The sequence below is a fragment of the Martinezella sp. CNPSo 3795 genome (assembly GCF_057784475.1).
This window is the reverse complement of record NZ_JBXSOQ010000004.1, coordinates 114,429-228,505: the sequence shown is the minus strand read 5'-3', so window position 1 is coordinate 228,505 and position 114,077 is coordinate 114,429. Positions and strand designations below refer to the sequence as shown.

Genomic DNA, 114,077 nt, shown 5'->3' with positions numbered 1-114,077 from the left:
GCATTGCCATGGACTATATGAAGACCCGCAAATGGGATAATGCCACGGTTGGCAAGGTTCTCGCCTGGATGACCGACAATCAGGGCACGAACGAGGACGGCGCCAAGTACTTCCTCAAGACCTACCCCGATATGTGGACCAAGTGGGTTGCCCCGGACGTTGCCACCAAGATCAAGGCTTCGCTCTAATCCATGCTGCGGAATCGGCGGCGGCCTTGTGCCTGCCGCCGATTTTACATTCGCACAGTGCAACCCGAATGACCCTCATACCGACAGAGTGACATGGCGCAAGGTCGCAACGAGTGCAGATTGATGGTGGCGAATATAGTAAGAATGCAGGGGCAGCCTGAAGAACCGGTCGCAGCGCTGCAAGCCATCCACGCGTGAAGGCCACATGCGTGGAGCGGGACAAAACCGGACTAAGAAGGGGAAATACATGGCTATCCAGTGTACGATCCTGCCGAATGTGCTCTGCAACTTTCCGGCAATAGACGAGTCAATCATCCGCCTCGCACGCAAGAATATCGATGACGGCTTCAGGGCGTCCGTACGCGCCTACGGCACGCTCATCGACGCCATCGTGCAGCCGCTGCAATGGTTTCTGAACTATCTCGAATGGGCCTTCACCAATACGCCCTGGTTCATCGTGCTCATCGTCATGATGCTCGTCGTCTATGCCGCGAGCCGCAATCTCAGAATTGTCGCCGGCACTGCGATCTCCATGATCCTCATCGGTGTCTTCGGCCTCTGGACCGACACGATGGTCACGCTTGCCATGGTCACCGTCTGTACGCTCATCGCCATCGTCATCGGCCTGCCGATCGGCATCCTGATGGCGCGTTCGGACCGCCTGCAGTCGATCGTCAATCCAATCCTCGACGTCATGCAGACCATGCCGAGCTTCGTCTATCTCATTCCTGTCGTCGTCATCTTCGGCATCGGCAAGGTGCCAGGCCTCATCGCCGTCGTCATCTATGCCGTGCCGCCCATGATCCGCCTGACCAATCTCGGCATCCGCCTCGTGGACAAGGAGGTGCTGGAAGCCGCCGACGCTTTCGGCTCATCGCACCGCCAGAAACTCTTCAACGTGCAGATACCACTCGCGCTGCCCACCATCATGGCCGGCATCAATCAGACCATCATGATGTCGCTGGCCATGGTCGTCGTCGCCTCCATGGTTGGGGTCGGCGGTCTCGGCAAGAACACGCTGCAGGCGATCAACAATCAGTTCTTCACCGTCGGCTTCCTCAACGGTTTCGCGCTGGTCGCCATTGCCATCATTTTCGACCGTACGAGCCAGGCCTATGGCAGAAGGCTCCAGAAGCACTCGGAGGTCATCCATGGCTAGTCACGCGATCCAGATCAAAAGCCTCTATAAGATTTTCGGTCCTCGCGGACGCGATTATATCGATCAGGTCAAGAACGGCTTGGGCAAGGCCGAGCTCAATGAAACGCATGGCCATGTGCTCGGCCTGCAGGATATCAACATCGATATGCCCGCCGGCGCCATCACCGTCGTCATGGGCCTGTCCGGCTCGGGCAAGTCGACGCTGATCCGCCATATCAACCGCCTGATCGAGCCGACGGTCGGCGAAGTGCTCTATGACGGCGTGGATGTCTGCAAGATGAGCGAAAACGACCTGCGCGAATTCCGCCGCCACAAAACGGCTATGGTGTTCCAGAAATTCGCGCTACTGCCGCACCGCACCGTCATCGAGAACACGATCTACGGCCTGGATATCCAGGGCGTACCGCGCTCCGAGAGCGAGAAGAAGGGCCAGTACTGGATCGAGCGCGTCGGGCTCAAGGGCTTCGAAAGGCACTTTCCGAACCAGCTTTCCGGCGGCATGCAGCAGCGCGTCGGACTTGCCCGCGCACTGACGAACGATGCCGATATCCTTCTGATGGACGAAGCTTATTCGGCGCTCGATCCGTTGATCCGCGTCGACATGCAGACCGTCCTCCTCGATCTGCAGAAGGAGCTGAAAAAGACCGTCGTCTTCATTACCCACGATCTCGACGAGGCGCTGCGCCTTGGCGACAAGATCGCGATCCTGCGCGACGGCAAGGTCGTGCAGCAGGGCACTGGTCAGGAGATCGTGCTGCAGCCGGCCGACGACTATATCACAGCCTTCGTGAAGGAGGTGAACCGCGGTCGCGTCATCCAAGCCCAGACCATCATGAAGCCGCTTGCCGGCGAGCCGGGCGGTGCACGTGTGCCCGGCGACATGACACTGGAAGTCGCCGCCAAGCAGATCACCGAGGCGGGCCAAACCGGAGCCATCGTCATGGATGCGGGCGGCAAGCCTATCGGCACGATCGATCTGCAAAGCATCATCGCCGCCATGGTCACGCCGACATCGCACGAGACGGCAGAGATGGCGGCAGCCTAGCGGCTGATCTTCATCCCAAACGATAGAGCGCCCTCACCGGGGCGCTTTTTTCTGCCGCCATGGCCGTGTCGACATATGGGTAGCCATCTTGTCGTTGTATTCACATAAAGAAATGTTTATATCTGCATTTGATATCCGAACATCCGACGTATCCGAGGACGCACTATGACCGTCGCCACCAATCCGCTGACCGATCTTCTCGCCGAAAAGGGCGTACTGCTTGCCGACGGCGCAACCGGCACCAACCTCTTCGCCATGGGCCTTGAGGCGGGTGAAGCGCCCGAGCTCTGGAACGAACAGCATCCCGACCGGATCACGAAGCTGCATCAGGATTTCGTCGATGCCGGCGCTGACATCATCCTCACCAATACCTTCGGTGGCACCCGTCATCGCTTGAAGCTCCATCATGCGCAGGATCGCGTGCATAGCCTCAACAAGACGGCCGCCGAGATCGCCCGCGCCGTTGCCGACAAGGCCGACCGCAAGGTCATCGTCGGCGGATCCGTCGGGCCGACCGGCGAGTTGCTCATGCCGCTCGGCGCCCTGACCTATGAAGATGCCGTCGCCGCTTTCGTCGAGCAGATGGAAGGCCTACAGGCGGGTGGTGCAGATGTCGCCTGGATCGAAACCATGTCATCGCCGGAAGAAATCCGAGCTGCAGCAGAAGCCGCCGCCAAAGTCGGCCTGCCCTATACCTATACCGGCTCGTTCGACACGGCCGGCAAGACCATGATGGGCCTGCATCCGAAGGATATTCATGCCGTCGCCACCGATATCGGCGCGGGCCCGCTCGCCGTCGGCGCCAATTGCGGCGTCGGCGCTTCCGACATCCTCTCCAGCCTTCTCGACATGACTGAAGCGGATGCTTCCGCGATCGTCATCGTCAAGGGCAATTGTGGCATTCCCGAATATCGTGGCGCCGAAATCCATTATTCCGGCACGCCGCCGCTGATGGCCGATTATGCCCGCCTTGCCCGCGATGCCGGCGCCAAGATCATCGGCGGCTGCTGCGGCACCTCCTGCGGCCATCTCGCCGCCATGCGGGAGGCGCTGGACAGCTACGTAGCCGGGCCTCGCCCGACGCTGGAGACGATCATCGAACGGATCGGTCCCCTGCGCAATAAGACCGCCAACGAAGGCGGCGCGGCCCCGGCTCGCGAACGTCGTCGACGATCCTAAGGAAAAAGAAAGCCCGGTTGCCGGGCTTTCTTTTATCATTCAAGTGCTTCCACAGGGATCTTCCCTCGGCCGCGTCTTCAAAGCATGCCGAAAGTGAGCCGGCGCCTGCAGCCCTCTATTTCTCACCACCGATAGCACGCCCCTCGGTGAAATGCGGGACGATGCGGCTTTCGAACGCCTTCAAGGCCGCGCCAATCGCCTGGTGCATGTCTAGATAACGGTAGGTGCCGAGCCGCCCGCCGAAATGGACATTGGTCTCTGCCTCGGCGCGGTCGCGATAGCGCAGGAAGACCTCCTTGTCCTGACGTGTATCGATCGGATAGTAAGGCTCGTCGGCGCGCTTGGCCGAGCGCGAATATTCCCGCACCACGACCGTCTTCTCATTCTGATAGCTGCGCTCCGGATTGAAGTGGCGAAACTCCAGGATACGGGTGTAGGGGATCGTCTCGTCGGCATAATTCATGACCGCCATCCCCTGGAAATCGCCGGTATTCAGCGTCTCCTTTTCGAAGTCGATGGTACGCCAGCCCAACTCACCCTCGGAATAGTCGAAGTAGCGATCGATCGGGCCGGTATAGACGATCGGCAGATCGGCCGGCAACGAGGATTTCAACGAAAAGAAATCGACATCGAGGGCGATCTGGATTTTCGGATGCTTCAGCATCCTCTCGAAGATCGCGGTATAGCCGTCGACCGGCAAGCCTTCATATTTGTCGTTGAAGTAGCGGTTGTCGAAAGTGTAACGGACCGGCAGGCGCGTGATGATATGTTCGGGCAGGTCGCGCGGATCCGTCTGCCACTGCTTGGCCGTATAGCCACGAATGAACGCCTCGTACAAGGGCCGGCCGATCAGCGAAATCGCCTTCTCTTCCAGATTGGCCGGATGACGGCCGGCCATTTCTGCCGCCTGATCCGCAATCAGGGTCTTCGCCTGGTCGGGCGAAAGGCGCCGGTTGAAGAACTGCGAGATCGTTCCGAGATTGATCGGCATTGAATAGACCTGATCGCGGTAGGTCGAATAGACGCGATGCTTATAGTCGGTGAAGGCCGTAAATCTGTTGAGATAGGTCCAGACCACTTCGTTCGGTGTATGGAAGAGATGCGCACCATAGCGGTGAACCTCGATCCCGGTCTCGCCATCGAACTCGCTATAGGCATTGCCACCGATATGGCTGCGCCGGTCGATCAGAAGCACGTTCTTCTGGAGCTCGTTCGCGACCCGCTCCGCGATCGTCGCGCCGTAGAAGCCGGCACCGACGATCAATAAATCTACCTTGGAAAAATCGATCATGCTCTAAAACTCTCGCTACCACCAAATCTCGGTCGCGGCTGCAATCGAAGGTGCCAAACGGAATGGGATATATCAGGGTGACGGCGGCGCGGATCTGTCGGCAGCACTTGGAAAAATCCAGGCACGCTACCAGACGCCAGCATATTTCAGCGGCGTATATTGATACGTCCTGAAGAGTGCAGCCTGTTCTTCCACCGCTGCATTGACGTTGTAGGTCGCGCCCAGCGGCCGCGTGTGAGCGACGGAAATGGCATCGATAATCGCCATGCGCGCCGCCGGCCGCCCGAGGAATGACGGCCAAAGATGATCGAGACCGTATCCGGATTCGACATCCTTCATGGACTCGATGCAGATTTGCAGCGCACGCCGCGAGAAGACCGGGCACATGATTTCGACGAAACCCTCGAAACGCACGACGCTGTTGGGTCGCTGAACCGTCAAAGGATGATTGGGATAAGAGCCTGGTCCTTTTTTGAGGGACGGCTGCGCCAGATCCAGACCATGCTTGTGCGACAGGTGGAACATCCTGTTGATGTCCTCGCCGTCGCACAGCAGATCGTCATCCGGCAGCCAGATTCGCTCATAATTCCAAAGCGGGCTGCCTTGATGGAAGAGGTCGTAGATGATCTTGAACTTCTTGGTCTTCGGCAGATGCGCCAGATATTCGTAGGGGCTATTGGATACTTCCGGCGTCTCGGCACCATAATAGCCGATGCAGAGATCCCAGTTGCGCGAGGCATCATCGATCTTCTCGAACCAGCGCGGATGGAGCGACTTCGAACCGGCGGGCACGACAACGAGATTGGGACGCCTAAGCCCTTCCTGCGGCTGCACGAGGAACTTGGCCTTGCGCTCGACACCTACGGGCGTTGAAAACAGCGGATGCGGTGGGTGATCGGCCGGCACCAGCAGATAGGTGCTATCGACACCTCCAATAACGCCCCGGCCCGCCAATGCCATGAGATTGCCGTCCTCGATATGGGCAGAATCGAAAATGACCGACGGCAGCCCATCTCTGTCGATCAGGCAAAGCCGGCCGGCCATCACATGCCAGAAATCGACGGCGGGATCGAAATAATTGCCGATCATGCCCTCAGGTGCCAAAACCATGAAGCGAGAGAACATCCCGCGGTTGACGTCGCCAAGGCTCCAAAATGTGCCGTTCAACATGTCCTGGGTCAGCGGCGGCGCATCGGACCATTGTATCTGGCTCGCCGGATGCACTTCGTAGGCGGGCTTATGCAAGCTGTTCGCTGCCAATGACATGTGGACTGTTCCCTAATTCCGAACCCCAGGTAACGGCCAGATCCGAGGAAAGCAGTCAGACGACATGGCTCCCGGAGATTCGCTCGCGATCGAGCTCGTTTGATCGGCACTTTGGCCACCATTCCTTTTGCGAAGCTTGTGCAGGAAATCAAAGGCCGCCTGCCGCCCGGAACACCGTCGCCCAGAACGCATTTCGAGCAATCCAGCCTCGCGAAAGTTGGTCGGCATAATCTCGGAGCTGGGATTTCTGTGCGGGGGACAATCGCGCGTTCAGAATATTGCCAAGAACGTCGGTGCTCGGCGGACACGAAGGTCGGTCGTGTCGTCCGTCAGGTCGAGACTAAGAACCACTCGTCTCTTTTACGGTAGCAGAAGATGCATCAGAAGAAAAAGCTGGCCATAATCATCGAAGTCGATAGCTTCATCGGCGACATATTCCAACATCTGTCGAAGACCTACGAAGTCATGGCCATACAGCCGAAGGCTTTCAAGGAGATCGAGACGGCTGTGGAATGGGCCGACATCGTCTGGTTCGAATTCTGCAACGAGCTCTTCGTCCACGCGATCAACCAGAACATCAAGCGGCGCGGCAAGCGTGTCATCGCGCGCTGGCATCGCTTCGAGATCGTCGAATCGAATTTTCCCGATCGTATCGATTTCGGCGCCATCGATGATCTGATTCTGGTGTCCCATGACATGCTGCGTGTCCTGAAACTCAGGGCACCTCAGGTCACCCAGAAAACCCGCACCCACGTCGTGTGGAACGGCCTCAATCTCGACAAGTTTAAGCCGATCCCTTCGCTCGATAAGAAGAAAATCGCCTGGGCCGCCAAGCCCTTCATGCGCAAGAACCAGCCGCTGTTCCTGCAAATCATGCACTCGCTGGTGAAGCGCGATCCTTCCTACACGCTGCATGTGGCCGGCGAACAGGAAGAGTACGTCATGATGCCGTACCTGAAGCGCACGACGGAAAAGCTCGGCCTTACCCGCAACGTCTTCTTCCATGGCTGGCAGCGCAACATGCCGGCGTTCCTCGCGGACAAGGGCGTGATACTGTCGACCTCGGTGCACGAGAGCTTTGGTTATAACATCGCCGAAGCCATGGCTGTCGGCGCCCTGCCGGTGATCCATGACTATCCCGGTGCGGAAGAATTCTGGCCCGACGAAATCCGCTTCTCGTCGGTGGATGAAGCCGTCGAAAAGATCATTGCCGGTCAGACCCATCAATGGACGCAATATGTCCACGACAAATTCCCGCTCGCCAAGCAGCTGCGCGAACTCGATATCGTCATGGGCGACCGGGTGGCCGAAGCACCCAAAATCTTGAATTGGGCATCCCTGGAACAGCAGGCCGGCTCGCCTATGAAGCGGCCCGTTCCACTCTGGCTGGCGCAGCGGCCGGCTGCCACACATCAGGCCCAGCAACCCGCACCTATTCCGCAGGCCATATCGGTGCAGCAGGTTCGCGAAGCCGTGCCGGTTGCCGAGGTGGCGATGCAGCCGATGCAGCAGCCCTATCCGACACAGCCGCGGCCCATCCCGACGCCATCTGTGGAGCGACTTGCTCCCGTTACACCGATGGAACAGCCGATGCGTCGATCGGAAGCTGCGCCTTCCTTTGACTCCACCGGCTATTGGGAAGGCCGTTACCGCAGTGGCGGCAATTCGGGTGCCGGCTCTTATGATGTGCTCGCCAAATACAAGGGGCAGTTTCTAAATAGCTTCGCCCGGAAGAAAGGGCTGAAATCCTTCGCGGAGATGGGCTCCGGCGACGGCAATCAACTGAAATACTTCTCGTTCGACCGCTATACCGGCTTCGACGTCTCCAAGACGGTCATCGAACGCACGATGATGATGTACAGGGATAAGCCGAACTACAATTTCGTCTGGCTGGGCGATCAGTCGCTTGACTGGGAAATGCACGAGGACGCCTATGACTGCGCCTTGTCGCTCGACGTCCTCTACCATTTGGTTGACGACAATATTTACGTCAATTACCTCGACCAGCTTTTCTCTCTGCCGCAGCGCTATGTGATTATCTACGCCTCCAATTTCGACGGCCCGGATATTCGCGGCGCGTCGCATGTCCGGCACCGCAAATTCACGACGGACATCGCAAACCGGTTCCCGCAATGGAGCCTGCTGAAGCTGGTGGAGAACCCATACAAGTTCAAGGAATCAACTGAAGCGGATTTTGCTATCTACAGTCGCGACGAATTCGAGAACGCGCTGGATCTGAGCGAACTCGACGCCATCAGATGAACCAGCCTGAAATGGAAGAGGCGCCGCGGTCGTACCGCGGCGCCTCTCTCTTTTTATTGCGAATACGGCAGGCGAGGAACGTTATCTTAGCCGCTATCTCGGCGTCTTGCCGAGTATCAAATGAGGGGCCTGTTTCAGCCTGAGCGCGATATCCGCAGTCTCGAACGACTGCCTGCGCACGTTCTCATAGTCAGCCTGGCCATACTCTTCATAGCATTGCCGAACCAGAGCGAAGAAGCGCTCCCTGAGATCGAACGGCAATTGCGGGTAGATCCAATCGAGCAAATCGAACTTGCTGCGAAGGAACCACTGGTAATAGGCCTCTTTCATCCGCGGCAGGCGCGCAAACAGCGCTTCCACCTCCGCAAACGCCTTGAAGACCTCGAACCGCTTTTCGGTGAAGACATTAGTCAGCTGCGCCCTGTCCTGATAGACGCGGTGGCCGATGAGATAACGATTCATCATGCCGATCTTCCGCGCGTGCAGATAGATATGCCAGTGAGCATAGATATCGTTATGGACGCGGGTCTCCGAGAAGCGGAGACCCGTTTCCCGACATAGCCTGGCGCTCACGATCTTGTTCCAGGGGAAATTCACGGTGAACAGCAATCGCCCGCACTGGTCGAGCGTAAAAACGCCTATGTCGGTATCGCCGACCAGCTCCCGCCAGGCATCATTGTCGATCGGCAGCATCGGATCGAGACGACCGTTCCTCTCGGTGACGTAGCGATAGCGAAACACCATCACATCGCAGGCATTGGCTTCCATGTGATACACGACTTCATCGATCGAGCGATGCGCTACCATGTCGTCGGCGTCGAGAAAGTAATAATAGTCGCCGTGGGCGGCGGCCATGCCGGCATTCCGGCTGTATCCCGCCCCGCCATTTTGTGGATTGCGCAGCAGGCGCACCCGCTGATCACGCTGAGCATGTCGCTCGACAATCATCGCGGTGGCATCGGGAGACATGTCGTCGACGACGATCACCTCCAGGACGTCACGATTTTCCAGAACCGCGGCAATCGTTTCACCGATGGATTCCTGCGCCTTATAGGCGGGAATGATGACACTGACTTTGCTCACAGGGTCTCCTGATACTGACATGGACGCCAAACCCTGGAGGTATTGGTTGATCCATGTGCCTCGGGCTATCCGGCCATCTTCGAGGAAGAGGCAACCTCGAAAACGGCAATCGCTTCCCGCCGGGATTACGGGATGCGCTGACCGGAGCATAAAGAGCGGAACTTGCACTGAACTGGAGCATGGGCAATTCCCCCAATCGGATCGCTCAAAACTCTCCAGCCCCGCGAAAGCAATCCCGCTTATTCATGGATCAAAGTCCGCGCATAGAATCGCGCTGATGCCTCGTGGAGAATATCGATGTCTTCTGCCCAAGTCCCCGTCCTTTCGGTCTGCGTTCCGACCTATAACCGTCAGTTCATGCTCGAGCGGAACGTCAATTTCCACCTGGAAGAGTTTCGCCGACTGGGCCTCCCTTTCGAAATCGTCATTGTCGACGATTGTTCGACGGATGAGACCGCAGCCTACATTCAGTCGATCTCGCATCATCCGGAAATCAGCGCCTATCGCCGGGCGCGCAATTCCGGTTTCATCAGCAACTACGCTTTTGCGATGCAGAGAGCCCGCGGCCATTACGCGGTTTTCCTCGGCGACGACGATTTGCTGATCCCGGAAAAAGTCGTCGAATATCTTCGTATCATGGTGGACGACAAGAATATCGGCATGATCCAGGCGCCGTGGCTCCTCGTCGATGGCAGGCCTGGCGGCGGCGATATGGAACCCTTCTATCACCTCTCCTATCCGACGCGTCACGCCAAGGGTGATTTCCGCTCGATGCTGGAATTCATTCTCGACCGTCACATCTTCCCCGAATTCATGATCATCCGGCGCGACGTTCTGTTGAAATCAATTTCCAGCCCGACGCCGTTCATCTTCTGGGCATTCCTCTATACGACCCGTGCATTGGACAAGGCCGACGTGCTGTTCATGCCGGAGCCTTTCGCGCGCGTGACCGCCGTTTCAGACGATCCGCGCCTGCAGCAGGGCAACAAGGAATGCATGTTCCAGTGGGATACCTATAGAGGCGGCCTCGAATACCTCGCCTCGCAGGCGCTGCGCGATAACCGCTATCCGCCTGACTATCGCGGCTCGCTGATGCCTCGCATCACCGAATTCATGCTGCAGCGTCAGGCGGTCGCCATGCGCCTGCATGTCAACGCGCAGAACTGGGTCGAAGCCTATATCATGTATCACCGCATGGCGGCCTACCTGCCGACGCCATTACCGCCGGAATCCTATGATCAAATCCGCAAGCTGGCAGGCATCTCCACCGCCGCGACGGAAGCGATCGCCTTCAATGGCGAACCCGTCATCATCGAACCGATCATCGACGATGCCACGATCAACCTTCTCCCGCAGTCGATCCGGCAGCATCTCTCGAGGGAAGCGCCGCAGACCGGCAGCTATGGCGGCAGTCCAAGGGCCTTTCTCCGCTTCACCGAGGATTTCCCGGCCAATCCGGGTCCGAAGGACGGCCTGTTCAGCATCATGACCTATATCGATCAGTTCGTCTGAAATTTGGTGGCTATAGCCGAGGGCTCCGCGATGCAATGCGGAGCTCTTCGCGTTTCAAGTGCTCGTCAACCCGGCAGCATTTCCGTCACTGCGATGATCGGCCCGAGCGGAAACAGGCTGTCGCGCCTTTGCCATTCCGGGATATCGAGGCTGGAGATGCTGCCATCGAGAAACAGCGCATTCGGACATTTCAACTCGTCGCGAAATAGCGTCGCAAAGTCGTGGAAACGCACCGCGCCATCGGAAATGGCGAAGACGACCTTGCCGTCTGAGGTAACACCCACGCCGTTTCGTGTCTTCAAGCTCGGACTATCCGCCAGAAATGACGGATGAAGCCTGCCGCTGATGACCAGCATCGGGCCGGACTGCGTCGCATAAAAAGGTTTGATGCCGGAAGCTGCGAAGGCCTTGCTTTCCATGATCCCGGCCTTGCCCGCCCCGAGATAGAAGACCCCGTTCGGCAGGAGATGAAAGTTACCCCAGCCCTTGTTGGTGTTGATCGCCTTCACCTCACGTCCATTCTCGACGAAGAGACCCACGGGAGACTGGTCGTCGAGATACATGCCGCCATTCATGGCGAAGCGCACATAGATGCGATCCTGACGCAGATCATTTTCCAGGGCACGGAAAGAGCCATAAGGTTTGCCGTTGCGATCGTTCTGAAAAATCTGAATGTCGTCGCTGACCGCATCGAAAGTGCAGACCGTATAGCCGTCCCCAAGATGCTGGACCTTGCGACAGGCTTCGCCGGCCGATGCGGTGGCGGCAAAGGCAAGAACGGCAAGAATGACCATCAATCGAATCAAGCGCATAGCCCCGCATGAATAACACAGGCTTCAGAACGCATCGCAATGCGGCGAAACAAGGAAGGCGTGAGACCTAAAGCTGGAGTGCAGCCATATGGAATGCAAGCTGTTCGGCGGGGTAACGATAGCCTGCCCCGACCGGGCAGGCATTGCGTGCAAGACAGCCACCGGCCATGCAGCCGGCTTGCCCTTGTGATGTGCGCAAACGCGACCGGCAGCCTGGAAGATCAAAGCCGGCTGCCGTTATCGCCCCAACGGGACAGGCGGCAAGACAAGGTTTCTCCATGCATAGATCGCATGGATGCGGAGAAAACGGCGGCACCTCCGTTCCTTCCAGCGCATCGGCAAATCCCAATGCGCCGCGATATCCGTGCCACAAACCATAGTCCGGATGGATCAAGATGCCGAGCGGTGACGCTTTCAAGCCCTCGGCCTGCATGGCCCATCGCTGGAACGGTTGCCAGGGAGGATCCGAAGGAAAATAGGTAGTGGCCGCTAGCCCGCTTGCAACCGGCCGGATAATCGCCTTCGACCAGTCATCAAGGGGATTCTTGCGCGTCCTGTTGACGGGCATATCCAGCCATTTCGAAAACGCCGGCCAGATCGAGCCGCCGATATTGCCCAGCAGCACGACACCGCGTGCAGGCGTGCCATCCGTCAGCAACGGCCCCTCGCCTTCATGGAAGGACAAGCTGCCACGAACGAAAACTCCGTGAACGCCGAGCGTCGCACGGAGCTGTTCGAAGATGGCAGGGCCGCGGCTCACCGCGGCCCCTTATATTCATAGTGCGGCCGCCAGACTTCCTTCTGGATGAGATCGGCAACGCGTGTCGCACCGCCTTGCTCCCTGGCGGCCTCGGGCTCTCTTCAGGTGAAGGCGTCCGGCATCGAGTCCTTGCGCTTCTGGATATAGGCGAGAAGAGCCTCGTCGATGGCCGGATCGAGCGGCGGCGCTTCGTAATGATCGAGCCAGGAACGGCAAAGCGCGTTGGCCCGCTGCTCGATGCGTTTCTGACCTTCGATCTCCCACTGCTCGAAGGAGTTGTTGTCGGCGAGCGGCGAGCGATAGAAGGCGGACTGGAAATTCGCCTGCGTATGGCCGCAGCCGAGATAGTGGCTACCCGGTCCGACTTCACGGATGGCATCGAGCGCCTGGCCATTTTCCGAGAGATCCACGCCTTCAGCCATCTTCTGCATCATGCCGAGCTGGTCCTGGTCGATCATGAATTTCTCGTAGGAGGAGACGAGACCGCCTTCCAGCCATCCGGCCGCGTGCAGCACGAAATTCGTGCCGGCCAGCAGTGTCATGTTCAGAGTATTGGCGGATTCGTGCGCGGCTTGCGCATCCGGCACCTTGGAAGCGCAGAGCGAGCCGCCGGTGCGGAACGGCAGACCGAGGCGACGCGCGAGCTGTGCTGCGCCATAGGAGACAAGCGATGGCTCCGGCGTGCCGAACGTCGGGGCGCCCGACTGCATCGAAATGGATGCGGCGAAGGTGCCGAACAGAACAGGCGAGCCCTTGCGGATCAGCTGCGTGAAGGAAGCGCCGGCCAGCACCTCGGCCAGAATCTGCGTCAGCGTGCCTGCGACCGTCACGGGGCTCATCGCGCCCGAGAGAATGAAGGGAGAAACCACCGAAGCCTGATTGTGCCGCGCATAGACCTTCAAGGCGCCGAGCATCGTTTCGTCGAACACCATCGGCGAATTGGCATTGATGAGGTTCAGCGTTACACAATTGTTTTCAACGAAATCGTCGCCGAACACGATCTTTGCCATAGCGATCGTATCTTCTGCACGCTCCGGCGCGGTGACTGAGCCCATGAACGGCTTATCGGAATATTTGATATGGCTATAGACCATATCGAGATGGCGCTTGTTGACCGGGATATCGACAGGCTCGCAGACCGTGCCGCCGGACGAATGCATCGACGGTGCCATATAGGCGAGCTTCACGAAATTACGGAAATCCTCGATCGTCGCATAGCGGCGGTTGCCCTCAAGATCACGCACGAAAGGCGGGCCGTAGACCGGCGCGAAAATCGTCGCCTTGCCGCCGACATGGGCATTGCGGGCGCTGTTGCGCGCATGCCAGGTGAATTCCTTCGGCGCGGTCTTCAGAAGTTCGCGGCAAAGTCCCTTCGGAAAATGCACGCGCTGGCCGCGTACGTCGGCACCGGCTTCCTTCCAGAGCGCCAGAGCTTCCGCGTCATCGCGAAATTCGATGCCGATTTCCTCCAGAACCGTGTCGGCATTGCGTTCGATGAGCTGCAGGCCCTCTTCGTCAAGCACTTCATAGACGCCGATCTTACGGGTGATATAGGGGAGCGAAGGACCCGGCCCGCCGCCGCTGCGCGAAGCGCGCCGCGCTGCCGCACCCCTGCCCTCACTGCGCGAACGCCGTCCGCCGCCATCATTGCCTGCAGCCGGTTGCTCAATCATATCGTCCATGATGTTTCCTCACTCCTGCGCATGGATGCGTCTATCAGGCCCCATGCTACCTGATTCCGACAAGCGGACGTTCCTTAATGCGCCAGCAATTAGCATAGGACAGACATCGGCTGACAATATCAACTGTTCTTCGTCCGTCGCGATTGTTCCGTGCGACGTCGCATTCAAAAAGAGTTTTGGCGGCCTTCCGGTCTATCCGTAATGGCGGCAGTGTTTTATACAAGTCTCTGATGCTGCACGAAAATGGGATGGAGCGCATGTCTGACGACGAAATCATTCTCTCGGAACTTTCTGATGAAGAGCTCGTGCAGCAGATGCATGACGACCTGTATGACGGCTTGAAGGAAGAAATCGAGGAAGCGACCAATATCCTCTTGGAGCGCGGCTGGGCTCCTTACGATGTTCTGACCCAGGCGCTGGTCGAGGGCATGCGTATTGTCGGCATCGACTTCCGCGACGGCATTCTCTTCGTTCCGGAGGTGCTGCTTTCGGCCAATGCGATGAAGGCCGGCATGGCGATCCTGCGGCCGCTGCTGGCACAGACCGGTGCACCCAAGCTCGGCAAGATGGTGATCGGCACCGTCAAGGGCGACATTCACGACATCGGCAAGAACCTCGTCGGCATGATGATGGAGGGCGCCGGTTTCGACGTCATCGACCTCGGGATCAACAATCCGGTCGAAAACTACCTCGACGCCATCGAGCGCGAGCAGCCCGATATTCTTGGCATGTCGGCACTGCTGACCACGACCATGCCCTACATGAAGGTCGTTATCGATACGCTGAAGGAAAAGGGCCTGCGTGACGACTATGTCGTACTGGTCGGCGGCGCGCCACTGAACGAGGAATTCGGCAAGGCCGTGGGTGCTGACGCCTATTGCCGTGACGCTGCCGTGGCGGTGGAGACTGCCAAGGAATTCATGAAGCGCAAGCACAACAGCCTGGCTGCGGGCGCCTGATTGCAAGAAACTGAGTGCCGGCGACAATCAACGGGTTGCCGCCGGCACATTGGTATCCCAAATTAGCTATTGAGCCGCCTTCTTGACGGTATGACCGGCGTCCTCGGTTGCGTTCACCGCATTTGCGGTATCTCTGCCCATGCCACGTATAGTATTGGCGCAAGAGGCAAGCACCATGAGAACGACGCAGGCGGTGGCAATTTTCGTGAGTGTCGGTGCAGTCATGATTGGGAACCCCCTCTGAGTGGATATCGATCAAAAAAATGCGGAGAAGAACCCTCCGCGCGATAAACGCGCACAAACCCAAAAAGTTCATGTGATTGCGTGCGGGGCAATCGCGCGCGAAATACTAGCGGTCACCAGAATAAACGGGCTCGATCACATCGACCTTCACTGTCTTCCCGCAATCTATCATTCCTATCCGCAGAAGATCGCACCAGCCCTGGAAGAGGCTATTGCCGATGCGCGCGCGCGCGGCTTCGAAAAGATCTTTATCGGCTATGCCGATTGCGGCACAGGCGGCGATATCGACAGGATCTGCCAGCTTGAAGGAATAGAGCGCCTTTCCGGTCCGCACTGTTATTCCTTCTTCACCGGCAACGAGGCTTTCGCCGCGCGCGACGATGACATCACATCGTTTTTCCTGACAGATTTTCTCGCCCGCCAGTTCGAAGCCTTTGTCGTGGTTCCGCTCGGCCTCGACCGCCATCCGGAGCTGCGGGACATTTATTTCGGCAACTACCGCAAGGTCGTCTATCTCTCGCAGGAAGAAGATCCGGCGCTACAGGCAAAGGCAAGGGACGCTGCCGCCTTTCTCGGCCTGGAATACGAATATCGCTATACCGGCTACGGCGATCTTGCCCGCGAATTATTGGCCGTCTGATTACGACATCTGCGTCGGTTTTCGATCTTCCTCTTCTTTGCCGAGACCGACATGCTGGACGAGTCAAAGACATTCAATCACAGTTCGAACCCGTCCGTTTCAAAGGATAATAAGCTTGGGGGATGCTTGCAGGCGAGGTTTCGATATCGCGTCGCTTTTCGGCATGTGCCGCGTCGTGGCGAGCGCAGTCCCGAGGTCTGCCGGCGTGCATTCTGGCGTGAAGAGGAGATTTTGCGCATGGCAGATCGCATTGTCGTTTACTGGCGGGACATTCCGGCCCAGGTCATCATCAAGAAGGGCAGGCAGACGGCAAAACGCGAGCTTTCGCTGCGCTTTACCGAAGCGATCGACATGTGCGCCATGCGCACCGGCGCGGCCGAAACCGACGACTATCTGGCTGAATGGCGCAAGGCGGATCCCGTACCGGTCTCCGACGATCTCGAGGCCGAAGCAGACAAGGCAGCCGGCGAGATCGAGGCTGCCTATGATCGCGAGCGGCTGGTGGCGCTGGTGAAGGCCGGAGGCCGCGACAATGGCTGATGCCGTCCAGAAGCCTGGCAATGCCGCCGCGGGCGCAAAGGCGGCCAGCGGCGCCTACACGCCGGCCGGCGTCTCCCCTAACCGCCGCGCCCGACGCAAATATACGGTCCGTCTCTGGGCCGTGCGTCATTCGCGTTTTCTCGAATGGTTCTACCGTCGTTTCGCCGACACATTCCTGCTGCTTCATCCGCTGTGGAAAGCGTTCGGCTATGAGCGCGTGGAGCGCCCGATTACCTTCATCGAACGCAATGTGAAGGGCTTCCTGTTCGATTGCCGCATGTGCGGCCAGTGCGCGCTGTCGTCGACGGGCATGTCCTGCCCGATGAACTGTCCCAAGCAGCTGCGCAACGGCCCCTGCGGCGGCGTTCGCGCCAACGGCAATTGCGAAGTCGAGCCCGACATGCCCTGCGTCTGGGTGCAGGCCTGGAACGGCTCGCGGAACATGATCCAGGGCGATGCAATCTTGAAGGTGCAGAAGCCCGTCAATCAGTCGCTGCGCGAGACGTCATCGTGGCTTCGCGTCACGGCAGAGGCGGCCGCAGCCCGAGAAGCGGCGAAAAAGGAAGCCTGAGCGATGTCGCATATCGATGAAAATCCGCTTGGCGCGCATCTGCCGCTCGATCCCCTGCCCGGCCATTCTTCGCTCGGGCGGCTGGAGCGGGTGCTTCGCCGTGGCGAATTCGCCGTCACCGCCGAGCTGAACCCGCCCGACAGCGCCAATGCCGAGGATGTCTACGAGCGCGCCGCCATTTTCGAGGGCTGGGTAGACGGCATCAACGCCGTCGACGCCTCCGGCGCCAATTGCCATATGTCCTCGGTCGGGATCTGCGCGCTGCTGACGCGCATGGGCTATGCGCCGATCATGCAAATCGCCTGCCGCGACAAGAACCGCATCGCCATCCAGGGCGACGTGCTGGGTGCTGCCGCCATGGGCGTGTGCAACATCATGTGCCTGACCGGTGACGGCGTGCAGGCGGGCGATCAGCCGGGCGCCAAACCAGTCTTCGATCTCGATTGCATGTCGCTGCTCGAAACCGTGCGCATCATGCGCGACAACGCGAAATTCCTGTCCGGCCGCAAGCTGACCTCGCCGCCGAAAGTCTTTCTCGGCGCCGCCATCAATCCCTTCGCGCCGCCCTACGACTTCCGCCCCTACCGGCTTGCGAAGAAGATCGAAGCCGGAGCGCAGTTCGTCCAGAGCCAGTATTGCTACGACGTGCCGATGTTCCGGGAATATATGAAGAAGGTGCGCGATCTCGGCCTGACCGAAAAATGCTTCATTCTCGTCGGCGTCGGCCCGCTGGCATCGGCAAAGACCGCCCGCTGGATGCGCTCCAACGTACCAGGCGTCCATATTCCCGACGCAGTGATCAAGCGCATCGAAGGCGCACAGGATCAGAAGAAGGAAGGCAAGCAGCTCTGCATCGACATCATCAACGAGGTGAAGGAGATCGAGGGCGTTTCCGGTATTCACGTCATGGCCTACCGCCAGGAAGAATATGTTGCCGAAATGGTTCATGATTCCGGCGTGCTGAAGGGCCGTCAGCCATGGAAACGCGAGGCAAGCCGCACCGATGCGCTTGTCGCCGAGCGGCTGCACCAGATCAGCGAAGGCAGGGAAGAAAACCAGCAGGCGATGGCGGAGATTGCAGCCCACCATACGCCGCCGCAGGCACATTGAATTCGAGACGATAGCAGCAGGCCGGGAGAGGAACCGGTCGGCTTGTAACCCAGATCACCGCACGATAGACCAGCTATCGGGCCAACTGACCAGAGGATCAGACATGACGCGTACCATCGTTGCCTCCGCCACCCGCGAGATCATCATAGGCTTCGACCAGCCTTTCTGCGTGATCGGCGAACGCATCAACCCGACGGGGCGCAAGAAGCTCGCCGCCGAGATGATCGAAGGCAATTTCGACACCGTCATCAAGGATGCGCTGGAACAGGTCGCCGCCGGTGCGACCATGCTCGACGTCAACGCAGGCGTTACTTCGGTCAACCCGAACGAGACCGAACCGGGCCTGCTGGTGCAGACGCTTGAAATCGTGCAGGGTCTGGTCGACGTACCGCTTTCGATCGACAGCTCGGTCACGGCGGCAATCGAAGCGGCCCTCAAGGTTGCCAAGGGCCGGCCGCTGGTCAATTCGGTGACGGGCGAAGAGGAAAAGCTCGAAGCCATCCTGCCGCTGGTCAAGAAATACGACGTGCCCGTCGTCGCCATCTCGAACGACGAGACCGGGATTTCCATGGACCCTGACGTTCGTTTCGCCGTCGCCAAGAAGATCGTCGAGCGCGCCATGGATCACGGCATCAAGCCTGAGGACATCGTCGTCGACCCGCTCGTCATGCCGATCGGCGCGCTTGGCGATGCTGGCCGTCAGGTTTTCGCGCTGCTGCACCGGCTGCGCAACGAGCTGAAGGTCAACACCACCTGCGGCCTCTCCAATATCTCCTTCGGCCTGCCGCATCGCCATGGCATCAATGCCGGCTTCATCCCGATGGTCATCGGTGCAGGCATGACCTCCGCCATCATGAACCCCTGCCGCCCGCAGGAAATGGAAGCCGTGCGCGCCGCCAACGTGCTGAACGGCACGGATGCCAATTGCACCAACTGGATCATGACCTATCGTGACTACAAGCCTGCAGAAGGCGGCGTCGCAGCCGCCGCAGCAACGGCTGCCCCAGCCGGCGGTGGGCGCCGTGGCGGCCGTGCCGCGCGCGCCGGTGCGGGAGCAGCGAGGGAATAAGATGGCATCCGGTCGCGGCCTCTCCAATGATCTTGCCACGCTCTGGCTGCAGGCGCCCGTCGTGATCGGCATACGGCTGCAGCAGATGTGGATGGACGCGCTGGCCGGCAGCGTGAACGCGGCCGAAATGAACCGGATGATCTCGGAGAAGATGATGGCAGCGGCGGAAAGCGCCGTTGCCGTAAACGCAGCAATGGTGCAACAGGGTTTCGCCGCTCTGACGGCCGCAGGCGCGACAAGCCAGCGCAGCATCGCCGATGCGGTCGCTCACGCCGCGATAAAACCCTATAGCAGGCGTGTTCGCTCGAACGTGCGCCGCCTTAGCAAATAGAAAGGCTGATCCGTGGCCGAAGCCAGCGACAGCGCCAAACCTCTTGTCCTTTTCATGCCATCCGGCAAGCGCGGCCACTTCCCCGTGGGAACGCCCGTGCTGGAGGCAGCCCGTCAGCTCGGCGTCTATGTCGAGAGCGTCTGTGGTGGCCGTGCGACCTGCGGGCGTTGCCAGGTCTCCGTGCAGGAAGGCAATTTCGCGAAGCACAAGATCGTCTCGTCCAACGACCATCTTTCGCCGATCGGGCCGAAGGAAAAGCGCTATGCAGAGGTGCGCGAATTGCCTGAAGGCCGCCGGCTTTCCTGCTCCGCTTTGATCCAGGGCGATCTGGTCATCGACGTACCGCAGGATACCGTCATCAACGCGCAGGTGGTGCGCAAGGCGGCCGACGAACGCGTCATTGCTCGCGACGCGGCCGTGCATATGTGCTACGTCGAGGTCGAGGAACCCGACATGCACAAGCCGCTTGGCGATCTGGATCGCCTGAAGGCGGCAATCACGGCGGATTGGAAATACGACAATCTCGAAGTGGATTTTCACCTCATCCCGCAAGTGCAGTCGATCCTGCGCAAGGGCGAATGGAAGGTGACGGCCGCCATTCATCGCGATCAGGACAGCGAGCGCCCTCGCCTTATCGCGCTCTATCCCGGCCTGAAGAACGAAGCCTACGGCATTGCCTGTGATATCGGCTCGACGACGATCGCCATGCATCTGTCCTCGCTGCTGTCGGGCAGAACCGTGGCATCAGCCGGCGCCTCCAACCCGCAGATCCGCTTCGGCGAGGATCTGATGAGCCGCGTCTCTTATGTGATGATGAATCCTGACGGCCGCGAGGCCATGACCAATGCCGTTCGCGAAGCCTTGAACGGCTTGATCGACAAGGTCTGCGCCGATGGCGGCGTGTCGCGACAGGATATTCTGAACGCCGTCTTCGTCGGCAACCCGATCATGCATCACCTTTTCCTCGGCATCGATCCGACAGAGCTTGGTGGCGCGCCCTTTGCGCTTGCCGTATCCGGGGCCGTGCATCTGAAATCGGCCGAGATCGGCCTGCCGATGAATGCCGGCACGCGCATCTACATGCTGCCCTGCATCGCCGGCCATGTCGGCGCCGATGCGGCCGCCGCGACACTTGCCGAAGGGCCGCATCGCCAGGATGAGATGATGCTGCTGGTCGACATCGGCACCAATGCTGAAATCGTGCTCGGCAACCGTCACCGCGTCGTCGCCGCCTCCTCGCCAACCGGCCCGGCCTTCGAAGGCGCCGAAATTTCCAGCGGTCAGCGCGCCGCACCCGGCGCCATCGAACGCGTGCGCATCGATCCCGTCACGCTGGAGCCGCGCTACCGCGTCATCGGCATTGAACCTTGGTCGGACGAGCCAGGCTTCGAAGAAGCCGCCGCCAAGGTCGGGGTCACCGGCATCTGCGGCTCCGCGATCATCGAGGTTGTCGCTGAAATGTTCCTCACCGGCATCATCTCGGAAGATGGCGTCGTCGACGGCGCCATGGCTGCACGCTCGCCGCGCATCCTGCAGAACGGCCGCACCTACTCCTACCTGCTGCGGGACGGCGAACCGCGCATCACGGTCACCCAAAACGATATTCGCGCTATCCAGCTTGCCAAGGCAGCGCTTTATGCCGGCGTCAAGCTGTTGATGGACAAGCAAGGCATCGATCATGTCGATCGCATCGGCCTTGCCGGCGCCTTCGGCACTTTTATCGATCCGAAATATGCGATGGTGCTGGGGCTTATTCCCGATTGTGAACTCGACAAGGTCAAGGCCGTCGGCAACGCCGCCGGCACGGGCGCGCGCATGGCTCTGCTCAACCGCGGCCATCGCCGTGAGATCGAGGAAACTGTCAGGAAAATCGAGAAGATAGAGACGGCGCTTGAATCAAAATTTCAGGAGCACTTCGTCTACGCCATGGCGCTGCCGAACAAGGTCGATAGCTTCCCGGAACTCTCGAAGGTCGTGACCTTGCCGAAGCGCAAGCAGATCTCCGACGATGGCGGAGAAGGCGGCGGCCGCAGGCGTCGCCGCAGCCGCGAGTAAGAAAGCAATTTGTCCAAGAGATGATTGGCCGCGCGCTACGCGGCCATTTTGCGTCCGATCTCGACAAAGGCCTGGCGAATGCTGTCTGCCACCGCCTTCATGGGCCCGGTCATCTGTGAAGCAGTCAGCAGACGAATGTCGAAGGACGTCAGTTCCGGCAGTCCTTCATTCGGCCCGAGGATTTCCATATCATCCGTGATGTAGGAGCGCGGGAATGGCGCGACGGCAAGATCGGAGACGATTGCGGCGCGCTGCGCCATCGTATGGGCACTGAGATAGGAAACGCGATAGGCGCGTTTCTGCCGCTCCAGCTGCGCCATGGCTTCCGAACGCCAGATGCAGCCTTCCTCCCAGATGGAAATCGGCAGCGGATCGCGGCGGTAGGCCGTGCCGCACTTGGCGCCGGCCCAGACGAGGCGCTCCGTAAAGATAACCTCCCCTTCGGTTGGGAAAGGCCGCGTGGCGCAATTGATCAGCGCGAGGTCCAGCCGCTGCTCCTCGATGCGCTTCTTCAGCTGGATGCTCATATCGACAACGACATCGACCATGATGCCAGGATAAGTCTCGGAAAAGCTCTTAAGGATGGTCGGCAGCAAGCGCTCGCCAATATCGTCAGGTGCGCCAAGCCGCACCACACCGCTGAGCTCGGGCATGATGAAGCGCGAAACCGCCTCGTTGGAGAGTGCCAGTATATTGCGCGCATAGGAAAGCAGCATCTCGCCGTGCTGCGTCAGACTGACCGAGCGCGCATCGCGCAGGAACAGCGTCACGCCGAGCTGCTCTTCCAGCTTCTTGATCTGCATCGAAACAGCTGACGGCGTGCGAAAGACAGCATCGGCCGCAGTCGAAAAATTCCCCGTTTCCGCAATCGCGACAAAGGTACGCAGAACTTCATTGTCAAGCAACGGTATGGGCCGGCGGAACGGTACGGTCATATCGATTACCTTTCAATTTTTCTGATCATAAACACCATATCATTTCATTTGTCTGAATGTCAACGAAGCACCATATTAGACCTAATGGAAATTCATCGCAGACAGCCTCGAAGGAGTAAAATCATGGCTGGCACGGCATTGGACGAGGCCTCTCGCCTTCTCTCTCTCATACGCCTCCGCAAAATTCAGCGGATGGCACAGCACACACTCGACGAGATTGCCGCCCGCTTTCCCGCTCATCTGATCGATGACGTCAATGCGCGCGGCCTCCCGCCGGATCGTACGTTGTCCGTGCTGGAGCGCAAACCCAGCAAGCTCCGTTCGTTCAAGAATACTAATGGCAGCTATAAGATCTATTCGTTTGATTGATGGGTCTGCCGAGCCCATATTAAACCCGTGACATTTTGAACGGTTGACACTGAAAGGACCCTGAAAATGACGACCATCAGCTATAGACAGACCGGCGCGCGGAACCCGTTTCCGTCAGGCGGAAGTTATATGCCCTTCTTTTCTCGCCTTGCTAATCGTTGGCAGCAGTGGCGCTCCCTTCGCGAGCTCGAATCTCTATCCGATGACATGCGCAAGGACTTAGGCTGGCCGGCCGCAAACGAAATCAAGAAGCCGAAAGCCACCCGATGATAATGAAAGAGCATAACAACTAAAGGCGACGCTTAACCCGAACGCGTCGCCTTTTGAACATTTGCGCATCCAGATGCGAACCGCACTTTAATCTTGAGAATTACCCGCAAATATATTTTGCCCCTTGAGCATATCGCTCGGCTCCGCTTCGCTTCCCTCCTACAGCTCCCCTATTTTTCATGGTAGACGCAAATATCCCTTTGCGGCCGCGATTATCCATGCCAATGTCGCTTATAGACCATCGGGCCGACGTATTTGACGCAAGGAATACGTAACGGCCCTGGAGCATGGATTTTCACGACATGAGCAAGACCCCGATCAAGACGCGTTCCCTGGTTTTCTTCCTTGTTCCGCATTTCACCATGCTGCCGTTTTCCGCTGCGATCGAGACGCTGCGGATTGCCAATCGCATGCTGGGCTATCCCGCTTACACATGGCGGCTTGCCTCGACGGACGGGCAGAAAGTCTATTCCTCCAGCGGCATCGGGCTGGAGGTCAATTCCTCCCTTACCGACGAGCGTCGCTATCTTGGCGGAGAGAACCGCCCGAACATGGTGCTGGTCTGTTCCGGCATCTATGTCGAGGAATTCCACAACAAGTCGGTCAATGCCTGGCTGCGCGAGACGTACAATCGCGGCGTCGCCGTCGGCAGCCTCTGTACGGGCGCCCATGTGCTTGCCCAGGCGGGCCTGTTGAACGGCAAGCGCTGCGCGATCCACTGGGAGAACCTGCCTGGCTTTTCGGAAACTTTCCCGCAGGCGGAAGTCTATGCCGATCTCTATGAGGTCGACAGCAATCTCTACACCTGCGCCGGCGGCACCGCCTCGCTCGACATGATGCTGAACCTCATCGGCCAGGATTTCGGCGAGAACCTCGTCAACCGCGTCTGCGAGCAGCAGCTGACTGATCGGGTGCGCAGCCCGCACGACCGGCAGCGCCTGCCGCTGCGTGCGCGTCTCGGCGTGCAGAACTCCAAGGTCCTGTCGATCATCGAGCTGATGGAAAGCAACCTCGCCGAGCCGCTGTCGTTGCTGGAAATCGCCGACGATGCCGGTCTGTCGCGCCGGCAGATCGAGCGCCTGTTCCGCCAGGAAATGGGCCGCTCACCGGCTCGTTACTATCTCGAGATCCGCCTGGATCGCGCCCGGCATTTGCTCGTGCAATCCTCCATGCCTGTTGTCGAAGTGGCAGTCGCATGCGGCTTCGTCTCCGCCTCGCACTTCTCCAAGTGTTATCGCGAACTCTATAATCGCTCGCCACAACAGGAGCGCGCGGAGCGCAAGCTGACCATGTCGACCAACCGGACCGGTATTGTCATCTGAGGGTGGTGGAACTCAAAGCAAGCGGATCAGGCAGGCGGCTTACTGGGCCGCCTCTTGGGCCATTTTGAAATCGGAATAGACCTGATTTCGGCCATTGTGCTTCGCCATGTAGAGAAACTGGTCGGCAGCATTGAGATAGTTGTCGAAGGACTCGTAGCCGGCAATCTCCGCTACGCCGATGGAAACAGTGACCGAAAGCTCTTCGTCGTCGGCATGAACCTTCAGGCCCGCCAAGCTGAGGCGGACCTCGTCGCATAGCGCGGTCGCCGCGCGCGAGTTCATTTCCGCAAACAGAATGGCAAACTCTTCCCCGCCAAGGCGGGAGAGCAGATTGTCGGTGCCTTCCAAGAGCCCGTGAAGCCTGCCGGCCACCGCCTTTAGCACCTGGTCTCCGATCTCGTGACCATAAGTATCGTTCAGATGCTTGAAGTGATCGATGTCGAGAATGGCAACCGAGCTTGGGCGCTGGCGCCGCAGGCATTCATTGACCAGCCGTGGGCCGTGGTCATAAAAATAGCGCCTGTTATAGAGCCCGGTCAGATAATCGCTCGCCGCTGCCGCTCGCAATTGCTTCAGCTGCGACAGTGTCTCGACATTCAACGCGATACGGCATTGCAGCTCCTCCTGAACGAAGGGGCGGTAGATGAAATCGCTGGCGCCCGCCTTCAGGAAGGTCGCAGACAGCAAACGATCGTTCGAAGACGAAATGCCGATAATCCGCATCCGATCCGAGCCATAGCGGTGGCGGATGCGGCGGGTCAGTTCATGGCCGTTCATGTCGGGCATATTGTAGTCGGTGACGACGATTTCGATGTCGTCGAATGTCTCAAGCATTGCCAGGGCTTCGACACCCGTGCCGGCTTCGGCGACCTTGAATTGCTGAGCGTGCAGCAAATCCGTCAGCATTTTCCGTGCCGAAGGCACATCGTCGACAACCATAACGCGGGCAGACCGATTGGCGATGGCGCGCCGGACGGAGGAGACGAGATTGTCGAGGGCGAACTCGCCATCCTTGAGCACATAGTCGACGACATTGCGCTCCATGATGCGATGGCGCGTCGCCATGTCGAAAGACGCCGTGAAGACGATGGTGGGAATGTCATGGGCAACGGCAACGTCCAGGGCTTCTCCATGGGCAGCGTCCGGAAGGTTCAGGTCGATCACCGCCATCGTGAAACTGCGATCCGCCTCTGCCAGCACCTCGTTCAGCACTTTCAATGAAGAGCAATGGATGACAGCAAGACCGAGCTCGGTTTCGAACCGATGCGATAGCACCGCGGAAAACATGCGCGAATCCTCAACCAGAAGTATTTTCTGGCTGCCATCGCGGTGACCGATGCCGCCGCCAATGTTTCCCGCATGCAGTACCATTTCCCGTCAATTCCTCCCACACCGTCAGGTGTATGAATAGTCAGTCAATTGCAGGTCTGCCAAACCGTGTTGCACGTATCCTGAACAGGATTCGTGAAAAATTTGGAACTGCTGATTGCGGAGATTTACATAAAAGTGATTTTTCCTCACTTTTCTTGGGATTATTTTAGCCGATTTATCCAGCCCGTATCTCCCTGGCGGGCGGCTGAGCCGACTGAATCTGCAACAGCGTGTCGAGATTCTGATTCACGCGACAGTAGAACTCCTCATCGATGAATGGCCGCAGAATGAAATCATTGCCCCCCGCCTTGAGAAAGCGGGCCGAAAGCAGCCGGTTGTTGGATGAGGAGACACCGATGATGCGCAGCTCATGGGAGCCGGTCGTCGCACGGATACGCCGTGTCAGCTCGAATCCGTCCATGTCGGGCATATTATAGTCCGTGACCATAAGGCCGATATCCGGGCTGGCCTTGAGGATTTGGAGCGCCTTGGCACCATTCTCAGCAACGCTGACGCGGAAATTATAGCGCTTCAGCCGGCTGGACAGCAAAGCGCGCGCCGTCGCGCTGTCATCGACGATGAGAACATGGTGACGATGGTTGGTCAGAAAACGGCAGATCGATTCCGCCAGCATGTCCACTGCGAAGACATTGTCCTTGAGAATGTAATCCACCACATCCTTGGCGATCAACTCGTCGCGCGTGCCTTCGAGAAAAGTACCCGTGAAGGCGATCGTCGGAATGCTGAGATCGAGAAGATAGGCCAGGGCTTCGCCCTTCTCGGCGCCTGGGAGATTCATATTGGAGATCGCCAGCTTGATCGGCTCCGACGACTTGTCATAGGCAAGCTGAAGCTCTTCGAAATTGCGACAGATTTCGACGTCGATATCCAGAAGCTCCTTCAGCTTGGCCCTGACCATTGATGTAAAAAGATTGGAATCCTCGACGAGAAGAATGCGCGAGCCGGCAAGAGACGCACCGGAGTATTGCATCCCCGAAACACCCAGAAATGGCATAATGAAAACCTGTTTTTGAAAATGATCCCCTCTGTATTTTTTTAGAACAAAGCCTTTGCGGATTTGTTAAGCCGACTGGTTTCCCGGAGGTGAAGAAAATTGCCCCATTCGCGGCTTTCCAGGCATGCTATCGCCAGAGTTCTCGCGGCAACGACATGCGCGAGATCCCTAACCAGACCGAGAGAAACAATCCTAAAGAGCGCGACACGCTCCCCTCGAGGAACGCAAACCGCGAACTTCCGAGCAGAACCGGCGGAAACGATGACCGCATCATTCCCACCGGCGACAACATGGCTCTGTTTCAGCGGGCTCTGCCGGTAATCGGATCACTCCGCCGCGGTCCTGCCACGGCGCCGGCCAGTGCTCTTCGCTTCCGATACCTTGCCTTCGGCCGACAAAGCGGAATCTTCTTTTACGTCATCCTCAGCTTCAGGCCCGTCTGCAAAATCCGTCAAGGCATCGGCTGCGATATCCGACTGCCTGCCTCGTCTGCCCTCGCGAACGATATGCAACTCCTGATGCGGATAGGGAATGGAAATCCCCTCCTCCTTGAAGCGCTTCAGGATTTCGATGCGCAGATTGTTGCGGATCTCCATGCCATCGGAGAGATCCGACAAATAAAAGCGCATCTCGAAATCGAGCGATGATGGACCAAAACGCAGGAACTCTACATGCGGCTCCGGATTCCTGAGCACCTTCGGAATCGAGCGTACCAGCTCCAGCAGGATATCCATCACCTTGCGCGGATCGGCATCATAGCTGACGGATACCGGGATTTCGGAGCGGGCGAGCCTGTTGCGATGCGTCCAGTTGCCGACGGACGCATTGATAAGTTCGGAATTCGGCACGATGATCGACTGCTTGCGAAAGGTCTCGATCTCTGTCGCACGCACCGAGATGCGCTTGACGATGCCTTCCGAAGTGCCCGAGACGATCCAGTCGCCGACCTTGAAAGGCCGCTCGACCAGCAGGATCAGGCCGGACACGAAGTTCGACACGATGTTTTGCAGGCCGAAACCGATACCGACCGAGAGGGCACTGGCGACGAGGGCCAGGCTGGATAAATCGATGCCGGCAGCGGAAATGGCAAAGATCGCCGCCAACGCTATGCCCAGATAGCCGATACCGGTTCTCACCGAGTTGCGGACACCCAGATCCACCTGCCCGCGCGCCATGACATTGCTGTCAAGCCAGCGCTGGAACCAGCGCGTGACCAGATAGCCGCCCGCAAACAGCAGGATGCCGACGAAAATGCCGAGCAGCGAGATCGACATGTTGCCGATCTTGATCTCGGTAAAGAGCCTGTAGGCAAAGGTTTCCAGATCCTGAATGTGAAAGCCCCAGGAGAGCAGGATCAGCGGAATGCCGGTCAGCAGCGCGACGGCGTAGGTCGCAAGCCCAGCTGCAAGACCGGCCTGATCGAGCGCCACTTCACGCAGCTTCAGGCGATTTTCCAGAAAGCGTCCGATGATCGTTTCGGCAAAGACGCCCTGCTTGGATACGGCCTTGCCGAGCTGGAAGCCGAGATACATGGTCGCGATGACGGCGCTCGTCACGATCATCTGCGTTGCCATGAAGCGGGCCAACCCGACATAGCCGATGAACGAGGTGAAGATCACCAATATGCCGAGAACGCGAAGAATGATGGCCATGCCATGCGGCCAATGGCGGCCTGGCGCATCCGGATCGCCGTTTTTGGCAAGCATCGGCGAGCCGAAGGAGGCTGCAATCAGAATGAGGCCGATCAGCAGTGCCGCCAGAAAGCTCTTGGCCACGGTAACGACGACCGGCGATCCCATGGACTCGCTGATGCGGTCGAAGACGTAATCCAGCCCGTTGACCACAGCCATGGCCTGCAGGCACCAGGTCAGCGAATGTGCCCCCTTGTTCGACAGCTTGACCAGCCGCCAATGGGGCCGGAAGGGCGCGAAGACAGCATTGCTCAAGCGACCGACAAAATAGACGAGTCCGATAAAAGCGAAAACCGCAGCCAGTATCGGCGCGATGTCAGGCCGCAGCACATTGAAATTCGAGAGGAAGAAGAAAGACGTAACGAGAAAGGCAGCCAGCGACAGCGTGCGGATCAAGGTCGACCAGAAGGCGACGGAGAGCCGGCTGATATAGGGCGGATTCTCGACGGCCTCGTCCTGCACGTAATAGCGGCGGAATAGCCGATAACCACCGAAAAGAAAGATCAGAGCAGCGCCAATCGACAGGCAGACAGCGGCCAGGAATGAAGCAAGCTTTGCCTTGAGCACGAAGCCGATCCAGCTCGTCACGGCGGTACTGAACTTGACGCCCTCGTCGACCAGAGCCGCCCCTGCATCGTCGAATGTCGCCGTGGAAATCTCCGTCCGCTTGAATAGCGTCTCGGCAAACAGCCTTCGGCGCATCTCCATGAACTGCATCGCAAGCCGATTGGTCTCTGCGGTCAGATTGTCGGCATCGAGAATCGCGGCGCTGATCTGGGAGCGTTCGGCATTGAGCCGATCGCGCTCCTGCGCGACGATCGGAGCCTCAGGCGGCTGGCCTTCCTTGGGCGCAGCACCGAGTTGGGTCAGGCGTGCATCGATTTCGGCGGTACGGGGTTTCAGGCGTGCGGAAATAGCAGCTGTGGTGCGGTTGAGTTCGTCGACCTGGCTGGACAGCGCCACGAGCGTCTCGTCATCCGATGTTGCCTGTTTCGCCGCGTCCTGAAGCGATGCATAAGTCTTCTTCGCTTTGCCAAGATCGGTAACAGCTGCGTCCAGCAGCCCATTGGCGAGCTGCCCGGGCTGTTGGTCCGTTTGCTGCGACGCTTGGGCCGGCTGCTGATCCTGCGCAAGGGCAGCCCCCGCCAGCGGGATGATGGCGGTAAACACACCCAATCCCAGCAACAAAAGGGACAATAGAAAAAGACGAGATTTCAGCGGGCGCAAGCAGAGCTCCTCGTTGCACATGAAGTCGCAGGCAGTGGATGACCGAAATCGCCGCAAAAATGGAGACCCGAGTCGTCCTATAGTAGGATTGCGAATTCCATAGTCTTTACGCGTACGCCTTGTAAGACAAAGAAAGGCGACACGAAGGCATTCCATGCCGTTATCCTATCCGGACTCTCCTTCAAAACCGGATATCGGCCGCTCTCATCTTGACGACGACCTGCCGCGCCGATCATCGCCCGCCCGGAAATAGGCCAGGAAAACACCTTGGCAATGGGTCGATCTATGCGCGCCTGCTCCGCAATATCAAGATGAAGGCGACGCCTCCGGTAAGCCCGGTGACCACGCCGATCGGCATGTCCTCCGGAGCCATCACCAGGCGCGCGATGACATCAGCCCAGATCAACGTCAGTGCGCCGAAAGCGGCGCTCAGCGGCACCACGCGCACATTGTCGCCGCCCACGATCAGCCGCACGAAATGCGGCACCATCAACCCGACGAAACCGATTGCGCCTGAAAAGGCGACCATCACGCCGGTCAGCAGCGCCGTGATGACGAAGAGTAGCAAGCGAAATCGTGCAACGGCAATGCCAAGCGTGACGGCCGTTTCATCGCCCATCGCAAGTGCATTGAGCTCCCTCGTCTTCGGAAGAAGTGAAACGAGGCAGAACAGCAGGATGCCGGCGGGATAGATAAGATGTTGCCATTGCGCCAGTCCTAACCCGCCCAGCATCCAGAAGACAACGGTGTTGGCGGCTCTCGGATCGCCCAGAAAGATCAGGAGGTTGCCAAGCGCCGTGAACACGAAGGCTACCGCCACGCCCGACAGGACGAGCCGATCGGCCGAATGCGAGCGCGTCAGCCGCGTCGTCAGCCCGACGGCCGCGGTTGCGAGCAAGGCGCCGGCAAAAGCGAACAACGGCACCGTCAACAGGCCGAGGATCAGCCCGGTATGCAATAGCGCCAGAATGGCGCCGAATGCCGCCCCGGAGGAGACGCCGAGGAGATGCGGGTCCGCCAATGGATTTCGCGTCAGCGCCTGCAGGACGGCGCCGGTGATGGCAAGCCCCGCCCCGACGAGCGCCGCCAGAACGACGCGCGGAAAACGGACGTCCCAGACGATGCTTTCCTGCCCGCTGGACCAGGTGGCCGGAAAGGCACCAACATGCAGTCTGTTGCCGACAATCGACCAGACGGTGGAGAACGGAATGGATGCCGAACCGAGCGAAACACCGGCGGTGATCGACAGAATGAAGCCTATGGCGAGCAAGGGGATGAGGATGGAGAGATTGAGGCGCATGCTTGAAACTTGAGGAAGGGATCCGCCCCATGATCGACTGGTGCGGATCGGCATTGCAGACGATTACATGGCGCTCGGGTGAAAGGCCCTGGCCAGCGTGGCGATGGCCTCGATGTTGCGCGGCCCCGGCGTCGCCTCCACATAGGGCAGCACGACGAAGCGGTCATTCTTCACGGCATCGATATTCCTGAAGGCCGGATTGCCCTTGAGAAAGGCGATCTTCTGGGCGGCAGTGACCTGGCCGTAATCGACGATGACGATCACTTCAGGGTTCTTCTCGATGACCGGCTCCCAGGACACTTCAGTCCAGCTCTTCTCGACGTCGTCCATCACATTGACGCCGCCGGCAGCCTCGATCAAGGCAGTCGGAATGCCGTAGCGCCCCGATGTGAACGGCTTTTCCTCACCGGAGTCATAGACGAAAACGCTGGTCGGCTTGGCGACATGACCGATCCTCGCCTGGACCTCGCCAAGCTGCTTGCGATAGCCGGCGACCAGCGCTTCCGCCCTGTCCTCGACGCGGAAGATCCTGCCGAGATTGAGGAGATCCACGAACATGTCGTCCATGGTCGGCTTGTTCTTCTGCATGACGAAGATGCAAGATTCGGTCAGCTCATAGACCTTGATGCCGAAGGGGGCGAGCGTTTCCGGAGTTACCTCGCCGCCGACCTTCATGCCGTAGTTCCAGCCGGCAAAGAAGAAATCCGCATTGGCGCCGAGCAGCACCTCTTTGCTCGGATATTTCGGCGACAGCTCCGGCAGTTCCCTCACGCCGTCACGCAGCTTCTCATCCAGCGTCTTCCAGCCGGAAATGCCGGTATAGCCGACCATGCGGTCCTGTAGCTTCAGCGCCAACATCATCTCGGTCAGGTTGACGTCGTTGGAAACGGCCCGCTCCGGCGCTTTGTCGAAGGTCACATCGCGATTGCAGCTGCGCACGGTGACAGGCTCGGCGAGCGTCGTGCCCGCAAACAGGCTTCCGATAAGCAAGGCCGCGGCAGACAGGGACATGCGAGAAAACATGAATAACTCCAATGATCGTATTATCGAAGGGAAAAGGAAAAGCGCTGCGGGCCGCCGTCGGTGTGATGCAGCCGCGTACCAACCCTGAAAGCGTTCGAGACATGCTCCACAGTCAGGACTTCGGCAGGTTCGCCGTGGCCCATAAGCCGCCCGCAATCCATGACGGCGATCTGCGTCGCAAAATCAGCAGCGAGATTGATATCGTGCAGCGTCGTGATGATCGTCGGGCCGAGTCTCTTGAGTAGCTCAAGAATCTCGAGCTGATGGCGGATGTCGAGGTGATTGGTCGGCTCGTCGAGGATGATGAGTTCCGGCTCCTGTGCCAAGGCGCGGGCGATCAGCGTCCGTTGCTTCTCACCACCCGACAGCGACGCGAATTGCCGCTGTGCCAAAGACTCCAGTTCCAGACGGGCAAGCGCCTTGGTCGTGACCTCATGGTCGCGATCGCTCCAGCGTGCCATGCCCTTGCGGTGCGGGATGCGGCCCATCAACACCACGTCCCGCACGCTGAAGGGAAAATCACCTGGCGTCTCCTGCGGCACGACGGCGATGCGCTGCGCCGCCTCCCGCGGACCTATGGACCAAAGATCGATGCCGTCGAGACGCACCGAACCTCGCTGCGGCTTGAGGCCGCGATAGAGGCAGCGCAGCAAGGTCGACTTGCCGGCTCCATTCGGACCGATGATCGCAAGCCGGGCGCCGGCCTCGACTGATAGCGTGATGCCACTGATGATCGGCATTCCCTTCTGGGGACCCCAGCTGATGCCGTCTGCTTCCAGTCGTGCGCTTCGTTCGGACATGACCCGGCTCCTATTGCAATACGACCAGCTGGCGTTCGGCTGATACGATGGCGGCGGGAATGCGCGCGAGGGTCTTGCCTGCCAGCGCTCTCGGGCGTTCGCTTTCGCGGGTCAGCCCATCGGGGCGATCCCGATAAAGCTTCGCGAAGGAGACGAGCGCACCGATATCGCTCGCATCCTCGATGTCACCGAAGAGGTACGTCGACTTTGGCGTGGCCTGGAAAGCGACCGTGCACGGCCGTTCGCAGCCCGCCATACAGACGCTGCCCTCCAGGCTGAAATCATCTGCGAGTGCGGCGTCAGCCTGGGAGATCGCCATCTGCAGATGTTTCAGGAGTTCGAGGCCCGGCCGGCACGGTTTGCCGACATGACGGCAGTTGGTGCACACGGTGATCCGGTGCGTCGCCTCTTTTGTATTATCCATGAGATGCCTCCCGGAGATTTCGCCGGAGGCACAGTCAAGATGGGGCCAGCGGACGCAGCGGCGCCCTCGCCCAACCACTGATTTTCCATCGGAACACCCCGTCCGTTGCGGTTGATATCGTCGATGGCAGGTCTCCTGGCTCGCGGGTCACAACTCGTTCGCGCCTTCCCGGCTTGACGCCAGTGGCATATTGCGAACGCGCTCTCCGCTTACAGTTGCGGGGGCAGCCACGGTCTTGGCCCCTGATGGGTAATCCGCACCGTGTTCCCTTTTCAGCCGCCATCCGGATCGATCCGAAAGCAGCACCATCGGCGGTATTCATGTCATAGAAAGCGGATGCGGGCAACGGGGATGTCATATGCGCTTTCATTTGTCCTGGAGCTTCGGCCTGAGTAGGCAATCGTTACGTTATTACATAACAAATGACAAGCCATTATCTCCGCTCGAGGCCGCAACTGCGATATGCATATGCGGCAGCACTCAATCGCGATCCAGAATGAAAGAAACCGCAGGGCTGTCAGACCGCCTTGCACTGAGGATGAAAACGCTCCGCGACGCTCTCTGCCGCCGCATAGGCCTGCGTCACGATCTCAGGCACCAGATCGATGTCGGGGAGACTTCCAAGTCCCAGGGGACCAATCGCAAAAAGCCCGTCTGTCGTACGCCCGTTGACCTCAAGCGAGCCTGTCGCGTCCACGGCGAGACCGAGGCCAAGCTCGTCCGGCACCGCGAGACCGGCATCGATGAGGCTACGCAGCAAGGGTGCATTCAAATCCGGCGCCTGGCACCGACAATCGATTACGTCGTCGGCATAGAGCTGCTCGGTCTCCTGCCGGCCAGCCGGCTTCAAAACCAGCCCGGTCGGCGTGCGGCGGATAAAATGACCGCGCCGCAGCAGCGTATTGCCCTCGGCAAGCTCCTGATTGAGGCGTACATGCAGCGCCTCGGGAAGCCGATTGCGATGGCTGTCATAAAGCGCCCGCAAATGGCGGTTGAACTGCTGCTTCTGCCCGGCTGGCAGAGATCGCCAAAGCGAGCGCGCATGCTTGCGCAAGCCGTTCATGACGGATTGCCAGCTCTGGCCGTTCGCCTCCGCCTCGACGCAAGCCTTGCGGACGAAGCGGACGATCTCGCTGAGCTTGCCGGGCATCTCGTCGGCAGGGAAAACCGGATCGGCATTGTTGCGTGTGTGGCTCTGCGGCAGAAAGCCTCGCCGCGAAACAATGGTGATCTGCCCCGTATAGCCGTTCTCACGCATCTGCAGCAGCCGATCGACGACGCGCAGGCCGCTTCCGAGCAGGATCGTATGCGGTCGCGACACGAGACGGCGCGCCCGCACCGTCGTCGGCACGGTCACGAGATCGCTGGCCTGGAATTCGTGATCGCTAATGCCATAGCCTGTCGCCAGCACCACCATGTCGAAAGGCGCATTGGCGGCGCCATCGCTTTCCACTACGAAACGGCCGCCCCGAACACGCCGAAGCCCGAAGACCGTCTCGCTGCTGACCTGCACCGCCACATCCCGCCGTGACGAGAAGGCTTCCGAAAAGCGCTGATAGACGTAGTCGCTGAAAATGCTCTTCGGTACGAAGATCTGCAAAAAACCGGGTATGGCGGCGGGGACGGCGCTGCGGAAAGGCGCATTACCGCAAAGCCATTGATTGAAGTCGTCGGGATCTCCCGCGGAAACGGAAAGATCGCGAACACGGCTGTTGAGAATTTCACTGCTATGTCCGGAGGCGAGCGCCTGTCCGCCGCTGACGGTGGAATTAGGATCGAAAAGCTGCAGATGGAAGGGAAAGCGAACCGTCTTCATCAGGGCGATCGCCATCATCATGCCGGAAAAACCGCGCCCGATCACGGCAATGCGAGGCATCGCATAAGGCCGCGCTGTCGCGTTCGTCCTGGCGGAAAAGAATCCCTGAACCGTCATATCAACTCCTGGGGCGAGAGGTGGTCGATCATGCCTTTCTTGGGCTTGCTGACTTCACAGGTCCGGAAACACAGAGCCGATATCCGGGCCTCGGCAACCTTGGGACTGCGGCCGACAGAACGCACGAAAGCCGCTTCCGTTCTCAATACGCGTCGCGCTTCTTCAATCAGGACCCTTCCAAAATGAAAGATGCGACAGGCAGGTCCAACTCTGATCCAACACCAGATGCCTGCAATCAGCCGCCATATGATTACTTCGTCAAAAGCCATCAGGCAGCAGAATTATTGCCATTGTCTACTTATTTAGTCGTATATGAAAGCGCGAAAACGCTCCGCTAGCAAGTGCTTTCTTGTCCGGGCGGAATAGGGTCGACGAAGCTGCGGTACAGAAAACGGCGGGCGACCGGACACTCCCTTCGTATCCGGCACCTGCGTCGACCGGCAAAAAGGGAAAGCAATTCCAAGCCCTAGGACCAGCTTATGAAGCAGCTTTCGCTATTCGTTGGTCCCAGAGAAGAGGGTTCGCAACCCGCCATCCTCAACGCATTATATCGGGCCGCTCGCTTACAATTTTCGTGGTCGGCGCCTATCGTGCCCGAGGGCGCAACATGAATGCGCCAGGAAAATCCGTTGTACACTCCAGCTATCGAAATTAAGATCGCAGGGATTTGCTGCGCCTGAGAAACCGACTTGGCGCTGGCCGAGGAGTGGTGAATGGGGACTGTTTCGCAGTTGCACGAACGTGTCAGGCCGCCCGCCCATCGCGTCCAGAGCGAAGAGGAAGCGCTCGAGATCGCACGTTCGCTCGCCGCCGGTTTTGCTCAGCATGCAAGCGATCGCGATATCAATCGCATCCTGCCCTATGACGAGGTCGAAGCCCTGTCGCAGTCAGGCCTGCTGGGGATTTCCGTTCCTTCGGAACATGGCGGTATCGACATTTCGAACTGCGTTCTTGCCGAGGTCGTTGCGATCCTCGCCGAGGCAGATCCTTCCATAGCACAGATATTGCAAACCCATTTTCATGTGCTGGAAGCGGTAAGAATTGGGGGCGGCGAGGACCAACGGGCATCCCTTTTCGACCGCGCCATTATCGGCGATCGTTTCGGCGGCATCTTTTCCCAATCCGGTGCAAGCGGCACCGACCAGCATCCCTGGCATCTGACAGCGGACGGGCTCGGCTTCCGCCTCAGCGGACGGAGCCAGCCTTCCGCCAGCATTCTGTTTTCGGACTGGATTGCGCTATTCACGACCGACAAACGCAAGGGGCTGATCGCCGCTGTCGTGTCCAGAGATATGGAGGGCATCCAGATCATCGACGACTGGGATGGCTTTGGTCAGCGCACCTCCGGAAACGGCACGATCATATTGCATAATGTCTATCTCAATGCCGACGCCCTTCTTCTGCACCGAGAAAAGCTGGCTGAGCCTACAGTGATCGATAGTGTGAACCAGCTCACCGGCGCCGGCATCAATCTCGGCATTGCCCGCTCCACGCTGACGGCGACGATGGAATTCGTGCGGACCCGCTCTCACTCAGGCAACGGGGATGAGCGAGCCGTCAACGATCCGCTGGTCGTGACAAGGATCGGCGAGATTGCCATCCGCATTGAGGCGGCGACGGCGATGGTGGAGCGCGCCGGCGGCAGGATCGATGCCGCACAGATCAATCTCACCGAAGATCATGTTATCGACGCCGCACTCTCCGTTGCGGCGGCCCAGACGATTACTGCCGATATCGCGATGGAAGCAGCCGACGCGCTGTTTGAGCTTGCGGGCACGGAGTCTGCGCGCATCGGACTCAACCTTGACCGCCACTGGCGCAACGCCCGCATTCACACCCTGCATGAACCGGCCCGCCGGAAATACCACATCGTCGGCAACTACCATCTCAACGGCGTAAAGCCATCGAAGACCTCATTGCCTTGATGGGCGCAGGAGAATCGACAAGGTCAGCCGATGTGTGAGGCCCGGTGGTTTTCCCGTTCCGGGATATCGGCGTCAGCGCCACCGGCAACGAATTCCTCCAGCGACATGTTGTCGAGAATCTCGGCAATCGCGTCACGCACCTCGGTCATCGAGCGCCGAACCTGACAGCGTTCCGGATCGGAACAGTCGTCGCAGGCTTCGTAAGCAGTACGGCTGGCGCAACGGATAGGCGCCAACGGGCCGTCCAGGGTACGAATGACATGGCCGATGCGGATTTCCGATGCGGGGCGCGACAGCGAATAACCGCCGCCTGGGCCTTTCTTCGAACGCAACACGCCGGCATTTCGCAATTCGAGGAGAATGGTATCGAGAAACTTCTTCGGAATATTGTTGCGTAACGCGATATCGTTGATGAACGCGGTTTCACCCGGACCAAGGCGTGCGAGATCCACCAGCGCCTTCAGTCCGTATTTTCCTTTTTTCGTAAGCATCGCCGTCCGCTTTACTGCAAAGTCGATTGTTGAAAACCCGGCGTGGCTCAAAAGAGACTCAACGGGCCGGTCCTGTCAGCACAGATTGCGGAAGTAACCCCGCAGCCCCTTACGAACAAGACAGTAACTCACAAATTGTATAGTTTATATGAGTAAATTTAGGCAATTGTATCGCCTAAGCAACGAATTTGCGGCTTTTCTTGGATTTAGGCGGCGCTACTGTCCAAATATGCCTTCTCTTGCCCACGCCTGAAGTCGGCAACCGCACCCGCCACCTGGTCAGCCACCAGAACGGCATGCTCGACCACCTCGGGCAATCCCATCAATTCGCCGAAGGTTCCGCGCGCAAGCGGTCCGGAGATAAACAAGGATGGAACCACCGTTCCATCGCCGGCAAGCGCCCGTGATCGCATATCGCAGGAAAACCCGAGCCGTGCGGGATCCATTGCGAGATATCCGGCCTTCGATAGCTCGTCGATCCAGCCCTGCGATTGCAGGATCCCGCGGTGCCCTGGTCCGGTGGTGACCACGACCGCATCGAATTGCCTTTCAACGGATCGCTCCGAACGGCTGAGGCGTAGGGTGCAGTCGACCACGTCATCTGCAACGCCGACCGCCGCGACCGAAGCCGCCAGTATTTCCAGCCGGCCGCTTGCAAGCGCCCCTTCACTGACAGCCTCCACCTGCGGCGCAACGCGAAACCGATGCACATCCCAGAATGGCCTCAAATGCCGGACGAGACGTCGCCGTTCCGCGATCGGCAGCGCGTGCCAGACATGCCGGCCTTGCGCCCTCACCTGGTCGATGACAGCATGCCAGCTGCGGCCTTCGTCCTGCGCCTTGCGGATGGCGGTACGTACGTTGCGCAGCAGCTCGACTGCCGTCTTCGACGGCTGAGTGGCGAAATCGCCGAATGGCTCCTGCCTGACTGCCGCATGGCCGCGCGAGCGCAGGCCGCGTCGGGATATGGCAGTAATCGGCCCCTTATGGCCTCTGAGCCCGAGCGAGGCAATGACGTCGGCCGAGGTCAAACCATTGCCGACGATCAGAACGCGATCCTCGGAGCGAATGGCCGCAAGCGCATCCGGTCGTGTCGGATCGGGAATGAAGCGCGGGTGATCGGCAAGCGCATCCTGCAGCACTTGCGGCGGCAAGGGCGACGGATGACTGGTGGCGATGACGAGAATGTCAGCATCCACGCGCTGTCCATCAGTACCGGTGACCGTCCAGCGGTTGCCCGTCCTTTGAATACGCTTGACACTTTGCCTGACATGGAGGAGCCGCCCATTCTCGACGAAAGGACGGATCATGCTATTGATATAGTTTCCAAAAACGGAGCGTCGCGGAAAAAAACCGCCATTCACGGCGACCGCCGCATCATCATTGGCAAGTGCGTCATTCTCCAGCAGCCAGCGCTGAAAATGCTCGATGTCGTCGGGCAACAGGCTCATTTTCGCTGCCGGCACATTGATGCGGTGGGCAGGATCTTGCGTGTCGTAGGCAAGCCCTGCCCCCAAACGCTCCCTTGGCTCGAATATAAAAAGCTGACAGCCCCGCCCCGACTGATTCTGTAGCAAATGGAAGGCAACCGCCGTCCCGGAAACGCCGCCGCCAACTATGACGATAACAGGCAAATCAGGCGCCTGGTGGTCCGAGCCGATGGTCAATAGCCAACTTCCTCCAGATCGATCGCCACACGAATTCTACATCCGCCGGCAACGGCAATTATCAGTGAGGTAGTGATATACTCTATAAAATTTGTTGACAATACGATTGCAGCGCGTGCCTGCCCTCTCTGCAACCAACGGCAGTCAATACAGTGCTGATATGCCTTTGCAAACAAACGGTTATTTGTGCCCCGCACAACATTGTTTTTGCATCGCAAGATGTAAAAAACTTGGCATACACCCGTTCGAGGAACATACTCGCGGTTGTTCTGGTTCGTGTTCTCTGTGGGAGGAGAAACATCATGGAACTACTTCGTCTGCTCACCGCGTTCGACTATACGTTGATGCTCATTCTGGCCGCGATCTTTGTATTTAGCGTCATGGAAGGCGTTCATAAGAAGCACTGACCGCATACGGTCGAAAGCGATCGCCATTGCCGTCAGGCGAACATGTCTGATGTGGCTTAAAGCGCGCAGCTGAACCAGCTGGCAAAGCCATCAATCCGACGTGGTCGGCTCATAGGGGCAGCCGCCTATAGCAGCGACAGGATCTGCCGATGCAGACAGGTCGCCGCGTGGCGAGCCTCTCCCCGTCGAAACCTCCAATCATCCTGTATTTCCCCCAAATAGGCATCGCGAGCGAGCTGCATGGTCGTCCGGGCTACGTGTTCAGACAGGCGCGGCATGACCCATTCGGCGGCGAGGTCCTTGCTGACGAATTCCCCAGTCGCCGCCGTTCTCCACATACGGGCCAGTGTCAGCAGAACATTCCGCTCGTCTCCATATAGATTGGCAAGCAAGGCCGGCAGCGCCTCCCGTATAGCGCCCCCTATATCTCCAGGCGGAATTTCAACAAGAAGATCATCAAGGGCCGGGCCAAATAGCGTTAGGGCCTGCTGCCGCGCCTGAGCCAGGACGAGCGTGATGTCCGGATCACAAAGAGGCTCAGGGATTCCGCCGGCCTCGAAGTCGTCGCGCAACCATTCACCATAGACAAACTCACTACATGCCGGAAAAAGTGGTGCGGAAAGATGATCCTTCAGAAACACCATGAGCTCGATGCAGCGTGAAGCACCGGGCCGGACTGGGTGACGACCCGAAGTCGCCAGAAGACGAGCAAGCAGGCGTTTGCGCATGGAATCGGTCATCGGGAGATCGATGATTGCCAAAACATCCACATCGCTTTGCGGACGCAGTCCGCCTGCGACCGCCGATCCGTGCAGATAGACGGCTTGAAGGTGATCGCCGAAAACTTCCTTGGCAATTGCCAAAGCCGCTCGGGCTTCTGCCGGAATTTCCGATGTTGCAGTCCGCATGCAATCTCCGATCGCGATCATCCGGATATAGCGATCGAAGAGCCGCTTTTACAGCCCAACTCAAGCTCTTCATCTTCGTAATCGTCAAACCAAAGTGCATGGATCTAACAAGACATCCCAAAAGAGCCGGATCAAAGTCCGGTTGCTTTGAGAGTGAGATTTCTTGATTATACTTACAAAAATCAAAGAAAATATGCAGCGCTGGATTGTATAATCCGACACGTCTATTCATCGATCTAAGAAAAATGTTCCGCAAGCTTCGCGCAAACAATTCCTGGGATATTTCTCGACGTCGATAAGACATGAAGCAAAGAGGATATACTTATGAGTTACGATTGGGAGGGCATAAAGACACGCCGCATGAGAAGGTTGAAATATGGGCTGTCCCTATTTCTCTTCACGATGTCGCTAACCGCGCCAGCGGCATTTCTGTTGCATCTGCGCTGAACCGAGCCTTCTCTTCCGGCAGCGGATCATCAATTCCATTCCCGTTTAACAGACTCCAGCATCCAGACATCAATCCATGGCGGACGGGAACCAAAGCAAGCCTCCGTTCGTTCCTAAGGGCACTTCCCCCTATCAAGGAGAACATCATGGCCGACGTCTCGCTGGACAAGGATATCAACACTCAGATCAACGAGCTTCGCGGCCAGATCGATAAGCTCTCCACCGAATTGGCAAGGCGCATCGACAGCGCCTCGGATCGCGCCGACGAGGCTCTTTCTTCGACAAGGGGAAAAGTTGCAAGCATCGCGGACCATGCCCGCTCCGAGGGCCGGAACGTGGTGCAGGCCGCAAGGGAAAATCCGACAGCCACGGGCTCGGTCCTGATCGTGACGGCGCTACTCGGTCTATTTACCGGCCTTCTGCTGGGCAGGCTCTCCGATTGACCGACGGCCTCAACAGCCGAAAACCCTAACGCGCTGCAAATTGCCTAACGATTTCAAGGAGTTTTTGGTGGGTGATGTAGGGCTCGAACCTACGACCCGCTGATTAAGAGTCAGCTGCTCTACCAACTGAGCTAATCACCCGTACCGCTTGCTGGCGGCGTGACCGGGCATATAAATAGGATCGGTTTGATTGTCCAGCGGCCAGACGAATTTTCTTTGTTTTTTTGTCAAAAAAATTTCAGAGGCCGCCGAAAACTCAATAAAATCAAAGCTCAAGAATTCCTGATGCAACACGCACCGCCTGGCCGCCGATACGTGCATTGGCGATCAGGCCGCCATCGATGTCGAGGTGAAGATGAATCAGCGACGGCCGCCCCATCTCGATGCCCTGCTCTATGATGACCGGATGATGTCCATCCGGCAGGGCGTCGAACTGATTGATCGCACCGGATAGCGCCGCCACCGCAGCACCTGTCGCAGGGTCCTCGACGATACCCATTCCCACGGGGAACATGCGCGCATGGAATTTGGCAACGTGATTGACGCCGCCGCGACAATAGATGAAAGCCGAGGCAAGCGCGCCGTCGACGAACGGCACCGTCTTTTCCCAGAGCTGCTGATCGAATTCCAGCCTTTCCGCCGCGCCGACGTCGTGAACCGGCACCAGAAGAAACGGTACTCCGGCACTCCAGATCGAGGGCACATGATTCTCGAAGCCGATTTCGGTGATCTTCAGGCTGAGTGCATTGGCGATATCGGCCCTGTCGAGCGGCAGCAGGATCTCTTGCGACTTTTTCGGCAGGTCGAACTCTGCAAAGCTCGCCTTGTTCTGTCGCAGCTTGATGGCGCAGCGCACCGGCCCGACGCGCTCGTCGAGAACGGAAACGAGATCGAGATCTCCGCCATGATTGGCATGGGCCTTCTCCGCCAAGGCGATCGCCGTGCCGACGGTCGGATGCCCGGCAAAAGGCAGTTCGCGACCAGGCGTGAATATCCGCAGGTTTGCCGTATGGGCGGGATTTTGCGGCGGTAGCACGAATACGGTCTCTGAAAGGTTCATTTCCCTGGCGATCGCCTGCATCGCCTCGTCGCTCAACCCTTCGGCATCGAAGATGATCGCGAGTGGATTGCCCGCCAGTTTGCTGTCGGTGAACACATCATAGACACTGTAGCTGCGCGCCAATCCGGCCTCCATCATGCTTCCAGACTTGAATATTCATAACTGCAAGCGACTCCAGTGCAAGCCCAAGCTATTTGTCGCTGCCGAAGAACCAGGCGAGAATAGGAAGCATCGCAATATTGTAGGGATGCGCCGTTGGGTCGGCCGATCGAATAGCGACCACGCCATCGACCTCGTCCTCTTCGGAAACGAGCATATGCGCCTCGATCCGCCGAAGCATGTCCTCGGCCGTCCATGGAAAACGGAAGACTCGAAGAAGCGTGATCGAACGCCTTATATGCATTGCGTGATATCCGGATACCGGCGCGGCATCATTTAGATCGAGACCAGTCTCCTCCAACACCTCGCGCCGCATATTGCCTTCGACATCGGCACGCCCGTCGACGATATCGTTCTCATCCATCGATCCGGAGGCACAATAGACCTGACCGGGATTTGCGGTATGGGCGGCCATGCGTATCGCGATGATCGCTCCATCCGACGATACGATGACGGGAAAGGCAAAAAGGTGAAACGCTCCCGGCTGCCGCTGCTTTCGCCAAAAGAGAAATGTCGAGAAGGGTGCTACATAGGCCTCCCCCTTCACTGCACCGCCTGTAAGCGACAGCCTGTGCTGCAAGATCATGCGACCGTCATAGAGTGATGGATTGGCGGCAATTTCCCTTGCCCAATTTTCCCGCGCCGCCTCTTGCGCGTGCATGTGAAACGGATGTTCGCCGCGAAACACCGTAAGGTCGATGCTGGAGACGGGGAACACGGTGCTTTCCGGCGGCCAGCCGGCCATGTCCTTCTGTTCTGAGAGGGTCATATCAAATCCAATGTCATGACGACGGGGCAATGGTCGGAGGCCTTCGGCCTGTCCCAGCCGACGCGCGGATAGCGCTCCACCTCCTGCCCCGGTGGAAAAATCGTACGGAAAGGCTGGCCCGAACGGATGATATCGGGCATGCGCGTCGCATTGGCCCGCGCCAGAGCCGGAGAGAGCCAGATATAATCGAGCTGGCAAAGGCGCTGCTCCTGTGGTCCGCGGGCGTGGTAAAGCGTCCAGCGGTCAAGTTCGTCGCGCCGCTGCATGACGTTTTCGGCGAAACCATCATGGCTGAAGACATCGAGTGCGCTCCCCTTCTCCTCGCCGCGCGGTTCGAAGCGATAGCCGGTGCGGCGCGTGCCGATGACATCAACCCATTCCTGATAGTCGTTCATATCGCCGCAGATGGCGAAATTCTTCGTCGCCGTGTTGCCGACCCCGAAACGATCTTCGATGATGCGGCGAACCGCCATGGTCTCCGCCCGGCGGATCGGCATGGTCGCATGACGTCCATCCAGGCCTTCACGCGCCGGTCCCATCGATTTCAAATGGATGACGTAGAGCGAGAACGGTACGCCACCGATATGGAGATGCAGCTCCAGGCAATCGCGCTTGAAGATCTTGTCCTCCGAATGAAGGCCGAGCTCCGCAAGCTCGTCGTTGAAAAGGCCGAAATTGCCATAGGTCACCATGGCGTGACTCTTGATATCATTCAGGACGATCGGCTGGCCGTCGCGCGTCTCCTCGCGCATCATGACGGCAACATCGATGCCGCGACTGTCGTTGCCTTCGATCAGGAATTTCTGACGATAGCCGTTGCCGACCATGCGGTAGAGATAACCATATTCGAAAGCCTGCAGCGCCGCCATGTTGTCGACCTCCTGCAGGCAGATGATGTCGGCATCAGCATCCGCGATCGCAAGCGCCGTCATCTGCCTTGTGTCATCGGTGGCGGCAACCACCCGGGCTGCCTCCAGCTGCTGATAGACCTCTTCATTGCGAACATCGAAGAGCTGCAACACGCGATCCTGGCGCAACTGATTGCGAAAACCAGTGTAGTCAAAACGGGTCAGAAGGTTTTCGACATTGAAGGTCGCAAGGCGCAGGGACATGAAGCATTCCGATTTAAGAAGAATATGAGCCGGCTTATTATACTCACATCATCCAGCTTTGGCTGTTACAGTCGATTTGAACTTACCCATCAGATACGGTCCGGACAGAACAGGCGCATATTTCGGCTCCTCGCCTTCCTTGAGGCATGACGGCAGGCAGGCGATCTCGGCAAACCAGTTCGGCTGATGAAAGAAGGCAAGGGATTGCCGCCGCTGCATGCCGCCCTCCTCCGGCGGCGGATTGACGACGCGATGCACGGTCGAGACCCAGCGATCGTTGGTCCAGAGCGCCATCAGGTCGCCGATGTTGATGACGAAAGCACCCTCCACCGGCGGCACCGGCGTCCAGTTGCCATCAGGAGCGATGATCTCGAGCCCTTTCGAGCCGGGTTGCGGCAGGAGGATCGTCAGGCTGCCGTAATCGGTATGCGCGCCGGCGCGAAGCTGGCCCGGCTGCGGTGGCACATGCTGCTCGGGATAATTCAGCGCCCTTAGCGCACTGATCGGCGCATCGACGTGAGGATCGAAGAAGTGCTCATCGAGGCCGAGCGCCGTCGCGAACACGCGCATGATGCGCGCCGCCAGATCCTCCATCGCCCGATAATAAGCCTTCCAAGCCTCCACGAACCCTTCTGGCGCCTCCGGCCAGATGGTGGCGGCATAGCAGAAGCCGAGCGCTTCCGGATCGCTCATGCCTGCGGGAATGGAAAGCGGGCCGCCATTGAAGCTTTCCTTCAGATCCGGCGGCGTGTCGACATTACGCGATTTTGCCAGCGCCTCCGTTCCCGGCCCGAGATAGCCGTAGGGATAACCGGGATAGAGCGTTTTCGCCCTCTGCTTCACCTCGGGTGGCAGATCGAAGAAGGTCTGCGTTTTCTTCCAAACCTCGGTGATGACACCATCCGCAACGCCGTGGTTGGCAATTGCCAGAAAGCCGGTCGAGCGGCATATCCGATCCACCTCCGCGCCGAGCCGCTTTTTCTCGTCGTGACCGGCTTTTTCGAAAGCGCCGAGGTCGAAAATCGGAAAGCTATGATCGGACATGCGCGACTCCCCTTCGTGACGTGGAGCAAATCAAGCATAGGAGGCGACAGGGAACAACCATCTTGTCCCTTGCCCGATCAAAGCCGCCAGGCCGAGCGGATGGCGACCCGGTAGTCGTCGCCAGCGATGACGGCATCGCGGCTATAGGCACGCAGTACCTGTCCATCCGGCATAGACAATCTCAGCGCATAGCGCTCGCCCTCATAGAGAACGGAATCGACGCGGCATGAAATGCCCTCCCCGTCGACAACCACGTCTTCAGGCCGCACGAGAATATCCGCGCTGGCCGAGCCGCCTATCCGATTTTCCCACAGGCCTAGGAAGGACGGCCAGTCGATGCGGCGCGGACCGCCATCGGGAAAAGCAAGCGACAGGATGGCGCCCTGCCCGACCAAGCCGCCGACCAGTTTCCCTTCAGGGCGAGCATAGATCTCCGCCGGCGGCGCCACCTGCAGGAGCCGCCCTTCGGACATGACGGCGACATCGGTCGCAAGCGCCATCGCTTCGCTCTGGTCGTGCGTGACATAAACCATGGTGGCACCTGAGCGCTGGTGAAACTCGCGAAACGTCTCCTCCATCTCCTTCTTTAGATGGCGATCGAGATTGGCAAGAGGCTCGTCGAGCAGCACGACATCGGGCGATGTCACTAGGCAGCGAGCAAGCGCCACGCGCTGCCTCTGACCACCGGAGAGATCGGCTGGCCGGCGCTCGGCATAATCGTCAAGCCGCACGGTCGCCAAGGCCTCGCGCACCTTCTCTCGGTAACGCTCGCCGGAAATGCCGCGCACCTTCAGCGGATAACCGACATTGTCTGATACGTTCATATGCGGCCAGAGCGCATAGGATTGAAACACCATCGCCATGTTGCGCCGCTCCGGCGGCAACATATTTGCAGCATCCGCCAGCAGCCGCTCTCCGAGATGAATGGAGCCATCCGTTGGCTGTTCGAAACCGGCGATCATTCTGAGTACGGTCGTCTTGCCGCAGCCCGAGGGGCCAAGCAGCGCCAGGAAGCCGCCTTCACGCACATCGAGCGACAAGGCGTTGACGGCAGAGCGCCCGCCCGTGCCGAAATCCTTGCTGACATGATTGAGGATCAGCTTCGCCAAGGCACCACTCCCTTCGGCAGGCGCTTGGCCATGATTTCCAGAAGCACCATCATGATGACGACCATGGCGATGACGATAACCGACATGGCCGAGGCAAGGTCGGCACTGCCGCCATCGTCGAGATTGTAAATGACGACGCCGAGCGTCTGTGTGCCGGCGGACCACAAGAGCGCCGAAACAGTGAGTTCGTTGCAGGCGATAAGGAAGACCAGGATCACCGACGCGCCCGCCGCCGGCGCAATCAGTGGCACGATGATATCCATAAGTCGGCGGAAGAAGCCAGCCCCGGAAAGACGCGCCGCCTCCTCCAATGCCGGATCGAGTTGCAGGAAGGCACTCATGACCGGCTTCAGGCTAACGGCGAAATAGGCGGAGAAATAGGCAAGCAGAATGATCCAGATCGTGCCGTACAGCGTGACATCGAGGACCGGCAAAGGGGCGGCAAACACCAGGATGAAGCAGACCGCGATGATGATGCCGGGAAGCGCATAGGGGATCTCGATCATGCCGCCAACGATGCGGCTGAGCGCATCCTTGCGCCGCGTCAGCGCATAGGCCGCGAGCACTGTCACCAGCAGGAGACCAAAAGCTGTCATGCCAGCTAGAAACAGCGAATTGGAAAAGGCTGTGCGCGTTATGCTCTGCCGAAACAGTATTTCGGTGAAGGCGTTCAGCGATGCCGTCTTGAAGGTCAAAGGCACGCCATAGGCCGGCACCAGCGCGCCGGCAACCAGCGCCAGGAAGGGCGCGACAAGCATGACGAACAGGACGGCGTAAAGCACCGGTAGCGCCAGAAAGCGCCAGCGACCGAGCGAAAAGGTGGCCGTCGCGCCGGAAATGCCGATGACGCGATAGTCACGGCCCTTCAAGGCCCTGCCCTGTACCGCAAGGCCGGCAACGGCGATGACCGCGATCATCGTCGACAGCACCGCGATATCGCCGAATGTACGCGGCCCGAAATTGGAAAACTTGGTGAAGATCAGCGTCGACAGAGTGTAGATCGACGCGGGAATGCCGAGGATCGCGGGAATGCCGAAATTGCCGATAGACGAGACGAAGGCGATCGCGGCGCCTGCAATGACACCGGGCAGAGACAAGGGCAGGATTATATCACGAAAGACACGCAGGCCGGACGCGCCAGAAAGCCTCGCGGCCTCGACACCATCACGCGGCAGCGCCATCAGGCCAGCGCGCAACGCGAGATAGACGAGCGGCGCATGCTGGACGCCGTAGAGAAGCGCAATACCGCCAACGGAATAGAGCGGCTGCGGCGAGCCGAGCGGCGGCGCGATATGCAGCGCTTTCAGCAAGGGACTCGACGGTCCTGACATCTGTACCCAGGCGAGCGCCGTCACCTGCGGCGGGATCATCATCGGCAGCACGAAGAGGAAACCGAGCAATCTCCTGCCTGACAAATCTGTCAATGTCAGCAGGAATGCGAAGAGGCAGCCGAGCAAGACGGAAACGACGGTGCCGAGCACAGCTGTTTCTATCGTGTACCAGGCCGAGCGCCAGAGCGAGGGATCGGTGACGAGTTCATAGGTGTCGCCTTTGAGCAGCGCCTCGATGCCGACGAACGCCAGCCGCGCCAGCGGCAGGACGCTGAGCAAAAGCACGACGGCAACAACAAAAGGAAACAGCCAGGCCGGCTGGCTGTTTCCTCGACGCACATATGAGTACATTCCAGATCCGGGCCGGATTACTTCGACTTGAAGTAGGTGGAGAAGGTCTTCAGGTCCTGATCCGTGTTCTTGAGAGCATCGGCTGCATTCAACGGCAAAACCTTGATGCTGTCACGTGCCGGAAAACCTTCCGGCAGCGGCGTGCCATTGCGGGCCGGAATATACCCAAGCTTCAAGAAGCCTTCCTGGCCTTTTTCGGAGAGGACGTAATCGACAAACTTCTTGGCCGCATCGGCGTGCTGCGTGCTGGCAAGAATGCCGACCGGCTCGGTGACGGCCGAAACGCCTTCCTTCGGGAAAACGAACTCCAGCGGAGCGCCCTTGGCCTTTTCACGGATCGGCATGTAGTCGACAATCATGCCATAGGCCTTCTCGCCAGAAGCAACCGACTTGAGCACGGCACCATTGCCGCCCGAGGCGATCGCACCGTTGTCGGCCAGGTTCTTGTAGTAATCCCAACCGAGGCTGCTGACGCCGGCAAGCGTCTGTGCGTGGATGAGAGCGGCGCCCGAGGCAAGCGGGCTCGGCATGGCGACCAAGCCTTTTGCTTCGGGCTTCACCAGATCCTGCCAGCTTGCCGGCTTCATTGCGGCCGCCGTGTTGTAGACGATGCCGGTCGTGATCAGCTTGGTGGAGTAGTAATAACCATCGGCGTCATAGAGCGAGGCATCGTAGTTCTTGGCTTCCGGTGACTTGTAGGCGAGCAGTTTGCCGGCTTCCTTCAGGCGCTCCAGGGTCACCGTATCGGCGATCAGCAGGACATCGGCAACCGGAGCGCCGGCCTGCATTTCGGCCTGCAGTTTGGCGATGATCTGCGGCGTGCCGTCGCGTACCCAATCGACCTTGATGCCGGGATTGGCGGCCATGAAGCCATCAACCGTCGTCTGCGCATCGGCATTCGGCTGGCTGGTATAGAGGACGAGATCGGCGGCATTGGCGCTGCCGGAGAAAAGGGCAATGGCCAACAGGCCGGCAAAGGCGGAAACAAAGGTCTTCATGAAAACGTCCTCAACTAAGTTCTAGGAGGTTGTCTAGACGCAGGGCTTAACATGATTGTGACAGTTGAATTTGAATAGATTGCCGTTCGTATGATGATTGAATCTTGACCGCGGCACTCCGGCGCTATTTGCTGAGGCACGTATTTCAGACGGGATCGAGGAGGATAGATCTATGGAATATCGCCTGCTTGGCCGCTCCGGCCTTAAAGTTTCCACCATCACCATGGGCACCATGACGTTCGGTGGAGTCGGCTGGGCAAAAACCGTTGGCGATCTTGGCGTCAAGGAAGCAAAGAAGCTCGTCGACATGTGTGTGGATGCCGGCGTCAATCTGCTCGATACGGCCGACGTCTACTCGCAAGGCGCATCGGAAGAAATTCTCGGCGAGATCATCGGCGGCCCGCGCAAAAACGGCGTGCTCATCGCCACCAAGGCGCGCTTCCCAATGGGGCCGGGCGTCAACGATGTCGGCTCATCCCGCCAGCATCTTATCCAGGCTTGCGAGGCAAGCCTGAGGCGCATGAAGACCGATGTGATCGATCTCTACCAGCTGCATGAGTGGGACGGACAGACGCCGCTGGAAGAGACGATGGAGGCGCTCGACACTCTGGTTCGCCAGGGGAAGGTCCGCTACATCGGCTGCTCGAACTTTTCCGGCTGGCACATCATGAAGGCACTCGGCGTCAGCGAGCGCAACAAGCGCGAACGCTTCGTCAGCCAGCAGATCCATTACACGCTCGAAGCACGCGACGCGGAAAACGAGCTGGTGCCCATCAGTATCGACCAGGGTCTCGGCATTCTCGTCTGGAGCCCGATTGCCGGCGGCCTACTCTCAGGCAAGCATCGCCGCAATCAGGCGACGCCCGAGGGTACGCGCCAGTTCGCCGGCTGGACGGAACCACCGATCCGCGATGAAAACCGCCTGTGGAATATCGTTGATACGCTTGTCGAGATCGCCGACAGTCGCGGCGTGTCGGCGGCCCAGGTGGCGCTTGCCTGGCTCATCGGTCGCAAGGGCGTGACCTCGGTCATCATCGGCGGCCGCACCAAGGCGCAGTTCAAGGATAATCTTGCCAGCGCCGAGCTGAAGCTGACGGACGAGGAGCGCAAGCGGCTCGACGACGTCAGCCTGCAGCCGCTGATGTATCCCTATTGGCACCAGCGCAATACCGCCAGCGATCGGCTGAGCGAGGCCGATCTGGCTCTGATCGGCCCGCATCTGGCCAAGTAAAAAACTGCAATGGCGGCTAGGCCGCCATCGCTCCGATCTCACCGGCAATCAGCTTACCGAGCCGCGAGATGCCCTCTTCGATCATCTCGTCATTGGCGCAGGAGAAGCTGACGCGGAAGGTATTCGCGCCGCTACCGTCGGCAAAGAAGGCCTGACCGGGCACGAAGGCGACCTTCGCCGTTTCGAGAGACCGTGCAAGCAGCTTGGCGCCGTCCATACCCTTCGGCAGGGTGATCCAGACGAACATGCCGCCTTGCGGCTTCGTCCAGCTCGTACCATCAGGCATGTATTTCGCAAGCGCGGCCAACATGCAGTCGCGGCGATGGCTATAGGCCTTGCGAATCTTGGCGACCTGCGCTTCGAACCCACGCTCGGCGACCTGGTGGATGGCGATCTGGTTGATGGTCGATGAATGAAGGTCTGCCGCCTGCTTCATCAGCACCAGCTTGCGGATGACGGGCGCGTTGGCGACGATGAAGCCGACGCGAAGGCCCGGCGCCAGCGTCTTCGAGAAGCTGCCGCAATAGATCGTGCGCGTGTCGTTGATGCTGCCCTTGCGCGCGATTTCCAGGGCCAGGATGGGCGCAACCGGCTCGCCGTCATAGCGCAGCGACTGATACGCAGCGTCTTCGATGACGGCGATATCGAGCTCTTCGGCAAGGCCGAGCAGCTTCTCGCGACCGGAGAGATCGACCGTCTCACCCGTCGGGTTGGCAAAATCGGCCGAGAGATAGGCAAATTTCACCCTGCCGCCGGCCTGTGAAGCCGCGGCGCGATAGGAATCCGGCGTGCGATTGCCATTCGGCGTCAGCTGGTCGTAGGTCGGCTCATAGGCATTGAAGGCCTGCAGCGCGCCGAGATAGGTCGGCGCTGTCACCAGCGCCGTATCCTTCGGCGACAGGAAGAGCTTGCCGAGATAATCGAGACCCTGCTGCGAGCCGGAAACGATGAAGACGTTTTCGAGCTCGCAGGGAATACCGAGTGCGCCCATCTGGCCGACAAGCCATTCGCGCAGCGGTTTGTAGCCCTCGCTGACCGAATACTGCAGCGCTGCATTGACAGTCGAGCCGGAAAAGATATCGGCATAGGCCTGCTTGAATTCGGCGTCCGGAAACAAGGCCGGATCGGGAATGCCGCCTGCGAAAGAGATGATATCCGGCCGCTCCAAGAGTTTCAGCAGCTCGCGGATTTCGGAGGCACGCATACGGCTCGAACGCGTCGCAAATATATTTTCCCAATTCAACATGGGGCTTCCTCGCAATTTTTGGTCTTTCTGACACAAGATCACGCAACAAAAGATAAGTCAATAATGCTGACCTATTTTGTTTGTGACGGTGACAAACAACTCTCGAAACGATCGCAGCCTTGCCGGTCATCGATGCTAGATCGCGTCTGAAATGACCTACACATTTCTCTCTCTAGGTGCTATTCTTACGCTCAATCCATCGATCGGAAAAACGTAAGAATGGCCACAGCAACCCTCTCCTCGAAATTTCAGATATCGATCCCGAAAGAAGTTCGCGACCAGCAGCACTGGACTGCGGGTCAGGAGTTCATCTTCATTCCCAAGGGCAAGGGCGTGCTGCTTATCCCCGTACCCGAACTTGCCGACCTTAAGGGCATGGCGAAGGGTGCCAACCCCGGCAATTACCGCGACCGGAAAGACCGGTTCTAATGCGCGTCGTTGATAGCTCGGCGTGGATCGAATGGCTAACCCAAGGTCCGGCTGCAGATCGGCTCCAAGGCGAAATGCCTGCGCGAACCGAATGCATCGTCCCCACCATCGTCCAGCTCGAACTCGCCAAATGGCTGGAGCGCGAGCGCGGCGAGGACGCAGTCGATTCTTTTTTCGCCTATAGCGCCACCTGCATCATAGCTCCCCTCGATACCGCCCTCGCCCGTCGCGCTGCCGAAGTCTCGGCGAAACACAAACTCGCACTCGCCGACGCAATCATCTACGCCACGGCCGAACTGCACGACGCCGACATTCTGACGCTGGACGCCCATTTCAAGGACCTGGATCGCGTGGTCTATTTTGGCAAAGCACAATAGATATTTGTCCTTTTCCGCTTAAACGCGATACATCTCGAAAAAGGCGCCAACCAGGCATGAGCACCGATCCGACATCGTCCTTCTATACCGACAACGCCGCCGTCTACGCGGCGCGTGAACGCAGGCTGCCGCGCCAGAGGCTGGATGCCTTTCTGGCCGCCCTGCCGACGGGCGCAGCCATTCTCGAACTGGGTTGCGGCGCTGGTCAGGATGCCGCCTATATGCTTTCGCGCGGCTTCGACGTTACGCCCACGGACGGTTCCGCAGAACTTGCGAGAGAGGCGGAAAAGCGTCTTCGCAGGCCCGTTCGAGTCATGCGTTTCGAAGACTTGGATGCCACAGAAATCTTCGATGGCATATGGGCGGAGGCCAGCCTCCTGCATGTTCCGCGATCTGTCCTGCCGGATATCTTCGATCGCATTTTGCGCGCCCTGAAAACGGGCGGCATCTTCCACGCCAACTTCAAGGCAGGAGAAGCGGAAGGGCATGACAAGTTCGGACGCTATTACAACTATCCGTCGGCCTCATGGCTTCGGGGTATGCTGAGCGTCGGAGGATGGAAGAACATCACCATGACCGAAGCCGATGGTGGCGGCTTCGATGGCGAGCCGACAAGGTGGCTCTACGTCGCGGCCCATAAGTAGAAAGGCCGGAGCTTTCGCCCCGGCCCTCCATTCCGGCAATGCCGAAAGCTTAGTTGACCGACTTGTCGACCAGTTTGTTCTTGCCGATCCAGGGCATCATGCCGCGCAGCTTGGCGCCGACTTCTTCGATCTGGTGGCTGTCGTTGTTGCGGCGGATGCCCTTGAAGCGGGCAGCGCCAGAACGGTATTCCTGCATCCACTCGGAGGTGAACTTGCCGGTCTGGATGTCCTTGAGGACGCGCTTCATCTCAGCCTTGGTCTCTTCGGTGATGATGCGCGGACCGGTGACGTATTCGCCCCACTCGGCCGTGTTCGAGATCGAATAGTTCATGTTGGCGATGCCGCCTTCATAGATCAGGTCGACGATCAGCTTCACTTCGTGCAGGCACTCGAAATAGGCCATTTCCGGAGCGTAACCGGCCTCAACAAGCGTTTCAAAGCCGGCGCGGATGAGCTCGACAAGACCGCCGCAGAGAACGACCTGTTCGCCGAAGAGGTCGGTTTCGCACTCTTCGCGGAAGTTGGTTTCGATGATGCCCGAACGGCCGCCACCGACGCCGCAGGCGTAGGAAAGCGCGAGTTCAAGGGCGTTGCCGGAAGCGTTCTGGTGAACGGCAACGAGGCAGGGAACGCCGCCGCCCTTCTGGTATTCGCCGCGAACCGTGTGGCCCGGGCCTTTTGGAGCGATCATGACGACGTCGACCGAAGCCTTCGGCTCGATGAGGCCGAAGTGAACGTTGAGACCGTGGGCGAAAGCGATCGCAGCGCCGTCACGGATATTCGGAGCGATTTCGGACTTGTAGATGTCGGCCTGCAGCTCGTCCGGAGTCGCCATCATCATCAGGTCGGCCCAGGCGGCAGCTTCGGCAACGGTCATGACCTTGAAGCCGTCGGCTTCGGCCTTCTTAACAGTCGGGGAACCGGCCTTGAGCGCGATCACAACGTTCTGTGCGCCGCTGTCCTTCAGGTTCAGCGCGTGCGCGCGGCCCTGAGAACCGTAGCCGATGACGGCGACCTTCTTCGACTTGATGAGGTTGAGATCGGCATCACGATCGTAATAGACGCGCATTGTTTGTCCTTCCCTTTGCTTGTCTGGGTAAACGTCTAAGTCTCAGACGGTCGCTGCCGCTTCCGCCAATACCTTTTCCGTGCCGTAAAGCCTGAGGAAAGCGGTGACCGCTTTCTCAGCCTGACGGCTCGTATCCTTCAAACCGGGCTCACCGAGCAGCATGCGCACATGCAAATCGGAGACGATGAGCCCATAAAGCGTATGATATGCCTCGTCTGCATCGGTAAAGCGTAGCAGCCCTGCCCGCTTGCCGGCATCGATGAGACCGATGGCGCGGCGGTCGATCTGCCGGCGTCCGCGCTCCAGGAGCAGCTTGCCGAGCTTCGAGCCATCGCGGTTCGACTGGCCGATCGCCAGACGGTTCAACGCAAGTGAAACGTCGCCGGCCAGAACCTCGAGCAGATCGCGGGCGAAAATGACGAGATGGTCATGCAGACTTGCCGTATTCAGCCGTTCGCCATTGCGCTCGAAGGTGCGAACCTTGCTGGCCTGGTAGGTGATCATCGCAGACAGCAGGCCGTCGCGGTCACCAAACCACTTATACAAACTTTCCTTGGAGCAATTGGCGGCGCGCGCGACACCCGAGGTCGTCAGCGCCTTCTCGCCGCCGTCGACGAGCAGACGCAGCGCCTGTTCCAGAACCGCGTTCTGGCGCGGCGAAAACTCGCTCGACTGTCCTACTTCGCTCAGCACGATGGCCACTCCCAAATGCGTACCGTACGGTACGGTTCGTGGCGCTTTATGCAGGACACCGATGCAATCGTCAAGCGGAATTCGTTGCTGCACTGCGTTAAAAAGAGAGTGCTTGTCAGGTTGCTAAACGGTAGCGGTTGCCACGAGCCGGCCAGTCGATCAAGAGAACTTGACGCAAATGATTGGTCGGAAACATCACCTACTCGGCCGCGACAACGCTATTGCGCATGGCCTCGACATCCTTCAGCGGCGGCAGGCCGTAAAGGCGGCTATATTCCCGGCTGAACTGCGAGGGACTCTGATAGCCGACGCGGTGGCCGGCCGATCCGACGTCGAGCTGTTCGACGATCATCAGCCGCCGCGCCTCATGCAGCCGAAGCTGCTTTTGATACTGCATCGGCGAGAGGGCCGTAACGGTCTTGAAATGGTGATGCAGCGAGGAAACGCTCATGCCGACACGCTCGGCGAGCTCTTCGATGCGCAACGGCTGTGTATAGTTGTTGCGGAGCCAAGCGACGGCACGCGCCACTCGGTTGGTCTGGCTTTCTGCCATGGCTATCTGCAGCAAACGAGGTCCGTTCGGGCCGGTCAGCAGGCGATAGAGGATTTCCTGCTCGATCAATGGCGCCATGGCCGGAATATCTTCGGGCCGATCAAGCAATCGCAGCAGGCGCAGAGAAGCATCGAGCAGTTCCGGTGAGGCGGTATTGACCGCAATTCCGCGCACTGGCTCAGCGGTCAGTGCCTGACGCGGAATGCTGACGCGCGACAACAGCTCCTTCAAGCGTTCGCTGTCGAGCGCCATGCCGAAGCAAAGATAAGGCGTATCGCTGCCGACATTGGTGACCTGCGTCGATACAGGCAGGTCGAGCGCAGTCAAAATATACTCGCCGACGCCGTAATTATAGGTCTCGGCGCCGATTGTCAGGTTCTTGCGTCCCTGGACCACGATTGCAAAACAAGGCCGGTAAGCCCCATGCTGCCACACGGTCGCGGCCGACTGCCGATAGAGATTAAGATTGTCTATCGGCGTGCGGTGTTCGCCGTCCCCCGGAGCGAAACGTGCAACGATCGATGCGAGTTCCTGATTGGGATTGAAAGGCAGTGTCATGCGCAACCAACTGTTTTCGAGCAGATATCGATACCTATCTAGGTAACACCGTTCGATCGCGAAAGATCTACCGCACATTTAGATTCGCAGGATCGTACATAAAGCTTGCAGGATCGCTCTAACGCTGCGACCCGATCCTGATGCATGGTGGGCCATCCAAATTCTACTCCCCACCCATCCGAAAAGATAAGGAAATCTCCCATGCCTATCGCAAAGGGTTATGCCGCGACCGACGCGTCCAAGCCGCTCACCCCCTTCACCTTCGAACGCCGCGACCCGAATGCGGACGACGTTGTCATCTCCGTCAAATATTGCGGCGTCTGCCATTCCGACATTCACCAGGCCCGCAACGAATGGGGCTTCTCGAAGTATCCGATGGTGCCGGGCCATGAAGTCGCCGGCATCGTGACCGCCGTAGGTTCCGAGGTCACGAAGTTCAAGATCGGCGATCGCGTCGGTGTCGGCTGCTTCGTCGATTCCTGCACGACCTGCGCCACGCGCGACCTCGACTACGAACATTACATGCCCGGCCTCGTTCAGACCTACAACGACGTCGAGGCCGACGGCGAGACACCGACTTACGGTGGTTATTCCGACTCGATCGTCGTCAAGGAAGGCTACGTCCTCTCCTTCCCCGACAACATTCCGCTCGACGCAGGTGCTCCGCTGCTTTGCGCCGGCATTACGCTCTATTCGCCGCTGCGCCACTGGAAAGCCGGACCGGGCAAGAAGGTCGCTATCGTCGGCATGGGCGGCCTCGGCCATATGGGCGTCAAGCTGGCGCACGCCATGGGCGCCGATGTGACCGTGTTGAGCCAGACGCTGTCGAAGAAGGAAGATGGCCTCAAGCTCGGCGCCGACCATTATTATGCGACCAGCGATGCCGAGACCTTCACCAAGCTCGCCGGCAGCTTCGACCTTATCCTCAATACGGTTGGAACCGCCATCGACTGGAACGCATATCTCAACCTGTTGAAGTATGACGGCAGCATGGTGTTGCTCGGCGTTCCCGAACATGCCGTTCCAGTTCATGCCTTCTCGCTCATTCCGGGCCGCCGCAGCCTTTCCGGCTCCATGATCGGCTCGATCAAGGAAACTCAGGAAATGCTCGACTTCTGCGGCGAGCACAATATCGTTTCGGAAATCGAGAAGATCAGCATCCAGGACATCAACGAAGCTTACGAGCGCGTGCTGAAGAGCGATGTCCGCTATCGCTTCGTGATCGACATCGCCTCGCTGGCATAAGCCGAAAAGGGCGGCGTCCGATCCGGACGCCGCCCCCCTTATTCTTCGCGCGTGCTTTCCCGCTGCGTGATCAGCCGGGCACTGTGCTGCCGGCTGATATAGATCCACAGCCAGCTCCAGGCGACAGCGATGCGCCAGCGCACGCCGATCAGGAAATAGATATGGGCGAGGCCCCAGACCCACCAGGCGAGCCAGCCCTTAAGCTTGATCCAGCCGAAATCGATGATCGCGGCACTTTTACCGATCGTCGCCAGGCTGCCTTGATGGCGATAGTGAAATGGCCCCGGCGCTGGTCGGCCCGCAAGCTTCGCCCTGATCACCTTGGCAACGTAAGAGCCCTGCTGTTTTGCAGCTGGAGCGATCCCGGGCACCGGACTGCCATCGTCCCGCATGACGGCCGCCGTATCGCCGATGATGAAGATATCCTGCTGGCCCGGCGCCCTCAGATCCTTATCGACAATGGCTCGGCCGGCACGATCGGCTGGAATGCCAAGCCATTTTGCCGCCGGCGATGCCTCGACGCCCGCCGCCCAGACGATGGTGCGGCATGGCACGAACGCATCGCCGATCGTCACGCCCTCCGCGGTGCATGAGGTGACGGGTCTGCCGAAGCGAACATCGACACCCAGCAGTTCCAGCTCTTTGTGCGCATAGTCGGAGAGCTCTTGCGCGAAAGCGGGCAATACCCGTGGACCGGCCTCGACAAGGATGATCTTCGCCTTGCGGGTATCGATATTGCGGAACTCCTTCGGCAGTGTCGTCCTTGCCAGCTCGGAGATGATGCCGGCGAGCTCGACGCCGGTAGGACCCGCGCCGACGATCACGAAGGTCAAGAGCGCCTCGCGGGCAGCTGGGTCGCTTTCCATTTCCGCCTGCTCGAAGGCCAGCAACAGGCGCCGGCGGATGGTGGTCGCATCCTCCAGCGTCTTCAATCCCGGCGCCACCGGCTCCCACTCGTCATGGCCGAAATAGGCATGAGTAGCGCCGGTTGCCAGCACCAGCGTGTCGTAATGGACCTTTTGGCCATTCTTCAGGAGCACCTCATGCGCCGCGCTATCGACGCCGACGACCTCGGCAAGCAGCGTCGTCACTTCAGGCCGATCGCGGAAAAAGTTGCGGATCGGCCAGGCGATCTCGGAAGTCGCAAGCAGAGTGGTCGCGACCTGATAGAGGAGTGGCTGAAAGAGGTGATGATTGCGCCGATCGATCATCGTGATGCGGACGGGGGCACCCTTCAGATCGTTGGCGAGCTGTACCCCGCCAAAGCCACCTCCGACCACAACGACATGATGATCCTGCATGGCAACACCTCGCGATTAAGTCCGCTCGAAAACGTAGGGTTGAGAAGGATATGCAGCAACCGTCTTTTATGCATGGCACCTCTGCACGGCTACGATACGGCAAGGCGCCTATTGCGCATACCCGACAGGAACGGAGGTGCCGCTTTTAAGTTCCTCCATCGAGATCGATGCGGAGACGTCGAAGAGCTCGACCTTGCGCACGAGCTGCTTGTAGATGACATCGTAATGCTCGACACGCGGCAATACGATCTTCAGGATATAATCATAATTGCCGGTAAGCCGATGCGCCTCGACGATTTCGGGGATGTCACCGATAACCCTGCGGAAGGATTCGATCCACTCGTCGGCGTGATGCGCCGTCTTGATCATCGCATAGACCGTAGTCGGCACCCCCATTCTTTCGCGGTCGAGCACGACGATGCGCCGAGCTATATGCCCGCTCTCCTCCAGCCGCTGTATGCGCCGCGAGCAGGCCGAAACCGATAAGGCCACACGATCGGCAAGTTCCGTGACGGAGATGCCGGCATCCGCCTGCAGAAATTCGAGAATCTTTCGGTCACGTTCGTCCAGCATGTGCGGTAATTCCCTATATGCGCGCCGTTATTTTGCACATAAATCGAAAAATGCGCAAACTTTTGCAGAGAGATCATGATAAGCTTCAAAAAACGCAAACATACGGCGGATGAATCACCGCACTATTCCTCCATTCAAAATCCACGAGCGGAGAACAGCATTATGCGCACCATTGGCCTGATCGGCGGTATGAGTTTCGAGAGTTCTGCAGTTTATTATCGCCTGATCAACGAAATGGTCCGCGAGCGCCTGGGCGGCCTCTCCTCCGCCGAACTGTTGATGTACTCCGTCAATTTCGAAGAAATCGTCGCGCTACAGAAGGCGGGGCGCTGGAACGACGCCGCCGACCGGCTCGGCGATGCTGCGCAGCGCCTGGAGGCCGCCGGTGCCGAATGCGTGCTCATCTGCACCAACACCATGCATCTGATCGCACCTCAGGTTGCCGAACGCGTTTCCGCGCCGCTCATCCATATCATCGATGAGACTGCCGCCGCCTTGAAGACAGCAGGCCGCGTGAAGCCGCTACTGCTCGCCACGCGCTACACGATGGAACATGGCTTCTATGCCGAGCGCATGGCTGAAAACGGCGTCTCCATTATGGTCCCCGGTTCCGAGGATCGCACCGTCACGCACGATATTATCTTCAACGAACTCTGCGCCGGCATCATCAAGGACGAGTCGCGCCGGAAGCTGAACGTCATTATCGAGCGCGCCAAGGCCGAAGGCGCCGACAGCGTTATTCTCGGCTGCACCGAGATCTGCCTCATCCTCGATCCGAAGGCGCTGATCCTGCCGGGCTTCGATACGACGACGATCCATGCGGAAGCGGCTGTGGATTTTGCTCTAGCGAATGAAAAAGCTCGCAGCAGCCGCGCGGCCTGAGTCCAATCAATTTACTTGACTGAGTCCAATAAATAACCAACATCGTCTCCTATATCTGAGGAGACGATGCCATGAGTCCTGCTGCCGAATTCGCGACCATCGATGCCGTTCGCGACTTCAACCGCTTCTACACGAATTTTCTCGGCGTCCTGAACAAGGCCTATCTGGATAGCCCCTATACGCTGACGGATGTGCGCGTGCTATTCGAAGTCGGCTTCCGCGGCGGTGTCGCCGCCTCGGCGCTGACGCGCGATCTCCATCTCGACCCCGCCTATCTCAGCCGTATCGTCAAGCGTTTCCGCGAGGATGGGCTGGTCGAGACGACGCCCGATCCGACCGATGCGCGCAGCCAGGTCATAAAGGTCACCGATAAGGGGCAGGCGCAATTCGAGGAATTCGTCCGCCGCTCGCGCGCGCAGATCGCCGGATATTTCGAAAAGCTCGCGATCGGGGAACCGGAGCGTATCGTGGCGGCAATGCGGACGATCCAGGACACGCTCGGCGCCGGTGAAACGAGTAAACCACCCGCCATCATCCGCAACCATCGAGCTGGAGACATCGGCTGGATCGTACAAAGTCAGGCACGTTTTTACACCGAGGAATTCGGCTGGGACGACCGCTTCGAGGGATTGGTGGCCGAAGTCGCCGGTAAATTCCTGTCCAATTTCAATCCGCAGAAGGACCGATGCTGGATTGCCGAGCGAAGCGGCCTGAACGTGGGCTCCGTCATGATTACCGATGGCGGTGACGACATCGCGAAGCTTCGGCTGCTCTATGTCGACAAGACCGCACGCGGCCTCGGTCTCGGTAAGATGCTGGTCGACGAGTGCATCCGCTTCTCGCGCGATGCCGGCTACAGAACACTCTCGCTCTGGACCAATGATATCCTCGACACGGCGCGGGCGATCTACATCAAGGCGGGCTTCAGGCTTGTGTCGGAGGAAAGACATCGCATGTTCGGTCCGGAATTGAACGGTCAGACTTGGGTGCTCGATCTGTAAGACATCGCTGACCGTCTGCGCGGATAGACACACTGTGGCTTCGCCCTTATCTTCGATGCTTCCCTGATTTGCATTGAGATACCAGTGATGACCGCAAGTAGCGAAATCCGGATACAGCCCATATCAGCCGATCATATCGAAGGCTTTCACAAGGCGCTTGATACGGTCGCGCGCGAGCGGGAATATCTGTCGCTGCTCGAAGCCTTTCCCTTGGAAGAAACGCGCATTTTCGTGCTTGGTATGATCGAAAAGGGCAATCCGCAATTCGTCGCCTTAGCCGATGGGAAAGTGGTCGGCTGGTGCGATATCAGCCGCCATATGTTTCCCTCTCACGCCCACGCCGGCAAACTCGGCATGGGCATCATCCCCGCCTATCGCGGCAAGGGCCTAGGTCGTCGCTTGATCGAAGCAACGCTGCGCGCCGCGCGTGATGCAGAAATAGAACGCATCGAACTCAGCGTCCATGCGGACAATGACAGAGCCATCGCGCTCTACGAAAAAGTCGGCTTCGTCCGCGAGGGCCTCGCACGCAATTCCGTCCGCATAGACGGACGTTATAAAGACGCGATCCATATGGCGTTTTTCCACGAATAACGAAACCAGCCGCCGCCATTCTCGGAATGTCTTGCTGCGACGCAAAAAAATCGCTTGATTTGGAAACGATCATTTCCTAAAAGAGTGGCATGACGATAGACACTCTCGATACCGCACCGAAGCTTCGTGGACGCCCGCGTGAATTCGACATGGATTCCGCGCTCGATGAAGCACTGCGCGTCTTTTCCGAGCGCGGCTATTATGCAGCCTCGATCAGCGAATTGACCGAAGCCATGGGGCTGACCGCAGGCAGCGTCTACAAGGCTTTCGGCGACAAGCGCGGCGTCTTCCTGGCCGCATTCAACAGGTATCGCCAAGTCCGTCAGCAGCTTATCGACGACGCGCTTGCCGAGGCGCCGAATGCTCATGAAAAGCTACGGACTTTGGTGAGGTTCTTCGCGGAGGCCTCGTGCGGCGAGATCGGCCGCCGCGGCTGCCTCGTGGTTGGAAGCGCGACAGAACTCGCCCTTTTCGACGAAGAAGTCGCCGGTCGTGTCGGCGTCGCCTTCGATTTCGACGAAAGGCGCATCCTCAATCTGATCCGCCTCGGACATGAGGATGGCTCCATACCGAAGCATGTCGATCCCGAAAGTACCGCTTGCGCTCTGCTTGCCCTGACCAAGGGTATGCGCGTGATTGGCAAGACCGGCCGCAAGGCCGAACATATGCTCGCCGTCGCCGAAACGGCCATGAAACTGCTGAACTGATTTCCATCGAAATTTCGGGGAACACGCTTCCCTGCCCGCATCGAGGACGAAACATGCCCGCAACTGCCGCTGCCCGACGGGAGAGCACGCCGCTCCCCGAAAAGACCATTTCGCCGCTTCTCACATTCATGTTCGCCGCCGCCTGTGGGTTGGTAGCCGCCAATCTCTATTATGGTCAGCCACTCGCCGGTCCCATCAGCCAGTCGCTCGGCTTCAGCCCGGCGGCGACCGGCCTTATCGTCACCCTGACGCAGATCGGCTACGGCCTCGGCTTGTTGCTGATCGTCCCACTCGGCGACCTTCTTGAGAACCGGAAACTGGTACTGACGCTGGTAGCGCTATCTGCTATCGCGCTCATAGGCGCAGCTTTTGCCTCCTCGCCGTCGCTGTTCCTGCTCGCCTCGCTCTGCATCGGCCTGGCTTCCGTCGCGGTGCAGGTCCTTGTCCCTTTCGCCGCGCATATGGCGCCGGACGCCAGCCGCGGCGCTGTGGTCGGCAATGTCATGAGCGGCCTGCTCGTCGGCATCATGCTCGCCCGCCCGGCTGCGAGCTTCCTGTCTGAGCTTCTCTCCTGGCACGCCGTTTATATCATCTCGGCCGGCGTCATGATCGGGCTGATCGTCATCCTGCGCCTTGTTCTACCGACCCGCGTGCCCCATGCGAGGCTGCATTATGGGCAGCTGCTGTCCTCCATGGGCCACCTCGCGCTTCGCACACCGGTCCTGCAGCGTCGTGCGCTGTACCAGGCCTGCATGTTCGGCGCCTTCAGCCTGTTCTGGACGACGACACCACTCTTGCTGGCGAGCCCGGCCTTCGGTCTGACGCAAAATGGTATCGCCCTTTTCGCGCTTGCCGGCGCGGCGGGGGCAGTCGCCTCGCCGATTGCCGGACGTGTTGCCGATCGCGGCTGGACAAAGCTTGCCACCGCCTTCGCTCTGACGATCGCCATCGTCGCCTTCCTGATCGGCCATTTTTCCGGCAGCGGCTCGTTGCTGGCACTCATCACCCTGACGTTGTCAGGGATCATGCTGGACTTCGGCGTCCAGACGAACCTCGTGCTCGGCCAACGCGCCATTTTTGCGCTCAGCGCCGAACATCGCAGCCGCCTCAACGGCCTCTACATGGCGACCTTCTTCGCCGGCGGCGCCCTCGGCTCGGCGCTTGGCGGCTGGGCCTATGCGACCGGCGGCTGGAACCTAGCCTCCTGGATCGGTGTCGCCTTCCCGGTCATTGCGCTGCTTGCCTTCCTGACCGAAAGCAATTCCAGGAAAAGTGCGTAGCGGCTTTGCGTCCGGAATTGCTTGGAAATAAAGGGATAGAGCCTTTTCGCTATGCGGAGAAAAGCGGAAAAGCTCGAGCGCAAGAAATGATTACGATGGCTGCGGTAGAGCCAGCCGCAGCCAGTCACATTCCCGCAAGCCGGCGCCGTGGAACGGATCGACCAGCGTACCGGAAACGATGCCCGCCAGGATCTGAGGCGCGGGAGGCACCTTGGCGATGGTGGCAACCAGCCGGTCCCTGATCCAGGCCAATGCTGCAGAGTCCGATTGATAGAAAGGCGTAAAGGCGGCAGACAGCAGCTGGAACAGCCGCACATGCACCCGCCGCGCCTTGGCATAGGCAGCAAGAGCGGCTTCGATGGTTTCATGTCCTGCCAGAGCATGCGCCAGAGCCGCAACATCGAGCAACGCCATGTTGGCACCCTGCCCTAATTGCGGGCTGGTGGAATGGGCCGCATCGCCGACGAAGACAGTCCGCCCGCTGTAGGGCGTCATCACAGTGCGGTGGGCATAGCGCGCCAGGGTCAGTTGGTCCCAATCGATGATCTGCTCCAGTAAGGGCTCGCATTCCGGCCAGTAGCCGCGGATCGTCTGCTTCCAGCGCTCAAGCCCACGCTTGCGTACCTCATCGGCGTCAGCGACTTTCAAGCTCCAGAACAGAGCCGCCTGCTTCGGCAAATCCGGCCTTCTACTGCCGATCGGTAAGACGCCGATCATCACGCTGGCCTTGTCATAACGCTGCGTCAGCGCCGCTCGATCCACCAACCCTTCGGGGCAATCGAGCGTCGCCCAGAAAGCGCCGTAAACGAGGTTGCGGGCACGCGGCGCGACGGGCGAGGCCGCGACCAGTTCCGAGCGCGCCCCGCTGGCGTCGATGACGAGATCGTAAGGCCCGAGGCGCCCATCCCCTTCGACGGAGAGAAAGCATTCACCACCCTCCTCCGTCACACCGATAACACGCTGTCCCGTATGGATCGGATGTCGCCGTGCAGAGACTTCATCGTAAAGCGTATCGAACAGCGCCGCACGATGAACGCCAAGCCCATAGCGCCCGCCCGGCAGCGCGTTGTAGCGCACATCGAGGACGATGCGGCCGCGAGTGGTCTCCGTGCCGAACAATCGATCGATGCGATTGCCGGCCGCATGGATCGCCGGACCAAGCCCAAGCGACTCAAGCACCGTCAATCCGGTCGGCTGCAGCATTAGCGCCGAACCGACGGGTGCCGGGCTATCGAACCGTTCGATGATATCGGTGGTATGACCAGCGCGAGTGAGAAAGAGAGAGGCGGCAAGGCCGGCAGGTCCGGCGCCGACGATAGCAATCTTCAAAGGCTTCACGATGGGCGGCTCAGTCCGGCGATTGATCGAAACGGGCGCGGGCGGCCTTGACGGCCTCGTGATTGGCTTCTGCCCAATTCAGGAGATGAGCCAGCGGCTCGTACAGCGAATGGCCGAGTTCTGTCATCCGATATTCGACGCTCGGCGGCTTGGTGGGAAATACCTCCCGGTCGATATAGCCGTCGCGCTGCAGGTCACGCAGCGTCTGCGTCAGCATGCGCTGGGAAATATCGGGCACCAGCCGACGCAGTTCGCCGAAACGATACGGTCGCTTGGCCAGTGTTTCCAGCAATAGCACCGACCATTTTCCGCCGATCTGCGAGATCAGGTCCCGGACGGGGCAATTGCCGAAATCAAGATTGCTGAGATCGAAGTCGCGCAGCGGCGGATTTTTGCTGCGCAGATTGACGACGGCGCTGGCTGCCATGCCGGTTCCCTTTTGGTAACTTGGAGCCCAAAAACTGCCTCCTTTACACCATGAAGTCAATTCCTATTCTAGTGCTAGTCTCTTTTTGAGAGCAACAAACCGCTGTTAATGTGCGGCGGTCCAACAAGGGAAAACATATGAGCAGCACTCTTCTCGTCACCGGCGCCGCCGGTAAGCTTGGCCAGCGCGTCATTCATCACCTGCTGGAGACATACAAGGTCGCTCCCGGCCGCATCGTCGCCGCAACGCGCAGCCCCGAAAAGCTTGCCGATCTCGCCGCCAAGGGCGTCGTCACCCGTAAGGCCGATTTCGATGATACCGCTGGTTTGCCTGCTGCTTTTGCCGGTATCGACCGGCTGCTGATCATCAGCACCGATGCGCTCGCCGTCCCCGGCCTGCGCCTGAAGCAGCACACGGCTGCCGTCGAAGCCGCGAAGAAGGCGGGCGTGAAGCATGTTCTCTATACCTCAATGCCAGCCCCGGACGGTTCGCTCGTCACCTTCGCACCTGACCATCTCGGCACCGAAAACGCCATCAAGGCAAGCGGCATCGGCTACACGATCCTGCGCGACGCCTGGTACTTCGACAACTACCTAATGGGCCTGCCGCACAGCCTCGAAACCGGCAAATGGTATACAGCAACCGGCGGCGGCCGTATCAGCAACATCAGCCGCGAAGATTGCGCACTCGCCATCGCCGCCGCCCTGGCTTCCGACAACACAGAAAGCGCCACCTATACGCTGACGGGCTCGACCGCCGTCACCATTGAGGACGTCGCAAGCGTCGTCAGCCGGATCACCGGCCGTCCGCTTGAGGTTGTGCAAGTCACGGACGAACAGTTCGCCGCCGGTCTTGCCGGCGCCGGCCTGCCGCCCTTCGTCGTCGACATGCTCGTCTCCGCCGACGCCAACACCCGCGCCGGCAAGTTCGACATTCTTACCAACGATTTCAACAAGCTCACAGGCAAGGAGCCGCAGACGCTGCGCAGCTTCTTCGAAGAGCACAAGGCAGCGTTGGCTGGCTGAGTTTACGAAGAGGTCAGGTGAGGCTTCGTTTGCCTCACCCTTGCGCATGGCCCCTCACCCCAGCCCTCTCCCCGCAAGCGGCAGGGCTATCGCATATGGAGGCGGACGAGCACCATAAGCTCCTTCTCCCCTTGGGGAGAAGGTGGCCCGAAGGGTCGGATGAGGTGGTTATCCCTTTGAATTCATGGATTTTGGTGGTCTTTGCAGGCACCCCCTCATCCGCCTGGCGGCACCTTCTCCCCGCTGGGGAGAAGGGGGACAGCGGCGATCTCCGCTCATATGCGATACCCCTGCCGCAAGCGGGGCGAGGGAGTTTTGGTGCTTCGCGCGCAAGCTCTAATCGAGTGATGCCGCCGCCATTTTGCGCTGTCGTCCCTTCTCCCCGCAAGCGAGGAGAAGGCTAGGATGAGGGGCCACGCCAGAAGGCGCGGCAACAACAAACTTGCCTGACCAGCCCAAAGCCATCCCCATCAAACCACCTGACCGCAAGCCCGGCGAAAACGCCGCACTGTTTCGGCCATGCCATATTCCAGCGCGTCGGCAGTCAGCCCATGACCAATCGAAGTCTCCGCAAGCTTAGGAATGCGCTTCAACAGCGCCGGCAGATTGGCGACTGTCAGGTCGTGACCGGCATTGACGTCGAGGCCATTGGCGAAGGCGGCATCGGCGGTCTTGCCCAGCGCTTCGAGGATGATGGCGGCCTTCTGCGGATCGTCGTAGCAGCCGCCGTAAGGGCCGGTATAAAGCTCGATACGATCCGCACCGACTTCCCTGGCGATCTTCACCGCCTCGGTATCACCATCGCCATCGGCAAACAGGGACACGCGGCAGCCGATCGTCTTGTATTTAGCGACGACGTCGACCAGCAGCTCGCGGTTCTTGCGAAAATCCCAGCCGTGATCCGAGGTTGCCTGAGAGGGATCATCGGGCACGAGCGTCACTTGTTCAGGTTCCGCGGAAGCACAGAGATCGAAGAATTCGTCGCTCGGATAGCCCTCGATATTGAACTCCGCTTCCGGAAACTCGTCATCGATTAGCGCGCGGATATCGGGCAGGTCGGAAAAGCGGACATGCCGCTGATCGGGACGCGGATGAACGGTCAGACCGCTTGCACCGGCCGCCAGCGCGATACGGCCCAAACCCGTGACGCTTGGCCAGGGAAGATCACGCCGGTTGCGCAGCATCGCGATAGCGTTGAGGTTCACGGAAAGCTTGGCGGGCATGATCGAAATCCCTGATTTTCAAAGCGGATGGGTAGTGTCGTTTTATGCCATTATGGCCAACAAAACCAACGAGATTCCGACATCGTTCCATGCAAAACTTTGATGGGGAAGATCGGGCCAAGTCACCGGGGCGCGACATCTCTCAGGCAAGACCCAGGATGTCCTGTTAACGGACGATCGTCAGCGTCTCGGCGGCGCGGGTAATGGCCGTATAGAGCCAGCGCTCGCGGGTATCGCGGAACGCCCAGCTCTCATCGAACAGCACGACATTGTTCCACTGCGAGCCCTGCGCCTTGTGCACCGTCAGCGCATAGCCGTAATCGAATTCGTCGTAGCGCTTGCGCGTCGACCACGGGATCTCGCCCTCGACATCCTCGAAGGCCTGCTTCAAGAGCTTGATCTTCGCTGCCCCGCGATCCATGTCGTCATCTTCCGGACGCACCAGCAGATTGATGCCCGGCTTCGTCGTTTCCCTGGAAGAGGTCATCACCTGCCAGAGGGAGCCGTTGAGCAGCCCCTTGGCGGGGTCGTTGCGCAGACAGACCAGCTTATCGCCGGATTGCGGATAATCGGCTGTAAAACCCTTGAGCTCACGCAGGCGCTGATTGTAGCGCCGGCGCGTCCTGTTGGTGCCGACAAGCACCTGATCGGCCTCCAGCACCAGCGGCTGCGTGACCTCGTTCTTCGAGATCACCTGTGCGGTGCCATAGTCGCCATGCATGATTTCCTTGCCCTCACGCACCTGCATGGCGAGCTGGATGATCGGATTGTCGCGTGCCTGGCGGTGAATGTCCGTCAGAAGATAATCCGGCTCCTCATTCGTGAAGAAACCGCCGCCGGACACCGGCGGCAGCTGCCCGGGATCGCCGAGCACCAGAATGGGCGTGCCGAAGCTCATCAAATCCTTGCCGAGCGCTTCGTCCACCATCGAGCATTCGTCGACGATGATCAGCGCGGCCTTGGCAACCGGGCTCTGACGGTTGATCGTGAACATCGGGGCAATCGATGTCTTGCCTGTCTCTTCGTCCTCAACAGCTTCCTCGCCGCGCGGCCGGTAGATCAGCGAATGGATGGTCTTGGCATTCGAGGCGCCGCGTGAGCGCAGCACCTGCGCCGCCTTGCCGGTAAAGGCAGCGAACAGCACTTCGCCATCCACATGCTCGGCGAAATGCCGCGCAAGCGTCGTCTTGCCCGTGCCGGCATAGCCGAACAGACGGAACAACGGCGAGCGCCCCTCTTTCAGCCAGTTTGCGACGGCCTTGAGCGCTTCATCTTGTTGCGGCGCGAATTGCATGGTTCGACTTGGCAGGATTCGGTTGATGGAAGCAAGCGGTAAAAAGCCGTCGCCGCCACCACGCGCTTATGTCGTGTATTGAGGATCGTTTTCAAGCACAATCGGCTTACCATGCGGCGTGGCCTCCGCCGCACGCTGCCAGCTTTGTTGCAGGGCCAAGATCGCGTTGGCATCCGCGATACCCTTTGACACCAGCAAGCCGGACAGAGCCGCCACCCAGCAATCGAAATAGTCGCTGCCGTCAATCGCGCGGCCGGGCTTGTGCAACTCGCCGGACAGCCGTTCCGCCCATTCGCTCCAGTCAAACAGGCCCTGCTCATGCAAATGAACTGTCATGGCGAAAGCCTCTGCCGCCCAAGGTTCCGGAAAGATCGGCTCTCCATCGACAGACTTCGGCAATCCGGGGGATTGTGCCAGAGGCGACGTCACCTCACACGCGCTCAAGATAGCTCTCCCAAGCGTCGATCGAGACGGTCAACGAGGGATCGGCGCCCTCGCCCCAGATCTCGGCACCGTCGAAGACGACCGTATAAACCCATTGCGGATTTTCGCCGCGGCCATGGGCATTGTCGTCAGGGAAGACGAAGGAGCCCTGCACCGCTTCGATGACACCCGTCTTTGCGCGGGCATAGCGCGGTAACCTTGTGTGGCCGGTCGGGTTGAAGTTCTTGGTGCGGACATGATCGCCGACGGCAAAGAGCGGTGCAGTATCGACCGGTCGATCGCAAGGGCCGCCCTTGGCCAGCACACCGTCGACCATGTCAGCCGTCAGAACCCGCTTCGGCACCCTGCCCTGTTCGAGCGAGTGACCGCTGCGCAACTCCTCGGCCGTCGCAAAACCATGCCGCTCCAGGAGCATATCGACGGCACGAGTCCAGATCTCATAATAGCTGGCGCCGAGATAGCTCGCCGGCGGAATGTTTTCGCGCGCATGCCGGCTTTCATCGATCGTCCAGGCACCGAAGGCGCCGCAGGAAAGCGTGATACCGAGCGCCCGCTTTTCCCATTCGGCATGGAAATAGGGCTCATTCGGCTCCGGGGCGACCGGGCCGAACCCCATCTGACCGCCGAGATCGTGTGGACCATTCATAGCGTTGCCTCCGGCGCCTTTGCGAGCGCGGTTCCGATCATGGCGTCGCGGCTGACGAGATCCGCAAGCGCCGCCTCGTCCATGCCTTCGGAACCGGCCGGCCGCTCGGGGATTACCAGGTAGCGAAGTTCGGCCGTCGAATCCCAGACGCGGATCTTCGTCTCCTGCGGCAATGTCAGGCCGAATTCGGCGAGCACGCCACGCGGATCGATCACCGCGCGGGAGCGATAGGCCGGAGCCTTATACCAGACCGGCGGCAGCCCGAGTACGGCCCACGGATAGCAGGAGCAAAGCGTGCAGACGATCAGGTTATGCGTTTCCGGCGTATTGAACACCGCACGCATATGCTCGCCTTGGCGGCCTGTAAAACCGAGGCTTGCAATCGCCGCCGTCGCGTCACGCCGCAGCCAATCGGCGAAGTCGGGATCGCTCCAGGCTTTCGCCACCACCTGCGCCCCATTGCGCGGCCCGACCTTCGTCTCGTAGGTCTCGACGATGCGGTCGATCGCCGCCGGGTCGATCAGCCCCTTTTCGGTCAGCAGCGTCTCCAGCGCCTTCACGCGCGCCTGCATATCCGAATAGTGGTTGTCGTGGTGATGGTGATGATGATCGTCATCATCATGCGAGTGCCCGTGGGACATGGCCGTCTCCTGTCTCTTTGCACCTACTTTAGCATCGGCCAGAGACTGAGCACCAGCAGAATGGCCATGGTTATATTGAACCATTTCAGCCTGATGGGATCGGAGAGCCAATCGCGCAGGACGGAGCCGAAGCCGGCCCAGGTCGATACGCTCGGGACGTTCACAGCGGCAAATGCCAATCCGACGACAAGGACCGTGAAGAGATAGAGTTGTTCGTTGGTGTAAGTGGCCATAGCGGTGACAGCCATCACCCACGCCTTGGGATTGACCCATTGGAACGCAGCAGCGCTGATGAAACTCATCGGCTTTGCATCGCTTTCCGCCTCGCTCAGGCTACGCGAGGTGCCGATCTTCCAGGCAATCCAGAGGAGATAGGCCCCGCCGGCAAATTTCAGCGTGGTGTAAAGCACGGGCACCGTGTGCAGAAGTGCACCCAGTCCCAATCCCACAGCAATCAGCAGCACAAAAAAGCCGACACCGATGCCGAGCATGTGCGGAATGGTGCGCCGGAAACCGAAGTTCACACCGGAGGTAAACAACATCATGTTGTTCGGTCCGGGCGTGATCGAGGTCGTGAATGCAAAAAGTAGAAGAGCCAGAAATGTATCCAGCGCCATGATGCCTCCCAGGACACCGTATCGTGACAAGGCGGCATCCAAAATTCTTCGCGCGCGCAAAAAAATGCGACGGCGCATGACGATGCGACATTAGTTCGCCGGCCATACGAAAGCCATAGGATGATTGTCACCGTGACAGGACGGATGCCGATTGAAATCCGGTCGAATGCCCCTATCCTTCGGTTTTCTGTAGCGAGGAAAAACCATGCGCGAGCCCATTCCAACTGTCGCCCTTCCCTCCGGCATCCAGGTTCCGGCGCTTGGCCAGGGCACCTGGAATATGGGCGAGAATGCAGCAACCGCCAGGGATGAGATCGCCAGCTTGAAAACCGGTCTCGATCTGGGCATGACGCTGATCGATACGGCTGAGATGTATGCCGATGGCGGCTCGGAGGAGATCGTTGGCAAGGCGATCGAAGGCCGCCGCGACGAGGTTTTCCTCGTCAGCAAGGTCTATCCCGCCAATGCGAGCCGCAAGGGCGCGGTTGCGGCCTGCGAACGCAGCCTGAAGCGCCTGAATACCGATCGCATCGATCTCTATCTGCTGCATTGGCGCGGTAACTATCCGCTGGAAGAAACAGTGGAAGCCTTCGAAGACCTCAAGGCGGCGGGCAAGATCGAGGCTTGGGGCGTGTCGAATTTCGATGTCGCGGATATGGACGAGCTGCTTTCCCTGCCGAACGGCGGCAATGTCGCCGCCAACCAGGTGCTCTACAATCTCTCCCGGCGCGGCATCGAATATGACCTCTTGCCCTGGTGCCAGGAGCGCAGCATTCCGATCATGGCCTATTCTCCGATCGAGCAAGGCCGCCTGCTCCACCATCCCGAGCTGATCCGCGTCGCCAAGACCTATCAGGCGACACCGGCGCAAGTCGCGCTTGCCTTTCTGCTGGAACGCGACGGCGTGATAGCAATCCCGAAGTCCTCGAACCCTCAGCGCATCGAGGAAAACCGTGATTCTGTCGATATTGATATCACCGACGAGGATTGGGCCGTGCTCGACACCGCCTTCCCGCCGCCGTCGCGAAAGAAGTCATTGGACATGCTGTAGGTTCAGGCAGCCGCCTTCTGCTGCGCGACGATCAGCTCGATCGCCCGAAAGACATCGATCTCTCGCCAGTCGGCCGGATCGCGGTAGGTCGGATAAAGTGAAAATGCGGCAGCGGCGATCTGATCGACGGCCCTTCGCTTCGTTCGACGCCCGGCAAGCACGGCCTTGGTGTAAACGCCGAAATGATCCTCGGTCACTCCCCAGCCCGCATAAAAGGGTGCGGCATAGCAGCGAACCGGAATGCCGCGCAGAAGCGCATCAAAGCCAAACTGGCTGGAAACAGTCCAGACTTCGTCCACGACTTCGAGGATGGAGGCCACCGACACGGCATCGCCAATCATGACCACATCACCCTTGGAAGTCGATCCGGTAAGATACCCCTTACGAAGACCGGCCATGACATCCGGATGAGTACGAATGAGGCATTGTGCATCGGTTGCCAGCGCATCGGCAAGCATCTTCTCGAAGGAGACTTTTGAGCCGAGCGCCCGACCGACGGAAACGTCGCCAACGACCTGATCGACCAGCAGAATGCGCCGCTTGGTCGTCCGCTCGATGTGAGGCGATCGATGAGGGAGATGATTATACTTCGAGAGCTTGTTGAGAACGATCTGCTCACGGATGGTGCGGCCAAGCTCTCCAGCCTCTCCCGCCCCCTCAATCAGCCGCTCAAGCCGCGAGGACCTGCTTACATCGACGGGCAGACCGAGATCGTCGATAACGATGGACAGCGGAATGGCGCCGGACTTGCCAAGCCCCATCGACCGCAGGAAGCCGTCCTCGAGGTGCCAGTGGCGCAATCCGCGAAACCGCGCAATCCCGTCCGCCACCTTGGCCGGCGCACGGCCGCCCCAGGACAGGACGCCGCCAATTCCAGGAGAAAGGATCGAGGCCAGTTTCTGCGAACGGAAATAATGGCCGAGCCAGGGGAAATCACTTCGTACGAAAGGCGCCGCACCGAGGCGCATGTCAGCGGGCGGATGCCACGGCTTTTCACCTATCTCAGGCAAAGTCTCGCCGGCAAGGACTGCCACAATATTCCCCCGCTAGAAATGATATCGCCGGCCCAAGTCGGCCGTCGCAAAAGATAGAGCGGTTTGGTGCTTCACGAAAGCACCAAACCGCTCTGATTTCTCACGCAATTCTGACCAGCAAACCGATCAACGCCGCAGGCTCTTACATTCCCTGCGAGCCGCGGTTCATCGCAGCGATGCCGGTGCGGCAGACTTCGATAAGGCCGAGCGGCTTGACGATGGCGATGAACTGGTCGATTTTCGAGGATTTGCCGGTGATCTCGAAAATGAAGTGCTCGACGGTCGCATCCACCACCTTGGCGTGGAAGGCGTCGGCGAGCCGCAGCGTCTCGGCACGAGTCTCGCCGCTTCCGGTCACCTTCAGCAACGCCACTTCGCGCTCGATCGGCCGCTCCTGGCCGAGTTCGCGGGCGCGTACCGTCAGATCGACGACGCGGTGAACGGGAACGATGCGCTCAAGCTGCGCCTTGATTTGCTCAAGCACCTGCGGCGTGCCGCGCGTCACGATGGTGATACGCGACAGATGCGCCTGATGTTCCGTCTCGGAAACCGTGAGGCTCTCAATGTTGTAGCCTCGGCCGGAAAAGAGGCCGATGACGCGGGCGAGAACGCCCGGCTCGTTATCGACGAGCACCGAAAGCGTATGGCTCTCGGCCGCCGCGGTTTCCGGCGAAATGAAATAGGCGGAGCCCGTGGGTTGAAGGTGTGCGTTCATGATCCTTGTTCCGTTTCCTCGGTTCTTATTCGGTATGCCAGCGAGATCCGTTGGGGCGCGGCTCCTGCTGCACCCAAGCTATCGATCAAACCAGCTGGCGACCCTTGGCGTCGATGGCGTTGGCGACGGCCTCGTCGGTCGCCTCATCAGGCAGCAACATTTCATTATGCGCCTTGCCCGAGGGGATCATCGGGAAGCAGTTGGCGAGATTGGCGACGCGGCAATCGAAGATGACCGGCTTCTTGACGTCGATCATCTCCTGAATGGCGGCATCGAGATCACCCGGCTTTTCGCAACGCAGGCCGACAGCGCCATAGGCTTCCGCAAGCTTGACGAAATCGGGCATCGCTTCCGTGTAGGAATTGGAGAGACGATTGCCGTGCAGCAGCTGCTGCCACTGACGAACCATGCCCATGTACTGGTTGTTCAGGATGAAGATCTTGATCGGCGCATTGTGCTGGATCGCAGCCGACATTTCCTGAATGCACATCTGGATCGAGGCATCGCCGGCAATATCGATGACCAGGCTCTCGGGATGGGCGATCTGAACGCCGAGCGCTGCCGGCAAACCATAGCCCATGGTGCCGAGGCCGCCCGAAGTCATCCAGCGGTTCGGCTGTTCGAAGCCGTAGAACTGCGCCGCCCACATCTGATGCTGACCGACTTCTGTGGTGATGTAGGTATCGCGATGCTTCGTCAGCTCATAGAGACGCTGGATCGCATATTGCGGCATGATGACATCGTCGCTCGGCTTGTAGGCGAACGAGTTGCGCGCGCGCCAGCGGGCAACATCAGCCCACCAATCGCCCAAACGCTCTGCGGCAGGCTTCTGCGGCAGTGCACGCCACAGGCGAACCATATCTTCCAGAACATTGCCGACATCGCCGAGAATGCCGACATCGACGCGGACATTCTTGTTGATCGAGGACGGATCGATATCGATATGGATCTTCTTCGAATTCGGCGAAAAAGCATTCAGGCGGCCGGTAATGCGGTCGTCGAAGCGTGCACCGATGCAGACCATGACGTCGCAATCATGCATCGCCATGTTGGCCTCGTAGGAACCATGCATGCCGAGCATGCCGAGCCAGTTCTTGCCGGAAGCCGGATAAGCGCCGAGGCCCATCAGCGTCGAAGTGATCGGGAAATCGGTCAGCTCGACCAGCTCGCGCAGCAGTTTGCAGGCTTCCGGACCGGAATTGACGACGCCGCCACCGGAATAGATGACCGGACGACGAGCATTTTTCATCAGCTCGATCGCCTGCGTGATCTTGTTGAGATCGCCCTGCATCTTCGGCTGATAGCTCTTCTGGACGTGATGCGCTTCCGGCGGCGTGTAGGTGCCGGTTGCGAATTGGATGTCCTTCGGAATGTCGACGACGACGGGACCTGGACGACCCGACTGGGCGATGCGGAAGGCTTCATGAATGACCGCTGCCAGCTCATTGACGTCCTTGACCAACCAGTTGTGCTTGGTGCAGGGCCGCGTGATTCCGACCGTATCGCATTCCTGGAAGGCGTCAGAGCCGATCAGCGTGGTCGGGACCTGACCGCTGAGACAAACGAGCGGTATGGAATCCATCAAGGCATCCTGCAGCGGCGTAACCGCATTGGTCGCGCCAGGGCCGGAGGTGACCAGCATGACGCCGACCTTGCCGGTGGAGCGGGCATAGCCTTCGGCCGCATGACCGGCGCCCTGCTCGTGGCGGACGAGAATGTGCTTGATGTCGTCCTGCTGGAAGATTTCGTCATAGATCGGAAGCACAGCGCCGCCCGGATAACCGAAGATGTGCTCGACGCCGTTGTCCTTGAGCGCCCGCAGCACGATCTCCGCGCCTGTCATTCGATTGCCGCTCGCCTGATTATCTGTGCCGGTCATACGTTTGTTCCGCTGTCTGCTGGAGGTTTGGAAAGATGAAATCTCGATTTCGGGCATAAAAAAAGGCCCCTTCGGGAGCCTGTCATCTAGCGCATGGGTGGCTGTCGCCGGATGGTTACACCATCCTGCCCATGCGCCTTCCCACCACGATAAGAACGATCGAGTTTTTCATGGGCCGAAGTGATAGACAGAAAATTTCGAAGCGTCAACGCGTGAAGCAATAAAAAATCGCGACCGCATCATAACCCTATAAAAAGCATGGGTAACAGACAGGGTTTTGTTAAGCCCACGTCTCTATGCTCCGGCATCTATTAGTTGGGGTAACTGTTTGCTGAATAAAGACCTGCAGACATCAGGCAACGCTGGAGATTTTGATCGCCGCGACAAGCTGAAGCCGGGAAATCGCTTCCTTGGCCGCGTTGTCGCGTGCAACGGTTCTAGAGCGACGATCGCCGCTGTGGCCGAGGCCGGCGGCACGGACCTAACCGAACTCTGGTCGGTCGGCCGACTGATCTCCATCAGCGTCGGGAAGAACCGCGTCGCAGCCCTTGTCTATTCGATGAATACGCAAAGCGTCGGCTGGGGAGAAGGGCAGGACAATCTCTTCCGCATCGAGGTGGAACTGCTCGGCGAAGTCCGTGTCGGACCGGATGGCCGCGAGGAGTTTTCGAGCGGCATATCGGCCTATCCCTATCTCGGTGCAATCGCGCACCGTATCCGTGCGGCCGACCTTATGCGCATTTTCGATGCCGGCAAGGGCAGCAGCTGCGTCATCGGCAAGCTGACGCAAGACGAAAGCATCGATGCTGCCATTCATATTCCCTCCATGCTCTCGAAACACTTCGCTGTCGTCGGCTCCACAGGCGTCGGCAAATCCACTGCGGTCTCGCTGCTGCTGCACAAGGCGATCGCAGCCGATCCAAAATTGCGCGTGCTGATCCTCGATCCGCACAATGAATTCGCCGCCGCCTTTCCGAGGCACGCCGTCGTCATCGACACCGATACCCTAGACCTGCCCTTCTGGCTGATGCGGCTGGAGGAGTTCAGCGAAGTCGTTTTCCGCGGCCGTCCTGCAGTGCCGGAAGAGCTCGATGCGCTGCGTGACCTTATCCCCGAAGCGAGACGCGCCTTCCGCGGCAGCGATTCCACTCTGATGCGACGCCAGACGGAAAAGGCCTCGGTGACAGCGGACACGCCGGTTCCCTACCGCATGGCCGATCTGCTGGCATTAATAGACGAGCGCATTGGCCGCCTCGAAGGCCGTCAGGAAAAGCCGCATCTGCGCTCCCTAAAGATGCGCATCATCTCGGCGATCAACGATCCCCGTTATCACTTCATGTTCTCCAACAACACGATCACCGATACGATCATGGAGACCATCGCCAAGATCTTCCGCATTCCCGGTGACGGCAAGCCGATCTGCACCTTCCAGCTCGCCGGCATCCCTTCGGAAGTCATCAATTCTGTCGCTTCAGTGCTTTGCCGCATGGCCTTCGAACTGGCGCTCTGGAGCGAGGGCGCAATCCACATGCTCGTCGTCTGCGAGGAAGCCCACCGCTATATTCCCGCCGACCCAACGCTCGGCTTCTTCCCGACACGACAAGCCATTGCCCGCATCGCCAAGGAAGGCCGCAAATACGGCGTATCGCTTGGCATCATCACGCAGCGACCGGGCGAACTGGATCAGACGATCCTGTCGCAGTGCTCGACGCTCTTTGCCATGCGCCTTGCCAATGATCGCGACCAGGAAATCATCCGTTCGGCCATCCCGAACTCCTCGATCTCGACGACAAGCTTCCTGTCGTCGATCGGCAATGGCGAAGCCATCGCCTTCGGCGAGGCCATCGCAGTGCCGATGCGGATGCGCTTTTCCCAGGTCGAACGGCATTTGCTGCCAAAAGCCAGCGGCAGCGTCGCAAAAACCAGTGAGGATTCGCCGGATACGGTCGATTTGCGCACGATCATCGGCCGCATGCGCTCGATTACAGGTCCCGATATCAGTCCTCTGCAGCAGAGCTACAATGCTGTGCCCATGACGGATATCAAGGATGATTTCGACGAAGTGGCAGTCGAGCAGCCAATACGGCCCCACGCGGAATCGAGCCAGCAACCGATCGAACCTTATCGTCCGGACATGCTGCCACGCACCGCCGCACCGCAACCCGCGGCCGCCTCGCAAACATCGATCGACAGCAAGCTTGCCGAACTGCGCCGCGAATTCCGCAGCGATGAAGGAGGCACGCGCTCGGTGCCAAGAGAGGCCGCGCCATCTCTGCGGCGAGAATCCGGCTTGTCCTTGCGGGACAGCATTCTGAAAAAGCCACTCAGCAGCCTTTACGACAAAGACTGACTCCCGAACTACGGGCTCAAACGCTCCCAACTCTCGTCCATCTGATTGCGGAACCAGGTCATCTGCCGCTTGGCATATTGCCGCGTCGCAGCAGATCCGGTTTCGATGACCTCGACACGTGTCATCTCCCCCTTCAGCATCCCGGCAATCTGCGCGACCCCGATCGCCTTCATGACGGGCATTTCCGGTGGAAGATCCAATGCCAACAGAGCCTTCACCTCCTCTTCCGCTCCCATAGCCAGCATTTTCTCGAAACGGCTGTTGATGCGTTCGTGCAGAATAGCGCGCTCAGGCAGAACCACGATCTTTCGTGCACGGTCGGGATCGATGACCATTGGCCCGTTCTTCCCCTGAAAAGCGGCGATGGACCGGCCTGTCGCTTCGATCACTTCCAGGGCGCGAACGATACGCTGCCCGTCCTGCGGGTTCAGCATTTCGGCAACGGCGGCGTCGCGCTCCGCAAGCTCACGATGCAGCGCTTCCGCCCCTTCCGCCACCAGCCGGCTGCGGAGATGATTGCGGATACCAGGCGGAATTTCCGGCATGTCGGACAGTCCGCCCGTCAGCGCCTTGAAATAGAGGCCGGTGCCACCGACAAAGACGGGCATTCTGCCCTCGACGCGCAGGCGCTCGACCAAAGCGTCTGCCTCGCGCAACCAGATGCCGGTCGAATAGGCCTGCCCCGCCGGGACATGGCCGTAAAGATGGTGTGGAATGCCCTCCATATCGGCCTCGGAGGGCCGTGCGGTCAGCACGCGCAGGGTATCATAGACTTGCATGCTGTCGGCATTGATGACGACGCCATCATGCGAACGGGCCAATTCTACCGCCAGTGCGGACTTGCCGCTGGCGGTCGGCCCGGTTATCAGGATCGCGTCGATATTGCTTATAGGGTTTCTGCTCATGGCCTTCGTTGCCACGCTTATTGCCAATCCGTCAAACCCCGTTCTCGTTCCGGCCATCGCCGAACAGGCGGCTGATGCTGTCAAGGCATCCGGGCTCTACTGGCTGGCCGACGGCATTGCCTGCGATATCGCGCTTCGCGACGACACCGATATCGAGGCAGCAGAGGCTAATATACTGGCGGTGATCGGCAGCGAACCTATCGATCTCGTCATCCAGCAAGCCGAAACCCGCCGCAAGAAATTGCTGATTGCCGACATGGATTCTACGATAATCGGCCAGGAATGCATCGACGAGCTTGCTGCCGAAGTCGGCCTCAAGGAGAAAGTTGCCGATATCACCGCCCGCGCCATGAATGGGGAAATCGCCTTCGAGCCGGCGCTACGCGAGCGCGTTGCTCTCTTGAAGGGACTGCCGCTCTCCGTTGTCGACGATGTCATCGCCAAGCGCATCACGCTGACGCCGGGCGGCCCCGAACTCATCGCCACCATGAAGGCGAAGGGTTATTACGCCGCCCTTGTTTCCGGCGGCTTCACCGTCTTCACCAGCAGGATCGGCGCCACCCTCGGCTTCGACGAGAATCGGGCAAATGTCCTGCTGGAAGAAAAGGGTATCCTGACCGGCCTCGTCGAAGAGCCCATCCTCGGTAAGCAGGCCAAGGTGGACGCGCTGAACGATATCGCCGAAAAGCTCGGTATATCCACCGATGACGCCATGGCCGTCGGCGACGGCGCCAATGACCTCGGTATGCTGCAGCTTGCCGGTTCCGGCGTCGCGCTCCATGCCAAGCCAACTGTTTCGGCGCAGGCCAGGATGCGCATCGACCACGGTGACCTGACTGCCCTGCTCTATATCCAGGGCTACCGCAAGACGGACTTCGTCAAACCATAGAGCAGCGCAAATCGCCGAGCTCGGGGACCGCAGATGATCATTACCGAAACCGAACGCCTCATCATTCGCAATTGGCGCGAAGGGGATCGCGACCTGGCCTTGGAGATCAATTCCGACGAGGCGGTCATGGAATTCTTCCCGTTTCGCCGCAATCGCGCGGAAGCGGACGCCTTCTTCGATCGCGTCCAGTCGATGATCGCGGAAACCGGGCTCGGTCTCTATGTGCTGGAGCTCAAAGCCAGCGGCGAGGCAATCGGTTATTGCGGACTGGTGCGCACCGATCATCTGGAACCGTTCGTCGCGATCGGAACCGTCGAGATCGGCTGGCGGCTGGTGGCGCGGCACTGGGGCAAGGGATTGGTCAGCGAGGCGGCGCGGGCGCTTCTTGCTCACGGCTTCGAAAGGCACGGTCTTGACGAGATCGTTTCCTTCGCCGTGCATAACAATGTCAGGTCGACCGCTGTCATGGAGCGGATCGGCATGCATCGCGTCGAGGGCGGCGATTTCAACCACCCCAATGTGCCCGATACCCATCCACATCTGCAGCGCCACGTCCTCTACCGACTGACGGCAGCTCAGTGGCGCTCCCGGCAATGACCCCGATCGAAACGGCTCGACTGATCCTGCGCCCCTGCGCGGAAGAGGATCGTGGGTTGTTTTATGAACTCAGCTCGGACCCAGCCGTCCTCGAATTCTTCCCCTTTGCCCGCAGCCGCGAAGATGCCGACACCATCTTTTCCATGATCCGGAACGGAACGCCGGAACCCGGCTTCGAGCTTCTCACCATGGTCTTGAGGGTTGATGGCACGGCAGCCGGATTCTGCAGCCTGTCTAGAGTGCAGCTCGAGCCGCATTTGCCCCGCGATGCAGTGGAAATCGGCTGGCGGATATCGGCGCGCCATTGGGGCAAGGGCTATGCGACCGAGGCCGGCATGGCTCTTGTGCACCACGCTTTTACCGCGCTGAACCTCGAAGAAATCCTGTCCGTTGCGGTTCATGACAATACGCGCGCCCTGGCCGTGATGCGCAAGATCGGCATACACCCTCATCCGGCCTGCGATTTCGACCATCCGCAAATTCCGGAGACGCATCCGCATCTGAAGCGCCATGTGGTCTACCGCCTGAGCGCCGCAGAGTGGCGGGCGCAGCACGCGATGCAGACCGGGAGCTGAATTCTACTCAAGCGCGACGGCGATGAAACGCAAGTCACCGTTCGGAGACGCAATCATCATCTGCGCATTGCGGCGGCCTTCCCGCTTCAGTGAAGCCACTTTCTCCGAGGCAGCGCTCGGAGTCTGGACAAATTCCTGCGCGACCTCAACGACGACGTCGCCAGGCTTCAGCCCCTTCTCCGCGGCTGCCGAGCCTGGTGCCACTTCGGTGATGACGACGCCATCGACACTGTCGGCGATGCCGAAGCTCTTGCGGTTTTCGGCAGTCAGCGTCGAGAGCTTCATTCCGAGAATATTCGAGGTCGCCTGAACTGGCGGCTGAGCCTGCGGTGATTGCTGCGGGTCGCCGCCCTGATCCTGTCCATCCATACTGTCGTCGTCACCATCGTCTCCCTGGTCGGGATTGATGACGCCGTCACTGTTGCCCTTGTCATCAGGCGCAAGCTGCGGCTTCTTGTTCTTGTCAGCGCTTGCCGCTGCCGCTTGATCGCTGTCCTCCAGTCGACCGAGCGTCACCTTGATGGTTTGCTGCTTACCATCGCGATAGATGACGACATCGACTTCCTTACCGACGGGGCTTTCCGCAACAACACGCGGCAAATCGCGCATCTCGTCCACATCCTTGCCGTCGAACTTCAGGATGACATCGCCCGCCTTGATCGAGCCGTTATCGACAGGGCCACCCTTGATGACACCAGCCACAAGGGCTCCCTTGGCTTCTGAAAGACCGAGACTATTGGCGACATCGTCCGTGACCGGTTGGATGCGCACGCCGAGCCAGCCGCGGCGCGTCTCGCCGAAGTCACGGAGCTGATTGACGACGCCCTCAGCCAGTTCGGACGGGACGGCAAAGCCGATACCGATCGAGCCGCCGCTCGGGGAGATGATGGCGGTGTTGATGCCGATCACCTCGCCCTTCATGTTGAAGAGCGGACCGCCGGAATTGCCTTTGTTGATCGCCGCATCCGTCTGGATGAAATTGTCGTAGGGGCCGGCGTTGATGTTGCGGCCACGCGCCGAGACGATGCCGACGGTCACCGAGCCGCCGAGGCCGAAGGGATTGCCGATTGCCATCACCCAGTCGCCGATCCGCATCTTGGAGGAATCGCCGAATTTGACCGCCGTGAGCGGGTGCTTCGGCTCGACCTTGAGGACCGAAAGGTCAGTCTTCGTATCCGTTCCGATCAGCTTGGCCTTCAGCTTTGTGCCGTTTGGGAAGATCGCCTCGATATCGTCAGCGCCTTCAATGACGTGATTGTTGGTGACGATATAGCCTGAGGGATCGATGACGAAGCCGGAGCCGAGTGAGCTCACCTTGCGATTGCTGTCGTCGTCTTTCTTGTTATTGAAGAAATCGTTGAACTCATCCTGCCAGGGCGAATTGTCCGGCACCTTCGGCGTCGCCGGCCCATTCCCCTCATCCTTGACCTTCTGCGACGTGGAAATATTGACGACCGCATCGAGCAATCCGGAAGCGAGATCGGCAACCGATGCCGGGCCGGCATTCATGGCCGGGTTCGTCGTGACCGTTGGAGATGCTGCCGGCGGCGTCTGATTGTTGGTCGCGGTCGGCGGCTGGGCACCTGCGGCTGCACCGCTGTTCTGCGTCTGCGCATAAGCCTGTTCGGTGACGCCCGCAACGGGGCCGGCAATCAATGCGATGCTTGCAAGCAAGGCAAACGAACGGCTGAAAGGCAGGCGATTGGTCGAAGCCATCAGGCATCCTCATCACGATAGGGGAAAACTCGTATAAGCATCAACATAAGGCGGAATGATGAAGCGTGAAATCACCTTTTTGAGAAATCCCCGAAGCTCCTCGCTGCCGATGCTTGCAGGCGAAAGGTGATACAATCCGTCATAAAGAAAGGGCCGCCCTGAGGCAGCCCTTTCGTTTCAATGTATGACGCCTCAGTTCGCAGGCGGCGTCGGATTGGCGAGTGCCGGCGCCCCGGAATTGGGTGCGGAACCGGCAGGACTGTCAAAATATTTGAAGAAGTCAGACTGGTTCGGCGGCAGGACAAGCGTCTTGCCACCCGAGGCGAGCGCCTTATTGTAAGCCGCCATCGAGCGATAGAACTCGTAGAAGTTCGGATCGCGCTTCGAGGCATCCGCGAAGATGGCGTTGCGCTCAGCTTCGCCTTCACCACGCAGCACTTCCGAATCCTTCTGCGCATCGGCAACGATCTCGACGACCTGACGGTCAGCAACTGCCCGGCGGCGCTGGCCCTCTTCGTTACCGCGCGCGCGGATCAGCTCGGCTTCCGCCAGACGCTCGGCCTTCATACGGTCGTAAGTGTTCTGCGACACTTCCTGAGACAGGTCCGTGCGGCGTATCCGGACGTCCTCAATGTTAAGGCCGAGTGATTCCGCATCGCGATGCAGATCGTTGCGTACTTCCGTCATCATCGCAGCACGTTCGTTGGAAAGCGCCGCTTCGAAACCACGCAGACCATAGACGCGACGCAGAGCAGCGTCGAGGCGGGTCCTGAGACGCGATTCAGCCGCATCGCGATCACCCGAGACGGTCTCGCGGAACTTGCGCGCATCCATGATCTTGTAGACCACGAAGGCATCGACTTCGTAGAACTTGCCGCCGGAGACCTGGACACGGATGTTGTCCAGATCGAAGCGGAGTTCCTGTAGTTGCACATACTGGACGCGATCGGCATCCATGAAGGCGAAAGGCAGCTTGAAGTAGATGCCGGGCTCCGTCTTCACGTCACGAATCTGGCCGAAGCGCAGGACGATCGCCTGTTCACGCGCGTTGACCACGAACACCGACGAATAAATAAGCAGCAGCACTACCGCGAGCGCGATAAGAATGGCTGGCAAACGGCTGGATGTCATTATTTGGCCTCCGGCTGAGTTGCAGCAGCGGGCTTGCCCGCCGGCATCGTGGACTGTTTGCCGACTTCGTTCAGCGGCAGGTAAGGCACGACGCCCTGCTTGTCGTCGATGATGATGCTGTTGGAATTGCCGATGACGGACTCCATGGTTTCCAGGAACAGACGCTTGCGCGTGACTTCGGGCGCCTTGACGTATTCGTCGTAGATTGAGATGAAGCGCTGCGCCTCGCCCTGCGCTTCCTTCACGATACGGTCCTTGTAGGCAGCCGCTTCTTCGCGGATCTGAGCCGCGCGACCGCGGGCCTGACCGAGCTTCTGGTTGGCGTATTGATTGGCCTCTTCCACCTGCTGGTCTTCGTTCTGCTCCGCACGCTGCACTTCTTCGAATGCATCAGCTACTTCGCGCGGCGGCGAGACATCCTCGATCGGAACAGCGTTGATGGAGATACCGGAGCCGTAGCGATCCATTGTATCCTGGATGATGCTTCTGACCTCGGTCGCGATTTCCTGACGCTTGTCGCGATAGATGTCCTGAGCCGGACGGCGGCCAACGACCTCACGCATAGCGCTCTCCGCAACCTGCTGCAAAGTCTCGTCGGGGGTCTCGAGATTGAACAGGTAGGATTGCGGGTTGGTCACAGTATAGAGGATCGAGAACTGCACGTTGACGATGTTCTGATCGCCCGTCAGCATCAGACCAGCATTCGAACCGGCCGAGGAGCGGCCGCCGATATTGCGCTGCTGTTCGGTGACCTTCACGAATTCGATGCGGTCCATCGGCCAGAAATGGAAATGCAGGCCGGGCATGGAGACTTCCTCGCGCGGCTTGCCGAAGCGCAGCTCAACGCCACGTTCGTCCGGCTGCACGGTATAGATGCACTGGATCAGCCAGAAAACGGCAATCACTGCGATGATGATGAGTACGACGCCCGCATTGAAGCCACCAGGTACGAAACCTTTCAATCGGTCCTGACCGCGGCGAATAATATCCTCAAGGTCGGGTGGCCCGCCGCTGCCTCGCGGCCGGTTCGGTCCCTGCCCCCAGGGTCCCTGATTATTTCCGCCGCCACCGCCGCCCCATGGGCCACCGCCGCCGCCATTCTGATTGCTCCAAGGCATCAAAACCTCTTTGTTTGTTGACTCCCGATATCGCGCCACGCCCACGAAATTCGCGGGTGGCAGCGATTGTTTCCCGTTATAGGTATCGAAGCACCTGCTTTCAACGCGACTTCAGGAAGTTCGTCGGATTCATTGGAAAATATTTGCTTTTTGGGGGCAGCTCTTATGCTTTTCGTCTGAAATAGCGAACGAAACGCGTCGGATAAGTGTCCTTTTCTCCAGCCGGAACGGCAAGCTCGCTGTCCGCCTGCCAGATGCCGGGATCGATCTTTGGAAAGGACGTATCGCCCTCTACGTCCGCCTCGACATGGGTGATCAGCAGCCGGTCTGCCAGACCGATCGCCTGCCGATAGATTTCGCCACCGCCGAGGATACAGATTTCGTCGACATTGCTCTCATTCGCCAGATGCGACGCAACCGAGATCGCTTCATCGAGCGAGTGCGCCACCATTATTCCCTCGGCCACAAAATCGGTATCCCGAGTAATAACGACATTCGGCCGGCCCGGCAGCGGCTTGCCGATCGACTGGAACGTCTTGCGACCCATGATTACGGGTTTGCCGAGCGTCATCGCCTTGAAGCGCTTGAGATCGGATGACAGCCGCCAGGGCATATCGCCTTCGCGCCCGATGATGCCGTTGCGCGATACGGCAACGACGATGGTTTTGATCGGCTGGGTCATGCGTCTCCCTCAGTCTGCCTCACCGACGCCAATGCGAGTCGGTCCGACGACTTTATATCATCATGGCCGCAACGGCAGATGGAACGCACCTGCCACGGCCCGGTATCAGGCGCCACTATTCAATTTATCGAGTTGGTCGGCCAAAACGGCCCCGCCTTCTCGATCATTGGCCATCCTCCGATAGAGCCCGGCCATACCTTTGAATATCAAGGCAGCTGGATCGTCCTCGCCGAGGAATTCGGAAATCTCCTCCATCTCCGCGACCCAGCGATAGGCTTTCGGATACATATCCGGAATTCCCTGGACGAATTTCGCATCGAGATCCGGCAAGCTTTCCTGAAGTTCGCGTTTCAGGGCGGCATCGGCACCCGAACGGATCGCCGCAAGCAGCATGGCCGTGCCAAGGCCCGTCACACCCTTGTTGATGCCGGCGTAGCACATCTTCAATGCCGAGGCCGCGCCGATTGCCCCATCGATGCGGCGGACCTGAAGCCCATGATCCGCAAGCACGCTGCTGTCGTTCGCTGTATCGCCGCTTACATAGAGTTTCGGTCCCTTCTGGCCCGGTTTCGGCGGACCGCCGATGATGGAGCCGTCGAGAACTACGCCACAATCGCCGCCGAAGATCGCCGCAACCTCCGCCATCGTCTTCGGCGAGATCGCGTTGCAATCCATGAATGTGGTCTTGCTTCCGCTCCGCCGAAGCTCGCCGGCAATGTGCCTGGCGACGGCCACTGCTTCAGCAGGCGGAACGATAGAAAGAATGAGACGCGATGCGGCAACATCGGCCAGATCGACCGGTTGCATGCCGGCTGCTTTCGCCCGCTCGACAGTCGAAGCCGAACGTCCTTCGAGATAGGTGAGCACCCTCGCCCCGTTTTCGACCAAACGCCGGCCAATGGCACTTCCCATTGCGCCAGCTCCGATGACTGCGATCTCCACGGCCAACTCCTTCTCCGATCGAGGAAGACGGCAGCATATCGCCTATCGTCCGGCCGGACGAGCATAATGCCTTGTGGTAACGCTAAGTTTAGCGCTGCCCCTCAGGCGTTACGAAGCACGAGGACGGCATAAATACAGGGCTCGCAGCTCTCATTCTTGAAGACGCAATCCGTCGGCGGACCGAGTTCGAGGCAATCGCCCGCCGACATCGAGTGCTTCGTATCTCCCTCGAGAAACGTTAGCCGTCCCGCCAGCACCCAGATAAGCTGCCGCATGAAGGCATAAGCCGACGCGGGCATTGGAACCACCGCGCCCGCAGGCAATTCGATGCGGACGAGATCGAGCGGCAGGTCCGACTTCGGGGAAACGTGCCTGCGCTCATAACCCGTCTGCGGATCAATCCAGACGGGCTGCTCTTCCTTCCGGAGAAACCGGCCCTGCTGCATCTCCGCACGCGCCATCAGGGTCGACATGCTCAGGCTGAAGGCACCGGAAAGCTTGCCGAGCAACGTCGCCGTCGGGCTGCTTTCGCCGCGCTCTATCTTATGGATCATGGCACGGGATACGGTAGAGCGGTCCGCCAGCTCCGTCAGCGACCAGCCGCGGCTTTCCCGTTCGATGCGAATGCGTGCGCCTATGCGCCTGTCGATATCATCAAGGTGAGGCATGCGTTTTAATATAGTGGACTTCCACAGAGCTGACAATTAGCGCCCTGCACATCCGAAACCTGACCTCATACGAGCCTTCATAGCACGGAAGAACAGTCGAACATTCCTCAAAGCCGTGTAACCTTGAGAATTCCGGCATTCATCGCGAGCCGGCCCGGCGCTTTTTATCCGCCTGATATTTGTAATAATATAATAGACAGATATGGAAATCGATGTATGACAGGATAGAGTAACAAAGACATCTATCCGATTTAGTGGATGCCCTATGGAGCTGCCGATGCAAATTCGCGATGCGGGGGACGAAGATCTCGCGGGCATAACCGCGATCTATAACGACGCCGTCGCCAATACCGCCGCAATCTGGAACGAGACGCAGGTCGATATTGCCAACCGCAGACAATGGCTGCAGGACCGGCATAAGCTCGGCTATCCCGTGCTGGTCGCAACCGATGAGCATGGGGAAGTAGTCGGCTATGCCTCCTTCGGCGACTGGCGTGCCTTTGACGGCTATCGGCACACGGTCGAGCATTCAGTCTACGTGCGCAACGATCAATATCGCGGCGGCATCGGCAAGGCGCTGATGATGGAGCTGATCGAGCGTGCCCGGGCGATCGGCAAACATGCGATGGTCGCAGGCATCGAGGCCGGCAACGTCGCCTCCATTCGGCTGCACGAAAAACTCGGCTTCCAGCAGGTCGGCCTCCTCCCGCAGGTCGGCACGAAGTTCGGGCGGTGGTTGGATCTCGCCTTCCTGCAGCTGCTGCTGGACGAACGCGTCGATCCCGATCCCAAACCATAACCTGCAGGCATGGGGATAATGCCGATTACGGTGCCAAAACTCATTCTCGCCGGCGTTGCCGGCCGAAACGCCTAAACCGCAACTTCAGCCGCGATCGCCGCGTGCGGCTCATATCCGAGAACCTCGAAATCCTCGATATGATAATCATCGATGCTGTCCGGATGGCGCAGCAGGCGCAAGGTCGGGAATGGCTTCGGCTCACGGCTGAGCTGCTCGCGAATGGCATCCAGATGATTGAGATAGAGGTGAACATCGCCACCTGACCAGACCAGCTCGCCCATGTCCATATCGACCTGCTGCGCGACCATGGCGAGCAAAACCGCCTGCTGGCAGATGTTGAAGGGATTGCCGAGGAACAAATCGCACGAACGCTGGAAGACCATCAGGCTGAGACGCGGGCGCTTGCCCCCTTCAGCCGAGATGTTTGATACGTGGAACTGATAGACCATGTGGCAAGGATGCAGCGCCATATCGGCAAGCTCGCCGACATTCCAGGCGTGGAAGATCATGCGGCGGCTGCTGGGATTGGTCTTGAGATCCTTGATAACAGCGGCGAGCTGGTCATGCACCCGGCCTTCGGCATCGCGCCATTGCCGCCACTGCTTACCATAGACCGGGCCGAGATCGCCCCATTGCAGAGCAAAGGCCTCGTCCTCAAGGATACGCTTTTCAAAAGCAACCTGATCGATCTCTTCGCCCGTGGCCTTGCGATATTTGGCGAGCGGCCAGTCGGTCCAGATCCGCACATTTTCCTTCAGCAGATTGCGGATATTGGTGTCGCCGGTCAGGAACCAGAGCATCTCCTTGACGGCGAGCTTCCAGTAGACGCGTTTCGTCGTGAAGATCGGGATCTGCCCTTTCGAAAGATCGAATCGCATCATCGCGCCGAGGCCGCTCAAGGTGCCGACGCCGGTGCGATCGATCCGGCGATCGCCGTGCTCGAGCAGGTGCGCCATCAGGTCGAGATATTGATACTCTGGGTGACGAGCCATCTTCTGCTCCGAAATCGCTTGAAATTTCCAGCCGTAAGGCTTGCCCGAACGGCAGCCCGCCGATTCCTTTTTCGCAATTTTAATGACAAGCCGCTGTGAAACCAACCGCAGGGAAACGTAATTCAGGTAAATCTCTGAGCTTCGCGGACAAACCGATGTTTCCGCGACGTAATTATGACAATTGCCCTTCCCTTCGCCGGCGGAAAACACTATATCAGCTTTGCCGGTCTTCGGGCCGGCTATGGCGATAAATGAGCGGTGTAATAAACCTATTGGACCCGGGGGCGGTACCCGGCGCCTCCACCAAAAACCGGCCGGCAAGACTGGCGTCAGACCGGCTTTTGATGGGGGCGAAACAGGATCGACAAGGGTGTAAAGATCGACTTTTCGCTCGGCATTGTACCGCCGTTATCGGGCTAAAATTGTAGTTGCAAACGACAACTATGCGGAAGCTCGTCTCGCTGCTTAATCGCGGTGTGACACTTCAAATAAAGTCCTAAGGGGTCGCACTCTTAGGCGGGGTTCGAAGGCACCTGGCAACAGAAGCCTTCACCTTCTTCTCCAGTGCTATATTATAGATCGACAGGCGGTGACTCGCGCATAGGGCTTTTCCGGCGGCGTTCAGCGTGGCATAAGCCTATAAAAAACATGGCCAACGAAAGACAGGAAAGCATGGGGCAGGATCATATCCGCTACGACATTTTGGCACAGGACGCCCTGCGTGGAGTGATCCGCAAGGTGCTGACCGAGGTCGCCGCTACAGGCCGCCTGCCCGGTGATCACCACTTCTTCATCACTTTTCTGACCGGCGCTCCGGGTGTGCGCATTTCGCAGCACCTGAAGGCGAAGTATCCCGAGCAGATGACCATCGTCATCCAGCACCAGTTCTGGGACCTGAAGATCAGCGAAAGCCAATTCGAGATCGGCCTTTCCTTCTCCGACGTTCCGGAAAAACTGGTCGTCCCCTTCAACGCAATCCGCGGCTTCTATGACCCATCGGTGAATTTCGAGCTGGAGTTCGACGTGCCGCTGGCTGACGAGGAAGAGGAAACCTCCTCCAGCGAGATTACGGCCTATCCGGTACCGGCCGAAGGCGAGGAAGCGCCGGCGGCGGCAGCCAAGGAAGGCGAAGAAAAAAAGCCGGGATCGGTCGTCTCCCTCGACGCATTCCGCAAGAAGCAGTAGGCATTGGAGGGGAAGCATTCGCTTCCTTTTTTCGTATCGGTAACGGAAGAGATCGATGAGCGCCGAAATCGTCAATCTGCGCCAGTTTCGCAAAAAGCAGGCCCGCTCGGACAAGGAAAAGCAAGCGGAGCAGAACCGCATCGCCTTCGGGCGAACCAAGGCAGAGAAGAAGCTGACGTCGGCGCTTAACGAAAAGGCCGAGAAGACGCACGAGGCCGGGCGAATCGAAACCAAGAAGACCGAAGACTAGTTTAGACCCCGAGATAAAAAACTTCAGAAATCAGTTGCTTACTTCCGCATTTTGAATCACTTTCAGAAATATCCCGCCATTTCCGATTTTTGATCGATCCGCCGATGATCCGCAAACATTCCGCGACGCTGCATGGCCATCGCACAAGCTTTTCCCTTGAAGATGCCTTCTGGACAGAACTGAAGGCTATCGCCAGCGCGCGCGGCATGTCGCTCGCAGCACTGATTTCCGAGATCGACGACGGGCGCGAAGCCGGCAGCAATCTCTCCTCGGCACTTCGCCTCTATGTCCTCAGATGGCTGAAGGATCGCAACTGAATGGCTGCAGAGGAGTTCACGACGATATCGTGAGCGCTGCGCCTCACCTACCAGATGTGGATCGATCCACAACCGCCCTGTTTACTGGGCAACTCCCGGCAGTTCATTGAAATTCAGAGGTCCCGCCGGCGGATGCTGCGCTTCGGCCTTGGCTCGAGCTTCGGCCGCCGCCTTGGCCTTGGCCGCTTCCTCCGCCGCCTGCTTGGCGCGCGCCTCTTCCTCCGCCTGCTTCTGGGTGGCCGCTTGCTGGGCTAAATTGCGTAACCGTTCTTCTTCTGCACGACGCTGCTGCTCGATAGCGGCATCGCGCTGGCGCTGAGCCTCGCGCATGCCTGCAACATACTTGTACAGCGCCACTTCACGCCGCAGCCTCTGCTTTTCAAGCACATTGGCCTGCAGGCGCTCGACACGCCGGCGTTCACGCTCGAATGCCCGAACCGACAGGAAGCTGGTCACATCCGTCACGTCCATTGTCCGGCCCGGGGAGGCTAGCGGGCCGGCGAAATCGAGGCGCAAGGCCGGTTCCGCCCCGCTCTGGGCTTCTGAGCCGGCGTTGAAATCGATGCCAAGAGAGCCGCGCATACGCTCATCCGGCAGACTGATTTCGGCATTGCCCGAAAGCTTTGCCAGATCGTTGCCGGCGGCAATATTGGTCGCCCGCATCACACCGGCGGAAATGTTGAAAGGAATGCTCGTCGCCGGAAGGACCGCTTCGCCATTGTTGAGCAGCGTCTGCACGATCGGCAGCACCTTGGCGGCAGTGATATCACCCTGAATCTGATCCGTCGCCGAGAGGAGCGGCGGCATGACGGAGAGATTGAGGCCACGCACATGCGTCTCGCCGAGCTTCATTTCACCCGAACCGCTGGCATTGGCCGCAAGGTCGGCAATGCTCTTGCCGCTCGCTTCGGCATTCATCGCAAGGCCGAAGCGACCGGTGGCAAGCGGCGCACCGTCACGTTGCCAGGCGACAGCGGCGAGATCGCCGTTGGCCAGGCTAAGCTTCGTCTGCAGCAGGCCGGTACCGTCGGAATTGGCGAACATTGCGCTGCCGGTCAGCGTGCCGCCGTTCCAGCCACCCGTCAGATCGTTAAGCCGCAATTCTTCGCCCTTGTAGGTCGCATTGGCGGCGAAATTCGAAATGGGACCGAATATGCCGGGCCATACCTGCTTTGCGGAAAGCTTGACGCCGATATCCATTCCGGTGAAGGCAGGCAGCCCAAGTTTATCCTGGTTCAGAGTGCCTGTTTTCGGATCGCTTATCGGCCCGTAGATGGCTTCCGCCAGCCAGTCGAGATCCGCCTTGTCGAGCGACAATTCGCCCGACGCCTTGAGATTCGGCGCCTTCCGATCAACGGTCAGCGTGCCGGACATGTTGTTGTCGGCGAACAACCCTTTCATGTCCGAAAACACGATCTTGTCCGGGTTCAGTGCGGCATTGGCCTGGAACTTCACCGGCAAGCCGGCACCCATCTGTGGAACGCCGATGCCGTTCATCACGAAATAAGGATCGATATCAGCACTTTCGAGCGACAGCGTTATGTTGCCATTGAGGAAGGTGGCGGGACGGACATCCACCTTGCCGTTTGCGGTAAACGATGTCTTGTCGGTCGCAAAGGTGAGTGCGGCATCCGCCGGATCGGTGCCGCTTGCGGACACTTTCAGCGTCAGACGACCGTTGGCATCGGCTTCGACAGGCAACGGATCGAGACCCGCCTGGCCGAACAGGATCGACGTCACCGAATTTTCCAGCGTTCCCTCGAGCGTCGTGGTGCCCTTGCCCGTGAACGCCGAAAGATCGGACATGCGATAATCGAAATTGACGCGGCTACCGTTGGAAACGCCGGCAAGCGTCACCGTCAGCGCATTGTCCTGATCCCCGCCGAGCGTCACCGCCCCGCGAAGAGCAGTGTTTCCATACCATGCGGCATTGCGCACCAACCGGTCCATGACGGGATGATGCGGCAAATGCTGGCGCAGCATTTCGAAGAACGGCCCGGGATCGGCAGCCTTGAAGGTGATCTCGCCCGATCCCTTGTAGTCGGAAGGCGAGCCGTCGGCGCGGCCGGTTGCGGTAATTTCGGCGCCGGCGACATTGTGCACCGAGAGCTTATCGATCGTCAGAGCGCCGTTGGCAACGGAGAAGGACGTATCAACATTCTCCGCCGGCACGCCGAATGCCATGAATTTTCCGGCCTGGAGATGCGCCGTGATCCGATGATCAAAGAGGGATTCCCCCGTATCCTGACCTGTGAAGAGCCCCGTGAGCGCCCTCAGTGCGTCTAGGTCGAGGGCATCGCCGATCAGGTCGACCGCAAGCTTTGGCGGGGCCTTGTCTGTCCCGCTCTGACGATCGATCCGGCCTTTCAGCGTGGCCGAACCGATTGCAATCTCAAGATTTTCGAAGCGCTGTTCATCATGCTTCAGGCTGACATCGGCAGAGAAGCCGGCCTGACGCAGCTGGCGTATCGCCGGGTCGACGGACCCTACAAGCCACGAGGCCAATCCCGACGGCTGGTTGGATGCGACAACCAGATTGCCGATGAAATTCGGCTCGCCCATCAGCATCAGATTGCCGCGCGCTTCGACCTGCGTGCGACCGGGCATCGTGCCGATCGCATGATCGATCTTCCATCCCGTTCCCGCCGGTTCGAGATCGAGCTGCACGTCGCGTATGGTCGTGTCGCCCGCGACGATCGCCGGCAGGCGGAAGGTCGCCTTGCCGGGAACCTGTGGCACCGGGATTTCAGCCGCGATCGCAATCAGAGTGTTGAGGCGCTGACGCGCCGAGATTGCAGGGTTGCGATTGGTCTTGCCATTGGTGCCCTTATTGTTGCCGAGACGATTGACGTCGATCTGCTGGCCGTCGGCCGTCAGCAGGAATTCCGGCTTGGACCCCGTATCCAGCGTCGCCTCGCCAGTGACGACATAGGGATCGTCATCGGCGCCGACTTCGAGACGGTATTCGGGAACGCGAATGCGGTCATTCGTCAGCTCGAAACGGCCCTTGATGCGGGGCTGCGCCTTCTGGTCGGCGGAATCGCGCGTCTGCTTATCGTTGATCCCGGCTGTGAAGGAGCCCATGTAATCGGGCTTGCTGTTGACGAGTTTCAATTCGCCGTCGAGATCGACATTCAGCGGATGGCGATCCGGCATCAGCCGGGTGCGGACACGCAGGACGCCGTTGTCGTCAGGCTGGCTGCTGGAAACAGTGAAATTGCCATGCTCGTTGTCGAGTGCCGCATCGCCCTCGATACGCCAGGGGCCGGCAAGCGATCTGGCCGACATCTGGGCATTCAGGCCCGTGACATGCCGGGCCCTGCCCGTCTGCTCGTCAATGAAGAGAATGTCGCCGTCTTCGACATGAACGTTTTCGAGCACGACGGACTTTGCGGGAATTTCCGGCTGACTGCCGCGCATCCAGTCAAGCGTGCCATCCTTCAGCAGCCGCAGCCGTACCTTGGGCTTGGACACCCGCATATCAAAGATCAACGCTTCCCCGGAAAGGAAAGGCGCAAGTTCCGCATCCATTGAGAATTCAGCCACCTGCACCAGCGGTGTGCCATCAGCCTCCTGGCCGACACGGACATCGTGCAGCGTTACCGACGGAAACGGCAGAAGGCGGGCATCGACCGTGCCGTGAACGGTCACCTTCTTGCCGATGATGCGGCTCGCCTGATCCTCGAAGTTCTTGCGAAAATCGGTCCAGTCTATGAAGAGCGGAGCGAGCAGCGCCACGAACAGCACCACCACGAGCAATCCACCCAGAAAAACCAGGACCCTACCTAACAACGCGTATCGTCTCCAATCTTCATTCCCAACACATGCAGGCGTCGCTTGTCAGAGCGCATATGCATGGTTCTACCCGATCTCCGCCTGTTACAGCAGCTCTTTTCGGGAGATATGCCCCATCTAGCGCATATCGGTGGCTTTTCATGGCAAAAACCGGAAAAGTGCGGATGCAGCCTAGCGCCATTCGCGGCCGTAGCAAGCCAACATCATGAAAATATTCCATCTTTCAGTGCCTGCGGAATATCTTCCCTGGATTGAAAATGGCATCCGGATCGAGCGACTCCTTGATCTGACGCATCAGATCGACCGCATCGCCGAGTTCCTGCTCCAGAAACGCCATCTTCCCCTGCCCTATGCCGTGCTCGCCCGTGCAGGTGCCATCCATGGCGAGCGCACGCGCGTTGAGGCGCGCGACGAATTCCTCGACAACGGCGATACCTGCCGGCGTCTTGTCGTCGAACAAGACGAGCACATGGAAATTGCCGTCGCCGGCATGGCCGACGATGGGTGCCAGCAGGCCGTGCGCCTCGATATCGGCCTGGGTTTCTGCGACGCATTCGGCAAGCCGCGAGATGGGCACGCAGACATCGGTCGATAGCGCAGCCAACTCCGGCGCCAGCGCCCGGCAGGCCCAATAGGCGTCATGTCGAGCTTTCCAGAGCTTGTTGCGCTCTTCCGCATTGCTTGTCCAAAGGAATTCGCCGCCGCCGCATTCGGCTGCGATCTCGGCAAATTGCGCCGACTGCAGCGCAACAGTTTCGTCGGTGCCATGAAATTCGAGGAAGAGCGTCGGCTTCTCGTCATAGGTCAGACCAGAATAGCGATTGCAGGCCCGCATCTGCATGGCATCGAGCAGTTCGATGCGCGCGACCGGAACACCCATCTGGATGGTCATGATGACCGCATCGCACGCAGCCTTGATATCCGGAAAAGCGCAGGCGCCGCCGGCGATTTTCTGCGGAATGCCCTGGAGGCGCAACGTGATCGAGGTCAGCACGCCGAGCGTGCCTTCGGCGCCGACGAAAAGCCGCGTCAGATCGTAACCGGCGGATGATTTCTTGGCGCGTCGGGCGGTGCGGATTTCCTCGCCATTGGCGGTCACTACGGTCACGGACAGAACATTGTCCTTCATCGTACCATAGCGCACGGCATTGGTGCCCGACGCGCGCGTCGATGCCATGCCGCCGATCGAGGCATTGGCGCCGGGATCGATCGGAAAGAATAAGCCGGTGTCGCGCAAGTAGGTATTAAGCTGCTCGCGGGTGACGCCGGGCTCGACCGTGCAATCCAGATCCTCGGCATTGACTTCGAGAATGCGGTTCATGCGGCTGAAATCGATGGAAATGCCGCCCTGCGGCGCATTCACCTGTCCCTCCAGCGAAGATCCAGTGCCAAAAGGAATGACCGGAACCTTATGTTCGGCACATGCCTTGACAACAGTCCGCACATCCTCGCTCGTTTCGGCAAAGACCACGCCGTCCGGCAGCTGCGATGGGATATAAGTGGTCGTGTGGGCGTGCTGGGCGCGAAAACTTTCGCCGGTCTGGAACCGCTCGCCGAAGGCCTGCTTCAGAATACCGAGAACGGCGGATATGCCGGCCTCGTTGCGTGTTCCCGCCTTTGCATCAGCCAAAACCATAGTCCGAATCTCCCATCGCGGTCGTCCAGGGCGTTAACCCCTCCCGGTTCTATGGGGCATTTGGGGCGGCGCTGTCCAGTGATGAAAGTGAACCGCTATCGCGCATAAGTTCAAGTTTTGTGCGATTGATCAAAGGTACGACAATCGGTTGGTAGGAAAAAGCATCGCGGCAGAGTTTTGCCTATATTTTAATCAGAACACCAACTCAACGATCACCGAGCATTCACTTTCATCCAGATCATAACACCGCGACGCAGTTTTCCGTCGACTGGCATATGTCTTGCCTATCGCCTTTCAGCTTTCACATAGCCACGATTGGAAGGACATTCGATGAAGCGCAGACAAATGCTCATGGCACTCGGAATTGCGATGCTCGCAATGGGGTCGGTTTCCGCCCCTGACGCAGCTCGGGCGGATGCCTTGAGCGACATAGCCTCGCGCGGCACACTCCGCGTCGCCGTCCCCCAGGACTTTCCGCCCTTTGGCAGCGTCGGCACGGACATGGCACCCATGGGCTATGACATCGATATGGCCAATCTGATCGGCGAAAAACTCGGCGTGAAAACGGAACTCGTTCCCGTCACCAGCGCCAACCGCATTCCCTATCTGCAGACGAACAAGGTCGATCTGGTGATCTCAAGCCTCGGCAAGAATCCGGATCGTGAAAAGGTCATCGATTTCTCTGAAGCCTACGCGCCCTTCTTCAACGGCGTCTTCGGCCCCGGCGATGTCGCGGCAACAAAGGCGGAAGACCTTTCCGGCAAGACGATCGGCGTCACCCGCGGCGCGATCGAGGATCTGGCATTGACCAAGATCGCGCCGCAGGACGCGACGATCAAGCGCTACGAGGACAATAACGGCACCATCTCCGCCTTCTTGTCCGGACAGGTCCAGCTGGTTGCGACCGGCAACGTTGTCGCGGCGGCCATTCTCGCCAAGAACCCTCCGAAGAAGCCCGAGATGAAATTCCTCATCACCAACTCCCCCTGCTTCATCGGCCTGAACAAGAACGAGCCGGCGCTGCAGAAGAAGGTCAACGACATCGTTGCCGCCGCCAAGGCGGACGGGACGCTGAACAAGATGTCGCAGAAGTGGCTGGGCGCCGACCTGCCGACCGGCTTCTGATCAACGCAGGACCGATCGTACCGTCATTCGGCGGCGTGATCGGTCCGAGCAGGGCTTTCTCCCATGCGCTATCATTTCGATTTCGGCTGGCTGGCCGAATACTATCCCACGCTGATCAAGGGCGTTCTCGTCACGGTGGAGTTGACCCTTATCGGCGCTGTGCTTGGCATTCTCCTTGGGATCGCCTGCGCCTGGGCGCGAGCACTGGGTCCAGGGTGGCTCAAACCCTTCGTCGCTGCCTATGTCGAGCTCATCCGCAATACGCCGTTTCTGATCCAGCTCTTCTTTATCTTCTTTGGCCTGCCCGGCATCGGCGTGCAGATGAACGAGATGACGGCTGCCAATCTCGCGATGATCATCAATCTCGGCGCCTATAGCTGCGAGATCATCCGCGCCGGCATACAGGCAACGCCGCGCGGGCAATTCGAAGCCGGCGCCAGCCTGGCCATGACCCGGTTCGAAACCTTCCGGCATGTCGTCCTCGTTCCGTCCCTGCAGCGCATCTGGCCGGCCCTGTCATCGCAGGTAGTCATCGTTATGCTCGGCTCTTCGGTCGTCTCGCAGATCGCCGCCGAAGATCTGACCTTCGCGGCAAACTTCATTCAATCGCGTTCTTTCCGCGCCTTCGAAGCCTATTTCGTCTCCACGGCGATCTACCTCGCGCTGGCGATCCTGCTTCGACAGGTACTCGCGGTCGTGGGCAAGATGATCTTTCCACGCAGGGTCCGCCAATGATCCAATTCACCACATGGGATATCCTGCGCGGCCTGCTGCTGGCCGCGCGCTGGACGGTATTGCTGTCGCTCGTCTCGTTCGCCGGCGGTGCCATCGTCGGCGCAATCTTGCTGTTCCTGCGGATCGGTAAGGCAAAGGCCGGCCGCATTGCGGTCAGATATTTCGTCGAGCTGTTCCAGGGCACTCCGTTGCTGATGCAGCTCTTCCTGGCCTTCTTCGGTCTCGGGCTTTTCGGGATCGACGTGCCGGCCTGGCTGGCTGCCGGCGTCGCGCTCACCCTCTGGTCATCAGCCTTCCTGACCGAAATCTGGCGCGGCTGCGTCGAGGCTGTTGCCAAGGGGCAATGGGAGGCTTCGGCCAGTCTGGGGATGGGCTATCTGCAGCAGATGCGTTACGTCATCCTGCCCCAGGCGCTGCGCATCGCCGTGCCGCCGACCGTCGGCTTCTCCGTGCAGGTCGTCAAGGGCACGGCCCTGACCTCCATCATCGGCTTCGTCGAGCTATCGAAGGCCGGCACCGTCATCACCAATGCGACCTTCCAGCCGTTCACCGTCTACGGCTTTGTCGCGCTCATCTATTTCGCCCTGTGCTGGCCGCTGTCAAAAAGCAGCCAGATCCTGGAGAGGAAGCTCAATGTCGCTCATCGAAATCACTGAAGTCCGCAAGAGCTTCGGCACCAACGAAGTCCTGAAGGGCATCAACCTCGATGTCGAGCCCGGCGAAGTCATCGCCATCATCGGCAAGAGCGGTTCGGGAAAGTCAACGCTGCTGCGCTGCATCAACGGCCTGGAAACGATCAATGACGGCTCGATCTCCGTCGCGGGCGCACAGCTCCTGCCCGACGATCTGCATTTGAAGGCCCTCCGACTGAAGGTCGGCATGATCTTCCAGCAATTCAATCTTTTCCCGCACCTGAGCGCGGGACGCAATGTCATGCTGTCCCAGATGGTCGTCAAGAAGACCGCCAAGGCCGAAGCCGAGGCCATGGCGCGGCGCATGCTCGACCGTGTCGGCCTCGGGCACAAGTTCGACGCCTATCCGGATGAGCTCTCCGGCGGCCAGCAGCAGCGCGTCGCCATCGCCAGGGCACTTGCCATGCAGCCGATCGCGCTGCTCTGCGATGAAATCACCTCCGCACTGGACCCGGAACTGGTCGCGGAAGTTCTCGCCGTCGTGCGCGAGCTGGCAAGCGAAGGCATGACGCTGCTGATGGTGACCCATGAGATGAAATTCGCCCGCGACGTCTGCTCGCGCGTCGTCTTCATGCACCAGGGCCGCGTGCACGAAATCGGACCGCCCGGCGAAGTTTTCGCCAATCCGCAAACCCCAGAGCTCAAGCAGTTCCTCGGCATTCATTGAGAGCCGACAAGTCCCGCTAACCGGTTCTTTGAACCATGTTGTTCCAAGCACCTGGAGCAATGCCGAACGCCTTCTTGAAATGCCGGGTCAGATGGCTCTGATCGGCAAAGCCGGTTACGGCTGCCACCTCCGCGATCGACTCTCCCGCGCCGATCATCGCCTTCGCCTGCTGCAGCCGCCGCATCAGCAGGAACCGATGCGGGCTTGTTGCAAAGGCGGCGCGGAAATGCCGCGCAAGCGCAAAGCGATCGAGACCGGTGATGCGCTCCAATTCCTGCGAGCGCACACCTCGTGTGACATGCGCCTCGAGATAGTCTCGCGCAATCTTCACCTGCCCCCACGCAATGCTGCCCAAGCGCCGTTGCGGCAAACGGGCATGCTGGACAAGTCCGTCGGTGAGCCGCGAAACGAAATCGTCGACGAAGAGCTCATCCAGCTCACGATCGAGCTCGCCAAGCGCCGCCAGCAACAGGCCGGCAAGACGATTGTCTTCCACCACGGGATCATCGACGAAAGGCAGGCCGACACGCGCCGCCTCAAGGCATTGAAACAGCACCGACGGTTCCAGATACAGCATCCGGTACACGAGGCCGTCCTCGGTCGCTGCCCCGCCGTCATGCAGTTCGTCCGGATGAAGAATGATCACCCGCCCCGGCAGGCTGTAGCGCTGTTCGCCACGATAACGGAATGTCTGCACGCCGCGCATGGTGACGCCAAGCGCATAGGTATCGTGCCGATGCAGTTCGAAGGCATCGCCACGAAACTGCGCCTGGATGCGTTCGATGCCCGGATAGGCAGGCGCAGACAGGATGCGGTTGGCCTCCGGTGTCACGCACAAATGTTCAAGACCCTCGAAGATCTGTCCGGCTACATCCTCGTGCAATGTCCCATTTCCAGACTGCATGAAAGTGACCATCGATGTTCGATACCAAAATCGCGATCGTTCTGCGAAACGACCTTCAATCCTGGCAAAAGCTGAATGTAACGGCCTTCCTATCCACAGGCATAGCCGGACAACATCCCGATATCATCGGCGAAGCCTATCGCGATCGCACCGGCAACGTCTACAACGCTTTATCGATCCAGCCCATCATCGTGCTCTCGGCTGACAAGGAGAGCATTGCCGCCATCCACCGCCGCTCGCTGGAGCGAGGCGTCACCTCTTCCATCTTTATAGAAGAAATGTTCTCAACCGGGCATGACGCGGCCAACCGCGCCGTCTTTGCCGAATTTACGCCGGAAGATGCCAAGGTCGTCGGCATCGCCTTGCGCGCCGACAAGAAAATCGTCGACAAGATCACCAAGGGCGCAAGCATGCATGCGTGATCGGACGCGCAAAGAAAACGGCCGGATCGCGAGACCCGGCCATTTTTGTCCAGAAAGGCTTAGCCGTTCTGCGTGATCGGTGCGATCTGGATCTCGACGCGGCGGTTCTGCGCGCGGCCAGCCTCGGTGGCATTGGTTGCGACCGGCTGCGACGGACCGAAGCCGATGGCCGACATGCGGCGCTGATCGATGCCCTGGCTGCCGAGGTAGGACGCGACCGATCCGGCGCGGCGCTCGGACAGATCCTGGTTATGCTGCAGGCTGCCGGTCGAATCCGTATGGCCGTTGACGTCGATCAGCGTGCGGTTGAACTTGCGCAGAACGATCGCGACGGAATTGAGCGTCGGGAAGAATTCCGGCTTGATCGCATCCTGGTCGATATCGAAGGTGATCGCCGAAGGCATGTTCAGGATGATGCGGTCGCCGACGCGGGTAACCGAAACGCCAGTGCCCTGCAGCTGTGCACGCAGTTCGGACTCCTGCTGGTCCATGTAGTTGCCGATACCGGCACCCGCGAGCGCACCGACGCCGGCGCCGATCAGCGCGGCATTGCGGCGCGAGGCCGGCGAATGACCGATCAGAAGACCGGCAACGGCACCGACGCCGGCACCGATCGCCGCACCGCCTGCGGTATTCGATACCTTCTGCTCACCCGTATAGGGGTCGGTGGTGGTGCATGCGTTCAAAAAGGCTGCCGCAAGGGCAAGAATGGCAATTTTCTTGATCATAGAATCGTCGCTCTCCGGTTCGATGGCCGCAGCAGATATGAAGCATTGCGGCAATATCATGAAGAGAAATCTTATCCAGACCCTTGTCCCCTGTGCATAGAGCGTCAGCAGAGCTTTTGCAGAAGCCGGCGCATGCGGACGTGCGGAGCCATTCACCCGCCAGCCTGTCAATTTCAGCCGTTCGCTGCAATCAATGGTTCTGGAAGAGTTGCAGAACCGTATTGTAGCTCGCGTTGGCAATCGACAGAGATTGCAACCCGAGTTGTTGCTGAGCCTGCAGCGCCAGAACCTTGCTCGACTGCTGTTCCATATCGGCATCCACGAGTTTGCCGACCCCGCTGGTCAGCGAATCATTGAGATTCCTGGCAAACTCGGTCTGAAGATTGATACGCGCCTCGAGGGAGCCGAAGGCGGATCCGATCGTCTTGAGCTGGTTCAGCATTCCCGTCACGGTGTTGACCATGTCGACAATAGCGCCCCGACTCGTATTCGCATCGAGCGAAATCTCCACCTGGCCGCTCGTATTGCCGTTTTTGCTGCTGATGAGCACATAATTCTTGGCCGCTCCGGCTTCGGTGGCGAAAGATGTCGACGTCAGCACGCCATATCCGCCGGTGCCGCTTGACTGATCGTCGATCAGATAACGCGCATCGGCCGAGGTGATTGGCCCCGTCGTCGAGCTGACGCCCGCATAGCTCAGCATGCCGATCGTTACGGTGCCGTTGGTACCCCGGATAAGGGAGCCTGGAATCTCATGGGGGTCAGTCGGGTCCGCGCCATCTTGCAGCACGGTCCAGTTGACGCCGTTGAAGGTCGCCGACTCCCCAACGCTGCGCAACTGCTGCTTGAGCTCGGTGATCTCGTCGTTGAGTGTCGTTTTGTCGACGCTGGTCTCATAGGCGCTGACGAGCTTCGTCCTGATCTCGGTCACGACATCGATCGCGCTACCGACACCCGTGGAAGCGGTGCTGACGGTCGAGGCGGCGAGACCGAGCGCATCCTGAACCGACGAAATCGCGCCGATGTCGGTATGCGTCAAAGTCGAGATTTTCCAGTAGGTGGCATTGTCTCTGGCCGACTGAACCCGCAGGCCTGACGACATCTGTCGCTCGGCATTACCCAGTTTGGTCTGGGTGTCCCTCAGCACTTCCAGTGCTGTATTCACAGAGGGACTGACCCTGATGAAGGTCGAAAAAATACTCACGGCACATGAACTCCGGACGCAACAATACGCAACAAATACAAGGAGACATCGGAACCTTGCCGCGGGCGCTCATGCGCGCGGGCCGAGCGTGTCGGCGAACGGGGAGCGAGGCAAAACAACACCTGCGCTCCAGCGGTTACATACCGACATGATTAGCAAACATGCTTAAAAAAGCGCTAAACGATACCCCTGATTTACCATAAATAAGCGCAACGCCTGCAACGGACCAACCTGCCGGTGCCGACCTACTCCGCCGCGCGAAGATTGGCGAGCTTCGCGCGCAGCGCCGCATCCGACATCTCGTCATGCAGGCGCTGCTCCTCATGCGTCTGTGGCTTCGCAAAGCGGGCGATCAGCAGATAGGCGACGGGTGTGATGTAAAGCGTGACCAGGGTCGCAAACCCAAGGCCGCCCACAATGACCCAACCGAGAGCAACGCGCGCTTCTGCGCCGGCCCCCTCGGCAAAGACAAGCGGTACGCCGCCAAGGATGGTCGCGATCATCGTCATCATGACCGGGCGCAGACGCAGTGCGCAGGCCTTTTCGATCGCCTCGCGCACGCTTTCGCCCTTGTCGCGAAGCTGATTGGCGAACTCGACGATCAGGATGCCGTTCTTGGCCATGACACCGACAAGCAGCACCAGGCCGATCTGGCTGTAGATGTTGAGGCTCGATCCGGTGATGACGAGCGCAAAGACGGCACAGGCAAGGCCGAGCGGCACCGTCGACATGATGATGACCGACGACAGCACGCTTTCGAACTGCGCGGCAAGCACCAGGAAGATGATGACGATGGCAAAACCGAAGGTCAGGGCCATGCCGCTGGAATTTTCCTCCAGTGTCGCCGCTTCGGCGAGCGGCATCAACCGCGAACCAGGCGGCAGGAGTGGCGTCGCGATCCGTGTGATCTCCTCGACCGCCTGCCCGAGCGACATGCCGTTCTTGAGCCCGGCGGTGATCGCAACCGAAGCCAGCTGCTGCTCGCGGGTCAGCTGCGGCGCAACCGCATTCTCCTTCAGCGACGCGATGACAGACATCGGCACGATCTTGCCGTCGCCGGTCTTCAGGAAGACGTTTTCAAGATCCGTGGGATCATCGATCGGCCGCATCGTCGACGTCAGAAGCACCGGATAGGATTCGCCGGCGACGAATACGTCGACGACGGAGCGGCCCTCAAGTAGCGACTGCAAGGCCACTGAAAGGCCTGAAATGTCGACCCCGAGATCGGAAGCGCGCTCACGATCGATGGTGACGGAGACCTGAGCCTGTGTCGGCTCGTTGTTCAGCCGCGGCGTATCGAATTGGCCGGTTTTGTCGAGTTCCTGCACGAGTTTCAGCGCTGCATCGGTCAGCGCTTCGTGATTGTTGCCGATGAGCGCCATCTGCACGCCGCTGCCGGCGCCACGAATGCGCAGGCTGTTGGCCTGGATGACATTGCCGCGAAGAGCCGGCACGCCTGCCATGGCCTTGTTGATATCGGTGACAATATCCTGCTGCGTACGATGGCGCTCGCTCCAGGGGGCCAGCGTCAGCACCATGAAGCCGCTGTTCTTCTGGGTGTTCATGCCTGAAATCGCGTAGATATTTCGTATGTCGCCGCTGTCCATCAGCGGCTGCAGCCGCTCTTCGACGCGCTGTAATTGATCCTTGGTATAATCGAGGCCTGCGCCTTGCGGCGTGGTGAGACGCAGCATGACCATCGCCCTATCCTCGCTCGGCGTCAGCTCGCTCTTGACGTTTATGAACGCCAGGACGGCTGCAGCCGAAAACACGGCGCAGAAGACGATGACGACGAAAGGCGCATTGAGACAAGCCTTGAGGGTACGACGATAGACACCGGAGAAAAGCTCGCCGAAACGCCCGAGCGCGCCATGCTCCTCGCGCATCTCCTTGGTCAGCATGCGCGAGGCAAGCATGGGGCAGAGCGTCAGCGCCACGATCGACGACAGGCCGACGGAGAAGGCAAGCACGAAGCCGAATTCGCGGAACAGACCGCCCACCTGCCCCGGCAGGAAGGAGAGCGGAATGAACACGGCAGCAAGCGTGGCCGTCGTCGCAATGACGGCGAAGAAAACTTCGCGCGTGCCAAGCACGGCGGCAGCGCGAGGCCCGATCTTCTCCGCCCTGCGCCGCACGATATTCTCGAGCACGACGATGGCGTCATCGACCACGAGGCCGGTCGCAAGCACGATTGCCAGCAGCGTCAGGATATTGACCGAGAAACCGACCATGTAGAGCGCGGCAAGCGTGCCGATCAGCGCCACCGGCATGGTGACGACCGGTATCAGCGTCGCCCGCCAGTCGCGCAGGAAGAGATAGATGACTGCGGTGACGATCAACGCCGACAGGACGAGCGCCAGCACGACCTCGTGGATCGCCCCCTGAATGAACAGGGCATCGTCGCTGGTGATGACGATGCGCGTACCCTCGGGCAGCGATTTAGACAGCTGCGCGACGACGGCCTTCACGCCTTCGGAAATATTCAAGGTATTCGACTGCGCCTGACGGATGATGCCGAGACCAACGCCCTGCACACCGTTCGAACGCAGCGCGGTCGTGCCGTCCCTCGGTCCGAGCGTCACGGTGGCGACATCGGAAAGCCGCACGCGGTTCTTGATGATCAGCCGGGAGAAATCCTCCGGCGTCTGTAGTGCCGCCGTGGCGCGCACGACGATATCCTGCCGCGCACTCTTCAGCGATCCGGCCGGTACATCGAGTGCTGCGGTCGCAAGCGCCGTCGTCAGGTCGCCGATGGTGAGACCTCGGCTCGCAAGGGCGGCCTGATCGACATCGATGCGGAAGATCTTCTCCTGATCGCCGTAAAGCTCGACATCGGCGACGCCCTCGACCGAAGCCAGCCGGTCGGTGATCTCCTTGTCGACGAGCTGTGTCAGGTCATCCATCGTCAACGTGGTCGAGGTGACGGCAAGCCGCATGATCGGCTGCGAATCCGAATCCGCCTTGACGATCTGAGGCGCATCCGCCTGATCGGGCAATTGTTCGGTGATGCGACCGATGGCGTCGCGGACATCATTGGCGGCAACCGAAAGATCGGTCGCGTCGGAAAATTCAAGCGTTACCCGGCTCTGACCGAAGGAGGAACTGGAGGAAACCGACTTCAGGCCGCTGACGCGGGCAACCGCCCCTTCGATGATCTTCGTCAGCTCCTGATCCACCGTCTGCGGCGATGCGCCATCGAATACGGTCCTGACGGTCACGACGGGACGGTCGACATCGGGCAGTTCTCGCACTTCGACGCCGAAATAGGCGGCAAGACCGGCGACGACCATCAGCGTGTTGAAGACCAGCGCCAGGATCGGCCGGCGCACGAAGAGTGCGGTAAAGGATTGCTTGGCCGCTGCCGAGCCGGCATCCGCCACATCGTTGCCATCGGTCATCATTGGGTGATGACCTCCTTGGCCTGGGCGACATCGCGGGCAAAGCGAACCTCGCCACCTTCGGTCACGCGCTGCAATCCTTCGATGACGATGAGATCGCCATTGCGGAGATCGCCACGGACCAGCACCGCATCCGGATTGCGCTGCACGATGCTGACGCGCACCTTCGAGGACTTGCCGTCAACGACGCGCCAGACATGCGCACCCGCCCCATCCCATTGGACGGCGAGCGGATCGACGGAGGGATAGGATTCGCCGGCAAAGCGCATGCCGACATTGAAGGACATACCGGCGCGCAGAACATCGGAAGCATTATCGATGCGGGCGCGCACGCGCAGCGTCCGGCTTGCGCCGTCAACACGATTGTCGACTGCCTCGACAACGCCCGAAAATACGCGCCCCGGCAATGCCACCGACGTCGCTTCCACCGGCTGGTCGACCTTGACTGTGTTGGCGAAGCGCTCCGGCACCCAGTAATCCACCAGGATTTCCGAGCGGTCGTCTAGCATCACGATATTGGTCGTTGTCGTCACATTGTCGCCGACGACCACGGGCACGATACCGACAATCCCGTCGATCGGTGCGACCACATCGCGGCGCTTCAGCGCCAGCTCGGCCGATTGCAGCGCTAGCTTTGCGCCCTGCTCCACGATCTCGGCATCGAAAACATCCATGCGCGAGACTGTGGATTTGATATTGCGGTAGAGCTGGGATTTTTCGACAGCACTCTTCAGCGCCACTTCCGCCTGGCCGCGAGCGATGATCTGCTCGTCGTCGTCGAGACGCGCCAGCACCTGCCCCTGCTTCACTCTGTCGCCTGACTTGATGAGAATTTCCCGGATCGTACCCGCCGCTTGCGGCATGACGACGACCGAACGGATGGCGTCGCCGGTACCGATCGCGCTCAGGCGATCGTTAACAACACCGCTGACCACAGGCTCGGTGACGACAAGCGGTATGTTCTGACCGCGCCGTCCACCGGAGCTTGCCTGCGTCTCCGACTTTCCGTCCGCCGCGCCATCGCGCGGAGCAATCCAGGCCACGACAGTCTCGGGAACGCCGACCTTCTGCAGCAGGCCCGCTGCGCTGGGCATGAAGGCCACGACAGCGGCGATGCCAGCTGCCAGCAAGAAAAAAGACAAGGAAAGCTGCTTCCAGGCGGTCATGCACGTCTCCGGCTCGTTGTGTCAGAGGCGATGAAATCGCGTCGTTGGTTTTTGTGACCCCTCATCCACCCAGCGCACTTAACCGGGGGTCAATTTCGGCTCGGACGGCTCCATAAAGCAAGATTGTGCCCGATTTGCTGCAATATCGTGTTTTTGAGCATATGCCGCAAGTTTCGCCACAGATTATGACAAAGTTGTAATCTTAGTGCGGACAACGAGACGTTTTACCCGGTGAATGGGCCGACCCATTTCCACATGAAAACAGCCGTCGATCGAGTCTTATGCCCTGTGAATGTGCACTTTTTGTTCTAGTTTCGGCCCGTTTCTTTTGCCTTTCGGGGTAGAATCATTACATTGGGCGGCATGACCATTGGACATGACGATATTCCCTTCTTTGACGAGGAGCCGGAGCACGTGGCGCCGCGCCGTTCCGCGCCGGCTGCCGGCAGCATTGGCGGCGGCATTGCGGCCCGCGCCATGGCAGCACGCGACAGCGGCCGCCGGCCCGATTATCTCTCAGGCCTCAATGCAGAACAGGCGGAAGCCGTGGAAACGCTCGACGGCCCCGTTCTGGTGCTTGCCGGCGCCGGCACAGGCAAGACGCGAGTGCTCACGACGCGCATCGCGCATATCCTGTCCACCAACCGCGCCTTCCCCAGCCAGATCCTCGCCGTCACCTTCACCAACAAGGCAGCCCGCGAGATGAAGGAGCGTATCGCGCTGCTGGTCGGCGGCGCGGTCGAAGGCATGCCCTGGCTCGGCACCTTCCACTCGATCGGTGTCAAGCTGTTGCGCCGCCATGCCGAGCTGGTCGGCCTCACCTCGAGCTTCACCATTCTCGATACCGACGATGTCGTCCGCCTGATCAAGCAACTGATCCAGGCCGAAGGGCTCGACGACAAGCGCTGGCCGGCCAAGCAATTTGCCGGCATGATCGACACATGGAAGAACAAGGGCCTGAGCCCCGCCGATATTCCGGAAGGTGATGCCCGCGCTTTTGCCAATGGCAAGGGCCGCGAACTCTATGCCGCCTACCAGAACCGCCTGAAGACGCTGAACGCCTGCGACTTCGGGGACCTTTTGCTGCATCCGATCAATATGTTCCGGCAGAATCCTGATATCCTCAAGGATTATCACCAGCGCTTCCGCTACATCCTCGTCGACGAGTATCAGGACACCAATACGGCGCAATATATGTGGCTACGCCTGCTGGCGCAGAGACAGAAGGGCGAGCCGCAGAATGTCTGCTGCGTCGGTGACGACGACCAGTCGATCTATGGCTGGCGCGGCGCGGAGGTGGACAACATCCTCCGCTTCGAGAAGGATTTTCCGGGCGCCAAGGTCATCAAGCTCGAGCGCAACTATCGCTCCACCGAACATATTCTCGGTGCTGCCGCGCATCTCATCGCCCATAATGAGGGCCGGCTCGGCAAGACGCTGTTCACCGACCGCTCCGATCCGGACGACATCAAGGTGCAGGTGCACGCTTCCTGGGATTCCGAGGAAGAAGCGCGCGCCATCGGCGAAGAGATCGAGCAGCTCCAGCGCAACAAGCACAATCTCAACGACATCGCCATCCTCGTGCGCGCCTCCTTCCAGATGCGCGAGTTCGAAGACCGTTTCGTGACGCTCGGCCTGAACTATCGCGTCGTCGGCGGCCCGCGCTTCTACGAGCGCCTCGAAATCCGCGACGCCATGGCCTATTTCCGCCTCGTCTGCCAGCCGGCCGACGATCTCGCCTTCGAACGCATCATCAATACGCCAAAACGCGGTCTCGGCGACACCACTGTCCGTGCGCTGCATGATTACGCCCGCGTGCGCGATATCCCGATGCTGGCGGCAGCGGTCGACATCATCGAGACGGATGAGATGAAGCCGAAGGCGCGCAAGGCGCTGTTCGACGTCGTGCAATCCTTCCGCCGCTGGCAGGGCCTGCTCGAAAACACGCCGCATACTGAGCTTGCCGAGCAGATTCTCGAAGAGTCCGGCTATACGGACATGTGGAAGAACGACAAATCGGCAGAAGCGCCGGGGCGGCTTGAAAACCTCAAGGAACTCATCCGCTCCATGGACAGCTTCGAATCCATGCGCGGCTTCCTTGAACACGTCGCCCTTGTTATGGATGCCGAGCAGAACGAAAATCTCGACGCCGTCTCCATCATGACGCTGCACTCTGCCAAGGGTCTGGAATTCGACACGGTGTTCCTGCCCGGCTGGGAGGAAGGCTTGTTTCCGCATCAGCGCTCGCTCGACGAAAGCGGGCGCGCCGGCCTCGAGGAAGAGCGCCGCCTCGCCTATGTCGGCATCACGCGCGCCAAGCGCCGCTGCCACATCTGGTTCGTCTCCAACCGCCGCATCCACGGCCTATGGCAATCGACGATCCCCTCCCGCTTCCTTGACGAACTGCCGGAAACGCATGTTCAGGTCGCCGAAGTAGAGCAGTCCTATGGCGGATATGGCCGCGGCGGCTACGGCCAATCCCGCTTCGACAAGGCCGATCCCTTCGCCAACACCTATTCCACCCCCGGCTGGAAGCGCGCCCAGGCCAACCGCAACGATGCGACCCGCGACAACTGGGGCAGCCGCTCCGGCCACGCCGTCGAACGCATCGGTTACGGCGAAAGCGGTCCGAAAGTGCGCACCATCGACGGCGAGCTGGTGGCCAAATCCACCTCCTCCGAACCCTCCAAATTCGCCATCGGCGACCGCGTCTTCCATATCAAGTTTGGCAACGGCAATGTTTCGGAGATCGAGGGCAACAAGCTGACGATCGAATTTGATCGCGCTGGGCAGAAGCGCGTGCTGGACGGGTTTGTCGAGCGGGTATAAGGGAACGAGTTCTTTTTAGCTGACTGCCGCAAGATATAGAAAATGCATGATCCGAGAGCTATCGCTAACTACGTCCTAGAGCTCGCAGAAGAAGATGCGCGCCCGGTGACAAACATTGTTCTGCAGAAGCTAATATATTTCTGTCATGCATTCTTCTTGCTTGAACATGAGAAACCGCTGGTAAGCGGTTACTTTGAAGCTTGGACTTATGGCCCGGTTCACCCGGCTTTGTACAAATCCTTCAAAGAGTTCGGTGCTAATCCAATTAGAGGCAGAGCTTCCAGGTATGACGTTATCTCTGGTGCCAGCTTTGTGATCGAGCCAATTTCTGACAAATCTGCTCGAAGAGTAATTAGATCGGTAATGGTGAATTTCTCTAGTTTATCAGCAGGGCAATTGGTCGATCTATCACACGCACCAAATGGCCCTTGGCATTATACTGTGGAGAACTCAAAAATTAATGCAAATCTTGGGTTACGAATCACCGACGATGTTACAAAAGAAAGATTCAAGTTCTTAAAATTGGCAATTGGAAAATCGTCGAGACAAAGGGAACCCGATGAAGACACGCCGTTTGGCTGAGACTGATCTTGCGCGAATCGCTGTTTTACCGATTTCCGACCAATGGATTCTCTTGCGGAAACATAAGTTTGGACGCCCTCCTCATACTTACGATCCCGTTCGAAGGGCGCAGCCGGATATTCTCAATCGCCAAATACCTCTGTTTGGCAAAGCCGAGCCGACGCCTTGGCAGAAGGTTTGCGAGATTGTTCAAAAGCACTCCCGTCATATTGCTGAATATGAGCACAATCTAAGTGTCGCAAAGGCCCTCTACGATTTTGCTCAGCATGAACAGATATACTCGCGCGACCGCTTGATGCCCAACTGGGCGATTGGTTTCGGACAGACCGTACGTTTTTGGCCGGATTACATCTCAATTGTGGGCGAGCAGCCGGAAGTTAGTTTTCACGATTATCGCCTTACCAAGCGTTTGAATAAAGAAGCTAGACGCTTTGCCTTTTCCGTTATGCATGAGCGCACGCGGGCCCTTGATCCAGACTTGCAGAATGTAGCCCTGGCCATTTATCAGTTTAGAAAATTGGATGATGGAACCCGGATATTACAGCGCCGTACCGATGATGGATTGGAATTATTTAGCTTCGATCAGCTTAACGAAATGATCTCGACGACGTATCGCATATGGGAACAGGTACTTGTCGAGAGAGAAGAAGATAATAGAAGAGCGGCGAATAGTAACAGCAACCCAATGGGTTTCTGACACCGAGCTTTGCTTGGAAATATGGGATGCACACGGCTCGTCTGGTATGAAGACCACGCCGACATCATTTCAATACAACGCGAAAAATCGCTGAAACGCTGGTATCGCCAGTGGAAAATCGAGCTGGTTGAAAAGACAAATCCGGATTGGCGGGATTTATACCACGAGCTCTGGTGAAGCCGCACGCTCTTCAATTCCCCCGCGCATCCTGATCCTTGAGCCACAGCCCAAACTCCTTGACCACGGCCACCACCTTCTCCAACCGCCGCCCATCCTCCGTCAGCGAATATTCCACCTTCACTGGAACCGTCGGATAGACCGTCCGCCGGATCAGACCCGCCTCCTCCAGCGCGCAGATCAAGCGTCAGCATCCTCTGCGAAATGCCAGGCATCAGCCGCCTCAGCTCGTTGAAACGCTGGGGTCCATCGACCAGATAAGACACAATCAGCAGCCGCCAGCGGCCGCCCAGCAAATGCATCGCTTCCTCGACGGAGCAGCCAGTTACGGTCTTTTTCATCGCACCTACCTCATGTGCATGGCGGTATAATTTTTGTACGAGACAGTCCCGGTCTCGCAGCGGCATCATTCGGTGTCGCGATTTGTGGCAAGAAACGATCCTTCTGCCGCAAAGGCTTCTGCACCTCGCGCTACTCGATCTCAGTTGCGTCCGCCATTTGCCCTGATGATCTGGCCGTTGACCCAGCCGCTCCGCGGGCCGGCCAGAAACGATACGATCTGGGCGATGTCGTCAGGAATCCCGAGGCGCCCGAGCGGAATGTCGTTTATCAGCCGCTGGATCAGCGCCTCGGACCGCCCCTTGAACAGCAATTCGGTAGCGATCGGCCCTGGCGCGACCGCATTGACGGTGACGCCGCGCGGGCCGAGTTCCTTAGCAAGAATATGCGTCATCGCCTCCACCGCCGCTTTGGTCGCCGCATAGACGCCATTGCCGGGGGAATAGTGACCGATGATGCTCGTGGAAAGATTGATGATGCGGCCACCATCGCGCACCCGCTTCGCCCCTTCTCGCATCCCGTTGAAAGTGCCTGTCAGATTGACGGCGATTTGCTGCTGAAAATCCTCATCCGAGACCTCAGCCAGCGGCGAAAATTTGCTGATACCTGCATTGTTGACGAGCACATCGACCCTGCCGAACTCTGCTTCGGTGCGATCGAACAATGCCGTTATTGCCGCAGCGTCGCTAACATCGGCACGGATTGCAATCGCGCGGCCGCCTGCCGCCGTGATGCCGGCAACAACATCGGAGGCCTCTCCGGAACTCGATGCGTAATTGACGACGGTCTGAAAGCCGTCTTCGGCAAGCTGCCTCGCAATGGCTGCCCCAATCCCTTTGGATGCGCCGGTTACGATCGCCGTTCTAATTTCGTTGGACATGCGTCAATCTCCTTGTCGTTCGCACACGCGCTCTCGAGCATGCCTGGGAACTCAATCCCGGCATGTCGCTTAAACGCTTGTTTCGTTGGGTTGCGAACTGTAATATGAGCGATAATTCGCTTTTTGCTACTCGCATTCCAGGAACATGTCCGAAGGCCCTCTCCATAGCCGTGCCGCGCCGAGAAAAGCGCCAAGACAAGCCCGCTCGCTCGCAACAGTCGAGGCGATCGTGGAGGCTGCAGCTCGCATTTTGGAGGAGCACGGCCATGAGGCCTTCTCCACCAATGCCGTTGCGGAAAAGGCCGGCGTCAGTGTCGGCTCGCTCTATCAATATTTTCCGCGCAAGGATGCGTTGATCGGAGCCTTGATCCTGCGCGAGACTTCGCGTCTCGTCGCAGAGGCGGAAATTGCCGCCGACAAGCCCACGGGCAGCGAGGCCTTGTCGGCGCTCATCCTCCCTTGCGTCGAGCAGCAACTTCGCCGGCCGGCGCTAGCCCGCTTGCTCGATTTCGAGGAAGCGCGCCTTCCGCTTGATGCCGCCACCGAAGCGGTCAAAAGGCGCTTCTTCGAGCTCACGCGCGCAACCCTGCTGCGGCCAGATTTGCCGCCG

108 protein-coding genes, 1 tRNA gene, 1 other RNA gene, 2 pseudogenes and 1 riboswitch (2 of these 113 cut by a window edge) are annotated in these 114,077 nt (G+C 59.3%); of the genes and pseudogenes, 51 read left to right on the top strand and 61 right to left on the bottom strand.

The annotated features are described in order from the left end of the window. The 4 genes from AC13QY_RS14475 to bmt form a co-directional block, all read left to right on the top strand. Positions 1–188, top strand: partial view of an ABC transporter substrate-binding protein gene (locus AC13QY_RS14475; protein ID WP_069613157.1) — the 3' portion only. Its footprint begins 811 nt before the window's first position; only the last 188 of its 999 coding nucleotides appear in the window; its start codon lies beyond the left edge, outside the window; the stop codon is at positions 186–188. 247 nt (positions 189–435) lie between these two features. Further along, on the top strand, positions 436–1,347 hold the full coding sequence (locus AC13QY_RS14470) for an ABC transporter permease (RefSeq protein ID WP_113333022.1): 912 nt from the start codon (positions 436–438) through the stop codon (positions 1,345–1,347). Next, complete coding sequence (locus AC13QY_RS14465; protein WP_145632748.1) at positions 1,340–2,392, top strand: quaternary amine ABC transporter ATP-binding protein; 1,053 nt, start codon at positions 1,340–1,342, stop codon at positions 2,390–2,392. The genes AC13QY_RS14470 and AC13QY_RS14465 overlap by 8 nt, the downstream gene beginning before the upstream one ends. A 165-nt stretch (positions 2,393–2,557) precedes the next feature. After that, positions 2,558–3,571 (top strand): betaine--homocysteine S-methyltransferase, encoded by a 1,014-nt coding sequence (bmt, locus tag AC13QY_RS14460; protein ID WP_145632745.1) that lies wholly within the window; start codon positions 2,558–2,560, stop codon positions 3,569–3,571. Positions 3,572–3,686: 115 nt separating this feature from the next. On the opposite strand, the gene glf is transcribed toward bmt, so the two are convergent. Next, a complete protein-coding gene (glf, locus tag AC13QY_RS14455) occupies positions 3,687–4,862 on the bottom strand; it encodes a UDP-galactopyranose mutase (protein WP_145632742.1) in 1,176 nt (391 codons plus the stop codon). A 126-nt stretch (positions 4,863–4,988) separates the two neighbouring features. Further along, positions 4,989–6,128, bottom strand: a complete 1,140-nt coding sequence (locus AC13QY_RS14450; protein WP_113390291.1) for a DUF707 domain-containing protein — start codon at positions 6,126–6,128, stop codon at positions 4,989–4,991. A 375-nt stretch (positions 6,129–6,503) separates the two neighbouring features. Here AC13QY_RS14450 and AC13QY_RS14445 point away from each other — a divergent pair, with 375 nt between their 5' ends. Then, positions 6,504–8,390: a glycosyltransferase gene (locus AC13QY_RS14445; RefSeq protein ID WP_145632738.1), complete on the top strand. Its 1,887-nt coding sequence runs from the start codon at positions 6,504–6,506 to the stop codon at positions 8,388–8,390. Positions 8,391–8,483: 93 nt separating this feature from the next. Here the strand turns inward: AC13QY_RS14445 and AC13QY_RS14440 are convergent, their stop codons facing one another. Beyond that, a complete protein-coding gene (locus tag AC13QY_RS14440) occupies positions 8,484–9,473 on the bottom strand; it encodes a glycosyltransferase family 2 protein (RefSeq protein WP_162748865.1) in 990 nt (329 codons plus the stop codon). A 297-nt stretch (positions 9,474–9,770) separates the two neighbouring features. On the opposite strand from AC13QY_RS14440, the gene AC13QY_RS14435 reads away from it, so the two are divergent. Then, a complete protein-coding gene (locus tag AC13QY_RS14435) occupies positions 9,771–10,985 on the top strand; it encodes a glycosyltransferase family 2 protein (protein ID WP_145632735.1) in 1,215 nt (404 codons plus the stop codon). A gap of 65 nt (positions 10,986–11,050) precedes the next feature. Here AC13QY_RS14435 and AC13QY_RS14430 read toward each other — a convergent pair whose 3' ends face one another. The 3 genes from AC13QY_RS14430 to AC13QY_RS14420 all read right to left on the bottom strand — a co-directional run bounded on the left by AC13QY_RS14430 (position 11,051) and on the right by AC13QY_RS14420 (position 14,239). Beyond that, positions 11,051–11,779 (bottom strand): phosphodiester glycosidase family protein, encoded by a 729-nt coding sequence (locus tag AC13QY_RS14430; RefSeq protein ID WP_173002454.1) that lies wholly within the window; start codon positions 11,777–11,779, stop codon positions 11,051–11,053. A gap of 85 nt (positions 11,780–11,864) precedes the next feature. Further along, positions 11,865–12,557, bottom strand: a complete 693-nt coding sequence (locus tag AC13QY_RS14425) for a 4Fe-4S dicluster domain-containing protein (protein WP_113354544.1) — start codon at positions 12,555–12,557, stop codon at positions 11,865–11,867. Between the two features lie 101 nt (positions 12,558–12,658). Continuing rightward, the gene (locus AC13QY_RS14420) at positions 12,659–14,239 is read right to left on the bottom strand and encodes a trimethylamine methyltransferase family protein (RefSeq protein ID WP_069613167.1); all 1,581 of its coding nucleotides are present in this window, start codon (positions 14,237–14,239) and stop codon (positions 12,659–12,661) included. Positions 14,240–14,496: 257 nt separating this feature from the next. On the opposite strand from AC13QY_RS14420, the gene AC13QY_RS14415 reads away from it, so the two are divergent. Next, entirely contained in the window at positions 14,497–15,198 is a 702-nt protein-coding gene (locus tag AC13QY_RS14415) for a corrinoid protein (protein WP_069613213.1), read from the top strand. A 66-nt stretch (positions 15,199–15,264) separates the two neighbouring features. Here the strand turns inward: AC13QY_RS14415 and AC13QY_RS14410 are convergent, their stop codons facing one another. Further along, entirely contained in the window at positions 15,265–15,423 is a 159-nt protein-coding gene (locus AC13QY_RS14410) for an entericidin domain-containing protein (RefSeq protein WP_047632875.1), read from the bottom strand. 19 nt (positions 15,424–15,442) lie between these two features. Between AC13QY_RS14410 and AC13QY_RS14405 the strand changes: the two genes are divergently transcribed. The 7 genes from AC13QY_RS14405 to AC13QY_RS14375 all read left to right on the top strand — a co-directional run bounded on the left by AC13QY_RS14405 (position 15,443) and on the right by AC13QY_RS14375 (position 21,757). Next, positions 15,443–16,081, top strand: a complete 639-nt coding sequence (locus AC13QY_RS14405; protein WP_162748864.1) for a DUF1638 domain-containing protein — start codon at positions 15,443–15,445, stop codon at positions 16,079–16,081. Between the two features lie 237 nt (positions 16,082–16,318). Next, complete coding sequence (locus AC13QY_RS14400) at positions 16,319–16,621, top strand: virulence factor (RefSeq protein WP_113354543.1); 303 nt, start codon at positions 16,319–16,321, stop codon at positions 16,619–16,621. After that, entirely contained in the window at positions 16,614–17,192 is a 579-nt protein-coding gene (locus AC13QY_RS14395; protein ID WP_113354542.1) for a methylenetetrahydrofolate reductase C-terminal domain-containing protein, read from the top strand. Before AC13QY_RS14400 ends, AC13QY_RS14395 begins: the two co-directional genes overlap by 8 nt. 3 nt (positions 17,193–17,195) lie before the next feature. Continuing rightward, complete coding sequence (locus AC13QY_RS14390) at positions 17,196–18,302, top strand: methylenetetrahydrofolate reductase (protein WP_113354541.1); 1,107 nt, start codon at positions 17,196–17,198, stop codon at positions 18,300–18,302. Between the two features lie 103 nt (positions 18,303–18,405). After that, the gene (locus tag AC13QY_RS14385; protein WP_113354540.1) at positions 18,406–19,371 is read left to right on the top strand and encodes a methyltetrahydrofolate cobalamin methyltransferase; all 966 of its coding nucleotides are present in this window, start codon (positions 18,406–18,408) and stop codon (positions 19,369–19,371) included. A gap of 1 nt (position 19,372) precedes the next feature. Further along, a complete protein-coding gene (locus tag AC13QY_RS14380) occupies positions 19,373–19,702 on the top strand; it encodes a hypothetical protein (RefSeq protein WP_113354539.1) in 330 nt (109 codons plus the stop codon). A 54-nt stretch (positions 19,703–19,756) separates the two neighbouring features. After that, positions 19,757–21,757, top strand: coding sequence for an ASKHA domain-containing protein (locus AC13QY_RS14375; protein WP_113354624.1), 2,001 nt, complete (start codon positions 19,757–19,759; stop codon positions 21,755–21,757). 35 nt (positions 21,758–21,792) lie between these two features. On the opposite strand, the gene AC13QY_RS14370 is transcribed toward AC13QY_RS14375, so the two are convergent. Then, complete coding sequence (locus tag AC13QY_RS14370; protein ID WP_113333007.1) at positions 21,793–22,692, bottom strand: LysR family transcriptional regulator; 900 nt, start codon at positions 22,690–22,692, stop codon at positions 21,793–21,795. Positions 22,693–22,815: 123 nt separating this feature from the next. On the opposite strand from AC13QY_RS14370, the gene AC13QY_RS14365 reads away from it, so the two are divergent. From AC13QY_RS14365 to AC13QY_RS14355, 3 genes are all read left to right on the top strand, one after another. Beyond that, positions 22,816–23,061, top strand: a complete 246-nt coding sequence (locus tag AC13QY_RS14365) for a hypothetical protein (protein WP_145632730.1) — start codon at positions 22,816–22,818, stop codon at positions 23,059–23,061. A 66-nt stretch (positions 23,062–23,127) separates the two neighbouring features. After that, positions 23,128–23,331: a YjiS-like domain-containing protein gene (locus AC13QY_RS14360; protein ID WP_113333005.1), complete on the top strand. Its 204-nt coding sequence runs from the start codon at positions 23,128–23,130 to the stop codon at positions 23,329–23,331. 302 nt (positions 23,332–23,633) lie between these two features. Beyond that, positions 23,634–24,653, top strand: a complete 1,020-nt coding sequence (locus AC13QY_RS14355) for a GlxA family transcriptional regulator (protein ID WP_442966447.1) — start codon at positions 23,634–23,636, stop codon at positions 24,651–24,653. Between the two features lie 39 nt (positions 24,654–24,692). On the opposite strand, the gene AC13QY_RS14350 is transcribed toward AC13QY_RS14355, so the two are convergent. The 8 genes from AC13QY_RS14350 to AC13QY_RS14315 all read right to left on the bottom strand — a co-directional run bounded on the left by AC13QY_RS14350 (position 24,693) and on the right by AC13QY_RS14315 (position 35,437). Further along, positions 24,693–26,024, bottom strand: coding sequence for a diguanylate cyclase (locus tag AC13QY_RS14350; RefSeq protein WP_145632724.1), 1,332 nt, complete (start codon positions 26,022–26,024; stop codon positions 24,693–24,695). Positions 26,025–26,199: 175 nt separating this feature from the next. Further along, positions 26,200–27,039 carry a response regulator gene (locus AC13QY_RS14345; protein ID WP_113354536.1) on the bottom strand — a complete coding sequence of 280 codons (840 nt, stop codon included), beginning with the start codon at positions 27,037–27,039 and terminating at the stop codon, positions 26,200–26,202. 326 nt (positions 27,040–27,365) lie between these two features. Further along, positions 27,366–29,957: a mechanosensitive ion channel family protein gene (locus AC13QY_RS14340; RefSeq protein WP_145632722.1), complete on the bottom strand. Its 2,592-nt coding sequence runs from the start codon at positions 29,955–29,957 to the stop codon at positions 27,366–27,368. A gap of 283 nt (positions 29,958–30,240) precedes the next feature. Further along, the gene (locus AC13QY_RS14335) at positions 30,241–31,257 is read right to left on the bottom strand and encodes a FecCD family ABC transporter permease (protein WP_145632719.1); all 1,017 of its coding nucleotides are present in this window, start codon (positions 31,255–31,257) and stop codon (positions 30,241–30,243) included. A 63-nt stretch (positions 31,258–31,320) separates the two neighbouring features. Next, complete coding sequence (locus AC13QY_RS14330; protein WP_145632716.1) at positions 31,321–32,280, bottom strand: ABC transporter substrate-binding protein; 960 nt, start codon at positions 32,278–32,280, stop codon at positions 31,321–31,323. 20 nt (positions 32,281–32,300) lie between these two features. Beyond that, positions 32,301–33,080 carry an ABC transporter ATP-binding protein gene (locus AC13QY_RS14325; protein ID WP_113333000.1) on the bottom strand — a complete coding sequence of 260 codons (780 nt, stop codon included), beginning with the start codon at positions 33,078–33,080 and terminating at the stop codon, positions 32,301–32,303. A gap of 10 nt (positions 33,081–33,090) precedes the next feature. Further along, entirely contained in the window at positions 33,091–33,504 is a 414-nt protein-coding gene (locus AC13QY_RS14320; RefSeq protein ID WP_145632711.1) for a DUF1636 family protein, read from the bottom strand. Positions 33,505–33,612: 108 nt separating this feature from the next. After that, positions 33,613–33,829: riboswitch (cobalamin riboswitch) on the bottom strand. A gap of 192 nt (positions 33,830–34,021) precedes the next feature. Next, positions 34,022–35,437, bottom strand: coding sequence for an FAD/NAD(P)-binding protein (locus tag AC13QY_RS14315; protein WP_113332998.1), 1,416 nt, complete (start codon positions 35,435–35,437; stop codon positions 34,022–34,024). Between the two features lie 20 nt (positions 35,438–35,457). On the opposite strand from AC13QY_RS14315, the gene AC13QY_RS14310 reads away from it, so the two are divergent. Together AC13QY_RS14310 and AC13QY_RS14305 are read left to right on the top strand one after the other, a co-directional pair. Continuing rightward, on the top strand, positions 35,458–35,775 hold the full coding sequence (locus tag AC13QY_RS14310) for a hypothetical protein (RefSeq protein ID WP_145632708.1): 318 nt from the start codon (positions 35,458–35,460) through the stop codon (positions 35,773–35,775). A gap of 375 nt (positions 35,776–36,150) precedes the next feature. After that, positions 36,151–37,362: an SfnB family sulfur acquisition oxidoreductase gene (locus AC13QY_RS14305; RefSeq protein WP_145632705.1), complete on the top strand. Its 1,212-nt coding sequence runs from the start codon at positions 36,151–36,153 to the stop codon at positions 37,360–37,362. Positions 37,363–37,385: 23 nt separating this feature from the next. On the opposite strand, the gene AC13QY_RS14300 is transcribed toward AC13QY_RS14305, so the two are convergent. From AC13QY_RS14300 to AC13QY_RS14290, 3 genes are all read right to left on the bottom strand, one after another. Then, positions 37,386–37,853, bottom strand: coding sequence for an RrF2 family transcriptional regulator (locus AC13QY_RS14300; protein ID WP_069613185.1), 468 nt, complete (start codon positions 37,851–37,853; stop codon positions 37,386–37,388). Positions 37,854–38,059: 206 nt separating this feature from the next. Further along, the gene (locus tag AC13QY_RS14295) at positions 38,060–39,520 is read right to left on the bottom strand and encodes an FAD/NAD(P)-binding protein (protein ID WP_113354528.1); all 1,461 of its coding nucleotides are present in this window, start codon (positions 39,518–39,520) and stop codon (positions 38,060–38,062) included. A 532-nt stretch (positions 39,521–40,052) separates the two neighbouring features. Then, positions 40,053–40,835 carry an aminoglycoside adenylyltransferase family protein gene (locus AC13QY_RS14290; RefSeq protein ID WP_113395532.1) on the bottom strand — a complete coding sequence of 261 codons (783 nt, stop codon included), beginning with the start codon at positions 40,833–40,835 and terminating at the stop codon, positions 40,053–40,055. A 593-nt stretch (positions 40,836–41,428) separates the two neighbouring features. Between AC13QY_RS14290 and AC13QY_RS14285 the strand changes: the two genes are divergently transcribed. Beyond that, entirely contained in the window at positions 41,429–41,725 is a 297-nt protein-coding gene (locus tag AC13QY_RS14285; RefSeq protein WP_145632702.1) for a hypothetical protein, read from the top strand. A gap of 65 nt (positions 41,726–41,790) precedes the next feature. On the opposite strand, the gene AC13QY_RS14280 is transcribed toward AC13QY_RS14285, so the two are convergent. The 8 genes from AC13QY_RS14280 to AC13QY_RS14245 form a co-directional block, all read right to left on the bottom strand. Beyond that, positions 41,791–41,866, bottom strand: a tRNA-Lys gene (locus tag AC13QY_RS14280). Positions 41,867–41,990: 124 nt separating this feature from the next. Then, positions 41,991–42,908 (bottom strand): PhzF family phenazine biosynthesis protein, encoded by a 918-nt coding sequence (locus AC13QY_RS14275; protein WP_173004625.1) that lies wholly within the window; start codon positions 42,906–42,908, stop codon positions 41,991–41,993. A 67-nt stretch (positions 42,909–42,975) separates the two neighbouring features. Then, positions 42,976–43,713, bottom strand: coding sequence for an NUDIX hydrolase (locus AC13QY_RS14270; protein ID WP_145632699.1), 738 nt, complete (start codon positions 43,711–43,713; stop codon positions 42,976–42,978). Then, positions 43,710–44,825 (bottom strand): endonuclease/exonuclease/phosphatase family protein, encoded by a 1,116-nt coding sequence (locus AC13QY_RS14265; RefSeq protein WP_145632696.1) that lies wholly within the window; start codon positions 44,823–44,825, stop codon positions 43,710–43,712. Before AC13QY_RS14265 ends, AC13QY_RS14270 begins: the two co-directional genes overlap by 4 nt. A 48-nt stretch (positions 44,826–44,873) precedes the next feature. Continuing rightward, on the bottom strand, positions 44,874–45,869 hold the full coding sequence (locus AC13QY_RS14260; RefSeq protein ID WP_113332990.1) for an isopenicillin N synthase family dioxygenase: 996 nt from the start codon (positions 45,867–45,869) through the stop codon (positions 44,874–44,876). A 77-nt stretch (positions 45,870–45,946) separates the two neighbouring features. Beyond that, on the bottom strand, positions 45,947–46,978 hold the full coding sequence (locus AC13QY_RS14255; RefSeq protein WP_145632693.1) for an ABC transporter ATP-binding protein: 1,032 nt from the start codon (positions 46,976–46,978) through the stop codon (positions 45,947–45,949). Continuing rightward, a complete protein-coding gene (locus tag AC13QY_RS14250) occupies positions 46,966–48,660 on the bottom strand; it encodes an ABC transporter permease (protein ID WP_145632690.1) in 1,695 nt (564 codons plus the stop codon). The genes AC13QY_RS14255 and AC13QY_RS14250 overlap by 13 nt, the downstream gene beginning before the upstream one ends. A 17-nt stretch (positions 48,661–48,677) precedes the next feature. Continuing rightward, positions 48,678–49,658 (bottom strand): ABC transporter substrate-binding protein, encoded by a 981-nt coding sequence (locus tag AC13QY_RS14245; RefSeq protein ID WP_145632687.1) that lies wholly within the window; start codon positions 49,656–49,658, stop codon positions 48,678–48,680. Between the two features lie 172 nt (positions 49,659–49,830). Between AC13QY_RS14245 and AC13QY_RS14240 the strand changes: the two genes are divergently transcribed. Then, positions 49,831–50,889 carry an aldo/keto reductase gene (locus tag AC13QY_RS14240; protein WP_145632680.1) on the top strand — a complete coding sequence of 353 codons (1,059 nt, stop codon included), beginning with the start codon at positions 49,831–49,833 and terminating at the stop codon, positions 50,887–50,889. 16 nt (positions 50,890–50,905) lie between these two features. Here AC13QY_RS14240 and AC13QY_RS14235 read toward each other — a convergent pair whose 3' ends face one another. After that, positions 50,906–52,135, bottom strand: coding sequence for an aminotransferase-like domain-containing protein (locus AC13QY_RS14235; protein ID WP_145632677.1), 1,230 nt, complete (start codon positions 52,133–52,135; stop codon positions 50,906–50,908). Between the two features lie 219 nt (positions 52,136–52,354). On the opposite strand from AC13QY_RS14235, the gene AC13QY_RS14230 reads away from it, so the two are divergent. The 3 genes from AC13QY_RS14230 to AC13QY_RS14220 are packed head-to-tail and all read left to right on the top strand — an operon-like array spanning position 52,355 to position 53,585. Next, positions 52,355–52,564 (top strand): AbrB/MazE/SpoVT family DNA-binding domain-containing protein, encoded by a 210-nt coding sequence (locus AC13QY_RS14230; protein WP_112721102.1) that lies wholly within the window; start codon positions 52,355–52,357, stop codon positions 52,562–52,564. Next, positions 52,564–52,941, top strand: a complete 378-nt coding sequence (locus AC13QY_RS14225) for a PIN domain-containing protein (RefSeq protein WP_488493616.1) — start codon at positions 52,564–52,566, stop codon at positions 52,939–52,941. The genes AC13QY_RS14230 and AC13QY_RS14225 overlap by 1 nt, the downstream gene beginning before the upstream one ends. Before the next feature lie 56 nt (positions 52,942–52,997). Continuing rightward, on the top strand, positions 52,998–53,585 hold the full coding sequence (locus AC13QY_RS14220) for a class I SAM-dependent methyltransferase (protein ID WP_488493615.1): 588 nt from the start codon (positions 52,998–53,000) through the stop codon (positions 53,583–53,585). A 49-nt stretch (positions 53,586–53,634) separates the two neighbouring features. Here the strand turns inward: AC13QY_RS14220 and ilvC are convergent, their stop codons facing one another. The 3 genes from ilvC to AC13QY_RS14205 all read right to left on the bottom strand — a co-directional run bounded on the left by ilvC (position 53,635) and on the right by AC13QY_RS14205 (position 56,458). After that, a complete protein-coding gene (ilvC, locus tag AC13QY_RS14215; protein WP_069612460.1) occupies positions 53,635–54,654 on the bottom strand; it encodes a ketol-acid reductoisomerase in 1,020 nt (339 codons plus the stop codon). Positions 54,655–54,696: 42 nt separating this feature from the next. After that, complete coding sequence (locus AC13QY_RS14210) at positions 54,697–55,347, bottom strand: TetR/AcrR family transcriptional regulator C-terminal domain-containing protein (protein ID WP_069612824.1); 651 nt, start codon at positions 55,345–55,347, stop codon at positions 54,697–54,699. A gap of 199 nt (positions 55,348–55,546) precedes the next feature. Beyond that, complete coding sequence (locus AC13QY_RS14205) at positions 55,547–56,458, bottom strand: AraC family transcriptional regulator (protein WP_488493614.1); 912 nt, start codon at positions 56,456–56,458, stop codon at positions 55,547–55,549. 201 nt (positions 56,459–56,659) lie between these two features. Here AC13QY_RS14205 and AC13QY_RS14200 point away from each other — a divergent pair, with 201 nt between their 5' ends. Further along, a complete protein-coding gene (locus AC13QY_RS14200) occupies positions 56,660–57,703 on the top strand; it encodes an NAD(P)-dependent alcohol dehydrogenase (RefSeq protein WP_183810891.1) in 1,044 nt (347 codons plus the stop codon). A 38-nt stretch (positions 57,704–57,741) separates the two neighbouring features. Here AC13QY_RS14200 and AC13QY_RS14195 read toward each other — a convergent pair whose 3' ends face one another. Together AC13QY_RS14195 and AC13QY_RS14190 are read right to left on the bottom strand one after the other, a co-directional pair. Then, complete coding sequence (locus AC13QY_RS14195; RefSeq protein ID WP_488493613.1) at positions 57,742–59,004, bottom strand: NAD(P)/FAD-dependent oxidoreductase; 1,263 nt, start codon at positions 59,002–59,004, stop codon at positions 57,742–57,744. A 108-nt stretch (positions 59,005–59,112) separates the two neighbouring features. Then, positions 59,113–59,577: an Lrp/AsnC family transcriptional regulator gene (locus AC13QY_RS14190; protein WP_488493612.1), complete on the bottom strand. Its 465-nt coding sequence runs from the start codon at positions 59,575–59,577 to the stop codon at positions 59,113–59,115. 162 nt (positions 59,578–59,739) lie between these two features. Here AC13QY_RS14190 and AC13QY_RS14185 point away from each other — a divergent pair, with 162 nt between their 5' ends. The 5 genes from AC13QY_RS14185 (at position 59,740) to AC13QY_RS14165 (ending at position 64,041) form a co-directional block, all read left to right on the top strand. Beyond that, positions 59,740–60,459: an aspartate/glutamate racemase family protein gene (locus tag AC13QY_RS14185; RefSeq protein WP_488493611.1), complete on the top strand. Its 720-nt coding sequence runs from the start codon at positions 59,740–59,742 to the stop codon at positions 60,457–60,459. 71 nt (positions 60,460–60,530) lie between these two features. Next, complete coding sequence (locus tag AC13QY_RS14180; RefSeq protein ID WP_488493610.1) at positions 60,531–61,460, top strand: bifunctional helix-turn-helix transcriptional regulator/GNAT family N-acetyltransferase; 930 nt, start codon at positions 60,531–60,533, stop codon at positions 61,458–61,460. An 87-nt stretch (positions 61,461–61,547) separates the two neighbouring features. Then, the gene (locus AC13QY_RS14175) at positions 61,548–62,054 is read left to right on the top strand and encodes a GNAT family N-acetyltransferase (RefSeq protein ID WP_488493609.1); all 507 of its coding nucleotides are present in this window, start codon (positions 61,548–61,550) and stop codon (positions 62,052–62,054) included. Positions 62,055–62,143: 89 nt separating this feature from the next. Further along, positions 62,144–62,761, top strand: a complete 618-nt coding sequence (locus AC13QY_RS14170; RefSeq protein ID WP_113354510.1) for a TetR/AcrR family transcriptional regulator — start codon at positions 62,144–62,146, stop codon at positions 62,759–62,761. Positions 62,762–62,814: 53 nt separating this feature from the next. Beyond that, entirely contained in the window at positions 62,815–64,041 is a 1,227-nt protein-coding gene (locus AC13QY_RS14165; RefSeq protein ID WP_488493608.1) for an MFS transporter, read from the top strand. 90 nt (positions 64,042–64,131) lie between these two features. On the opposite strand, the gene AC13QY_RS14160 is transcribed toward AC13QY_RS14165, so the two are convergent. Then, the gene (locus tag AC13QY_RS14160; protein WP_113354507.1) at positions 64,132–65,379 is read right to left on the bottom strand and encodes an FAD-dependent oxidoreductase; all 1,248 of its coding nucleotides are present in this window, start codon (positions 65,377–65,379) and stop codon (positions 64,132–64,134) included. Positions 65,380–65,389: 10 nt separating this feature from the next. Further along, positions 65,390–65,806, bottom strand: a complete 417-nt coding sequence (locus AC13QY_RS14155) for a winged helix-turn-helix transcriptional regulator (RefSeq protein WP_113354506.1) — start codon at positions 65,804–65,806, stop codon at positions 65,390–65,392. Positions 65,807–65,943: 137 nt separating this feature from the next. On the opposite strand from AC13QY_RS14155, the gene AC13QY_RS14150 reads away from it, so the two are divergent. Continuing rightward, on the top strand, positions 65,944–66,831 hold the full coding sequence (locus AC13QY_RS14150; RefSeq protein ID WP_113354505.1) for an SDR family oxidoreductase: 888 nt from the start codon (positions 65,944–65,946) through the stop codon (positions 66,829–66,831). Positions 66,832–67,301: 470 nt separating this feature from the next. Here the strand turns inward: AC13QY_RS14150 and AC13QY_RS14145 are convergent, their stop codons facing one another. The 6 genes from AC13QY_RS14145 to AC13QY_RS14120 form a co-directional block, all read right to left on the bottom strand. Next, complete coding sequence (locus AC13QY_RS14145; protein ID WP_113352013.1) at positions 67,302–68,054, bottom strand: pyridoxine 5'-phosphate synthase; 753 nt, start codon at positions 68,052–68,054, stop codon at positions 67,302–67,304. A 166-nt stretch (positions 68,055–68,220) separates the two neighbouring features. Beyond that, positions 68,221–69,348: an ATP-dependent DNA helicase gene (locus AC13QY_RS14140; RefSeq protein WP_095435208.1), complete on the bottom strand. Its 1,128-nt coding sequence runs from the start codon at positions 69,346–69,348 to the stop codon at positions 68,221–68,223. Positions 69,349–69,414: 66 nt separating this feature from the next. Beyond that, on the bottom strand, positions 69,415–69,792 hold the full coding sequence (locus tag AC13QY_RS14135) for a nitrile hydratase accessory protein (RefSeq protein ID WP_152092681.1): 378 nt from the start codon (positions 69,790–69,792) through the stop codon (positions 69,415–69,417). Next, positions 69,779–70,438 (bottom strand): nitrile hydratase subunit beta, encoded by a 660-nt coding sequence (nthB, locus tag AC13QY_RS14130; protein WP_152092680.1) that lies wholly within the window; start codon positions 70,436–70,438, stop codon positions 69,779–69,781. The genes AC13QY_RS14135 and nthB overlap by 14 nt, the downstream gene beginning before the upstream one ends. Further along, complete coding sequence (gene nthA, locus AC13QY_RS14125; protein ID WP_269244851.1) at positions 70,435–71,079, bottom strand: nitrile hydratase subunit alpha; 645 nt, start codon at positions 71,077–71,079, stop codon at positions 70,435–70,437. The genes nthB and nthA overlap by 4 nt, the downstream gene beginning before the upstream one ends. Before the next feature lie 23 nt (positions 71,080–71,102). Then, on the bottom strand, positions 71,103–71,696 hold the full coding sequence (locus tag AC13QY_RS14120) for a LysE family translocator (RefSeq protein WP_113352061.1): 594 nt from the start codon (positions 71,694–71,696) through the stop codon (positions 71,103–71,105). A gap of 205 nt (positions 71,697–71,901) precedes the next feature. On the opposite strand from AC13QY_RS14120, the gene AC13QY_RS14115 reads away from it, so the two are divergent. Beyond that, positions 71,902–72,747: an aldo/keto reductase gene (locus AC13QY_RS14115; RefSeq protein ID WP_488493607.1), complete on the top strand. Its 846-nt coding sequence runs from the start codon at positions 71,902–71,904 to the stop codon at positions 72,745–72,747. 2 nt (positions 72,748–72,749) lie between these two features. Here AC13QY_RS14115 and AC13QY_RS14110 read toward each other — a convergent pair whose 3' ends face one another. The 3 genes from AC13QY_RS14110 to AC13QY_RS14100 all read right to left on the bottom strand — a co-directional run bounded on the left by AC13QY_RS14110 (position 72,750) and on the right by AC13QY_RS14100 (position 76,375). Further along, positions 72,750–73,781, bottom strand: coding sequence for a capsular polysaccharide export protein, LipB/KpsS family (locus AC13QY_RS14110; RefSeq protein ID WP_488493606.1), 1,032 nt, complete (start codon positions 73,779–73,781; stop codon positions 72,750–72,752). Between the two features lie 142 nt (positions 73,782–73,923). After that, positions 73,924–74,496, bottom strand: coding sequence for an acetolactate synthase small subunit (ilvN, locus tag AC13QY_RS14105; protein ID WP_113332962.1), 573 nt, complete (start codon positions 74,494–74,496; stop codon positions 73,924–73,926). A gap of 85 nt (positions 74,497–74,581) precedes the next feature. Next, positions 74,582–76,375, bottom strand: coding sequence for an acetolactate synthase 3 large subunit (locus AC13QY_RS14100; protein WP_113352010.1), 1,794 nt, complete (start codon positions 76,373–76,375; stop codon positions 74,582–74,584). 328 nt (positions 76,376–76,703) lie between these two features. On the opposite strand from AC13QY_RS14100, the gene AC13QY_RS14095 reads away from it, so the two are divergent. After that, positions 76,704–78,725: an ATP-binding protein gene (locus AC13QY_RS14095; RefSeq protein WP_488493605.1), complete on the top strand. Its 2,022-nt coding sequence runs from the start codon at positions 76,704–76,706 to the stop codon at positions 78,723–78,725. An 8-nt stretch (positions 78,726–78,733) separates the two neighbouring features. Here AC13QY_RS14095 and miaA read toward each other — a convergent pair whose 3' ends face one another. Continuing rightward, positions 78,734–79,630: a tRNA (adenosine(37)-N6)-dimethylallyltransferase MiaA gene (gene miaA / locus AC13QY_RS14090; RefSeq protein WP_488493604.1), complete on the bottom strand. Its 897-nt coding sequence runs from the start codon at positions 79,628–79,630 to the stop codon at positions 78,734–78,736. Here miaA and serB point away from each other — a divergent pair. The 3 genes from serB to AC13QY_RS14075 are packed head-to-tail and all read left to right on the top strand — an operon-like array spanning position 79,629 to position 81,691. After that, positions 79,629–80,519: a phosphoserine phosphatase SerB gene (gene serB / locus AC13QY_RS14085; RefSeq protein WP_488493603.1), complete on the top strand. Its 891-nt coding sequence runs from the start codon at positions 79,629–79,631 to the stop codon at positions 80,517–80,519. The two genes, miaA and serB, sit on opposite strands and share 2 nt — an antisense overlap. Before the next feature lie 33 nt (positions 80,520–80,552). Then, a complete protein-coding gene (locus tag AC13QY_RS14080) occupies positions 80,553–81,116 on the top strand; it encodes a GNAT family N-acetyltransferase (protein ID WP_113332957.1) in 564 nt (187 codons plus the stop codon). Continuing rightward, a complete protein-coding gene (locus AC13QY_RS14075) occupies positions 81,113–81,691 on the top strand; it encodes a GNAT family N-acetyltransferase (protein WP_113332956.1) in 579 nt (192 codons plus the stop codon). The genes AC13QY_RS14080 and AC13QY_RS14075 overlap by 4 nt, the downstream gene beginning before the upstream one ends. Before the next feature lie 3 nt (positions 81,692–81,694). Here the strand turns inward: AC13QY_RS14075 and AC13QY_RS14070 are convergent, their stop codons facing one another. The 6 genes from AC13QY_RS14070 to AC13QY_RS14045 all read right to left on the bottom strand — a co-directional run bounded on the left by AC13QY_RS14070 (position 81,695) and on the right by AC13QY_RS14045 (position 87,948). Then, positions 81,695–83,407: a DegQ family serine endoprotease gene (locus tag AC13QY_RS14070; RefSeq protein ID WP_488493602.1), complete on the bottom strand. Its 1,713-nt coding sequence runs from the start codon at positions 83,405–83,407 to the stop codon at positions 81,695–81,697. 192 nt (positions 83,408–83,599) lie between these two features. Further along, the gene (gene hflC, locus AC13QY_RS14065) at positions 83,600–84,538 is read right to left on the bottom strand and encodes a protease modulator HflC (RefSeq protein WP_069612488.1); all 939 of its coding nucleotides are present in this window, start codon (positions 84,536–84,538) and stop codon (positions 83,600–83,602) included. Continuing rightward, positions 84,538–85,656 (bottom strand): FtsH protease activity modulator HflK, encoded by a 1,119-nt coding sequence (hflK, locus tag AC13QY_RS14060; protein WP_113352003.1) that lies wholly within the window; start codon positions 85,654–85,656, stop codon positions 84,538–84,540. Before hflK ends, hflC begins: the two co-directional genes overlap by 1 nt. 163 nt (positions 85,657–85,819) lie before the next feature. Then, positions 85,820–86,338, bottom strand: a complete 519-nt coding sequence (locus AC13QY_RS14055; protein WP_113352002.1) for a dihydrofolate reductase — start codon at positions 86,336–86,338, stop codon at positions 85,820–85,822. 105 nt (positions 86,339–86,443) lie between these two features. Then, on the bottom strand, positions 86,444–87,280 hold the full coding sequence (locus AC13QY_RS14050; RefSeq protein WP_113352059.1) for an NAD(P)-dependent oxidoreductase: 837 nt from the start codon (positions 87,278–87,280) through the stop codon (positions 86,444–86,446). Between the two features lie 101 nt (positions 87,281–87,381). Then, positions 87,382–87,948: a helix-turn-helix domain-containing protein gene (locus AC13QY_RS14045; protein ID WP_113352001.1), complete on the bottom strand. Its 567-nt coding sequence runs from the start codon at positions 87,946–87,948 to the stop codon at positions 87,382–87,384. A 277-nt stretch (positions 87,949–88,225) separates the two neighbouring features. Between AC13QY_RS14045 and AC13QY_RS14040 the strand changes: the two genes are divergently transcribed. After that, entirely contained in the window at positions 88,226–88,747 is a 522-nt protein-coding gene (locus tag AC13QY_RS14040) for a GNAT family N-acetyltransferase (RefSeq protein ID WP_113352058.1), read from the top strand. A gap of 71 nt (positions 88,748–88,818) precedes the next feature. Here the strand turns inward: AC13QY_RS14040 and AC13QY_RS14035 are convergent, their stop codons facing one another. Next, entirely contained in the window at positions 88,819–89,739 is a 921-nt protein-coding gene (locus AC13QY_RS14035; protein ID WP_145632648.1) for a thymidylate synthase, read from the bottom strand. A 183-nt stretch (positions 89,740–89,922) separates the two neighbouring features. Between AC13QY_RS14035 and ssrA the strand changes: the two genes are divergently transcribed. The 4 genes from ssrA (at position 89,923) to AC13QY_RS14015 (ending at position 91,491) form a co-directional block, all read left to right on the top strand. Further along, positions 89,923–90,293: a transfer-messenger RNA gene (ssrA, locus tag AC13QY_RS14030) on the top strand. A gap of 118 nt (positions 90,294–90,411) precedes the next feature. Then, positions 90,412–90,924, top strand: coding sequence for an SspB family protein (locus AC13QY_RS14025; RefSeq protein ID WP_113333137.1), 513 nt, complete (start codon positions 90,412–90,414; stop codon positions 90,922–90,924). 55 nt (positions 90,925–90,979) lie between these two features. Further along, positions 90,980–91,174, top strand: a complete 195-nt coding sequence (locus AC13QY_RS14020; protein ID WP_113332950.1) for a DUF4169 family protein — start codon at positions 90,980–90,982, stop codon at positions 91,172–91,174. Positions 91,175–91,278: 104 nt separating this feature from the next. Then, on the top strand, positions 91,279–91,491 hold the full coding sequence (locus tag AC13QY_RS14015) for a ribbon-helix-helix domain-containing protein (protein ID WP_069612828.1): 213 nt from the start codon (positions 91,279–91,281) through the stop codon (positions 91,489–91,491). A gap of 81 nt (positions 91,492–91,572) precedes the next feature. On the opposite strand, the gene AC13QY_RS14010 is transcribed toward AC13QY_RS14015, so the two are convergent. After that, the gene (locus AC13QY_RS14010; RefSeq protein ID WP_145632645.1) at positions 91,573–95,283 is read right to left on the bottom strand and encodes an AsmA family protein; all 3,711 of its coding nucleotides are present in this window, start codon (positions 95,281–95,283) and stop codon (positions 91,573–91,575) included. 226 nt (positions 95,284–95,509) lie between these two features. Continuing rightward, positions 95,510–96,922 (bottom strand): FAD-binding oxidoreductase, encoded by a 1,413-nt coding sequence (locus tag AC13QY_RS14005; protein WP_145632642.1) that lies wholly within the window; start codon positions 96,920–96,922, stop codon positions 95,510–95,512. Positions 96,923–97,267: 345 nt separating this feature from the next. On the opposite strand from AC13QY_RS14005, the gene AC13QY_RS14000 reads away from it, so the two are divergent. The 4 genes from AC13QY_RS14000 to AC13QY_RS13985 all read left to right on the top strand — a co-directional run bounded on the left by AC13QY_RS14000 (position 97,268) and on the right by AC13QY_RS13985 (position 100,141). Then, positions 97,268–98,047, top strand: coding sequence for a transporter substrate-binding domain-containing protein (locus AC13QY_RS14000; RefSeq protein ID WP_246661092.1), 780 nt, complete (start codon positions 97,268–97,270; stop codon positions 98,045–98,047). A 63-nt stretch (positions 98,048–98,110) separates the two neighbouring features. Continuing rightward, complete coding sequence (locus tag AC13QY_RS13995) at positions 98,111–98,782, top strand: amino acid ABC transporter permease (RefSeq protein WP_145632634.1); 672 nt, start codon at positions 98,111–98,113, stop codon at positions 98,780–98,782. Beyond that, positions 98,779–99,438, top strand: coding sequence for an amino acid ABC transporter permease (locus AC13QY_RS13990; protein ID WP_113390627.1), 660 nt, complete (start codon positions 98,779–98,781; stop codon positions 99,436–99,438). Before AC13QY_RS13995 ends, AC13QY_RS13990 begins: the two co-directional genes overlap by 4 nt. After that, positions 99,416–100,141 (top strand): amino acid ABC transporter ATP-binding protein, encoded by a 726-nt coding sequence (locus AC13QY_RS13985; protein ID WP_113230542.1) that lies wholly within the window; start codon positions 99,416–99,418, stop codon positions 100,139–100,141. The genes AC13QY_RS13990 and AC13QY_RS13985 overlap by 23 nt, the downstream gene beginning before the upstream one ends. 16 nt (positions 100,142–100,157) lie before the next feature. Here AC13QY_RS13985 and AC13QY_RS13980 read toward each other — a convergent pair whose 3' ends face one another. Next, positions 100,158–101,045, bottom strand: a complete 888-nt coding sequence (locus AC13QY_RS13980) for an AraC family transcriptional regulator (protein WP_371864913.1) — start codon at positions 101,043–101,045, stop codon at positions 100,158–100,160. 14 nt (positions 101,046–101,059) lie between these two features. Here AC13QY_RS13980 and AC13QY_RS13975 point away from each other — a divergent pair, with 14 nt between their 5' ends. Next, on the top strand, positions 101,060–101,467 hold the full coding sequence (locus AC13QY_RS13975) for a DUF2000 family protein (protein WP_113351993.1): 408 nt from the start codon (positions 101,060–101,062) through the stop codon (positions 101,465–101,467). A gap of 59 nt (positions 101,468–101,526) precedes the next feature. On the opposite strand, the gene AC13QY_RS13970 is transcribed toward AC13QY_RS13975, so the two are convergent. The 4 genes from AC13QY_RS13970 to AC13QY_RS13955 all read right to left on the bottom strand — a co-directional run bounded on the left by AC13QY_RS13970 (position 101,527) and on the right by AC13QY_RS13955 (position 107,963). Continuing rightward, a complete protein-coding gene (locus tag AC13QY_RS13970; protein WP_069612829.1) occupies positions 101,527–102,195 on the bottom strand; it encodes a YiaD family glycine zipper/OmpA-like lipoprotein in 669 nt (222 codons plus the stop codon). Between the two features lie 190 nt (positions 102,196–102,385). Then, the gene (locus AC13QY_RS13965; RefSeq protein WP_113351992.1) at positions 102,386–103,399 is read right to left on the bottom strand and encodes a flagellin N-terminal helical domain-containing protein; all 1,014 of its coding nucleotides are present in this window, start codon (positions 103,397–103,399) and stop codon (positions 102,386–102,388) included. 245 nt (positions 103,400–103,644) lie between these two features. Then, the gene (locus tag AC13QY_RS13960) at positions 103,645–106,800 is read right to left on the bottom strand and encodes an efflux RND transporter permease subunit (protein WP_442966446.1); all 3,156 of its coding nucleotides are present in this window, start codon (positions 106,798–106,800) and stop codon (positions 103,645–103,647) included. Then, entirely contained in the window at positions 106,797–107,963 is a 1,167-nt protein-coding gene (locus tag AC13QY_RS13955) for an efflux RND transporter periplasmic adaptor subunit (RefSeq protein WP_113351991.1), read from the bottom strand. The genes AC13QY_RS13960 and AC13QY_RS13955 overlap by 4 nt, the downstream gene beginning before the upstream one ends. 363 nt (positions 107,964–108,326) lie before the next feature. Between AC13QY_RS13955 and AC13QY_RS13950 the strand changes: the two genes are divergently transcribed. The 4 genes and pseudogenes from AC13QY_RS13950 to AC13QY_RS13935 all read left to right on the top strand — a co-directional run. Further along, complete coding sequence (locus AC13QY_RS13950) at positions 108,327–110,792, top strand: ATP-dependent helicase (protein ID WP_113352055.1); 2,466 nt, start codon at positions 108,327–108,329, stop codon at positions 110,790–110,792. A 42-nt stretch (positions 110,793–110,834) separates the two neighbouring features. Next, positions 110,835–111,374: a type VI toxin-antitoxin system SocA family antitoxin gene (gene socA, locus AC13QY_RS13945; protein WP_113351990.1), complete on the top strand. Its 540-nt coding sequence runs from the start codon at positions 110,835–110,837 to the stop codon at positions 111,372–111,374. After that, positions 111,352–112,071, top strand: coding sequence for a type VI toxin-antitoxin system SocB family DNA replication inhibitor toxin (socB, locus tag AC13QY_RS13940; protein WP_113351989.1), 720 nt, complete (start codon positions 111,352–111,354; stop codon positions 112,069–112,071). The genes socA and socB overlap by 23 nt, the downstream gene beginning before the upstream one ends. Further along, positions 112,071–112,248: pseudogene (locus AC13QY_RS13935) on the top strand (GIY-YIG nuclease family protein); the annotation flags it as partial. The gene socB and the pseudogene AC13QY_RS13935, both read left to right, overlap by 1 nt. A gap of 13 nt (positions 112,249–112,261) precedes the next feature. Here the strand turns inward: AC13QY_RS13935 and AC13QY_RS13930 are convergent. Further along, positions 112,262–112,550 (bottom strand): annotated as a pseudogene (locus tag AC13QY_RS13930) (winged helix-turn-helix transcriptional regulator). 179 nt (positions 112,551–112,729) lie between these two features. Beyond that, complete coding sequence (locus tag AC13QY_RS13925) at positions 112,730–113,467, bottom strand: SDR family oxidoreductase (RefSeq protein ID WP_113351988.1); 738 nt, start codon at positions 113,465–113,467, stop codon at positions 112,730–112,732. Positions 113,468–113,696: 229 nt separating this feature from the next. Here AC13QY_RS13925 and AC13QY_RS13920 point away from each other — a divergent pair, with 229 nt between their 5' ends. Continuing rightward, positions 113,697–114,077: the 5' portion of a TetR/AcrR family transcriptional regulator gene (locus AC13QY_RS13920; RefSeq protein ID WP_233788703.1), read on the top strand. Its footprint extends 150 nt past the window's final position; the window shows 381 of its 531 coding nt (coding positions 1–381); its start codon is at positions 113,697–113,699; its stop codon lies off the right edge, out of view.

Bases quoted from the DNA above. Each gene is read 5' to 3' on its own strand.
- AC13QY_RS14420 (WP_069613167.1), bottom strand. From the start codon at position 14,239: ATGGACGATATGATTGAGCAACCGGCTGCAGGCAATGATGGCGGCGGA.
- AC13QY_RS14220 (WP_488493615.1), top strand. From the start codon at position 52,998: ATGAGCACCGATCCGACATCGTCCTTCTATACCGACAACGCCGCCGTC.
- AC13QY_RS14025 (WP_113333137.1), top strand. From the start codon at position 90,412: ATGGGGCAGGATCATATCCGCTACGACATTTTGGCACAGGACGCCCTG.
- AC13QY_RS14330 (WP_145632716.1), bottom strand. From the start codon at position 32,280: ATGTTTTCTCGCATGTCCCTGTCTGCCGCGGCCTTGCTTATCGGAAGC.
- AC13QY_RS14180 (WP_488493610.1), top strand. From the start codon at position 60,531: ATGAGTCCTGCTGCCGAATTCGCGACCATCGATGCCGTTCGCGACTTC.
- AC13QY_RS14365 (WP_145632730.1), top strand. From the start codon at position 22,816: ATGGCTGGCACGGCATTGGACGAGGCCTCTCGCCTTCTCTCTCTCATA.
- AC13QY_RS13985 (WP_113230542.1), top strand. From the start codon at position 99,416: ATGTCGCTCATCGAAATCACTGAAGTCCGCAAGAGCTTCGGCACCAAC.
- AC13QY_RS14155 (WP_113354506.1), bottom strand. From the start codon at position 65,806: ATGGCAGCCAGCGCCGTCGTCAATCTGCGCAGCAAAAATCCGCCGCTG.
- AC13QY_RS14415 (WP_069613213.1), top strand. From the start codon at position 14,497: ATGTCTGACGACGAAATCATTCTCTCGGAACTTTCTGATGAAGAGCTC.
- AC13QY_RS14165 (WP_488493608.1), top strand. From the start codon at position 62,815: ATGCCCGCAACTGCCGCTGCCCGACGGGAGAGCACGCCGCTCCCCGAA.
- AC13QY_RS14150 (WP_113354505.1), top strand. From the start codon at position 65,944: ATGAGCAGCACTCTTCTCGTCACCGGCGCCGCCGGTAAGCTTGGCCAG.
- ilvC (WP_069612460.1), bottom strand. From the start codon at position 54,654: ATGCGCGTCTATTACGATCGTGATGCCGATCTCAACCTCATCAAGTCG.
- AC13QY_RS13960 (WP_442966446.1), bottom strand. From the start codon at position 106,800: ATGATGACCGATGGCAACGATGTGGCGGATGCCGGCTCGGCAGCGGCC.
- AC13QY_RS13925 (WP_113351988.1), bottom strand. From the start codon at position 113,467: ATGTCCAACGAAATTAGAACGGCGATCGTAACCGGCGCATCCAAAGGG.
- socA (WP_113351990.1), top strand. From the start codon at position 110,835: ATGCATGATCCGAGAGCTATCGCTAACTACGTCCTAGAGCTCGCAGAA.
- AC13QY_RS14045 (WP_113352001.1), bottom strand. From the start codon at position 87,948: ATGCCTCACCTTGATGATATCGACAGGCGCATAGGCGCACGCATTCGC.
- AC13QY_RS14355 (WP_442966447.1), top strand. From the start codon at position 23,634: ATGAGCAAGACCCCGATCAAGACGCGTTCCCTGGTTTTCTTCCTTGTT.
- AC13QY_RS14395 (WP_113354542.1), top strand. From the start codon at position 16,614: ATGGCTGATGCCGTCCAGAAGCCTGGCAATGCCGCCGCGGGCGCAAAG.
- AC13QY_RS14100 (WP_113352010.1), bottom strand. From the start codon at position 76,375: ATGACCGGCACAGATAATCAGGCGAGCGGCAATCGAATGACAGGCGCG.
- nthA (WP_269244851.1), bottom strand. From the start codon at position 71,079: ATGTCCCACGGGCACTCGCATGATGATGACGATCATCATCACCATCAC.
- serB (WP_488493603.1), top strand. From the start codon at position 79,629: ATGGCCTTCGTTGCCACGCTTATTGCCAATCCGTCAAACCCCGTTCTC.
- AC13QY_RS14325 (WP_113333000.1), bottom strand. From the start codon at position 33,080: ATGTCCGAACGAAGCGCACGACTGGAAGCAGACGGCATCAGCTGGGGT.
- AC13QY_RS14435 (WP_145632735.1), top strand. From the start codon at position 9,771: ATGTCTTCTGCCCAAGTCCCCGTCCTTTCGGTCTGCGTTCCGACCTAT.
- AC13QY_RS14075 (WP_113332956.1), top strand. From the start codon at position 81,113: ATGACCCCGATCGAAACGGCTCGACTGATCCTGCGCCCCTGCGCGGAA.
- AC13QY_RS14375 (WP_113354624.1), top strand. From the start codon at position 19,757: ATGCCATCCGGCAAGCGCGGCCACTTCCCCGTGGGAACGCCCGTGCTG.
- AC13QY_RS14235 (WP_145632677.1), bottom strand. From the start codon at position 52,135: ATGTTGAATTGGGAAAATATATTTGCGACGCGTTCGAGCCGTATGCGT.
- AC13QY_RS14175 (WP_488493609.1), top strand. From the start codon at position 61,548: ATGACCGCAAGTAGCGAAATCCGGATACAGCCCATATCAGCCGATCAT.
- AC13QY_RS13995 (WP_145632634.1), top strand. From the start codon at position 98,111: ATGCGCTATCATTTCGATTTCGGCTGGCTGGCCGAATACTATCCCACG.
- miaA (WP_488493604.1), bottom strand. From the start codon at position 79,630: ATGAGCAGAAACCCTATAAGCAATATCGACGCGATCCTGATAACCGGG.
- AC13QY_RS14450 (WP_113390291.1), bottom strand. From the start codon at position 6,128: ATGTCATTGGCAGCGAACAGCTTGCATAAGCCCGCCTACGAAGTGCAT.
- socB (WP_113351989.1), top strand. From the start codon at position 111,352: ATGAAGACACGCCGTTTGGCTGAGACTGATCTTGCGCGAATCGCTGTT.
- AC13QY_RS14000 (WP_246661092.1), top strand. From the start codon at position 97,268: ATGCTCATGGCACTCGGAATTGCGATGCTCGCAATGGGGTCGGTTTCC.
- AC13QY_RS14005 (WP_145632642.1), bottom strand. From the start codon at position 96,922: ATGGTTTTGGCTGATGCAAAGGCGGGAACACGCAACGAGGCCGGCATA.
- AC13QY_RS14360 (WP_113333005.1), top strand. From the start codon at position 23,128: ATGACGACCATCAGCTATAGACAGACCGGCGCGCGGAACCCGTTTCCG.
- AC13QY_RS13990 (WP_113390627.1), top strand. From the start codon at position 98,779: ATGATCCAATTCACCACATGGGATATCCTGCGCGGCCTGCTGCTGGCC.
- AC13QY_RS14315 (WP_113332998.1), bottom strand. From the start codon at position 35,437: ATGACGGTTCAGGGATTCTTTTCCGCCAGGACGAACGCGACAGCGCGG.
- nthB (WP_152092680.1), bottom strand. From the start codon at position 70,438: ATGAATGGTCCACACGATCTCGGCGGTCAGATGGGGTTCGGCCCGGTC.
- AC13QY_RS14385 (WP_113354540.1), top strand. From the start codon at position 18,406: ATGACGCGTACCATCGTTGCCTCCGCCACCCGCGAGATCATCATAGGC.
- AC13QY_RS14345 (WP_113354536.1), bottom strand. From the start codon at position 27,039: ATGCCATTTCTGGGTGTTTCGGGGATGCAATACTCCGGTGCGTCTCTT.
- AC13QY_RS14335 (WP_145632719.1), bottom strand. From the start codon at position 31,257: ATGCGCCTCAATCTCTCCATCCTCATCCCCTTGCTCGCCATAGGCTTC.
- AC13QY_RS13950 (WP_113352055.1), top strand. From the start codon at position 108,327: ATGACCATTGGACATGACGATATTCCCTTCTTTGACGAGGAGCCGGAG.
- AC13QY_RS14240 (WP_145632680.1), top strand. From the start codon at position 49,831: ATGGAATATCGCCTGCTTGGCCGCTCCGGCCTTAAAGTTTCCACCATC.
- AC13QY_RS14370 (WP_113333007.1), bottom strand. From the start codon at position 22,692: ATGACCGTACCGTTCCGCCGGCCCATACCGTTGCTTGACAATGAAGTT.
- AC13QY_RS14265 (WP_145632696.1), bottom strand. From the start codon at position 44,825: ATGTCCCTGCGCCTTGCGACCTTCAATGTCGAAAACCTTCTGACCCGT.
- AC13QY_RS14350 (WP_145632724.1), bottom strand. From the start codon at position 26,024: ATGGTACTGCATGCGGGAAACATTGGCGGCGGCATCGGTCACCGCGAT.
- AC13QY_RS14080 (WP_113332957.1), top strand. From the start codon at position 80,553: ATGATCATTACCGAAACCGAACGCCTCATCATTCGCAATTGGCGCGAA.
- AC13QY_RS14040 (WP_113352058.1), top strand. From the start codon at position 88,226: ATGCAAATTCGCGATGCGGGGGACGAAGATCTCGCGGGCATAACCGCG.
- AC13QY_RS14305 (WP_145632705.1), top strand. From the start codon at position 36,151: ATGGGGACTGTTTCGCAGTTGCACGAACGTGTCAGGCCGCCCGCCCAT.
- AC13QY_RS14170 (WP_113354510.1), top strand. From the start codon at position 62,144: ATGACGATAGACACTCTCGATACCGCACCGAAGCTTCGTGGACGCCCG.
- AC13QY_RS13955 (WP_113351991.1), bottom strand. From the start codon at position 107,963: ATGACCGCCTGGAAGCAGCTTTCCTTGTCTTTTTTCTTGCTGGCAGCT.
- hflK (WP_113352003.1), bottom strand. From the start codon at position 85,656: ATGCCTTGGAGCAATCAGAATGGCGGCGGCGGTGGCCCATGGGGCGGC.
- bmt (WP_145632745.1), top strand. From the start codon at position 2,558: ATGACCGTCGCCACCAATCCGCTGACCGATCTTCTCGCCGAAAAGGGC.
- hflC (WP_069612488.1), bottom strand. From the start codon at position 84,538: ATGACATCCAGCCGTTTGCCAGCCATTCTTATCGCGCTCGCGGTAGTG.
- AC13QY_RS14190 (WP_488493612.1), bottom strand. From the start codon at position 59,577: ATGCTGGACGAACGTGACCGAAAGATTCTCGAATTTCTGCAGGCGGAT.
- AC13QY_RS14115 (WP_488493607.1), top strand. From the start codon at position 71,902: ATGCGCGAGCCCATTCCAACTGTCGCCCTTCCCTCCGGCATCCAGGTT.
- glf (WP_145632742.1), bottom strand. From the start codon at position 4,862: ATGATCGATTTTTCCAAGGTAGATTTATTGATCGTCGGTGCCGGCTTC.
- AC13QY_RS14035 (WP_145632648.1), bottom strand. From the start codon at position 89,739: ATGGCTCGTCACCCAGAGTATCAATATCTCGACCTGATGGCGCACCTG.
- AC13QY_RS14225 (WP_488493616.1), top strand. From the start codon at position 52,564: ATGCGCGTCGTTGATAGCTCGGCGTGGATCGAATGGCTAACCCAAGGT.
- AC13QY_RS14445 (WP_145632738.1), top strand. From the start codon at position 6,504: ATGCATCAGAAGAAAAAGCTGGCCATAATCATCGAAGTCGATAGCTTC.
- AC13QY_RS14230 (WP_112721102.1), top strand. From the start codon at position 52,355: ATGGCCACAGCAACCCTCTCCTCGAAATTTCAGATATCGATCCCGAAA.
- AC13QY_RS14195 (WP_488493613.1), bottom strand. From the start codon at position 59,004: ATGCAGGATCATCATGTCGTTGTGGTCGGAGGTGGCTTTGGCGGGGTA.
- AC13QY_RS14245 (WP_145632687.1), bottom strand. From the start codon at position 49,658: ATGAAGACCTTTGTTTCCGCCTTTGCCGGCCTGTTGGCCATTGCCCTT.
- AC13QY_RS14070 (WP_488493602.1), bottom strand. From the start codon at position 83,407: ATGGCTTCGACCAATCGCCTGCCTTTCAGCCGTTCGTTTGCCTTGCTT.
- AC13QY_RS14205 (WP_488493614.1), bottom strand. From the start codon at position 56,458: ATGACACTGCCTTTCAATCCCAATCAGGAACTCGCATCGATCGTTGCA.
- AC13QY_RS14120 (WP_113352061.1), bottom strand. From the start codon at position 71,696: ATGGCGCTGGATACATTTCTGGCTCTTCTACTTTTTGCATTCACGACC.
- AC13QY_RS14465 (WP_145632748.1), top strand. From the start codon at position 1,340: ATGGCTAGTCACGCGATCCAGATCAAAAGCCTCTATAAGATTTTCGGT.
- AC13QY_RS14270 (WP_145632699.1), bottom strand. From the start codon at position 43,713: ATGACCCTCTCAGAACAGAAGGACATGGCCGGCTGGCCGCCGGAAAGC.
- AC13QY_RS13975 (WP_113351993.1), top strand. From the start codon at position 101,060: ATGTTCGATACCAAAATCGCGATCGTTCTGCGAAACGACCTTCAATCC.
- AC13QY_RS13980 (WP_371864913.1), bottom strand. From the start codon at position 101,045: ATGCAGTCTGGAAATGGGACATTGCACGAGGATGTAGCCGGACAGATC.
- AC13QY_RS14430 (WP_173002454.1), bottom strand. From the start codon at position 11,779: ATGGTCATTCTTGCCGTTCTTGCCTTTGCCGCCACCGCATCGGCCGGC.
- AC13QY_RS14320 (WP_145632711.1), bottom strand. From the start codon at position 33,504: ATGGATAATACAAAAGAGGCGACGCACCGGATCACCGTGTGCACCAAC.
- AC13QY_RS14290 (WP_113395532.1), bottom strand. From the start codon at position 40,835: ATGCGGACTGCAACATCGGAAATTCCGGCAGAAGCCCGAGCGGCTTTG.
- AC13QY_RS14020 (WP_113332950.1), top strand. From the start codon at position 90,980: ATGAGCGCCGAAATCGTCAATCTGCGCCAGTTTCGCAAAAAGCAGGCC.
- ilvN (WP_113332962.1), bottom strand. From the start codon at position 74,496: ATGAACGCACACCTTCAACCCACGGGCTCCGCCTATTTCATTTCGCCG.
- AC13QY_RS14380 (WP_113354539.1), top strand. From the start codon at position 19,373: ATGGCATCCGGTCGCGGCCTCTCCAATGATCTTGCCACGCTCTGGCTG.
- AC13QY_RS13970 (WP_069612829.1), bottom strand. From the start codon at position 102,195: ATGATCAAGAAAATTGCCATTCTTGCCCTTGCGGCAGCCTTTTTGAAC.
- AC13QY_RS14410 (WP_047632875.1), bottom strand. From the start codon at position 15,423: ATGACTGCACCGACACTCACGAAAATTGCCACCGCCTGCGTCGTTCTC.
- AC13QY_RS14400 (WP_113354543.1), top strand. From the start codon at position 16,319: ATGGCAGATCGCATTGTCGTTTACTGGCGGGACATTCCGGCCCAGGTC.
- AC13QY_RS14185 (WP_488493611.1), top strand. From the start codon at position 59,740: ATGCGCACCATTGGCCTGATCGGCGGTATGAGTTTCGAGAGTTCTGCA.
- AC13QY_RS14145 (WP_113352013.1), bottom strand. From the start codon at position 68,054: ATGCCCGCCAAGCTTTCCGTGAACCTCAACGCTATCGCGATGCTGCGC.
- AC13QY_RS14300 (WP_069613185.1), bottom strand. From the start codon at position 37,853: ATGCTTACGAAAAAAGGAAAATACGGACTGAAGGCGCTGGTGGATCTC.
- AC13QY_RS14470 (WP_113333022.1), top strand. From the start codon at position 436: ATGGCTATCCAGTGTACGATCCTGCCGAATGTGCTCTGCAACTTTCCG.
- AC13QY_RS14140 (WP_095435208.1), bottom strand. From the start codon at position 69,348: ATGCAATTCGCGCCGCAACAAGATGAAGCGCTCAAGGCCGTCGCAAAC.
- AC13QY_RS14250 (WP_145632690.1), bottom strand. From the start codon at position 48,660: ATGTACTCATATGTGCGTCGAGGAAACAGCCAGCCGGCCTGGCTGTTT.
- AC13QY_RS14055 (WP_113352002.1), bottom strand. From the start codon at position 86,338: ATGACCCAGCCGATCAAAACCATCGTCGTTGCCGTATCGCGCAACGGC.
- AC13QY_RS14260 (WP_113332990.1), bottom strand. From the start codon at position 45,869: ATGTCCGATCATAGCTTTCCGATTTTCGACCTCGGCGCTTTCGAAAAA.
- AC13QY_RS14200 (WP_183810891.1), top strand. From the start codon at position 56,660: ATGCCTATCGCAAAGGGTTATGCCGCGACCGACGCGTCCAAGCCGCTC.
- AC13QY_RS14390 (WP_113354541.1), top strand. From the start codon at position 17,196: ATGTCGCATATCGATGAAAATCCGCTTGGCGCGCATCTGCCGCTCGAT.
- AC13QY_RS14015 (WP_069612828.1), top strand. From the start codon at position 91,279: ATGATCCGCAAACATTCCGCGACGCTGCATGGCCATCGCACAAGCTTT.
- AC13QY_RS14285 (WP_145632702.1), top strand. From the start codon at position 41,429: ATGGCCGACGTCTCGCTGGACAAGGATATCAACACTCAGATCAACGAG.